We start from the raw sequence: 115343 nt of genomic DNA, 5'->3' as shown, positions 1-115343 counted from the left end.
CAGGTCCCCTCACCCACGCGGGTCTCGAAGCCCAGCTCACCACCGTGCTCCAGGGCGATCCCGTGCGAAACGGCGAGACCCAGCCCCGTCCCCTGGTCCCGCCCCTTCGTCGTGAAGAAGGGATCGAAAATGCGCCCGCGCACCGACTCGTCGATGCCCTTGCCGCGATCTTCGACGCTGACCCGGAGCCAGGGCTGGCCGTCCTGCTCGAGCGTGTGCGCGCGGATGGTGATGCTGCGCAGGGCCGGCTGCCCCCCGTTGATCGCGTCGCGGGCGTTGGAGATCAGGTTCATGATCACCTGCTGGATCTGCTGCCCGCGACACGCGATCAGCGGGAGCCCCGGCTCGACCTCGACCGTCACGTCGATCTGATCCTTGCGCAAGATCGCACGGATCAGCGAGAGCGTGCTCTCGATCAACATCGCCATGTCCTGGGGCTCCGGGTCCCCGCCCGGCGGCTCCTGGCGCGAGAAGGCCAGCAGGTTGCTGACGATGGTCGCAACCCGGCTCGACTCCAGGGTGATCTCCTGGGCGAACTCGAGCACCATCTCCGTCTCCTTGGGCTGCACGGCGATGAGCTCGGCGTAGTTCATGATCCCCTGGATCGGGTTGTTGATCTCGTGGGCCACGCCGCGGGCGAGGGTCGCAATCGACTCCAGGCGCTGCTGCTGGCGCATCTGGGCGTCGAGGGCGGCGCGCTCGGCCTCGATCTTCTTGCGGATCGTGATGTCCGTGGAGATCGTGATGAACTTGCCGACCTCCCCGGCCACGAAGATCGGGGCCACACGCACGCCGTAGTAGCGCGTTCCGCCCACCGCCGGATGGAGCTGGACCTCGAGCTCGCGCATCTCCCCGCCATCGACCACCGCGTCGAGCACCTCGGACCAGCTCGCGCCCTCGGTGGGCGACATCACCTGGCGCGAGTCCACGCCGATCAGCGCCGCCGGCGGGACCTCGTAGGGAGCGAGATGGTTGACGAATTCGATGGTCCCGTCGCGGTCGAGGAGCGAGATGATGTCCGGGACCCCGTCGACCAGGGAGCGCCAGTGGGCCTCGCTGCGCTGGAGGGCCTCGTAGAGCCGAGCGTTGTCGAGGGCGTTGGCGGCCTGGGCCAGGAACATCTGGAGCACGGCCATGCTCTCGCTGGCGAAGCCTCGCGCGCTGTCGCGGCGGGAGAGCACGAGCACCCCGCTGGCCTCGCCGTGTTTGCCCAGCGGCAGGCAGAGCAGCGAGCGCAGCTTGGCCGCGATGACGTAGGGGTCACCCGCGAAGCGCGGGTCGATCCGCGCGTCCTCGACGCTCAGCGTCAGCCCCGTGCGCCGCACGTAGTGGACCACGCTGAGCGCGACCTGGTCGCGGGCCGCCTCGAGGGGGACCGGCGGCTCGAGGGGGTGCGCCCGCTCGCCCGTCGACGCCAGCCCGATCAGGCAGACGACCCCGCCGCGATCGAGCACCAGCTGGGCCTCGTCGGCGTCCGATGAGGACAGGGCGGCGTCGAGCAGGCGCGTGATGATCTCCTCGATGCGCAGCTCCTCGGCGATGAGCTGAGAGGTCGCGAGCACGAGGTCGATGTCGATGGTCTCGGCCACCGGGAGCAGGTTCGAGCTGCGCTCGGCCGTGGTCGCGGCGACGGCCCCGACCCCGAGCGCCTCCTCGTGCTCGCGCAGCAGGCGGATCTCCACCGCCTGCGCGCCCCAGCGCCGCGCGGCCTCGGTCGCGAGATCGAGGGCCCCGCGGGCCGCCGCGCTGCGCTCGTGCGCGAAGGCGAGCTCGGCAAGGCGCTCGCACGCCATGATCTCCACGAGCCACAGCCCGTTGTCGCGCGCCAGGCTCTGCGCCCGCTCGTAGCAGGCCAGGGCCCGCTCGACACGCCCGCGCGCCCGCGCGCGCTCGGCATCGACCAGGGCCTCGCCGGCGGCGAAGTTCTCGGCGCAGCCCCGGGCCCAGCGGCGCATCAGCTTCGCAAAGCGCCGCAGGTGCTTGCCGCCGTCGACGGAGTGCTCCTCCCACGACATCCGCTGGCCGACGCAGACCGCGGCCAGGGTCACGAAGCGCGGGAGCTGCCAGCTGCCGTGCAGGGCCCGCTCGAAGTCGGACAGGCGATCACCGATCACCGCGACGGCGTCCTCGCGGCGGCCGAGCAGCCACAGGCCCTCGGCGCGGATGAGCTCGGCCACGCAGTGCGCGAGCTCGCCGTAGCCCGAGAGCGCCGAGCTCGACTTGGACAGGAGCGCGCGCACGCGGGCCCGCGACTCTCCGCCCGCGCCCCGCAGCGCCTCCGCGAGCGCGAGCTGCTGGGCCAGCGAGGCCGACATCTCGCACGTCCCCCAGCGCTCGAGCTCGGTGTGCCAGCGGCGCCCGTAGCTGACGAGCTCCTCGAGCTTGGTCCCGGCCATGTACATCACGCCGAGGCCGAGGCCCGCGGCCTGTGTCGCGACCTCGAGATCCCCGACCTCCCGCGCGGTCTGGAGGAGCGCGGGGATCCTCGACGCGCTGAAGGACCACCGCCGGCAAGTCGGCCAGACCAGCAGCGCCGCGGCGGCCTCGGCCCGCGGCCGCACCACGACCTGGGGGACCCGCGCGCACAGCTCGAGGGCGTAGTCGCACAGCTCTCCCGCGGCCTCGAACTCGCCGTAGCCAAAGGCGCCCGCGACCCCGAGCTGGGCGAAGGCCACGGGCGCCGCCGGGTGAAAGCCGTAGCGCATCACCAGCCAGCCGTGCAGCCCGCACAGCGCCTCGAAGAGCTCGATGTCGCGGACGAAGGCCGCGTTCTTGGCGGCGATCACGATGTACATCGCCGCCACCGCCCGGGGATCCGCGGCCTCGGGCATGGCCGCGAGGGTCTCCAGGCGCACCCCCGCGCAGGACCGCCAGCCTCGCATCACCCACGCGGCCCTGCGCAGCTTGGAGATCGGCGAGCTCAGCCGCCACCCGCAGCGCGCCAGGGCCTGGAGGCTGAGAGCCACGGCCTCCTCGGTGCGGCCTTGCAAGGCCAGCATGCGGATCCTCCGGGCGGTCACCCGGCCGAGATCGGGCAGGCTCAGCGGCCACTCGAGCAGCGCCTCGAAGCGCGCCTCGGCCTGGTCGCGCGCGCCGGTCAGAGCCAGCGCCTGGGCCCGGGCATACTCGACGGCGAAGGCCAGCTCGTCGCGGGGCTCCTCGCTCAACAGCCGACACCCCGCCTCGAGGTAGACCCGCGCCGACTCCCAGGCCGCGACGCCCATCGCTCGCTCGCCCGCGGCGAGGTTGAGGCGCGCGAGGGCCCGCGGCCCGAGGGCGTGCAGCGGAGAGCTCGCGTCGAGGTCGACCCCCTCGTCGAGGGCGTCGACGAGTTCGAAGAGGCGATCGCCGAGGACCCCGAGGTCGACGTCCTCGAGCCAGGCCTCGCCACAGCACGCAGGATCGCTGCCCACTGGCTCCCCTGGCTCCCCCGACTCGTCCCGCTCACCCTCGCCTGGCCCGCGCCGCGCACGAGCGAGCATCCAGACCCCCAAGCTGACCCGCAGCGTGCGGCGCTGGGCCGGCGCGAGCTCGGCCAAGGACAGCTCGCAAAGCCGCGGGTGCGCGAAGCGAAAGCCCCGCGGCGTGACGGCCAGCAAGCCCTCGCGGCGCAGCTCGTGGAGCGCGGCCGCGAGCTCGACCCCGCGGCGCTCGCCGATCGCCTCGAGGGCCTCGACCTCGAACTCCGCGCCCACGCAGGCCGCGAGCGAGAGCAGCCTCCGGCTGGCCTCCGGCAGCGCCGCCAGCCTGGCCGTCATCAGCCCGAGGGCGCCCTCCGGGAGCTCCGCGGCGGCGATCGCCTGTAGATCCCAGCGACCCCCGGCGATGTCGAGCAGCCCACGCTCGACGAGGTGCTCGAGCAGCGCGCGGACGGCCAGCGGGTTGTTGGCGCTGCGCCGGCCGACGAGCTCGACGAGCTCCCCGAGCGCCCCCGCGGGCTGGCCGATGTGCTCGGCGATCAGCGCCGCCAGCCCCGCGTCGCTCAGCCCATCGAGCGCGATCTCGACGACCCGCTCCTCGCCGCGCCACTGCACGAGCGCGTCGGCCAGCGGACCCTCCCCGCCGACCTCGTCACGGCGCAGACCCGCGACGATCAGCATCGGCACGCCGATGCCGACGTCGAGCAAGAAGCGGATCAGCTCGACGCTGTCGCCGTCGGCCCACTGGAGGTCATCGAGGACGAGGACCAGCGGGCCGCGCTCGCCGAAGGTCGACAAGAAGCGAGCGAGGGCGACCCGCAGGCGGTTCTCGACCGCGTCTGGATCCGCCTCGACCGCGACCACCTCGTCGAGCGCTGCGTCCGCGCACCGCTCGTCGCCCCTCCCGGCACCCTCGGCCATGTCGGCCCCGCCGGCCCCGTCGGCCCCGTCGCAGGCCGCCTCGCCCTGCTCGCGCTCGTCGAAGATCAGCCGCAGCTGGGGCAGCAGCCCGGTCATCACCGGCGCGAGCGTGCCCAGGTTGACGCGCAGGCGAGCCGCCCACTCGCGCAGGGCGACCTCGTTTTCAGTCAGCACGGCGTCGACCAGGTTGATCCCCGCCTCGACGAAGGCGTGGTAGGGCTCGTGATCGAGCGGCCGAAAGCGACCCGCGGCGATCAGCCCGCGGCGCTCGAGCTGCGGGCGCTCGAGCGCCTGCATCAGCGCCGTCTTGCCGATGCCCACGGGCCCCGAGAGCAGCACCATGCGGGTCTCGTTGCAGTCGAGGGCGTCGACGAGCTCGGCCTCGATGCGCTCGAGCTCGCGCTCGCGCTCGATCAGCCGGTGCACGGCCTGCACCCGTCGGCGCAGGTCCCTGCGCCCGAGCACGAAGTCCACGGGCGCCCCCGCGGCGATGGCCTCGAGGTCCGCGCGCAGGCCCGCGGCCGACTGGTAGCGCCGCTTGGGATCCTTGGCCAGCAGGCGCATGACCACCGCGCTGAGCAGGCCGGGCGCGTCACCGCGCAGCTTGGCGAGGGGCTCGGGCCGCCGGACCCGCTGCGCGAAGATCAGCTCCCAGGTGTCCCGAGCCGCGAAGGGCGGCTGACCGCTGAGCAGCTCGTAGAGCACCGCGCCGAGGGCATAGAGGTCGCTGCGCGCGTCGACGCTGCGGCGGATCAGCCCGATCTGTTCGGGGGCGCGATAGGCCAGGCGCGCGCGCGCGAGCGCCTGGCGGGGCGCCGCGCTCGGCCGCGCGCCCGCGGCCACGAGCCCCAGCCGGTTCGCCCGAGCGCTCGCGGGATCCTGAGAGCAGGCCCCGCTCGCCTCCACCCCAAAGTCGAACAAGAAGGCCTGCGAGGTCCGAGGATCGACGCGCACCGCCGCCGGCGAGAGCGCGCCGTGGATCAGCCCGAGCGCGTGGGCGCGCTCGAGGCCGCAGGCGAGATCGAGCGCGACCTTGGTGACGAGCTCGGTCTTCACCTGACCCGCGCAGTCGAGGCCCTCGAGCCAGGTCGCCAGGGGGACGCTCGCCAGCGCGTCGAAGCGCGCGATCACCCGGGCCTCGTCGTGGACGAGCTCGCGCAGCGGGAGCAGACCCTTGGCCTCGACGCCGCACAGCAGGCCGAGCTCGTACTCCACGCGCGCCAGCCGAGCCCCCTCGACCGCGAACACGCGAGCGATGAACACCCGCCCGTCGGCCTCGCGCTCGAGTTCGAAGTCGACGAGCGGACCGACGCCGCCCAGGCGCCGGCGCACGACGTAGCCAGGGAGCTTCGGCGGGCGCTCGTGCGTGATGGACTCGTGGAGGCTCGCCGAGTCGGATGATGATCGAAGGCCAGCGTTCATCGGCGATGCCCTGCCATTGTACGACGGCGAGTCGCCGCCCTCTCCCGCTCTCACCGCGGCAACGCGACCGCCTGAATGTACGCGCCGATTTCGCTCGTCCCCGGGAACACCGGCGCGGGGGCCGGCTCGAGATCGTCGACGCGCGTGAGCACGCCATCGCCAGAGAGCACGAACAAGCTGCGCGGCACATCCTGCGACTCCACCCCGTCGAGGAGGTCGAGGTAAACCGTCTGGACGCTGTGCAGCAGCAGCGCGCCGTCGTCATCGAGGGCCAGCGGGACCATTGGTACTCCTGCCAGACGCTCGAGCCCACTGGGCGAGACGCGGATCAGCGCGCCGCTGGTAAAGGAAGCGCTCGCGCTCGCGCTCTCGTCGAAGCAGGCCCAGGCCACCCACGTCCCGGAGGGGGAGACGACCGGCTCGCCCGAGAGTGTGCAGGGGCTGGTCTCGAGGCTGAGCGGCTCCAAGCCCTCGGCGTCCGCACGCAGGACCGGCCCGGCGATCGACGCGAGGACCACCGCTTCGCCCTCGTCGGCGACAAACCACCAATAGGGCCCACCCACGAAGAGCGGGAAGCTGTCGACGCTGCCCCTGCGCTCGTCCCAGCGGTGCATGCTGCCCCCCGCTTGCCAGATCGAGACCTCGCGGTCGACGACGTGGAGCAGGCCAACGCCCCCCTCGCCCCCCGCCTCGACCAGGGCCGCGGGCAGCTCGAGGGCCCCCGAGAGCTCGGGCGTGCGCGCGTCGACGCTCTGCCAGCTCCCGCTCTCGCCGTCTGCGAAGATCACCCGCCTGCCAGCTGGATCCATGGCGACGAGGACCCCGCAGTCTGCGAGCAGCTCGCAGCTGCGCGCCTCGCTGGGCGCGACGGGCAGGCTCAACCCCTCGACCACCGCGACCTCGCCGAGCCCGAGCTCGGCGCTGGCTTCAGCGTCCTGCTCGGGGTAGCGCAGCAGCTCCAGGCGCGTCGCCCCGTCGCCGACGGCGAGGAGCACCGGGGCCGCGCTCGCCCCCTGCGCCCAGTCGTAGGCACCCTCCGCGCGCAGGGGGATGATCGTGTCGTCGTCTTCACGGCGCTCGAGCCCGAGCCCCGGCGCGAGCGGGACGAGCTCGAGGCCGCCGTCGTCGGCGATCCAGAACAAGGCCGTGCCCGAGCTGCTCAGCTGCACCCGCGGCGGCCCGGCGATCGTCACCGGTGGCAGCTGCAGGAGCAGACGGCGCTGATCCTCGAGATCGACCCAGGCGCCCGCGCGCGTCCCCGCGCGCACGAGCACCCCGCGTCCTTTGGGGCCCAGGCGCAGGTGCTCGATCGGCGCGCTCGGGCCGAGCACGTCGAGGGTCCACAGCTCCCCGCGATCGTAGACGTGCAGCCGGCGCTCTCCCCCGTCGACGGTGCTGTCGAGCCACAGCGCCCGGGCCTCCACGCCCTCGAGCCCGCACCCCGAGCCAGCCAGCGCGAACGCGAGCAGGGCTCCCACAGCGAGCACGTGAGCTGGCGCGCGCGACATCGGCTCGAAGCTAACAAGGATGGGCACCCGCGCGCAGCGATGACTTTGCGAGGCCCGCCCTGGCTGCGACCCCGACTGCACGCCCCCGACTGCGCGAGGAAGCGCGACACCCGGCGCGCTTGCGCCCCTGCGCCCCTTCGGGCAAGGTCGGCGCCCATGGCCGGAGACGACGAGAAACCCCAAGAAGAGCTCGAAGCGACCGCTGGCGCCCCCACCGAGGGCGACCTCGAGGGAGATCCCGAGGGCGCGGATGCGGCCGAGGACGAGGGCGAGGGCGAGGAGCTCGAGGCCCTGCAAAAGGCCGCGTCGGAGATCGAGCTGGTGCTCCTCCCGCTGGCCTGCGTCAACGAGGGCAAGGGCGCGCCCCTGTCCATGGGCGTCCAGCGCTGGATGGCTCAGGAGCTCGCGCGCACCGGACTCAAGGCCGCCGCCCCGGTGTTCACCGCCATCGCCGAGCAGCAGGGCCGCAAGGTCCCGGCGCTGCTCATCTACCGCGATCCCTGGACCGACTCGCGCGCCCTCCAGGGCGCCGCCCGCTTCCCCAACGCCCGCCGGGCCGTGAGCGGCAACTTCTTCGTGTCCGAGGACAAGCTGACCCTCGACCTGCGCCTGGTCGAGATCCACAAGGACGGCAGCACCCCCGTCGACGCCAGCGAGCGCGAGGAGGGCGAGGAGAGCGACACCCCCGAGACCGTCCCCGGCCACCTCGAGGAGATCGCCACCTGGTCCGGTGAGTTCCAGGCCAGCGAGCTGCCCACCAAGCTGTTCGAGGCGCTCCAGGAGCTCGCCGCCAAGAGCGGCCAGACCGTCGAGCACGCCGACGCCAAGGCGGCCTTCGGGACCGAGGAGATCCAGGCCACGCTCAGCTTCCTCGTCGGCCTCGGCAACCTCTCGGCCCTCCAGGGTCGGACCGTGCCCGCGACCACCGATCAGCTGCTCAACCCGCTGATGGACGCGATCAACCGCGATCCCAAGTTCGACGCGGCCATGGAGGCGCTGCACGGGATGGTCGACATCCTGATGGCCATCAACCCCGATCGCACGACGATCCCGCTCTCGCTCCAGGCGCTGTCGATCGCCGCCCAGCGCCGCAAGGACGACGTCGAGGCCTGGCATCACCTCGGCGTGGTCGCGCGTCGCCTCGGCGACCTGCCCACGGCCATCAACGCCTTCAACCAGGCCTTCAACCTCGCCCCGACCAACGTCCAGGTCACGGTCAACTTCATCCAGACCCTGCGCCAGACCCAGGACACGGAGAACGCCCTCAAGGTCGCCCAGCACGCCGCCGAGAACGGCAACGAGGCCCCGCCGGTGCTCGCCCTGCTCGGCAGCTTGCTGATCGAGAACGACGACTTCGACGCCGCCGAGCCCTTCTTGCGCCGCGCCGTGGACGAGGGCCAGATCCCCAGCGCCTACGGCGACCTCGCCAACGTGCTGTGGGACCGCTCCGACGACGACACCAGCGAGCAGGGCGAGGACCGCGAGGAGGCCATGAAGCTGCTCGAGACCGCCGTCGGCCTCGCCCATGTCGCCAAGACCGCGCTCGAGATGCTCCTCGACCTCGCCGTCGAGGAGGAGGACGAGAAGGCCATCGCGCTGCTCGAGGCCGCCGGCGAGAAGCACGGCCAAAACCCCGCCGTGCTCACCTCTCTGGCCACCTTGCGCCTCGAGGGCGAGGATCCCCAGGAGGCTCGCCCGTGGCTCGAGAAGCTGCTCGCCCTGCCCCGCCGCTCCCTCGACGACGACGCCTTTGGTCGCCGCGCCCTGCTCGCCCTCGAGCTCGACGACTTCGAGGCGCGCTACGAGGCCGCCATCGACCAGGTCAACAGCGGTGACCTCGGCAAGCGCAACGAAGCCGCCGTGTTCCTGCGCGAGGTCGTGGCCAAGGACGCCCGCTACTGGCAGCCCCACCTGATGCTCGCCCTCGCCGTGCGCGAGTCCGAGGGTGACGCCGCCGCGCTCAGCCACCTGATGAACGCGGTCCGCCTGCGCCCCAACGACGCGCAGATCCGCCAGCTGATCGCCGGCATCCTGCGCAAGCAGGGCCGCCCGCGCGAGGCCGTGGAGCACCTGCGGGCCGTCGTCGCCCTCAACCCCCGCGAGGTCGATCCGGTGATCGGCCTCGCGACCTGCATGCGCGACGCGAACATGTTCGCGGAGGCGCGGCAGATCTGCACCGCCGCGCTGCAGATGATCCCTGGTCACCCCCAGTTCCAGGCGATCCTCGAGAGCCTACCCCAGGCCTGAGCCAGCCGGTCGGGGCTGCGTCTGCGCCCCTCGTCTGCTCGATCGAGAGCGTCCCCTCGCGCCGCGTCGCTTGGGGGCGCTCTTTCACGTTTGGCCGTCCGGCAGACACGTCTCGAGGACCTCCGCGCCGCCGTCCGCCCTTCTCACTCGTCCCACTCATGGGGGTCAAAAGGCTCATCCGAATCGCATGACCCGGAGGCGATTGCCTCTATTGCACAGCTAAAATCTTCAGGAACTCCCTCATGCTGATCGAGAGAATTCTGATAGCAGTCCATCTCTTCGCATGAAATTGTTGACAAGCAGCGGAGAAATACCGCTCGCCGCGACCCACACTGATTTTCTCGGATCGACTCGGCAATGCAGTTGTTCAGACAAAGCTCTAGTGCGCGCACCAGAGGACTTGAAGGGCCCCAGGCTTGGAGCACCGGCCGCTGACTTCGTTGCTCGTCAGTCATTTGTTTGCGAGTTGTCCATGGGCAGCACCAGCCAGAATATAGGCAGACATGCCCGCAGCGACACGGCGCGCCACGTCCTTGGGGCGCGCTCTCGGGCTCGCCGACTGTGGGCACATCGTGACGACGCAGACGGGCATGCCGGTCGCGTCGACAAGATCCCTCGCCATGCTAGAGCGGCGATCAGTTTGAATTGTTAATAGATTCCGATCGCTTAGCGGCGCGGTTCGACAACGTCTGGCGGTCGTGATCCCGTAGGCCTCGCACGAGGCCACGCATGACGCTCCCCCGCTGGAACCCTCCCGTCACTCTGTCTCCCCGCGAAGCCCGCATCCGCAAGCGCGTCGGCAAGAAGCGCAAGCTGTTTGGCTTCCTGTGTGACCACCGGCTCGAGCTGTTCGACGACGACTTCCAAGCCGAACTCGAGCAGATGTACCGCGACACCGGAGCCGGGAAGAACCCGATGCCGCCCGCACTGCTCGCCATGGCCCTACTGCTTCAGGGCTACTCCAACGCGTCGGACTCGGAGGCCGTCGAACTCGCCGCTTGTGATGCTCGATGGCAGCTGGTCCTCGGCTGCCTTGGTTGCGATGACCCGCCGTTTTCCCAGGGCTCGCTGTTCAACTTCCGCGAGCGGCTCATCGCTCACGACATGGACCGCAAGCTGCTCGAGCGCACTCGGGAGCTCGCCAAGCGAACTGGCGCCTTCGACTTCAAGAAGCTGCCCAAGAAGCTCGACGTCGCCGTGGACTCGAGCCCGCTTCGAGGTGCGGGTCGGGTCGAGGACACCTTCAACCTCCTCGCTCACGCGGCGTGGAAGGTCGTGCTGTGCGTCGCCGAGCTACGCGCTCGACCGGCGGAGCTGCTTGTCGACGAGCTCGGCATCCCGCTGCTCGCGGAGCCGAGCATCAAGAAGGCGCTCGATATCGACTGGTCCAACCCTGCGGCCAAGAGCGCGGCGTTGAACCGTTTGCTCGGACAGATTGAGACGCTCGAACAGTGGGTCGAGACGAACCTGTCGAGCGAGAGCAGCAAGCCTCCGTTGCAAGACCAGCTCGCGCTACTCGAGCAGCTACGTGGACAGGATCTCGAGCCCGACCCCGACCGTGGAGGCCAGCGCATCAAGCGGGGCGTGGCGAAAGACCGGCGTGTGTCCGTCGAGGACCCCGACATGCGTCACGGTCGCAAGACCAAGACGAAGTCCTTCAACGGATACAAGCGCCACGTCGTCGTCAGTCTTCACACCAAGCTCATCCTCGCTGTGACGGTGGCTCCGGCGAACCAGCCGGAGAAAGACAGCCTCCCCACGCTCGTCGACCGAGTCGAACATCTGGGCCTCGAACTCGCGAGCCTGCACTTCGACCGGGGCTACATCGAGAGCTCGGACGTCCCCGAACTCGTGGCCAGCGGCGTCGAGGTCATCTGCAAGCCATGGCGGCAGTCCAACGGCGACAAATTCGCCAAGACCGACTTCAGCCTCGACTTCGCCAGCCAGACGGTGACCTGCCCAGGGGGACAGACCCAACCCATGCTCCTCGGCGAGAGCGCCCGCTTCGAGGCTGATGTCTGCAACGCCTGCGAGCTCAAGCCCAAGTGCACGACCTCGGACCGGGGCCGAGGCCTCCGAATCGCCGCCAACGAGCCGTTGCAAGCGAAACTACGGGTCCTCCAACGAGCACCGCGCGGACGCGCGCGACTGCGACAGCGCGTCGTCGTCGAGCATACGCTCGCTCATGTCGGCCAGCGCCAAGGCAACCGAGCTCGCTACCTCGGCATGCGCAAGAATGAGTACGACTCCACGCGAGCGGCAGTGCTCGTCAATCTGCAGGTCATCCAGCATGAGCTGGAGTGCCCGAAGCTGGCAAATGCGGCGTAGCTCACCGAATTCAAACTGGTCGCCGCTCTAGTACGACTTGATCACATCCGCGAGGGCCTGATCGGTGGCCCCCGTGGGTCGATGTCACGTCCGCACATGGGACAGTGACCCAGCAAGTGAAGCAGGACCACTTGTAGCAACGCTCGGAATGCCTGGATGGTCAGCCCCGGCTCGGCTCGCTGTGCTTTCCGCCTCCGGGTCCTCCGGGGAAAAAATCACGCGGTGGAGCGTGAGAAAGGCGTGAGCCGCGGCGACCAGGGCGACGTGGTGGTGGAAGCCTCGCCATGTTCGTCCCTCGAAGTGGTCGAGGCCGAGCTCCCCTTTCATCTCCTGGTAGTCCCGTTCGATCCGCCAGCGAAGCTTGGCCAGGTAGACCAGCCTCTTGACCGTGGTCTTCGCGGGCAAGTTCGACAAATAAAACGCGGTTGGCTCCTTCTTCTTGTAGGACCACTCACACAGCAGCCACTGCACTTCACCCGGTGGGTGCCCTGACCGATGCCGGTGCGCGGTTCGGATGCGTAGCACCGCGAAGCGCCGCCGCTGAGGCCCGCGCGTCCCGTGGCGCCATTCGACGTGACGGAAGCGCCTGGCAGGCAAGCTCTTCGCCAGCTCTTCGACCGAGACGGGCTCGACTCCTTCGGGGGAGACCCACTTTGTTCGTGGCCGCCCCCTGGTGCCGGGAGCTTTGGACGGAGGAGGGCTCGGGCACGTCCCTGGCGGCCATACGACCGCGTTGCCGGAGATGCGCAGTACGTAGTGGAGCCCGCGTTCTTCGAGTCCCTTGCGGAATTCCGTCGAGTCGCCGTAGGCCGCGTCGGCGAGCACCGGTCGAGGCGCGAGCCCCCATTCGAGGGCGCGGTCGAGCATGCCGAGGCCGAGCTCGAGCTTCGTTTGATGGGAGAGCTCCTCGGGGACGCCTGCCTTGGTCCGGCGCCTTGGGTCGTTGGCCCAGACCTCGGGAAGAAACAAGCGCATGCCGATGCAAGCGCCGCCCGCCTCGCTGGCGAGGTGGAGGCTTGCTGCGACCTGGCAATTGTCGACGCGGCCCATCGTCCCCGAGTACTGACGCTGTACCCCGACGGAGTGCTTGCCCTTCTTGGGGAAGCCGGTGTCGTCGATGACGAAGGCGTCGAGGCCCGGGAGCTTGTCCTCGACGCGCAGGGCGAGTCGGCGAAACAGCTCCCACTCGTCCCAATCAGCGATCGTGATCGCCTGCTGGAGTCGCTGGCGGATGGCTTCGCTGTCACCGGGCGCGGCTGCGAGGCGCTGAGCGATGGGCACCATGCTCTTGCGCTCGCCATCGAGGAGAAGCCCACGCATGTAGTTGGCGAGGGCCTCGCGCCGCTCGCTGCGACCCATCTGATGAGTGATGTAGCCGAGAAACTCCTCGAGTTCGGCCCCCACCCGGGAGATTTGTTCTGGAGTCACCCCCGCAGCAGATCACAGCTGGGGATCGTTGTCGATCCCCATCTGACCAAGTAGTCCTAGAGCGGCGATCAGTTTGAATTGTTAATAGATTCCGATCGCTTAGCGGCGCGGTTCGACAACGTCTGGCGGTCGTGATCCCGTAGGCCTCGCACGAGGCCACGCATGACGCTCCCCCGCTGGAACCCTCCCGTCACTCTGTCTCCCCGCGAAGCCCGCATCCGCAAGCGCGTCGGCAAGAAGCGCAAGCTGTTTGGCTTCCTGTGTGACCACCGGCTCGAGCTGTTCGACGACGACTTCCAAGCCGAACTCGAGCAGATGTACCGCGACACCGGAGCCGGGAAGAACCCGATGCCGCCCGCACTGCTCGCCATGGCCCTACTGCTTCAGGGCTACTCCAACGCGTCGGACTCGGAGGCCGTCGAACTCGCCGCCTGTGATGCTCGATGGCAGCTGGTCCTCGGCTGCCTTGGTTGCGATGACCCGCCGTTTTCCCAGGGCTCGCTGTTCAACTTCCGCGAGCGGCTCATCGCTCACGACATGGACCGCAAGCTGCTCGAGCGCACTCGGGAGCTCGCCAAGCGAACTGGCGCCTTCGACTTCAAGAAGCTGCCCAAGAAGCTCGACGTCGCCGTGGACTCGAGCCCGCTTCGAGGTGCGGGTCGGGTCGAGGACACCTTCAACCTCCTCGCTCACGCGGCGTGGAAGGTCGTGCTGTGCGTCGCCGAGCTACGCGCTCGACCGGCGGAGCTGCTCGTCGACGAGCTCGGCATCCCGCTGCTCGCGGAGCCGAGCATCAAGAAGGCGCTCGATATCGACTGGTCCAACCCTGCGGCCAAGAGCGCGGCGTTGAACCGTTTGCTCGGACAGATTGAGACGCTCGAACAGTGGGTCGAGACGAACCTGTCGAGCGAGAGCAGCAAGCCTCCGTTGCAAGACCAGCTCGCGCTACTCGAGCAGCTACGTGGACAGGATCTCGAGCCCGACCCCGACCGCGGAGGCCAGCGCATCAAGCGGGGCGTGGCGAAAGACCGGCGTGTGTCCGTCGAGGACCCCGACATGCGTCACGGTCGCAAGACCAAGACGAAGTCCTTCAACGGATACAAGCGCCACGTCGTCGTCAGTCTTCACACCAAGCTCATCCTCGCTGTGACGGTGGCTCCGGCGAACCAGCCGGAGAAAGACAGCCTCCCCACGCTCGTCGACCGAGTCGAACATCTGGGCCTCGAACTCGCGAGCCTGCACTTCGACCGGGGCTACATCGAGAGCTCGGACGTCCCCGAACTCGTGGCCAGCGGCGTCGAGGTCATCTGCAAGCCATGGCGGCAGTCCAACGGCGACAAATTCGCCAAGACCGACTTCAGCCTCGACTTCGTCAGCCAGACGGTGACCTGCCCAGGGGGACAGACCCAACCCATGCTCCTCGGCGAGAGCGCCCGCTTCGAGGCTGATGTCTGCAACGCCTGCGAGCTCAAGCCCAAGTGCACGACCTCGGACCGGGGCCGAGGCCTCCGAATCGCCGCCAACGAGCCGTTGCAAGCGAAACTACGGGTCCTCCAACGAGCACCGCGCGGACGCGCGCGACTGCGACAGCGCGTCGTCGTCGAGCATACGCTCGCTCATGTCGGCCAGCGCCAAGGCAACCGAGCTCGCTACCTCGGCATACGCAAGAATGAGTACGACTCCACGCGAGCGGCAGTGCTCGTCAATCTGCAGGTCATCCAGCATGAGCTGGAGTGCCCGAAGCTGGCAAATGCGGCGTAGCTCACCGAATTCAAACTGGTCGCCGCTCTAGGAGCCCGTGGTGAAACCCAACACGACACCTGGCTTGGTCTTTTCGCCGAGGGCTTTGTCGCCAAAACTTGCAGTACGCCCGGTACAGCAGCGTTTTGGCTTCGCGCCCTCGACAAAAATCCCTGCGCCAGGAGCCGCGCTGGGTTCCACCACGGGCTCCTAGCGTCCCCAAAGTGAACACCGCCGAGCGAACCTCGCCAACCACAAAGGTCCACCGCCCCCGCGCCACCGCTAGACGCCCCGGCAGACTCGTGCTCAGGGTCCTCGACGGGCCCACCCCCGCCCTGCACCAGCTCGACGGCACCACCTTCACCGTGGGCAGGAGCCAGCTCGCCGACATCGTGGTCGAGCACGGCTCGGTCAGCAAGCTCCACCTTCAGCTCCAGCTCGACGCCGCTGGGGTGCGCCTGCGTGACCTCGGCAGCACCAACGGCACGTGGTGGGGCGGCCGGCGAGTCGAGGCCTTTCGCCTCGAGCCCGGCGACGAATTCCTCGCGGGAGAGTGCCGGGTTCGCCTCGAGTCCGTCGCCGAGGTCGAGGTCGAGGTCCTCGACAGCGAGCGCTTCGGCCAGCTGCACGGCGACAGCTTGGCCATGCGCGAGCTCTACATGCAACTCGAGACCCTCGGCCCCACGCCCCTCGACATCCTCGTCCTCGGCGAGACCGGGACCGGCAAGGAGCTGACCGCCCAGACGATCCACGAGCTCGCCCGCCCGCGGCGACCCTTCGTCACTCTCGACTGCGCCTCGCTGTCGAGCACCCTCGCCGAGGGCACGCTCTTCGGCTTCCGCAAGGGCGCGTTCACGGGCGCCGATCGCGACCAGCCCGGCATCTTCGAGGCAGCCAGCGGCGGCACCTTGTTCATGGACGAGGTCGGCGAGCTCAGCCTCGCGCTCCAGCGCAAGCTGCTCGGCGTACTCGAGCGCAGACAGGTCTCGCGCATGGGCGAGCCCGGACGCCAGCGCCCCCTCGACCTGCGGATCGTCGCTGCGACCCACCGCGATCTCCGTCAGGCCGTCGCCAAGGGCGAGTTCCGCGAAGATCTCTACTATCGACTCGCCCGCGCGATCGTCCGCACCCCCGCCTTGCGCGAGCGTGGCGAGGACGTCCTGACCCTCACCGAGCTCTTCCTCGACCGAATCCGCCGTGACTTCGAGGTCCACGTCGAGCTCGACGAAGACGCCAGCGCCATGCTCGTCCAGCACGACTGGCCGGGAAACGTCCGCGAGCTCCGCAACGTGATCGAGCGCGCAGCCCATACTTGCCGCGGAGGCGTCATCCGCTCGGAGCACCTGATGCTCGCGACCCCATCCCCTGCCGCGCATCTGGTCAGCGACGACCGCACCTACGCCGAGCTTCACGCCGCCGTCGATCAGCTGACCTTGCCGCGGCTGCTCGATCGCTACGGCGGCAACCTCTCGCACCTCGCCAAGCACCTGGAGATCAGCCGTGACACGCTGCGCAGGCGGCTCAAGGCGCTGGGCTTGTATGCCCACGCCCAGCGCTGACGGCCAGCATCGACCGACCCAGCGCCTGCGCGCGCACCCAATCAAAGAGGCGCCGGGGGAGCTCCCCCCGGCGCCTCTTTGCGTCGGCTCACCGACAATCTGCAGCTACTCGCGCTCGTAGGTCCGCTGGATCAGCTGACCGCTGCGCACGATCCCGAGGTCGACCGACTCGGCGTAGACCACCAGGCTACCGACCGCCAGCGCGGCGTCCAAGCTGTCGACCACCTCACCGTCGATCTCGGTGATGACGTCCCCGTTTTGGAGGCCGAGCACATCGCCGAGGTTCCCAGCGACCACACCGCTGACCTCCCAGCCGTCTTGGCTGCCGAGGCTCGTGTAGTGAGCCGACAACAGCGTGCCATCGGCCGAGAGGGTGTCGGCGGAGGCGTAGAGCAGCGACTCGATCAGCGCCTCGGGCACCGTGCAGACCGCGTCGTTGCAGGTCACGCCCGCGAGCTCCTGGAGCCCCTCGCCGTCGTCGCCGCCCTCGTCTTCACCGGCCTCGTCGTCGCCAGCAGGGGCCTCGCAGGCGGCCTCTCTGAGTCGGCACGCGCCGAGGAAGATCGGCTCGGAGAGGTTGTCGGCGCAGTCCTCGGACTGTGCCCCCATCAACGCGGCCTCTTCCTGGCACGCGGCGATGGCCTTGTTGCGGAGCGCGATCTACGAGAGGCTCTCTTGGTCGTTTGCGAGCTCCAGGGACTTGGCCTCGGACACGCAGGTCTCCACGTGGATGGGCTCACAGTCATCACCGCTCGTCCCGTCTGCACAGATGGTAGTCCCAAAAACCGAGTCCTCAGCGAAAGCTTGTGCCCCGACGACATCGATACCATATGCCTCTCCACAAAGAGGCATGTAATTCGGATTGGGCTCCAGGCAGCCTCCCAGGGCAACGGCACAAATCACGAGAATCACGTACTTTCTGTCTTGCATCTCTTTCATCTCTTTCCTCACTCATCCCATTCATTGGGATCAAAAGGTTCATCCGGGCTGCATGCCACGTAGGCGTTCACCTCGAATGCGCAGTCAAAATCCCCAGGAACTCCCTCATGCTGATCGAGAGAATTCTGATAGTAGTCCATCTCTTCGCATGAAATTGTTGATACGCAGCGGAGAAATATCGCTCGCCGCGACCCACACTGATTTTCTCGGATCGACTCGGCAATGCAATTATTTAGACAAAACTCTAGCTGTTCATCGTCCACGACATACGAGCACTCATACATCGCAGGACAAGCCATCTCGCAGGTCTCCGCGATGTAGTCGCTGTAGTCAGCATCAGCCTGCCTGTCCGAGCATGCGCCAAGTAGCGAGCCTCCGATCAACGCCGCACAAAGCAGCGCACCAGACCCCAGCAGTCCCCGCGCAGTGAGCAAGCGGGGGTAGAGAGCGTTTGTTTTCGTCTTCATGACTTCCTCAGCGCACGGCCACTGGTTGTGCATGGGCCGTGCCACCCCGAGTATAGTCAATATGGCCACGCCAGGCGGGCGCCTGCCCGCGACGGCGCGGCGCTGACGAGACGAGGTGCAACAAAGACCTCCAGCTGACGATTTTCTCGCCACCTGCCACGACGACTGGGGCATTTTTCCCGTCGCCTCGCTCGACCTCGGCGCGCGTCAGTGAATGACCCCTGTCAGGGCATTCACTGACATCGAGCTCATCGCCGACGAGCCGACACTCGGCCCGCCTCTGCCACGACCGCGCTCAGTTCGACGGCTTCGACCGCGCCCGCGCCACCGCCTGCTCGCAGGCCGCGGCCCCCGCCTCCGCCTCTTCGCGGGTCTCGCCGAGCTCGCGCCGGCGCTGCTGGGCGCTCAGGCAGGCGCTCGTCGCCTGCCACAGCCGCGCGAGCAGGCCCTCGGGGTCGACGCTCGTCAGCTCGACTCGCCAGATCATCGCCGTGGCGTCGGCCGAGGCCGAGATCACCCGCTGACCGCCGAGGCCGACGGCCAGGCTCTGGATGTCGGCGCCGTGGTGATCGAGGCGCAGCGCAGGCGCCCCGCTCTCCGGCGTCCAGATCCGCAGCCCCCCGTCGCCCGAGGCCGTGACGACCCTGGCGTCGGGGAGCACGGCGACGTCCCAGACCTTGCCGCCGTGGCCCTCGAGCGCGTCGATCAGTCGACCCTCGTCCACACCCCAGACCAGCGCCCGCCCGTCGTGGCCGCCCGAGACCAGGCGCTGGCCGTCGGCGTCGAAGGCCAGCGACCACACCGCCTTGTCGTGGCCGACCAGCCGCCGCGGCGCCGCGTCGTCCTCGAGGCTGGGCCACAGCTGCACGCTGCCGTCCTCGCCCCCCGTGGCCCAGCGCCGACCATCGGGGCTCTGGACCAGGGCGTAGATCTTGCCCGCCTGCGCGGGCAAGGTGGCCAGCGCCGCGCCAGTCTCGGGGCTCCACACCCGCACGCTCCCGTCCCCCGAGGCCGTGACCACGCGCCCCGCTCCCCCCCGCTCGAAGGCCACGGCCGAGATGAAGAGCTCGTGACCATGGAGCGCGACCGCATCTTTTTTTGGGTCCTCGAGGTCCCAGACCCGGACCTGACCGCCCCTGAAGCCGGCCGCGAGCCGCCGCCCCGACTCGTCGAAGGCCAGGCTCCAGGCGCTGGGCCGGAGCTCGCCGAGGACGGTCTCGCGGCCGTCGGCCACGGTCCACAGCGAGACCCTGCCGTCGTTGCGCGCGGTCGCGACCTGGGTCCCGTCGGGGGTGAGCAGGGCGTGGTTGAGGGCGAGGTCCTCGTCCACGGAGACCTCCGTGCTGCCGCTGCCGCTGCCGCTGCCGCTGCCGCGCGCGTCGAGCCGAGCCAGCGACACGCCCTCGGCCACGCTCCAGACCTGCGCGCTCCCGTCGTGGGAGGCGGTCACCGCCCGGGCCCCCGCGGCGTCGACCTCCACGCTGAAGACCGTGTCCGCGTGGCCGCGCAGGGGCGTCGTCAGCTGCGGACGCTCGAGATCCCAGATCCGGATCTCGGAGTCGTAGGCGCCCGTCGCCAGGTAGCGCCCCGCGCCGTCGAGGGCGATGGTGTAGATCGACCCCGCGTGGCCGACGAGCTCGCGCGCCTCGCCGCGGCCGTCTGCGCGGCTGACCTGGGCGCGGCGATCGAAGGACGCGCTCACGACCTGCCGACCCTCGTCGATGAAGGCCACCCCCCAGACCTGATCCGAGTGGCCTGGGAGCGCCACCGAGTCGTGGGGGGCGAACAAGGAGCCCACGCGCACGCTGCCGTCGAGGCTCCCGGTTGCGATCTGCTCGCCGTGGATGGCCATGGCCGCGATCGCCTGGGGATGACGGGCCACGATCGAGCTCGCCGGCGCGGGGTCGCGGCCAGCCTCGCCGTGGAGCGTCCAGACCCGGGCGGTCCCGTCGTCGGCCGCCGTGACCGCCCGCTGCGCCGAGGGCAGCGCGACGAAGTACACGCCATCGTCGTGACCACCGAGCACCGCCGCGGGCTGGGGCGGGACCGGGCCGTCGAGATCATCGAGGCGCCACAGCCGAGCCTGCTTGTCGCTCGATCCCGTCAGCAGCCAGGACCCGGAGGGGTCGAAGGCGAGGGCGAGGACGAAGGTCTGGTGGGCGGCGATGGCCAGCGTCGGACCGCGCTCCCCCGCCTCCCCGAGCTCTCCGAGCTCCTCGAGCTCCTCGAGATCATAGAGCCCCTCGAGATCATAGAGCGCGAGCTCGCCATCGGCCGAGCCAGCGGCCAGCCAGCGGCCGCGAGGATCGAAGGCCAGCGCGCGGACCTCCGCCGACCCCCGGCGCAGGACCAGACTCGTCTGCGAGCGCAGCGACCACAGCCGCACCTCCCCGCCGGTCGAGGCCGAGGCCAGCCAGCGACCGTCGTCGCTGTGGATCAGCTGGGTCACCTCCCCCTCGTGGCGATAGATCGGCTCGCCGCGCGCGTCGGCCGGCGTCCAGCGCCAGACCTCGCCGTCCGTCGAGGCCGAGGCCAGCCAGCTGCCGTCGCGCGCGTAGACCAGCGCGCTGATCTCCCCGCGGTGCCCCCGGAGCAAGGCGTGGCTCAGCGGCTCCCCCAGGACCCGGTTGGCCGCGGACAGCCACTCGCCGTCGTGGCTCGACTCGCCCTCGACCTCGCGCAGCAGCGCCGCGATCGCGGCGGGGTCACCCAGCTCGCGCTCGCGCTCGCGTCCACCGAGGGGCGCGCGCTCGAGGCTGCGGACGACGCTCATGCGCGTCGCGTCGCGGGCCCGCGCCGCGTCATCCTGGGCCTGGAGCAGGCCGCGATCACGCTCGATCTCCAGCAGCCCCGCCGTGAACCCGGAGAAGTAGCGCTGGCGCGCGCTGTCTTGCAGCGAGCGCATGGCCAGCCCGGCGAAGACGAGCAGCGCCAGGCTCCCGAGGCCGACGCCGAGGGCCACGCCGAACCGTCGCCAGCGCCGGCGAGGGTCGTCACCGAGGGCGTCGAGCAGCGCGCGCATCGACGGCCAGCGCTGGTCTGGATCCCGAGCGAGGCCGCGGAGCACGGCGGCGCGCAGCCAGGGCGGGACCCCGCGATCGTCGCTCGGCTCGTCGATCTCGCCCGCCATGATCGCGTCGGCCAGGCCGACGAGGTTGCGGCTGAGGAAGGGGCGCTGGCCATAGAGCCCCTCCCACAGCGCGACGCAGAAGCTGAATTGATCGCTGCGCGCGTCGCTGCGCCCGCCCAGGTACTGCTCCGGTGGCATATAGGCCGGCGTCCCAGCCACGCTCCCGGTCCAGGTCAGCCCCGGCTCGTTGGCGGGCGCCGAGCCCTCGTCCGCCTCACGCGGGGCGCCAAAGCTGTGGGCGAGGCCGAAGTCCGCCACGCGCACGCGCCCGTCACCACCGACGAGCACGTTGTCGGGCTTGAAGTCGCGGTGGACCACCCCGGCCGCGTGGGCAGCCGCCAGGCCCTCGCCCGCCTGGATGAAGTGCTCGACCACGGCCCGCCACGGCCGCGCCTCGGCGGTCAGCCAGTCGCGGAGATCGAGGCCCTCGACGAACTCCATGGCCATGAAGACCTGATCCGCGTGGGTCCCGACCTCGTGGATGGTGAGCACGTTGGGATGGGAGAGCCTGGCCATGGCCTGCGCCTCGCGCTCGAGCCTGGCCATGGCTTTGGGTGACGACATGTCGCTGCGCAAGAGCTTGAGCGCGACCCGGCGATCGAGGCGCTCGTCGTAGGCGACGTAGACCACCCCCATGCCCCCGGCGCCGAGCTTGCGGACGATCGCGTAGCGGCCGACGCGGACCGGCTCGAGCGAGAGACCAAAGAGCCTGGCCTCGACCTCGGCCCGGCGCTGCTGGTCCTCCACCCCCCCGAGACGCAGCCCGCCACGCAGCGCACCAAGCTCCTCGTCGTCTCGCTGCGGGCTCATGTCGATGCGCGGCTCGAATCTGGCACCCAGCGATCATGAGCGAGCACACGAGATTTTGTCCGGGCGCCGTGATCTGGGCAGCCCAGTGTGGAACAACGAACCCGATGAAGGCAAACGAGAAGGTCGGATTTTGCTGTGTTCTGAGCCTGGTACTCGCGGCCGGCTGCGATCTCCAAGATGAGGTCGAGGGAGACGAGAGCGTCGAGCACGACCAGCCCGCTGGCCGCGGGGATGTGGAGAGCGAGCCCGCGACCACGCCGGTCTCCAGCACGGTCCCCCTTCCCACCGACTCGCGCAACGTCTGCTTCTCCCAGGGCCGGCTCCCGATCATCGCCCGCGCCACCCTCTTCGGCGGCTCGCTCTGCGAATTCGCGGGCATGCCCGCGGATTGGAGCGCCACCACCTTGGTCGAGAAGCTTCCTGCCTCGCTGGCCGCCAACATCCCGGCCGCCGACCCCTACCGGAGCTACTGCGAGTACACCCTGGACTCGACGATCCCCGACGCCCAGGCAGGCGCCAAGTACGACGAGCTGGTCCTCGCCATGGACACGGCGCCGAATATCATCGATCCCCGCGCCGCCGGGGTGGCCTGTCTGACGGCGATGCCCATGTCCGGGACCGAGCTCGGTGAAGACGCCACCCTCGAGGCCAGCTTCGCCGAGATCTTGTTCGAGTCCGTGGGCGGCGTCGACTTCGAGTCCTTCTCCTCGACGGGCTCGGACGTCAACGTCTTCTTGGTCGACAACTGGGCCGGAGACGTCGCCACGCTCGCGCCCATGGACGAGCACGGTCATAACCTGGCCAGGCTCCTCGAGAAGCTGACCGCCGGCACCGGCATCGACATCGTCCCCATCGTCGGGCTGCCGCGCATGGACGGCGACCTCGGCACGGTGCTGCCCGGCGGCGGGGTCAAGGGCACGGCCCCCGATCTCAGCGTCGCGTTCATGACCGCCGCGGCGCTGCACATCGAGGACAACCTCGGCAGCGCCCCCGCCCGCTCGATCGTCAACGCCTCGGTCGGCGGCCCCCCCCTCGACGAGGACGAGGCGGCCTCGGACGCCACCGCCGCGCTGATCGACGCCACGCGCACGCTGGCCTGCCTCGGGGTCCAGGTCAACTTCGCCGCCGGCAACAAGCTGCCCCACGAGAGCATCTGCGGCTTCGATCCCGAGGGCTTGCTCTTCCCCGGTGATCTCGACGGCAGCTTCCCGGCCCCGACCAAGGCCGAGTGTCAGCTGATGGGCTACGCCCCCGTCGAGGCCGACGCCTTCTACAGCTACGGCAGCTGGCAACCCAACGCGATCAGCGGCGTCGATGCCCTGGGCGCCCCCCTGCCCAACGGCCGCAGCGCCGGCTCGCAGACCCGGATCGTCGCCAACGGCGTCGCCGCCCACACCGACGCCGCCGACAGCTTCATGCTCACCGGGACCTCGGTCTCGACCGCGGTCATGTCCGCGGCCTCGGCCCTGCAGTGGCGCCTCCAGCCGGATATCGGCGCGGAGACGCTGACCGACAAGATCGCCGCCTACGGCACCGTGCTGCCCAGGTCCGCCGACGCTGGTGACGACGCCGGCGACGACGTGCGGATGATCGATATCTGCGCGACGGTCTCCACCGCCTTGGCGAAGCAAGGCATCGTCATCAGCTGCCCGGCGTCGAGCACCACCCCCTACGAGGAGATCGGCGTCGGGGTCCAGGCCGTCGAGCTCGCCGCCACCAACGCGAACGCGCTCTACACCGACCCCAGCAACTACATCGGGACCGCGCCCCTATGCGACGGCCCCGACGAATTCGACATGACCGACGCCATGCTCAACCCCTCGCCGACCCGACCGCTGTGTGACAACTGCACCGCGGGCAAGGACGTCGATGGCACCGAAGACGAGAACGTCGCCTACCTCGGCATGACCGACGCCCCCTGGTCGACGGACCTCGCTGTCGAGAAGGCCATCTTGACCGTCTACGACAACATCGGCATGCCGACGACCTTCGTCCTCGATGAGGACGTCGTCAGCGCCATGAACAAGGAGACTCCCTACGAGAACGTCGACATGATCGAGGTCCCCTTCCACTTCGAGAACCTCAACTCGGCTGAGCTCCAGCTCAACTACGACGACGACAAGACCATGACCGTGACGACGCTGCCGGTGTGGACCTGGACGCCCTGAGCGGCTGAGGCCGACGCGAAGACGGGACCGTGGCTTGCCGCGAGTGGCTTGCCGCGAGTCCCCGCCTTCGCGCCGGCGTTCGCGTTCGGATATACTGCACGACGTGACCGACCCCGCCGAGCTCGATGACACCGCCTGTCTCGAAGCCTGGCGTGCAGGTGATCGCGCCGCCGGCCAGCAGCTCTTCGCCCGCTACTACGAGCCCGTCGCCCGCTTCTTCGCCAACAAGGTCGGCGACGCCAGCGCCGACCTGATCCAGCGCACCTTCCTGGCCTGCGTCGAGGGCATGACCCGCTTCCGCGCAGAGGGCAGCTTCCGCAGCTACCTGTTCGCCATCGCCTACCGCCAGCTGTGTCGCCACTATCGCGACCGCAACGGCGATCGTATCGACCTCCAGACAATCTCGGCCTGCGCGCTCGATCCCTCCGCCTCGGGCATCCTGGTCGAGCGCGAGGAGCTGCGGCTCTTCCTCGCCGGGCTGCGGGAGATCCCCCTCGAGCTCCAGGTCGTGCTCGAGCTCCACTACTGGGAGCAGTGCTCGGTCGCCGAGATCGCGATGAGCCTCGAGATCCCCGAGGGCACGGTCAAGTCACGACTCCGCCGCGGCCGCGAGCAGCTCCGCGCGGCCGTCGAGCGCCTCGCGGCCTCACCGGCCGCGGCCGCGACCACGATGCGAGGCATCGAGACCTGGGCGCAGGAGGTCCGCGCCCAGTCGCTGGGCTAGCGCGCTAGCGCGCTAGCCCGCCGCGCGGTCCATGGCCGTGGCCAGCTCGACACACAGCGCCGACACCCCCCCGAGGTCGTGGGACCAGATCTCGACGTCGACGCGATCGTAGACGTTCGACCAGTTGGGGTGGTGACACAGGCGCTCCGCCTCGAAGCCGACGCGGACCATGAAGGCCATGGAGCCGGGGAAGTCGGCGAAGGTGAAGCGCTTTTGCAGGCGCTCACCGTCGACCAGGGTCCAGCCCTCGAGGACCGAGAGCGCGGCCGCGCGGGCCTCGGGGGTGAGCAGTTTGTTGTCTGCGGACATGCTCGGAGTAGAGCACGGCTCAAAAGCGATCGACCAGCGCGCGCCCGGCTTCGAAGTCCAGGGTGACACCGAAGCGCAGCTCCACGCGGCCGCCGCGAAGTAGCCCCTTGGGAGGGTTTGGAAAGGGCGCCGCGGCCCGGACCGCGCGCACGACCTCCGCGTCGAGGTGCATGGCCCCGCTCCCCCGCTCGACGAAGACCTCGAGCAGCTCGCCCTTGGCGTCCAGGCGGATCAGCACCGCCGTGCGCCGCGGATCCTCGCCGTACTCGCCGTGCTGTGGGTCGACCTCGTCGTGGGCCTCGCGCAGGCGCAGCTCCGCGAGCAGCTGCTCGCGGACTCGCTTGTAAAACGAGGCGTAGCGGTGGGCCTTGCTGTCGAGCATGGTCTCCTGGCCACGCTCGACCTCGGCGAGGACGGGTCGACTCGGCGGCGCGCCAAAAGCCCCCTGGAGCGTCTTTGGTGAGCCAGCCAGGCTCGCCAGAGACTGTGTCGGGGGGGTCGTGGGTGTCGTGGATGTCGCGGGAGTCGCAGACGTCGCGGACTGCGGCAGGGCGAGCGCGCTGGCAGGCGCCAGCTGACCATCCTCCGCCTGCGCGATGGCGGCGGCCCCTGGCTCCGCCGCGACGGCGATCTTGGCGGGCGCGCTCGCCTCTCCCCTGGCCTCGGCGTCCGCCCGAGCCAGCTTCTCCTCGACTTCGACTTCGACTTGGGCGTGAGCGGGCTGCGTGGCGGGCTGCGAGGCCTCCTGCTGCTCCGCGCTCGCGGCCTGCTGCGGCGCTCCTCCGGGCGCAGCGGGGGCCGCACCAGGCGGGGGCGTGCGCGCGGCGGGCTCGGCCGCGCGCTCACGATCGACGTCGACGTCGGCCTCCGACCAGCGATCGAGGTCCTCGCGCTGCTCCCCCTGGGCCGCGGCCTCGCCCAGCACGATCGAGCGCGGCGTCGCGTCGACCAGCTCGAAGTCCATGACGCGCTCGTCTCCCCCTCGCTCGGGCGCCGACGACCGCAGCCAGTGACCCAGGGCCGCGCCACCAGGCGCGATCATCAGCGCGTGCGCGACCAGGGCTGCCGCCAAGAAGCCCAGCCACAGCGGCCAGGGGATCTTTTCTCGTTCGCGCGACAAGCGAGCCTCGGCGCGAGTGTAGCAAGGACTCCCTGCCGGGGCGCTCACTCGACGGTGCAGTGCGGGCGCACGAAGGCCCCGTCGGCCTGCGTCTGCTCCGCCTGGAGATCGACGCTCACGTCCCCCAACATCGCGGCATAGAGTGAGGGTGCGTGCTCCAGGGCCTCGGCGGGCGCGGCCAGGAGCACGACGACGTAGGCGCCCTCGCCGGCCGCGGCGGGGATCCGCCGCTCGATCAGCCGACCGGCGCGCTCGCCGTTTCGCCACAGGTCGTGGGCCTGCCAGCTGCCCGTGTCGTCGGCCGCGATGGCCGCGGCCAGGGGCACCGGCAGCGTGCCGGGAGCCGAGCGCTCGAGCTCCCGATCGAGGATACCCACGGCGTCGAGGAGCGCGGGGCTGCCCTCGCTCGCCCCCACCGCGTCAGTCGCCATTTCGGCAGCCACGCCGGGGCTGGGGTCATGCATGACGGCGAGCTGAACCAGGCCGCCGCTGCGCAGCTCGAGCTCGTCGACCAGCCCCTCGAGCGCCGGGAGTTCGAAGGGGACCTGGCGGTCGTAGCCCTGCTCGTTGAAGACCATGGGCGTGAAGTGAAAGGGCGTGTCGACCACGACCTCGTCGAAGCGACAGCGCTGCATGCGGTGCTCGGCGAGGTAGGCCTGCGGATCCTCGCCCTGAGCCGAGGCCACCACGCCGCCCGCGAACACGCTCAGCGCGAGCAGCAGACCGGCGAGGCCGCGGATCAGCCACTGCCCGGGGCCCTGCATGCCCACGGGCAAGATCGCCGCCGCGCTGGCCACGAGCACGCAGACGAGCAGCGCGACCGGGGCCACGCCGACGCCGGGGAGGCCCGGCCAGCCCAGCAGCATGTTGGCGAAGAGCAGCAGCGAGAAGGTGATGCCCAGGTTCCGCCGCGCCCGGCTCGACAGCCCCGGGGTGCGGCTGGGCAGCAGGCAGCACAGGCCCGCGGTGGTCGTGCCGATGGCCATCAAGGTGCCCGAGGTCGCGGGCACCACCGCGAGCACCTCGAGGCCGCTCTCCCACAGCCAGGGCAGCGCGAGCACCGAGGCCAGCAGGCCGATCAGCGCCGCGCCCACGCTGACGAGGATCATCCGCGCCGGCCCGAGCAGGCGCTCGACGAGCTGCCCGGCCATCCAGATCGCGTAGACGTCGAAGAGCAAGCTGACGAGGTCGACGTGGATCCACGCCGAGGTCACCACCCGCGCCCACGCCGAGACGCCGCCGGCGAGCAGCAGATCCTCGCTCAGCGCCCCGAGCCCGAGCAGCGCCATGCTCCCCCCGCCGCGCAGCAGGTGCACGCCGTAGATCATGGCCATGAGCGCGATCAGGGCGTAGGTCGCCCGCGGCCGGGTCCGCGCGCCGCCTGCCGGCAAGGCACGCAGCAGCTCGCGCAGGCGCACGGCGACCAGCTCGACGTAGACGCGCAGGTCGGGACCGAGCTCGGACGCGCCGTCACTGTCGCCGTCGCCCCGCTCACCGACCCCCTGACCGCCGACCAGCGAGCCGTCGAGCGCGGCCGAGACCCGCGCGAGCACCGAGCGCGCGGCCTCGATCACGCGGTGATCTCGACGCCCTGCGATGGCCTCGATCTGCTCGAGGGTCTCGACCGCCCGCTGCGGCTCGCCGGCGCGATCCTGGGCGATACCGCGGAGCAGCTCGGCCGTCGCTCGGCTCAGGCCGAGATCCGAGAAGCGCCGCGCCCGGACGAGCTCGTCGAGGGGCTCGACCGCGCCGGCGTAGGCCAGGAAGGTCAGCCGCGCCTGGCCGATCACCCCGGCGGCCTTGGGGTCGGCGCCCATCGGCCCCTCCTCGAGGGCGCGCAGCAGGCCGGCGGCGGCCCCGAGGCGCCCCGCCTCTCCGTAGGCCCGCAGCAGGCCCAGGGCCAGGCTCGGGCGCAGGGCCGCGTAGCCCGGCGAGAAGCGGCGCTCGTAGTGGGCGATGCCCTCGTCCCAGCGGTGGCCATAAAAGAACATCGCGATGATCTGCTCGTGGATCACCGCGAGCTCGGCGTCCTCCTCGGCCTCGTCGGCGAGCTTGCGCAGGTGGATCAGCCCCGCGTCGACCCCCTCGCGCTCGAGCAGCGCCAGGCCCTCGAGGATCGGCAGCTGGGCGGAGACCCCGGCGCCGGGCATCAAGATCGCGCGCAGGCTCGTCAGGCGCACGACCCAGACCATGCGTCCCCACGCGAAGGCCCGGCGGGCGGCCTGCTCCAGCACCCAGGGCGCGGCGACCGTGGCCAAGACGAGGCCGATCACCACGACGCCAAAGAACACGTCGGCGCCCATGGCCAACACCGAGGCGATCAGCAGGCCGCCGACCACGATGGAGTAGCCGCGACCCAGGCCGTCGTTGCCGCGGATCAGACGGACCAAGCTGGCCGCGCAGAGCACCGCGGCGATGAGCAAGAGATGATCGAAGACTTCGGTCTGCACGACGAAGGGGCCGGCACCACGGCGCTCACGGCGCTAAACACGGCGCGTCGGCGCCTACAGCATGGGCGGCGTCGGCCAGCTTGTCGAGGCGAAGAGCCACGGGCGCGCGTGCCCGTGGCTCTCGACGCTGCACATCGCTGCGGCCGCCGTCGCCATCGCTGTCGCGGCCGCGCGCCCTACTGCGGATCAGGCCCGATCAAGCCTGATCAGGCCTGATCAGGCCGCGCGTCTTCGGACTCCGCCGTCGCCTCGTGCTGCTCCAGCGCAGCGTGCTCGAGGTGGCCGATGGCCCGATATTTTTGATAGCGCGCCTCGAGCAGCGCCTGCGTGGGCAGCTCGCACAGCTCGTCGAAGGCCGCGGCGATGGCCTCGCCCAGGGCGCTGGCCGTGACCGTGAGCCCGCGGTGGGCCCCGCCCATGGCCTCGGGGATGATCCCGTCGCAGACCCCCAGCCCGAGCAGGTCCTCGGCGGTCATCCGCAGCTGCTCGGCGGCGGTCTGCTCGGCCTCGGCGTTCTTCCACAGGATCGAGGCGCAGCCACGAGGCGAGATCACCGAGTACACGGCGTGCTCGAGCATCAAGATCCGGTCGGTGACGCCGATCGCCAGGGCGCCACCGGAGCCGCCCTCGCCGATGACCACGGAGACCGTGGGCACCTTCAGCGAGATCATCAGCTCCAAGCTCGCGGCGATGGCCTCGGCCTGGCCGCGCTCCTCGGCGCCGATGCCCGGGTAGGCGCCGGCGGTGTCGATCAGGCAGAGCACCGGCAGGCCGAACTGCTCGGCCAGACGCATGATCCGTTGGGCCTTGCGGTAGCCCTCGGGCCGCGCCATGCCGAAGTTTCGGTGCACGTTCTCCTTGGTGTTGCGGCCCTTTTGATGGCCGAGCACCATGATCCGCCGCCCGCGGAGCCGACACAGCCCAGACACGATGGCCGGGTCGTCACGGTAGGCACGATCTCCGCGCAGCTCGAGGAACTCGCTGGTGATCTCGCCGATGTAGTCGAGGGCGTAGGGGCGGTCCGGGTGCTTGGCGAGCTGGACCTTCTCCCACGGGGAGAGCCGCGCGTAGTGCTGGCGCTGGAGCTCTTCGGCCTTGGCCTCGAGCCTGGCGATCTCCTTGGCGAGGTCTTCGTTGCCCCCGGCGAGCAGGAGCTTGAGCTCGCGAATTTTACGCTCGAGCTCGACGATGGGTCGCTCGAAGTCGAGCACGCGGGTCTCGTTCACGCGGACTCCTCCAGCTTGGAGAGGAAGTCCTCGACGAGGTTCAGGGGGCACGCGTCCGGGTGGTCGATGTGCACGATCTGCTCCGGCGGGAGGTCTCGGAATTGGTGGCGAAAGAAGGTGCGCTGGCGTCGGGCGTAGGCCCGGGTTGCTCGCTCGACCGCGGCGATGGCCTGGTCGAGGCTGGTCTCACCTTCGAGGTGGGCGAGGAGCTCGCGGTAGCCGAGGCTCCGCATCGCCTTGTGGCGCGCATCATAGCCGCGGGCGCGCAGCATCTCCACCTCTCGCAACCAACCTGTCTCGATCATCGCGGCGCAGCGCCGGACAATTGCCTCGTCGACGGCCGCGACCCCAGGGTCGACGACGAGCAAGAGCAGCTCCACGAGGCGGCGTGGCGGGTTGTCGCGGCGAACCTCGCTGATCGGGCGGCCAGCCAGCTCACACAACCAAAGCGCACGTAGAGATCGAACCACGTTATTTGGGTGGATACCTGCGGCGGTCTCGGGGTCCCTGCGGGCGAGCGCCTCGTGCACGGCCCCCGGGACCTCGGCCTCGCGCGCCTCCCACTCGGCCTCGAACGCGCGCCGTCGTTCACCGTGATCGTCGGTGCGCGCTTGATCCCCGTCACCCTCTCCCCCAACCCCAGAGTGGCTCCAGCCGAGCGCGCGGAGGTAGAGACCCGTGCCGCCACAGAGGATCGCCGGACGCTCACCCAACACCGCCCGGGCGCCGCGACCATAGTCACCCGCCGAGAACACCTGGTCGGGATCGACGAGATCGATCATGTGGTGCGGGACCCGAGCCTGGTCCGCGGCGCTCGGCTTGGCCGAGCCGATGTCGAGGCCGCGATAGACCTGCACCGAGTCGCAGCAGACGATGTCCGCGCCGAAGCGCTCGGCCAACGCCATGGCCAGCGTGCTCTTGCCCGCGGCGGTCGGCCCGACGACGGCGACGGCTCGCACTCAGCCCACCAGCTCTTCGACGGTGAAGCGGCGCAGCCCGGGGATCGCCCCGAGCTCGCCTTGGTGCTCGCGCAGGGCCTCGGCCAGCCAGCGCCGCGCGAAGCGGGGGCTCGCCTCGAGGGCCTGCGCCGACGCGAGCTCGGCGACGGCGTCGACGAAGCTGCGCCGGTCGACCTCACGCGCCTCGTCCGCACGCGCGTCCTCTGCCTCTTCCTTTCCCCCTTCCCCTCCCTCTTCCTCTCCCCCTTCCCCTCCCCCTTCCCCTCCCCCAGGCTTGGGCGCCACCTCGCGCTCGCGCATGGCCAGCCAGGGCTGGAGGCGATCGAGGAGCCCCCCGATCTCGCGGGCGGCGAGCAGCTTGCGGAGCACGGCCGGGACCGCGCGCACGATCACCGCGTCGTCGCCAAAGTCGTCGAGCTCGACGCCGAGCTCGGCCAGCGCCGGACGCGAACGCAACAGTCGGGCGCGCTCGTCCGCGCGCCGACGCAAGACCACGGGCTCGAGCAGGCCCTGGGCGGGGACCCGCTCTCCCCTGCGCGTCTCGGCGAGCTCGCCGATCAGCCGCTTGCGGATCAGGTGAGTCCGAAGCCGGCGCAGATCCACGCTCAGCAGCGCGCCCTCGTATTCGAAGAGCGCCACGGGGCCGGGCAGGCAGACCAAGAAGCGCGGCCAGGTGCCCACCGCCTCGCCCTCCTGGGCCTCCGCCTCGATCGCCACGGCGGCGTCGTCCAGGCCCGCCGGCTCGTGATCATGCTCGAGGGGGAAGGGCAAGCGGGGACCACCGAGGGGCAGCGGCGCGGTGCCTGAGCCGGCTCCCGCCCCGCGAGCCGGCGCCGCGTCGCCCATGCGCGCGCGCAGACGATCGACCTCCCCACGGACCTCGCTCTTGTAGCTGGCGTAGTCGCGGCCGGCCGCGCGCGTGCCCAGGCGATAGCCCACGTTGGAGGCGCGCCCGCCTCCGCCACCGTGTCCGCCCTCGCGCCCGGCGTCTCGCCCGTGGAGCTCGCCCCCCCCCAGACCGCCGCGCCTCGACCAACCCTCGAGGGCCGAGCGCGGACCCGCGCTGACCCCTGCCCAGCCGTGCCCTCGCGCGTCCTCGCCACCTTCACGTTCACCTTCCCCCTCGCCTTCCCCCACAGCAGCCGGGCGCAGCCAGGGCGCCTCGCCGAGCCCAGCCGAGACGATCTCGCGGACGGCCGCGTAGACCCGCTGCGCCTCGGAGAAGCGGACCTCGGACTTTTGCGGGTGGACGTTGACGTCGACGGTGCCCCGCGGCGGCTCGACGAAGAGGCAGGCCGCCGGGTGCATCCCCCGGGGCAAGGCTTCGCCGTAGGCCTGCTTGAGCACCCCGACCAGGGTCCGCTCGCTGACCACCCGCCGGCGCACGACCACGAAGCTCGCGCTGCGCTGGCGCGTGGCCGCGCTCGGCGGGCCGAACCATCCCTCGACCCGCACGCCCTCGCGCTCGTCGGCGAAGCGCACGAAGGGACCCTCGCCGCCGCGACGGCGCAAGATCGCGACCACGCGATCGTCTCGGCTGCCGGCCGGGAGATCGATGAGCTCACGGCCGTGGTGCTCGACACGAAAGTGCACCCCGGGGTGGACCAGGGCCGCGCGCGTGACCGCGTCGACGCAGTGGCCGACCTCCGTGGCCTCGCTGCGCAGGAACTTGCGCCGCGCCGGGAGCCGCTCGAAGAGCGCCCCGATCTCGACCTGGGTCCCGGGCGGCATGCCGATCGGCTCGACCCTCGCGCGCTCCCCCGGCGCCGCGGCCAGGCGATAGCCGACGGCGGCCTCGGCCCGCCGGCTGCGGATCTCGAGGTGGGCCACCGCCGCGATCGAGGCCAGGGCCTCGCCGCGGAAGCCCAAGGTGAGGATCTCGACCAGCTGATCGGGGCGGCGCAGCTTGGAGGTGGCGTGGCGCGTGACCGCCAGCGGCAGATCCTCGCGGTGGATGCCGTGGCCGTCGTCGATCACCCGGATACCTTCGCGGCCGCCGCCCTCGAGCTCCACGGTGATCCGCCGGGCGCCAGCGTCGACGGCGTTCTCGACCAGCTCCTTGACGATCGACGCGGGGCGCTCGACCACCTCACCGGCGGCGATCTGATCGGCGAGGGCCGCGGGGAGCACGGCGATGCGCTCCTCGCCCTCGCGCTCTCCTTCACGCTCGTGCTCGTCCGTCATTGCGATCACTCGCCCCCGTCGAGGAGCTCGGCGACCTTGGCAAGGAGCGCCGCCGGCGTGAAGGGCTTGGGCAAAAAGCCCGGCATGTCGCCCAGCCACGCGCTCGTGGACTTGGCGTAGCCCGACACGTAGACCACCGGGAGCGGGCCGCAGATCGCCAGCAGCTCGGCGACGAGCTCGGGCCCGCTCATCTCGGGCATGACCACGTCCGTGAGCACCAAGTCGATCTCGAGCTCTCCGCGGGCGAGCTCGAGGGCCTCGAGCGGGCCGCTCGCGGCCTTCACCTCGTAGCCGCCGCGCTCGAGGATCCGCGCCGTCAGCTTGCGGACGGTCGGCTCGTCCTCGACCAGGAGGATGCGGCCCGAGCCCTGCGGCAGCTCGCGGCCCTTGCTGGCCACCTTCGTGCTCGCGCTCCCACTCCCGCTGGCTTCGCCCGCGTCGGCGTCATCGCTGGCCGCGTCGTCTTCGCTGGCGTCCTCGGGCAGCAAGATCGTGAAGCAGGCCCCGCGCCCGGGCTCGCTGTCCACCCGGACGCTCCCGCCGGCGAGCTGCACGATGCCGTAGACCGTGGCCAGGCCCAGGCCCGTGCCCTCTCCGACCTCCTTGGTGGTGAAGAAGGGATCGAAGATGTGCTCGCAGACCTCCGGGGACATGCCCTCGCCGGTGTCCCGGGCGACGAGCTCGATGTAGCGGCCCCCCGCCAGGGGCGCGGCGTGCTCGTCGTCGAGCTCGCAGGTCCGCGTGCTCATGCTGAAGCTGCCCCCGCGGTTCATGGCGTCCCGGGCGTTGCCCGTCAAGTTGAGCACGATCTGCTCGAACTGCCAGGGATCGATGAGCACCCGCCCCGAGCCCGCGCACAGGTCGAGTTCGAAGAGCACGTGCTCGCCGAGCAGCTTGGCCATCAGCTCGCGCAGCCCGAGGATCAGCTCGTGGATGTCCGTGACCCGCGGCGAGCCGTGGTGCTGACGACCGATGGCGAGCATCTGCTGGGTCAGCTCGCGCCCGCGCAGGGCCGCGTCGACGATCGCCGCCACGTCCTCGGCGTGGGCGTGGTCCGGGCCCATGCCATCGGACAGAAATTCGGCGGTCCCCAAGATCACGCTCAGCAGGTTGTTGAAGTCGTGGGCGACCCCGCCGGCGAGGCGCCCGAGGCTGTCGAGGCGCTGCGCCTGGCGCACGCGCTCCTCGAGGCGCGCACGCTCGCTCTCGGCCGCGCGCAGCTCCGAGACGTCGCGGATCATCACCATGAAGGCCGGCTCGCCCTCCCACGAGGTCGGCAGCACCCGCAGCTCGCCCACGCCCCCCGCGATGTCGACCTCGTGCACCGCGCCGAGTTCGAGCGGGCCCCAGCGCTGGACCTCGGCCACGGCCCGCTCCCCCGCCATCTGCTCACAGGTCGCGTTGGCGTAGCGACACTCGCCGGCCCCGTCGACGATCAGCAGGCCGTCGGCGTGGCGTTCGATCACGCTCGCAAAGGTCTCGCGCGCGTACTCGTGGTGGGCGAGCAGCATGGTGTGCTCGGTGACGTCCTCCTCGTTGACGAGCAGCGCCGGCCCGCCGTCGAGGGGGTCGCGGGTCGGGCGGGCGACCAGCGCGTGCCAGCGCCGGCCCGCGGCGGTCTCGACCTCGAGCTGCGCCCGAAACTCTTCGCCCGCCTCGACGGCGGCGAGCAGCTGCCCCCGCGCCTTGGCGTCGAGGATGCGCGCGGGCAGGCGCGTGGGCCCCGAGCTCCCTGCGCCGTCGCCGGGGAAGGCCTGCAGGGCCATGGGGTTGGCCATCAGCAGCTCGAAGCCGGCCTCGCCGATGGCGTAAAGAGAGATCATCGAGGTGGTATGGCGCAGCGCCTCGACGCCGCGCAAGCCCTCGACCGCGAGCCGGCTCTCGTCGGGGGGCACGGCCTCACAGAGCATGGCCGGGCGACCGTGCTCGATGCGGACGCCCGAGAAGCGGCAGCGCACGGTGGTCGCGGCCCCGAGCGGATAGAAGGTCCACTGCTCCGAGACCCGCTCGCCCCGGGCGAAGCGCTCGCGGTAGCGCTCGAGGCGGATGATCGTCGACTCGGACATGTCCGAGAAGTCGCGGGCGAGCAGGGCCTCGAGGCTGGGCGCCTCCCACAGCCGCTGGCCAGCGGCGTTGGCCCACCACATCGCGCGCGCGTCGATGTCGAAGATCCACACCGGCGTCTGCAGGAGCTCGAAGAGCTCAAGCTGCTCACGCCCGCGGATGAGGACCTCGGACACGGCGTCCCGACCGGCTACCGGAGAGCCCCGCCGGCGCAGCGCGTTGAGGAGAGGTCCATCGTGCTCGGCATACCGGTTCAGTCTTTGGCGACCACACGGTTGCGACCGCCGGTCTTCGCCGCGTAGAGCCGACGATCCGCGGTCTGGATCAGGTCGTCGGCGTTGGCCACCGCGCTGTCGAGCTCCGCGACGCCGATCGAGATCGTCACGGGAATCTTGCGGCCTTCGAAGGCGAAGGTCTCGGCCTCGACGAGCCCGCGGACCTTCTCAGCGAAGGTCTCGGCCCCGCGGATGTCGATCTCGGGCAGGATGACCGCGAACTCCTCGCCGCCGTAGCGCGCGACCACGTCGACCTTGCGCGCGCGCGCGGTCACCAGCTCGGCCATGCGCCGCAGCACGTAGTCACCGGCCCGGTGGCCGTAGGTGTCATTGCAGCGCTTGAAGTGATCGATGTCGAAGATCAGCAGGGCCAGGGGACGATCGTAGCGGCGCGCCCGAGACAGCTCGCGCTCGATGGTCTCCATGAAGTAGCGGCGGTTGAAGACCTGGGTCAGGCCGTCGACCGTGGACAGCCTGAAGATCTCCTCGTGGTAGGAGCTCTCGATGTTGTCGCCCGAGAGAAACTTGAAGATCGCCCGCCCGATCTTCACGAGGTCACCGTCGCGCAGGTAGGCCTCGTGGATCTTGTTGTCGTTGATGTAGGTGCCGTTCGTCGAGTCGTTGTCGCGGATCTTGATCCCGAAGTCGTCGACGATGACGTGGGCGTGCTCCCGCGAGACCGCGTCCTGGCTGAGGCAGATGTCGTTGGTCGTGGCCCGACCGATGCGCAGCTCTCGACCGACGAGGTTGTACTTGCGCCCGAGGTCTTGACCGTAGATGACCACGAGGCACGCATCCTTGTGCCGTGTCTTGGGGCCCTGCGTATCGTCGACCTTGAGGTTGACGATCGTGTCCTGGTTATCGTCGCGCATGGGGCGCTCGGCTCGAATGGTCTCGTAAGCGACCACCCTCTCTCATGGAGAGGCGCTCGACAGGGAGGGTAGCAAAACGAGGATCCAAAAGCTCTACCACACGGCCCTCCCCCACCGCGCCGCGCTTCGTTGTCCAGGCTACAGCTTGGACGAAGCGACCCCCGGGCCACGAAGTGATCGGGAGATCACGCGCCAAACGCGTGGGCGACCAGTCTCGCGGTGTCTGTGATCGAGCGCGCTCAGCCCAGGCGCGCACGTATGCCTCGCTTGATGCGCTCGACGGCCGGCTGGCCATAAGGGTCGATGCCCATGCGCTCGGCCACGATCGCGGTCTCGAGCATGTGGTGGAGCATCAGCGCGCCCAGAGTCGCGGGGCCACGATCGCGCACCAGCAAACGTCGTGTGGGCAAAGTCATACTCTCGCGCGTGGCCTCGCGCTCGACGATCCGCAGGCGTGCGAGCGTCGCTAGCTCGCCTGCATCGATCCCGGACTCGTCGTCATCGAAGTCGAGAATGGTCACGCGGCCGTGCTGCGGCCCATCGAGGAGCAGCTGCGCGACACTGTGCTGGTCGGCCGGCCCGCGCAGGGGACACACCAGCTCGCCGACCCGGGAGCCGTCCTCGCGCAGGCGCCCCAGGCTCTCGCACTCGAGCTGCTGCACCCAGGCGGCGAAGTGCATCAGGACCTCGGAGTAGCACCACAGCACCGAGAAGGGGCCCGGATGCGCCCCACGCCAGGCGATCGAGCGCGCCAGCTCGGCGCTCCCCGTCGCGCGCATCCGATCGCGCTCGCGCATCGCGGCGCCCGTGAGCAGCATTGGATCCAAGTTGGCGGCCCGCAGCGGCGCCTGACCGACGGCCGTGAACACCGACCAGCGGCCGCCGACCTCGGGCGGGATCTCGAGCTCGAGGGTGTTGGCCCCCGCAGCGCGGACCCGCGCGCGAATTGGCGCGGTGTCCTCCCCGCCCGGATCGGGATCGGAGATCATCGTCGAGACGCGCAGGTCCCGGGCCAGGCAGGCCTCGAGCAGCGTGAGCACCTCGATGGTCCGGGCGCTCTTGGACACGACCATGACTGACGCCCCGCGGGCCGTCGCCCACTCGAGGGCGTCCTTGACCACCGCCGGGTCCACGGCGTCGAGGATGCGGACCGGGCCGGGGCGCATCCCCGCGACCTCGGCGAACTCGAGGGCCGCGCGGGCACCCAGGGCGCTGCCGCCGAAACCGAGCAGGAGCGTGGGCCCCACCGGGACCTTGCGGATGCGCTCGGCTGGGATGACCCCGCGCTCGAGCGCCAGCCAGGCCGGCGGTTCGGCGAGCTGACGGGCGATGCCCGCCTGGGCTTCTTGCTCGGCCGCGGCGGGGACTCCGTCAGCGTCGACGCGATAACAGGGGAGGTCTTCGTTGGAGACCACGGACTTGGTTTCGCTGTGGGAGGCGCTCACGTGCGCCGATTTTGACCGAATCGATCTCTCGATGCTATGGCGAACGGCCATGAGTGACGAGGGCAGCGCGCGCGGTCGATTTGGCGGTTTGGGCGCCATCTTCTTCCTGGCCACGCTCGGCGGTATCGCGTTTTACGTACAAAAACAGGCGATCCCCGAGGAACGAGACGAGCTGCGCAAGCCCGCGACGGTACTCCCCGACGTCATCGAGGAGAACGCGCCCCCGCCCCTCGCGTGGCGCGACCGCCTGGATCTCGGTGCCATCGAGCTCACCCCCGTGCTCGAGGCCGGCGCGAGCGGGACGGGCCCCGACGCCGCGGCCGAGGGTGCCGGCGCGCGAGAGGGCGTCCCCTCCCCCACGCAGGAGGCCATCAACGTCGACCCCGCCGCGGCCCGCTACGTCCAGGACCTCGCCGACGGCCACCGGCTGCTCTACACGATGGACCCCGTGCTCCAGCGCTCGGCGGAGACGATCTTCCGCAAGCGCGAGGTCCCCTACGCCGCCGCCGTCGTCCTCGATCTCCGCGACAACTCGGTGCTCGCCTTCGCCGGGCACTCGACCATGGATCCCCAGGTCGACCCCCTCGAGGTCCTGACCACCGCCTGGGCCCCGGCCGCGTCCACCTTCAAGCTGGTCACCGCGGCCTCGCTGCTCGAGAACGGCGCGGCCACCGGGGACACCAAGGTCTGCTTCCACGGCGGCCTGCGCGGCATCACCGACGACCTGCTCAAGGACGACCCGGCCCTCGACACGCGCTGCGAGTCGCTCAGCGACGCCATCGCCCAGAGCTACAACCTGGTGCTCGCCAAGCTCGCCCTGGCCCACCTCGACAAGCGGGCCCTCGACGAGACCGCCGCCAGCTTGCTCTTCGGCCAGGAGATCCCCTTCGAGTTCGCCGTCGAGGCCAGCCCCGCGCACATCCCCAGCGACGCCAACTCCCGGGCCAAGGTCGCCGCGGGCTTTTGGCACGTCGATCTCAGCCCCCTGCACGGCGCGGTCCTGGCCAGCGTCCTCGCCCGCGGCGGCGTCTACCAGCCCCCGCACGTGATCGCCCAGGTCCTCGGCCCCGACGGCAGCGACCTGACCCCTGGCCTGCCCGAGCAAAGCCGCGTGCTCGCCGAGTCCGTGGCCGACGGCGTCGGCGAGATGATGGTTGGGACCACGCGCTACGGCACCGCCCGCAACAGCTTCCGCGACCCCCAGGGTGTCGAGTTCATCGCCGGTGTCGACGTCGCCGGCAAGACCGGCAGCCTCACGGGCAAGCGCGCGCCGGTGCTCAACTACAACTGGTTCATCGGCTTCGCCCCGGCCGACCGGCCCGAGATTGCCTTCGCCGTGGTCCTCGCCAACCCCTCCAAGTGGCAGATCAAGGCCCACTACGCCGCGCGCCGCCTCGTGGAGATTTACCTCGATCGCCGCGACGCGATCACCGAGGCCCGCGCCGCGCGACTGAGCGAGGACGGCCTGATGCTCCCCGCCCGCGACCCCGAGACCGGCGCGCTGATCGCCGCAGCAAAGGAAGTCGCGCCCGCCGAGGAGCCCGCCGAAGAGCCCGCCGAGGAGCCCGAGGCGCTGCCCCCGGTGCCTGGTCCGCTGCCTGGCGTCGACGATTGAGAATCTAGTGATTCGAAGCGGGCGTTCGGCCCGCCGATCCCCACCGATCCCCACCGCTCATTGCGACGAGGGCGTGGACTTTCGCCACACGCCCTCGTCTCAATTCGAGTGTCAGCGTGCCAATCGGACCACTCCATTGACATCACGCAAAGCGCGCAGTTAGGCTAATTGCGTGATGTTGGACCACACTAGACTCGGAAGGGTCCTCGACGTCGTCGTCGCCGCGTTCAGCGGAGATTATGGCCAGCGAGTCCCCCTCGAGGAGAACGAAGATCCGCTCCTCGAGGTCGAGCTGGCCATCAATTATCTGCTCGACGAGCTCGCCTTGCGGCGCGACGAGAACCTCGCCCAGACACGCGCCCTGCGCGAGCAGTCGCTACAGATTCAGACCCAGACCGAGGCCCTCGTCGCGGCGCTCTCGACCCCGCTGCTCACGCTGTGGCCCGGCGTGCTGATCCTGCCGCTGATCGGCGCCTTCGACCGCGAGCGAGCCGAGCGCACGACCGCGACCTTGCTCGGCCGCATCTCCTCCGAGCGGGCCCGCTACGTGATCCTGGATCTGACCGGGATCGACTCCATCTCCTCGGACACCGCCTCTTCGCTGCTCCGCATGACCCGCTCCGCCCGGCTGCTCGGCGTCACCTGCCTGGTCACCGGCATCCACCCACGAACCGCCCGTCAGCTCATCGAGCTCGGCGCCGACACGACCGGCGTCCGCACCTTCTCCCAGGTCTCCGAAGCCCTCGAGGTCGTCCTCCAAGACACGCGCGTCCGCGCTTGAACAACAACATCAGCATCACCAAGAAGAACCCATGCCCTACGTATTCAGCAACCGACAGTCTCCATCTGGCATGTCCTACCTGCGCGTCGACGCCTCGGGGACCATCGAACTCAGCGATGGCCAGGCGCTGCTCGCCGCGTTGTGCAACCTCGATGATCCTGTCAGGGCGATGTGCGTGATCGCCAAGGGTACGAACTACACGCCAGAGGTTCGCAAGTTCTTCCCCTCCCTCAGTGGGAACTACGGGGCCATCGCCGCCGTCGGGGTCGGACCCATCGCACGCGCGTCGATCACCTTGATGATGCGCATGAAGGAGAAGCGCGACCCCAACGACCCCGAGCTCGCGTCCGTGCGCATGTTCTCCGACGAGCGCGTGGCGATCGCCTGGCTGGAGCGCCAGTACGCCGGCGAGCGCACGCGCCAGAGCGCCTGAGACTATACTGGGCCGGATGCTCCGCGCCCGAGAGGCCGCCCTGCTGCTCGCTTGCCTGCTCACGCCAGCGAGCCTGCTCGCGGCGCCCACAGACCCCTCCCCCGCGGAGCACCCTCCAGAGGACGACGACGCGCGGGCCAAGGCCGAGGCCCAGGCCGCCGCCCAGGCCTTCGCCGCGGGCGACTACCAGGCCGCCATCGACCACTACAACAGCGCGATGAGCCTGCGCCCCGCGCCCAAGCTCTACTACAACCTCGGGGTCTGCCATCAGCGGCTCTCGCTGACCGCCGAGACCCCCGCCGGCCGCACCCAGCAGCGCGACCTGGCGATCGAGAACTACAACGCCTACCTCGAGCAGAACCCGCGCGCCGAGGATCGCTTCGAGGTCGCCGACACCATCCGCGAGCTCGGCGGCGAGCCGGTGACCATGCCCGCGCTGATCGAGCCCGTGTTCGAGCTCGACGGCGCGAGTGATGGTGACGGCGATGGCGATGGCGATGGCGAAAATGAGAACGAGAACCACGGCCAAGACGCGCCGGCCAACATCGACGAGCCACACGAGCCCGACGAGCCGACGGGGGCGCCTCCCCCCGAGCCCACCCACGGGCGCATCGCGGGCGCGCTGACCCTGGGCTACTCACCCAGGCTCAGCGCCGCCACGGCCATCGACGCGCCTGCGCTGATCGGCCTCGAGATTCAAGCGGGCGGCTTCGTCGGTCCGCGCCGACGCCTGCTGCTCGCCGGCCACACCAGCTTGCAAAGCGGCGTCGCCCTGCCCGCAGACGATCTCGCCTTCGTCGCCCTCAGCCTCGGCTTGCTGATCGAGCAGACCTTCGTGCTCGGTCGCGCCCGCGACGTCGCGCTCTTCGGCGTGGGCGGCCTGGTGGCCTACACCGGCCAGTCGGTCAACACCCGCGAGGACGTGCCCCCGCCGCTTTGCAGCGTCGACCGTGGCTCGCAGGTGGCCTCGCGCAGCGGCCTGCTGCTCGCGCCCCGGGCCGAGTTCTCCCTGCTCCTCGGGGCCCAGCGTCGCAGCATGCTCGGCCTGCACCTCCAGCCGAGCGTGGCGATCTTTGGCGACGGGCCGAGCGGGGCGACCTGCTCCGAGGGGGTGACCCCGTGGACCAACCTCGGGGTCCGGCGACGCTGGCAGTTTCAGGTCCTGGCCGGTTTGGGCTATGGCTTTCGATTCTGAGGCCGATGAGCCGAATCGAGGCAATCGAGACGATCGCAACAATCAAAACGAGCGCACATCGACATTGGCGACTCGACTGGTATGCGATGCAGAGCGCACACTAGGAGCCCGTGGTGAAACCTAGGAGCCCGTGGTGGAACCCAGCGCGGCTCCTCGCGCCGGGATTTTCGCCGAGGGCGCGAAGCCAAAACGCCGCTGTACCGGGCGTACTGCCAGTTTTGGCGACAAAGCCCTCGGCGAAAAGACCAAGCGAGGTGTCGTGTTGGGTTTCACCACGGGCTCCTAGCGCGGGTCCTCGAGCAGCTCGGCCGCGACCGAGACCACGCCGCCGCCCTTCTTGTCCACGCTCACCGTGCGCTGCACGGGGAAGTGGCCGGGCTTGCGGATCTCCACGCGGTGGACTCCGGAGCCGAGCTCGAGGCGCCCGGAGACCGCCGCGACCTGTCCGATGTACTCGCCGTCGACCCAGACGTCGGCGTCGGTGGTCTCGGTGACGATCTCGAGCACGCTCGCGGGGGCCTCGCGGCTCTTCGCGGCCCGCCCGTGGGCGCAGCCGGTCGCGCTGGCGACCACGGACCCGGCGGCGAGGGCGAGCACGCAGACCAGCAGCCCTCGACCGAGGCGCGCAGGCCTGCGCGCGCGAGGACGGCGAATGTCGACGGACACCTCGCCAACGGGCGCTCGATCGACCAGCCCACGAGTGCGGTGCTGGTGAGGCGCGGGGCTACTGCATGCGGACGCGGAGGGCATGGGCGGAGTCGAGGCGCAAGCCTACCAGGCCAAAGCCCGGGAAGCTCGCGCCCTGGAGCTGCTGACCCAGGCGCTGGGCGTCGACGCTGCCAGTGATGCGGATGACCGCGCTGCCGTCGGCGGCGATGCCCGCGAGCTCGGCCGCGTCCACGCCGATGAAGGCGTCGCGCAGCCGCGCCTCGAGCACGGTGATCCGCGCCGCGGGCCAGGGCTGCTCGACGCGCAGCTCGAGCGCGCCGCGAGCTTCCTCTGCGAGCTCGTCGGCGAGCTCGCCGATCGCCCGGTCCAAGGCGATGGCCGTGGCCGCGTCGAGCTCCTCCGCGAAGCCCTGCGCGCTGATCTCGGCGCGCAGCTCGACGGCCCCGCTGGTCTCGGCGACGACCTCCACGCCAGCCGCGCGCACGTGGGTGTGGCTCACCGCGCCGCGGTCGCGACAGCGCAGGCTCAGCCGCAGCGTCGTCTGCTGATCCGCCGCGCCCTGGGTGTTCGCGTTGGCGTCACGCACGACACCGTAGGCCGTCAGCGGCCCACGCAGGGCTTCATCGTTCAGCCCAGCGCAGCCCTCGACGCTCGCCCCGGCCCAGGAGAAGCCGGCCTGGCGCTGCGCCGTGGTCGTGGCCGCCACGCGCTTGCGCAGGCGCGGGAGATCGATCTCGACCTCGACCCGGACCTCGACCTCTCCCGCGTCCTCGCGGACCTCGAGGACCCTGTAGCCGGCCGTCCAGGCCTCGGCGCGGGCGAGCACCTGCGCCACGGCCTGCTCGTCGACGGCGACGTCGATGGTGGCGATCGCCTGCTCTAGGGCAACGCGTCGCGCTTGCGTGAGAGCACGCTCGCGCGCGCCCTGGCGAGAGTCTTCGCTGGCACTCGCGCTCGAGCTCGCCTCGACGGGGGCCGCCTCCACTCGGCCACCGACGAACGCCAACGGGGTCGCAAACACCAGCGCGAGGGTCAGGCTCCGAGCAGATCGCATCGCCATCGAGGTTCCGTGTCCCTCAGCACAGACGCAAGTTTTTCGACACTCTGGCTACGCTTCGCAGCGTCGAGGGGCGCTTCGCGTGGCGAGCGATACGGCGAAGTCCGCAAAACCGCGATTGGGACGGGAGGAATCCGAGCTACGCGCAGCCGCGAGCGCGACGCCACGCACTCGTGACACTCGAAGGTGGCTACTCGACTCGCCAGATCAACACGCCCGCAGCCCTGGTCTTCTCTCGCCGTCTAAGCTAAATCCCGGCGCCATGTTGCGTGGTCCTTTTCCTGGGCATCGTCGATACAGCATCACTCACCGCGCGGTTCAGCGTCTGCGTGAGCTGGTGCCGACCATGGACGATCTCGACGACGAGACCCTGCGGGATCGCCTGGACGAGGCCCTAGGCAAGGCCGAAGACACCGGCAAGGCCGTCCGCACCCTGGACGCCATGCTCAATGAGCCCCAGGTGCTGATCCCCGTCGAGGACTTCGGCGACACCCTGTTTGCGATCATCAAGGAAGACACGGTCGTCACGGTGCTGCCCAAGGGCCACGGCGAGGAGATCCTCCACCGCGGCCAGGCCCTCCAGCAGCGCGTCGCCAACGGCGAGCTGCCTGCGCCCCAAGAGCGCGATCCCATGGTCGAGCGCTGGGAGGCCAGGCGTCGACGCTGGCGCGAGCCCGGTGGCGCCGGCGGCCCCGTCGTCATCGAGCGTCCGCGCCTCGTCCGTGACGAGCCCGAGCCGACCCCCACGCCCGTGGTCACCGCGCCCTCGGTCACAGTCTCTTCGTCCTCGTCCTCGTCCTCGTCTCGCCCCGCCGCCGCCGTCGCGCTCCCGGTCCACGGCAGCTCCGGCATCGACCACACGCCGAGCCCCGATCGCCCCGACGACGCCGTCGGTGCCGCGCTGTGGGACGCCCTCGAGCGTGGCAGCCGTCGCGCCGCCGTCGTGGCGCTCCACGAGCTGCTCGAGCGCAAGGGCCACGACGAGGACCTGCTCCCGGTCTGGAACGAGATCGCTACCTTGGGCATCCCCGTGGGCCTCAAGGTCAGCGACCTCATCGAAGCCTGCGCCCTGAGCAAGGACGGCTAGAGCGCCGCTCTAGAGCGCCGAGGCAGATTAAAAAAACACAGCGAGCGCTGGGCTCGCTGTGTTTTTTATTTGTCCGATGCTCGGCCCGGCCTACTCGCGGACGTCCCAGCGCGGGCCCTTGGGCGTGTCCTCGATGCTCACCCCCGCCGCCGCGAGCAGGTCGCGGATCAGGTCGGCCTTGGCGAAGTCCTTGTCCTTGCGCGCCTGCTGACGCTGCGCCAGGAGGCTGTCGATCACGCCGCCGAGCGCCTGCTCGCGGGCTCCGTCACCGCCGCTGACCACGGGGAAGCTGTCGGCGGCGAGCTCCGGGTAGAGTCGCGGATCCGCGAGCTCGACGCCCAGCACCCACAGGTGCCGAGTCAGGCAGCGGTAGGCCGAGAGCAAGCTGGCGGTGTCGATGGACTCGTCGGTCTCGATCCCGGCGGCGAAGAGCTTGCCGACGTAGTCGAAGACCGCGGCCGTGGCCTTGGGCGTGCCCATGTCGTCGTCCATGGCCGCGATGAAGTCGGCCATGAAGGCCTCGCTGTGCTCGGCGAAGGCCCCGTGGAGAAAGCTCGGGCGCTCTCGGGGCACGCCCTGCTCGCCACGCAAGCTGGCGTAGCGGCTGCACACGGGCAGCTTCAGGGCCTCGTCGTCGACCTCGGCGAGGCGCGTCTCGATCACGCTGAGGACCCGGCGGACCTTGTCGAAGCCCTTGCTGGCCTCGTCGAGCAGCTGCCAGTTGAAGGCCAGGGCCGAGCGGTAGTGGGTCACGCCGTAGAACCAGCGCACGAGGTCCGGGCCGTGGCGCTCGAGCAGCGCGGGGATCGAGATCACGTTGCCCAGCGACTTGCTCATCTTGATCGGCTTGCCGGTCTCGTCGAGCAGCTGCAGGTGGGCGGGGTGCATCCAGTAGCCGACCCAGGGGTGACCGCACAGCGGCTCGGCCTGGGCGACCTCGTTTTCGTGGTGCGGGAAGAGGTTGTCGATGCCGCCGCCGTGGACGTCGAAGTGCGCCCCGAGCAGGGTCGTGGACATCACCGAGCACTCGATGTGCCAGCCCGGGCGGCCGCTGGCCCAGCCCTCGCGCCCCGTGTCCCAGCACGGCTCGCCCTCCTTGCTGGGCTTCCACAGGCTGAAGTCGGCGAAGAAGCGCTTGCGCTGGCGCTCGCTGTCGTCGGTGCGCCCGCTGGCCCCCTCTTGCATGCCCTCGAGGGTCTTGCCGCTGAGCTCGCCGTAGCGCTCGAAGCTGCGCACGTCGTAGAGCACCTCGCCGTCGACGACGTAGGCGTGGCCCTTGTCGATCAGCGCCTCGACGGCGTCGGCCTGCTCGCGCACGAAGTCCGTGGCCCGGGTGTAGGCGGCGTAGTCCTTGATCTTGAGCGTCCGGCAGTCGCGGCGAAAGCCGGCGATCACCCGCTCGGCGTGGTCGAGCTCGCCGACGCCGGCCTTGGCGGCCTCGGAGATGATCCGGTCATCGATGTCCGTGTAGTTGATGACGCTGATCACGTGGTTGCCGCGGTACTCGAGCCAGCGCCGGAACACGTCCCAAAAACAGTAGGTCCGGGCGTGCCCGATGTGCATGTCGGAGTAGACCGTCAGCCCACAGGTGTAGATGCGGACGACCTTCTCCTGGGCCGGGGTGAACAGCTCCTTGCGCTTGGTGCGGGTGTTGTAGACGTGCAAAGCCACGGCGCGGCGTTTATACGCGCGCCGTGGAGGGCTGGCCAGCGTGGCCCGGCGATGGCGCTCGGCGCCCGCGAGCGGGCGGCGAGCCAGCGCTCACAGGGTGACGGAGACCCGGGCCACCGACACCTCCCAGCCCTGCTTGGTGCCCGGGCGGGGGACGAAGGTCAGCACGTAGCCTGGCTCGTAGGCCGTGATCGCCCCGCCGACCTCGGGCATGGCGAAGACCGTGAGCTCGCCATTTTCGAGCAGCAGCATGAAGCGATAGCCGGCCGCGCCCGGCCCGAGCAGCGAGCCGAGATCGACGCCCGTGGACGCGCCGCCGTGGACCACGGCCAGGCGACGCCCGAGCAGCACGGCGGCCGCCTGTGTATCGCCCCCGCTGGTGATCGCCAGCCAGTCGACCTCGCCCTCGACGCGGCGATCGCCGGCGAGCAGAGCCACGTGGCCCTCGCCGTCGAGGCCGACCAGGGGGTAGCCGTGGGGATCGGCGCTCACCGAATTCGCCACGCGCTCACCGAGGGCCGCCATGCGCTCGCCGGCGTCGGAGCGGCTCTCGCCGTGGGCGCGATCGACCACGGTGTTGGGCATGGCTCGCTCGGCGAAGTCCTCGTACTCGCCGCGGCTGAGCTCGAAGAGGCCGTCGAAGTCGTTGCTCGTCAGGCCGGGGCGCCAGTCGACGTAGGCCGAGCTGCCCGCGCAGCCCGCCGTGGCGGCGCCCGAGAGCAGCGCGGCGAGCAGCCCGAGGGCGCCGAGGTGGCGGGTGAGGTTCGTCCGCACGCTCACGCCTCCCCCTGCCCTTCTCGCTCGTCCTGCGTGGGCTCTGGGTCCTGTTCATCGTCGGCCGCCGCCTCCCGGCGGTGGCCATCGAGCGCTCGTGTCGTCCGCTCTCGCTCGGCCCGCGCGGCCTGCTTTTCGGACTTGGTGCGCCCGTGGACGACGCGGTTGCGCTCGGCCTGGGCTCGCTCCTCGGCGCGAAGCTTGCGCTTTCGGAATCGGTTGAGGTTGAGGACTTCGGCCATGCTCGGCTCAGTGTAGGCCAGGAGCGGCCCGACGCCGACAGGGCCGGGCCTCACTCCTCCGTGGCCCCCGAGGCGCGCAGCGCAGCGGCCTCGGCGACGATCGACGGCGGCCCCAGCTCGGATGCCAGCTCGGATGCCAGCTCGGATGCCTGCTCGCACTCCGCCGGCTCTCCCGCCGCCGCCCCGCTACCTCGACCCCGCTCGCTGTGCCCGCGCTCGGCCTGCTCCTGTGCCTCGAGCGCCGACGCCTGCGCGCGATGCTTGGCGGCGAGCCTCGCCTCACCGCGTGACTCGTGCAGCGAGGCGATCGTCGCGTGGGTCTCGGCCTGCCCTGCGCGCGCGCCTCGCTGCTCGTAGACCGCCAGGAGCTCGCCGTAGGCACGCAGCGCCCTGTCCGTATCCCCCCGCGCCCGATGCAGCCGACCGAGGCTCTTGAGCGGGAAGCTCATGAAGGGGTGGCGCGGGCCCAGGCTCGCCTTCCAGATCCGCGCGGCCTCCTCGAGCTCGCGCTCGGCCTCGGCGTAGCGCTTTTGCTGGAGCAGCAAGCTGCCGATGTGGTTGATCGAGCCGGCCACGTCCGGGTGCTCCGAGCCGAGCGCGGCCTCGCGGATCGCCCTGGCCCGGCGGTGCAGCGCCAGGGCGCCGTCGAGGTCCTTTTGCTTGCGACGGATCCCCCCGAGGTTGTTGAGCAGCGTGGCCTCGTGGGTGGTCTCGGCCAGGCCCGCGCGCTCGACCAGGGCCCCGGCCACGGCCGCCCAGGTCTCGCCCTCGGCGGTCCGCGCCTGGCGGTAGCCGATCACGAAGGCCAGCAAGCTCGCCGCGTCGAGGGCGACGACGTCGTGGGCCCCGGCGGTGGCCTGCACGTAGGCGGACTCGGCCGCGGTGATCGCCGCCGGGTAGTCGCCCAAGTTGGTGTGCAGGCGCGCGAGCTCGAGCTCGGCCTCGGCGCTCAGCGGCGCCCAGTCGAGCACCCGCGCCTCGTCGCGGACGGCCTCGGTCAGGTCCAGGGCGTCGCGGTAGTCCCCCGCGAGCTCCAGCCCCTCGGCGCGCTCGAGGCGGGCACGCAGGCCGTCGATCTCCTCGCGGGAGAGCGCCGCGGGCGGCTCGAGCTGGTGCGCCAGCCAGCGCTCGTCGACGCAGGTCGCGACGGGCGGCAGGGCAGCCGCCGCCTCCCCTGCCCGCAGCGCGGTGTTCTCGTCGGGCTCCGACCAGCCGTCGAGGAGCCCCGCCAAGGTGCTGCGGCGATCGTCGAGGCAGGCGTCGATCTGCGCGAGCGCCTCGACCTCGCGGGTGCCCTCGACCCGGGCCGCGACGCAGCTTTGGGTGCGCAGCGCGGCCCAGTCCTGGGCGTAGCGATCGATCCAGCTCGCGCTGCGCGTCCACGCCTCCTCGCCGGACTCGAGCTCCACGAAGACCTCGGCCAGGGCGGCGCGCCGCTCCTCGCTCCAGACCTCGGCGATCGCCTGGCCGTCGCGCTCACAGCCGGCGAGCGCCACCTCGCGCGCCCGCCCGTCGTGGAGCTCGGCGCCAGCAAAGGCCGCGCAGACGATCGTCACACAGGCGGCGCTCGCCAGCCACCAGCGCCGCCGCCGGGTGGGGTCGTCGGCCAGGGCCTCGACGAGGGCGGCCATCGACGGCCAGCGTCGGCTGGGGTCGCTGGCCAGGCCGCGCTCGACGTGGGCCCGCAGCCACGCGGGGACCTCTCGGGCGGGGACCGTGGGCACGCGCAGCTCGCCCGCGAGCGCCGCCTGGACCGACTTGACCAGGGTCGAGGCGACGAAGGGCCGCCTGCCGAAGAGCGCCTCCCACAGCGCCACGCAGAAGCTGAACTGATCGCTGGCCGCCTCGACCTCTCCGCCGAGGAACTGCTCCGGGGACATGTACGCCGGCGTCCCCATCATCGTCCCGGGCCGGGTCAGGCGCTCGTCCATGCTCGACGCGAAGGCCCCGATCCGCGCCGCGAGCTCGCTCTCGTCGAGCCGCCCGAGATCGAGGCCAGGGCCGGGCTCGGGATCGACGAAGACCAGGCCAAAGTCCATGACCCGCACGCTGCCGTCGACGCTGACCATGACGTTGGTCGGCTTGAAGTCGCGGTGGACCAGGCCCGCAGCGTGCACGGCCGCGAGGCCGCGGCCCGCCGCGCGGAAGACCGCGAGGATCTCCGCGCAGCTGCGCGGGCGCTCGGCGAGCCAGCGATCGAGGGTCTGGCCGGCGACGAACTCCATGACGATGAAGCTCAGGCCGCCGAGCTCCCCGATCTCGTAGACCTGCACGACCTCGGGGTGAGACAGGCGGGCCATCGCCTGGGCCTCTCGGAGCATGCGTTGCTGCGCGCAGGCGCTCGCCCGCGCGCCGAGCAGCTTGATGGCTACCTTGCGGTCGAGCTGCTCGTCGTAGGCGGCGTGGACGACCCCCATGCCGCCCTGGCCGAGCTTGTCGAGGAGCAGGTAGCGCCCCAGACGCCCAGGTCGGCCGTCTGATCCAAGGGCCAGGTGCGTGTCGGTGGCGTTCGGCTCGCCCTCCCCACCGACGGCCGTGTCCTCGCAGCCCGAGATCAAGGAGAGGTCGGTGTCTTCATGCCCAAACCCGCTGCTCTCCGTCATTGGACGACCTCGACTCTCACTCGTGCTTGGTCTGCTCGATGGCTGCGCGCGCAGCCGCGGCCAGCCCGCGCGCGGTGAAGGGTTTGGCCAAGAAACGTGCACCCACGGGGAGCTCGCTCTCCGTGCCCGCGTTCTCGAAAGTGTAGCCCGACATCAGCAGCACGGCCCCCAACTTCCTCCGGCGGCGCAGCTCGACGGCCAGGCCGATGCCACTTCCGCCGGGCAGGACCACGTCGGCGATCAGCAGGTCGAAGGGCTGCACCCCCTCGGCGACGACCAGCGCCTGCGCGCGGTTGGCAGCGGTCTCGACGGCGTAGCCATAGTGGCCGAGGACCCGGGCCGCGAGCTCGCGGACCGCGGGGTCGTCTTCGACGAGCAAGACCCGCTCGCTGCCGACGAAGGCGCCGTCGACCTCCCCCTCGAGCTCCTCGATCTCGACGGGCTCGGCGACCCGCGGCAAGACGATCCAAAAGGTCGTGCCGCGCTCGAGCTGGCTGTCCACGGCCATCGCCCCACCAAAGCGCTGGACGATCTCCAGACAGGTAGCGAGGCCGAGGCCGGTGCCCTGGCCGGCGGCCTTGGTGGTGAAGAAGGGCTCGAAGGCCCGGCGGACGACCTCGGGGTCCATGCCCTCGCCGGTGTCGCGGACCTCGACGACGATCTCTTCGCCCTCCTCGCCCTGCTCGATGCGCGAGGAGATGGTCAGCCGCCCGCCCTCGGGCATGGCATCGCGCGCGTTGACGGCGAGGTTGATGAACACCTGCTCGAGCTGGATCGGGTCGACCCGCACGCGCGTGGACTCGGCGCTCAGCTCGGTCACGACCTCGATCAGCCCGCCGCCGATCAGCCGGCGGATCAGCCCCTCGAGGCCGTGGATCAGCTCGCCGAGGTCGACCACCCGCGGCTGGGCGGGGCGCTCGCGGACGAAGGTCAGCAGCTGCTGCGTCAGCGCCGTGGCCCTGCGCGTGGCCTCGAAGACCTGCTCGAGCTCGGCGCATAGCTCGGTGTCGTCCTCGTGGGTCAGCATGACCATGTCGACGGCGCCGCCGATCGCCGTGAGCAGGTTGTTGAAGTCGTGGGCGACGCCGCCAGCCAGCCGACCGACCGCCTCGAGCTTCTGCGCCTGGACCAGCTGGCCCTCGAGCCGGCGCCGCGCGCTGACATCCTGGACCGTGCCGCGCATGTAGGTGGGCTTGCCCTGCGCGTCGCGCTCGACCTGACCGGAGGCCTCGACCCAGCGATCTTCGGCCCCCGGCACGAGCACCCGGTGCTGGATGTAGTAGCCGTCCTCGCCCTCGCTCAGCGAGCGGCTGACCGCCTCGCTGACGAGCTCGCGATCGTCGGGGTGGACGACCCCGAGGTAGGCCTCGTAGTCCTCGGGCGCCCACCCGCGAGCCCGGCCAAAGATCAGCCCGACCTGCTCGGACCACTCGACGAGGTTGGCCGCGACGTCCCAGCTCCAGGTGCCCATGCTCGCGGCCTCGAGCGCCAAGCTGAGCTCGGCCTGCTTGCGCTCGAGCAGCGCCTGGGTCTGGCGCTGCTCCTCGACCTGCATCGCCTGCGCGAGCAGGTCGGCGATCGAGCCGACGAGCAGCATCTCGGGCAAGCTCCAGCGTCGCGTCGCGCCGATGTGCTCGACGCAGAGCACCCCCACGCAGCAGCCCGCGACGACCACCGGGGCGTCGAGCATGGCCGCTGGCCTGGTCTCGAAGTAGGTCACGAAGGCCGCCGTGCGAGGATCCGTGCGCACGTCCTCGACGACGACGACCCGCTCCTCTTCGAGGGCCTGGAAGTAGCGCGGGTACTGCTCGCGGCGCATCGTCACCGCTGCGCCCTCGCTCGCGCCCGCCCCCGCGTCTCCCCCTGCCCGGGGCCGGGCGCGGTCGAGGAAGAACACCCGACGCAGGCAGCTCCGCTCGGCGTCGAACAGCCAGATGCTGACCTGCTCGACGCCGACGAGCTCGGCCACCACCTTGGCCGCCTCGACGAAGGCGCCACTGCGTCCGCCCTCCCGCCAGGCGCGGCTGCGCGACAAGCCTTGCAGCGCCTGGTGGTGACGGATCAGCAGTTCCTCGTCGTCTTTGCCCACCGCTGGCCCACGATACACCCGATTCAGGACAGGCCGACGATCTTCCCGCCCGCGTCGAAGCCAATCTTCTGCGCGGCGGAGCGCTTCGGCATGCCCGGCATCAGCATCAGGTCACCTGTCCGCACGACCACGAAGCCCGCGCCGGCCGACAGGCGCAGCCCGGCGACGCGCAGGCGCCATCCCTGGGGCGCGCCGCGGAGTGTGGGGTCGTCGGAGAGCGAGTGCTGGGTTTTTGCGACACAGATCGGCAACGCGTCGCCGCCATGTTCGCGGACGCGCTCGAGATCTACCTTGGCCGCTTCACTCCAGTCCACCCCATCCGCTCGATAGATCTCCGTGGCGAGACGCTCGATCTTGAGCTCGAGCGGCTGGTCGAGGTCGTAGATCGGGGCGAGCGGCCGGTTGCCCTCGGCCGCGGCCGCGGTGACCTCGTCGGCCAGCGTACGCGTCCCCTCGCCGCCCTTCACGAAGCCCTCGGACACGGCCCAGCGCGCGCCCTCGCCCTCGATCAGCCGCTGGAGCGCCGCGAGCTCGGCGTCGGTGTCGAAGTGGAAGCGGTTGATCGCGACCACCGTGGGCACGCCATATTTGTTGCGCAGGTTGTCGAGGTGCACGCGGGCGTTTGCGAAGCCGCGCTCGAGGGCCGCCACGTCCTCCTCGCCGACCGCCTCGAGCTCGACGCCGCCGTGGAGCTTGAGCGCGCGGCAGGTCACCACGAGCACGGCCGCGGCAGGGAAGTGGCCGAGCTCTCGGCACTTGATATCGAGGAACTTCTCGGCCCCGAGGTCCGCCGCGAACCCGGCCTCGCTCACCGTCCACTCGGCGCTGTGCAGGGCCAGCTCCGTGGCGACGACGCTGTTGCAGCCGTGGGCGATGTTCGCAAACGGCCCGCAGTGGATCAGCGCGGGGGTGTGCTCGATGGTCTGGACGAGGTTCGGGACGATGGCGTCCTTGAGCAGGACCTCGAGGGCGCCGATGCAGTCGAGCTCGCCGGCGCGGACCGGCGCGCCATCGTAGCGCCAGCCGACGATCATCCGCTCGAGGCGAGCCCGCAGATCCGCGCGGTCGCGGGCCAGGGCGAGCACGGCCATGACCTCCGAGGAGGCCGTGATGTCGAAGCCCGTCTCGTGGGGGAAGCCGTCGCTGCGCTTGCCCAGGCCGATCTGGCAGTTGCGCAGCTGGCGATCGCAGATGTCGAGGACCCGCCGCCAGCTGATCTGCTCGAGCTCCCCCGGGGCGGGATCGCGGCCAGCCTTGCGGCGAGCCCGGATCTCGAAGTGCGCCCGGTTGTCGGCCACGGCCGCGAGCAGGTTGTGAGCCGAGGTCACGGCGTGGAGGTCACCCGTGAAGTGCATGTTGATGTCCTCCATGGGCAGGACCTGGGCGTAGCCGCCTCCCGCGGCCCCGCCCTTGATGCCAAAGGTCGGCCCCAAGGACGGCTCGCGCAGGGCCAGGCAGTGCTGGCGACCGGTCTTGCCCAGGCCCTGGGCGAGGCCGATGGAGGTCACGGTCTTGCCGTCGCCAAAGCGCGTCGCGGTCATCGCCGTGACCAGGATCAGCTTGCCCCGAGGACGCTCGGACCGCCGGGCCTCGACCACCGAGAGATCGATCTTGGCCTTGTAGCGCCCGTAGGGCTCGAGCTGATCGGCGCTGAGATCGAGGGTCGCGGCGACCTCGGCGATCGGCGCGAGCTTGGCGGACTGGGCAATTTCGGCGTCGGAGGGCATCGACATGGCGCACGTTCTAACCCGCCTGCATCGGCCTGGGGCGCGCAGCTTGGCGCCAGCCCGAAAAAGGGGCGCACCGCGCCCAGCACTGAACTACCATCCAGTGACCATGCGTGCCCTCGACCTCAGCCCACCGCTCGAGCCAAGGCGCGAAGCCCAAGGCCGCAGCCTCGCCGAGCTCGTCGAGCCGGGGCGCCTCGTCGAGCTCTGCGGCGAGGCGAGGACCAGCGCCGCGGCCTCGATCCTCAGCCAGATCCAGCGATCGGGGGAGACCAGCGCCTGGGTTCAGCCGGGCCCCGGCAGCCTCTACGCCCCCGACCTCGCCGACGCCGGCGTGGACATCGAGGCCCTCGTCGTCGTCCACGTACCCCCCGCCAGCCCCTCCAGGCGCGGCCCCGGGGCGAACGCGAGCCCGCAGTCTGGACCGCGCGGGCCAGCCGGCCAGTGCCGCGCCGCCGAGCTGCTCTTGCGCTCCGGCGCCTTCGGCCTGGTGATCCTCGACTTCGCGGGCGCCGAGCCGCGGGGCTCCGACGCCTGGCAAGGCCGACTCCTCGGCCTCGCCAGGCAGCACGAGTCGCGGGTGCTGATCCTCCGCGACGCCAGCGCGGCCCACCCCTCCCTCGGGCCGCTGATCGGCCTGCGCGTGGCCTCACACCTGGAGCCTGCCGCCGATGAACCCGGCTTCGTCGCGCGGACACGGCGCTCGTGGCTCGTCCACGAGGTCCTCAAGAACAAATCCGGCGGGCCGCTGAGCCCTCACCGCGAGCTGCTCCGCGGACCTTGGGGCCTGGCCTGAGCCGTGCTCCAATGGGCCGCCGTGCCCACACGTCCACTCCCCCTCCAAGCGCTGCTCTCGAGTTCGGTCCTGGCCGCGGCCGTGGGCCTCGGCTGCACCTCGTCCTCCCTCGCCCGCGACAGCGCCGAGCCGACGCAGTGCGCGGCCGAAGCCATCGAAATCAGCGATGCCCGCCAACCGCTGGATGGGCCGAGCTCGTGGACAGCCACCTGCGGCGAGACCAAGCAGGCCTGGTTTTGCTCACGAATTCATCAACGGGTGATCTGCACTGAAGACCCCTCGCCCTGATTGGTTTCACTGAACGGTCGCGCTGAATGGTCGCGCTGAACGGTCGCGCTGATCGAAGGATCGCAGCGCTGACCTTTGGGCCCTGCTCGCGGGTCTGCCCGCGCCCGTGATCGAAGGTCCAACTCCCAGAAGCCGCCGATTTGTGCTCCAATCGTCCCTCGGCGGCGACCCAGTCGCGCCGACTCAGCTGGCACCACCCATGGCCGACTCCCCGCAAAGCAACGTCGTTCGCCTCGATTGGCGCCGCCCTCAGCGAGCCGTGAGTGACGACGACGCGACGCTCAGCATCGTGACGGGCGACGACGACCCCACGATCTCGACGACCATCAACACCGAGGTCGACGACGAGGCGACGATCAGCCAGAGCTCGCCCTACGATCCCAGCGCCTCTGGCGTGAACGCGCGCTCCTCGAGCACGTGGATCAGCTACACCGCCAGCAGCGGTGACGACGACCCCACGATCATTCGTCCCCCGCGGGCGTCCCAGCCAGAGTCCCAGCAAACCACCCAACCAGGCACCAACATGGGCACCAACATGGGCCCCAGCGCTGGCGTCCCGACCAGCGGGACGCGGCCGCTCCAGCCCACCTTGGCCACGAACGAGCCGCTGCCGAACATCGACCCGCGCTATCAGCTGCGCTCGCGCATCGCGACCGGCGGCATGGGCGAGGTCTGGGAGGCCATGCACGTGTCCTTGGGCCGGCCGATGGCGATCAAGTTCCTGACCCACGACGAGGGCGGGCCGCGCTTCTTGCGAGAGGCGCAGGCGATCGCCGCCATCGATCACGAGGGCGTCGTCGACGTGCTCGACTTTGGCGAGGCCGACGACGGCCGGCCCTACTTCGTGATGGAGCTCGTCCGCGGGCAGCCCCTCGATCAGCTGATCCACAGGCAGGGCAGCCCGCTGCCATGGCCCTCGGTCAGGCGCATCGGCCTCGAGATCTCCGACGCCCTCGTCTACGCCCACGCGGCCGGCGTGATCCACCGCGACCTCAAGCCGAGCAACGTCCTGCTCCTCGATCCCCCGCCCCTGCGCGGCTCCTCGACCAAGCTGATCGACTTTGGCATCGCCAAGATCCTCGACGCGAACAAGCCCAAGCTGACCAAGACGGGGACCATCCAGGGCACGCCGGCCTACATGAGCCCCGAGCAGATCCTCGGCGACGAGGTCGACGGCCGCACCGACGTCTACGGCCTCGGCTGCCTGCTCTATTTTCTGCTCACCGGGCGCAAGCCCTTCGACGGCGCGGCCGGGACCCAGGCGCTCTACCACCAGATCCACAACATGCCCCCGCGCTTCGCCGAGGTCGTGCCTGGGCTGCCGATCCCCGCCGCCCTCGAGGCGATCGTCTTTCGTGCGCTCGCCAAGGACAAGAACGCGCGCTTCGAGAGCATGGCGGCGATGCAGCACGCCCTGGCCAGCGTCCCCGTCGACACCCAGGCCAGCGAGTCCGTGATCGGCCCGTCCTTCGCCCACGACAGCATGCGCGACGGCACCAACGCCGTGGAGCTGGCCGCGAACCTGCGCGCCGAGGCCCTCGCCAACAAGCCCAAGACCAGCGCCGACACCACGACGGTCAACGTGCTGATCGTCGCGGTGGTCTTGCTGCTCGCCGCCCTCGCGACCCTCGCCTGGTTCACCTTGACGTAGTCGAGCGCCCGGCGACGCGGGCAGACGATCTCGACTCGACGCTCGCAAAGCTCGCCTGTGGCCGCCCTCGCGGCCCATGCTCGAGCCTCGGGCGCGCCGCCCCACGCGGGCGGCTGGGCGTGTTTGCGGCCTGGGCAGCGGCACCCGCTGGCCTGCCCGCGACAGCTGGTCATGGCGCCCGGGGTCTCCTACCGTCGCAGGGATGTCCGCGCAGCGACGGCCCTCCTGGACGGCTCTGCTCCTCTTGCTCGCCTGGGTCGGCGCCAGCGCCTGCGTGCAGGCCCGCGCGCCCATGGCCGAGAGCCTCGCCCCGCTGCCCGCGGACGAGCTCGAGGCGCGCGCCCAGCTCGGCGCCCTCGGCAGCATGGGCGAGACCGCCGACGCCCTCGCGCGCACGGCCGCCGCCGCGCGAGAGGCCGCCGCGCTCGGCAACCTCGACGAGGCCGGGGCCTTCGCCCGCGAGCACCTCGACCTCGCCCGCGGCGCGTCGGTCATCGCCACCCTCGGCGATGATCCCCTCGCCCGCGACGACGCCCGCGAGCGCCTCGACGCCGCCGCGCGCGTGGCCGTGGACATCGGCGACACCATCCTCGACGGCCGCCTGGTCCTCGAGGCCGCCCAGTTCCTGCGCGAGCCCAAGCGCGCCCGCCGGGCGATGTCCCGGGCGCTGCTGACCACCTACGAGGCCGACATCGGCTGGGGCTACGCCCGGCTGTGGCAGGTGTTCGCCCGCGACCCCGAGCGCCTCGTCGCGCTCCAGCGCCTGCGCTGGCGCTCCTACCAGGGCATGCGCATGCCCGCCAACACCCCGCGGCTGTCGCCCGAGCAGCTCGCCGCGCTCGGCTCGGCGGGCCTCGACATCCTCTGGGTCGAGGCCGATCGCGCGGCCCGGGAGGATCGGCGCGAAGACTACCGCCGCTGGCTCGACGCCCTGCTCACGGCCGATCCCTGGGACCCCGACGCGATGGCGGCCGACCTCGTCCTCGACGCCCTCGCGCGCGAGGAGATCGCCGACGACCCCGACCTGCTCCCCGATCTCGCGGCGAGCACCGACGACATCATCGGCGTCCAGGCGCGCTGGCAGCTGCGCCACCAGGCCGCCCCCCAAAGCCGCGCCCTCGCCCTCCAGCGGGCCACGCTGAGCCTGCGCTATCGCGCCTTTGGTGACCTCGCCGAGCAGCTCGCGGAGATCGACGCCCTCGCGGGCGATCCCAGCCGCGCGGCCGACTCCCTGCAGGACACCCTGCACGCGCTCGCCGAGCTCGAGCGCGGCGACGCGGCCGGGCTGCGCGACTTCAAACGCTGGCGACGCCGAGCCGGTGCCAAGCGCTCCGACAACCTCTCCGCCAGGCTCGCGAGCTTCGACGAGCCCACCGCCCCCGAGGACCACGCCGAGGCCGCCCTCGACGCGGCCCGCCAGCGCGTCGACGCCAACCGCGGCCGCGACTTGCCCCGGCTGCCCACGGGCGACATGGCGACGACCCTGCTCGACGCCGACCAGCCCTCGCGCAGCCGCGAGCGCGCCCACGCCGGCTTCGCCGGGGTCGATCCCTCGCTGGGGTCCATGCTCGCGCAGTGTCGCGAGCGCGAGCTCTTTGGTGACGACTGCCGCGATCTCGTCGCCGAGCTCGGCAAGCTCACCTTCGCCTCGCCGGACTACCCCGATGGCCTCGGCGCCCTCGACCTCGCCGCGAACACGCGCTCGTCGTGGTTCGCCCCGATCCCCCAGCTCGAAAACGATCAGCTCCTGGCGATCCGCGAGCGCCTGCTCGCGTTCGAGGGCAGCCGGCTCGCGGCCACCACCCACTACCAGACCGCGGCGCTGAGCACCGAGCTCGCCGCCAACCGCCCCGACCTCGCCCAGGCCCGCCTCGATCGCGCCGGCGCGCTGCTGCGCAGTGAGACCCGAGCGATCGCCGAGATGATCTTGCGCGACCTCGACGAGGGCCTGCTCGACCCCACCGCCTTGCCCGATCGCTTCCTCGACGTGCCGCCGCCCCCAGAGGCCGGCGAGACGCGGCACTTCTACCTGCTCGTGTCCACGCCCCCAGACGAGCTCAACCCGCGCTCGCGCCTGTGGATGGCGGCCACGGCCCTCATGCACGCGCGCGACGGCGCCTGGAAGATGGCGAGCGCCCAGTTCGCCGAGCTCCTCCCTCTGCTCGAGGGCACCAGCGAGCGCTTCGTCGCCGGGCGCATGGCCCTGGCTGCCCAGCTCGCCCAAGAGCCCGCGCTGCGCGACCGCGCCCTGACCATCCTCGAGGCCGAGGCCCCGCGCGCCTTCCTGGCCGCGTACACGCGCGCGCGCGTGGCCGAGGACGCCGGCAAGACCGAGCTCGCCCACGCGCTCTACCTCGACGCGCTGCGCCGGCAGCCACGCGACAGCGCCGCCTTCACGGGCGCGCTGCGGACCGCGGCCAGCGAGCGCCTCGAGCTCGCCCGCGTCCGCGAGTCGATCTTGCTCTTCCCCGACGCGGACATGCACTGGGAGAGCCAGGAGCTGCTCGAGGCCGCGGATCCCCAGCTCGCCGCGGCCAGCGGCCTCGACGGCCCGCTGTTCACGGCGCTGTGGCTGGCGCGCGACGACGGCGACGCGCTCCTGGCTCTGGGTGAGCCCGCCACCCGCTTCCAGCCGACCGCCCTGCGGGGCCTGTGGCGCCTGCACGAGGTGCTGCAAAACTCGCCCTCGCCCGAGCAGGCCTTCCCCGTCGCCGCGCGGACCTTGGCCTGGATCAGCGCCATGCCCCCCAGCACCCGGGTCGTCCTCCCCCGAGAGCGCGAGACCGAGCTGTGGCTGACCGCCCTCGTCGGCGACCGAGACGAGCTCGAGGCCCTCGCCAACGCCGACTACCGCCGCTTCGGCGTCCCCCAGCCCACATCCCCGACCCACGCCGCGCTGCTGCTCGCGGACGCCCGCGCGCGCGGAGACATCGATGACCTCGCCTCCTGGTCCATGGTCCGCGAGCAGCTGTGGGACATCGAAGATCCCTTCGCGTCTGCCCACGTCGCCGAGCTCTACGCCCCCACGCGCAAGCCGAGCCTGGCCCAGCTCGCCTGCCTGCGCATGTTCCAGCGCGACGAGATCGAGCGCGGCGCCGAGCGCTGCGTGCCGCTGTGGACCGCCCTCGACGGCAGCCCCTTCCTCGCCGCCGACCTGACCTTCGTCGCCCTCAACCGCCCCGAGCTGCTCGAGGGCCGCCTCGAGCCCGACGCGCTCTTCACCGCGGCCGCGGCCATGCCCGAGCTCGCCGAGGATCCCGTGTGGCTGCTCAACGCCTCGCTGTGGGCGTCCCTGCGCGGCGACCACGAGCAGGGCGCGGCCCTGCGCACGCGTCAGCTCGCCCTCGAGGCCTCGCTGGCCTCCGAGCCCGACGACCTCGAGCTCGCCCAGGCTCGCTACCGCGGGCCGCTGCTGCGCCAGCAGATCCTCGACGCCTTCAGCCTCGGCGATCGTCGGCAGTGGGTCCTGGCCGCGAACTCGGCCGTGCGCGGCCTCGATCTGATCGCCGCCGAGTACTACGCCCAGCGCCTGCTCTTTTGGCTGCCCCCGGCCTCGGTGGGAGACGAGGCCCCCGAGCTCACGGCCGCCTCCCCCGAGGCCCTCGCCTACAGCCGGCTCGAGGGCGAGATCAGCGACGCGGAGCTGCGCTCGGCGGCCCTCTACTTCCTCGAGCTGAGCGCGCTGATCCGCGCCGATCTCGACGCCGGCCGGGTCGAGCGCGAGGCGATGTACGCGATCATCGACGCCAACGCCGAGGACGATCCCGGCGCCCTCGCGGCCCTCGAAGCCCTGGCCACGGACAGCCCCGACAGCCACGTGCTCCAGCTGATGCTGCTCTCCGAGCTCCGCGCGACCCACATGCGCGAGCGCGCCACCGACATCGCCCGCGCCCTGGTCGAGCGCTACCCCGAGTCTCCCCTGATCCTCTCCCAGGCCCTCCCCCTGCTGACCGGCCCCGAGGATCTCACCCACGCCCAGGCCCTGCTCGCCCGCGCCCGCGAGCTCCACCCCGACCACCCCTGGCTGAGCGACGAGCAGCTCCCGGGGCTGCTGACCGGCAGCGACGGCCTGTTCGCGCCCTGGCTGCGCGACCCCGAAGCCTTCGCCCAGCGCCTCGCGGCCATCGGCCCCGACACCCTCGCCGCCCTCGCGCCCAAGCGCCGCATGTCCGAGGCGGTCTCCGGCGAGGCCTTCTTCCCGGCCGACACCACCCCGAACGGCGAGGGCAAGCTCGGCGTGTACTCGACCGTGCCGGGGATGGAGGACGCCGACGAAGGCGAGGCCTACAACCGCGCGCAGTTCGTGATCCGCGAGCCTCGGGCCTCGCGCTGCGAGGGCATGGGCTGCGCCGAGGCGCTGATCGCCGAGTGGATGGGCCGCGACTACGCGCTCTTGTGGACGCGCGAGCTCGAGCTCCCGGCCGGGCCGGCCGTGGAGTTCCTGGTCAGCGACGGCGAGGCGATGATCGACAACGTGCTCGTGCCCACGGGCGGCAACTTGTTCGTGCTCGTGTCCGGGACCACGCCGGCGGACTTCGAGGCCTTCTTGCCCCACGTCGCCCTGCTCCACCAGAGCTTTCGACCCCTCGACCTCATGCTCCCGGCGAGCGCCGCCGAGACCCTGCGCGTCGCGGGGGCCCGACCGCCCGCGGACGCGCTGCGCCTGCGCGCGCGCCTGGCCGTCGGCGAGCACGACGATCCCCAGCGCTGCCCCCTCGAGGCCGACCCCACCCTGGCCGCGAGCTGGCGCGGGCTCGAGTCGAGCGCCCGCGCCGAGCTGCTCTTCGATCTCTTCTTGACCACGCGCAGCTCGGACCAGCGCCGCGCCCTGCTGGCCTGCCTCCCGCCCACGGATCCCGCCGCCGCGCGCCTGGCCCTGGTCGCCCTGCTCGACACCCACGCCGCCGTCTACGAGTGGGGCCGCGCGGCGACCCGCGCCCACCCCAAGCGGGTCATCGACGACAGCCGGCGGGTGCTCTACGACCCCCCCGAGCCCGCGACCTCGGATCCGCGCTTGACCCTGTCCGGGTCCCAGCCGGCCTTTGGCCTGCTCCAGGTCATCGCCGCCCTCCCCCTGGCCGAGGCCCAGGCGCTGACCCGCGAGCTGCTCGCCTATCGCGACCCGCGGCTGCGCGCCATCGCCCTGGCCGCGCCCGCGACCATGGACTACTCGGGTTCGGGATCGGGTTCGGGTTCGGGCGCTGACCAGATCCGGACGGCCGCCGCTGCCCTGCGCGAGGTCGTGCGCAACGGCCTGCCCGCCGACGCCCTGCTCGCCGCGCGCAGCCTCATGGAGGCGCCGAGCGCCGAGGACCTCGCCGCCCTGCGCGAGCGCGCCGACGCCCTGATCTCCGCCGGCGTCGACGACGAGGGCAGCCGCGCCCTCGCCCTCGAGCTCGCGTGGATCCTCGCCCGGCGCCTCGACAAGGCCGACCGCAAGCGCCTGACTCGCCTCGCCGAGGCCGTCGACTTCGACCCGGCCGACGGCAAGCACAGCCGCGCCGAGGGCACCCACGCGGCGATCACCGCGATCCTCGAGGACTACGCGGAGGGCCGCTCTTTGACCGGCCAAAACCGCCTCCCGACCCACGACGAGACCCCCGCGCGCTGGGCCCGAGCGCTGCGCTCCAAGCCCGCGCCGCGCGGCCGCGAGGCCCTGGCCAGCACCCCCCTCGCCGAGCTGCTCCCCGGCCGCGACTGGACCTTCGTGCGGGTCGGCGACGCCGGGCTGTTCGCGACCAGCCTCGAGGGCCTGCTGCGCCGGCTGACCCCGGCCCAGTCCACCGACGCCTACCTGGTCCGCGCGCTGATCCACGACTCTGTGCTCTCGGACAATTTTGCGATCTTCGCCGCCGACCCCGAGCGCGGCGGCGGCCTCGACCTCGCCGCGCCGATCGAGTGCGCCTCGCCCAAGGGCAACGAAGGCTTCGTGTGCTCGGCGAGCATCGACGATCGCGAGCAGCTGCTCGCGACCCTGGCCGCCCGCGAGCTCGGCGACGACGCCGGCGTGGCCATCCCCATGAGCGTGGCCACGGAGTTCGCCGCCCTCCCGCTGAGCCTCGGCGGCCTGCCCATCGCCCTGCACACCATCGTCGAGGCCACCGAGGAGGAGCTCGAGTACGACGAGGCCCCCCTCGTCGCCGCCGAGCGCCTGCGCGCGACCCGGGAGATCGCCGGCTACGAGCTCGAGTACTACGCGACGGTCGAGCTGCGTACCAACCGGATCATCGTCGACTCGGAGCACTACCTGATCCTCGGCGATCGTCTGCTCGTGTTCTCGGGCAGCCACCTGGCCGAGCAGCTCCTGCGCGAGCCCCCGGCGGGCGTCGACACGCTGGCCAGCCAGCCCGAGTTCACCCGGGCCACGGCGAGCTGGCGCGACGGCGTGGCCATGCAGGCCTTCGATCTCAGCGAGACCCTGGGCCTGCCCGAGCTCGCCCTCGAGCTCGCCCTCGACAACGAGGGCCTCGAGTTCTCGGCCACGGCCACGGCCGCGGCCGTCGGTGGCCTCGGGAGCCTCGACGCGCTGCTGCCCGCGGACCCGGTCTCGCGGATCGCCCTCGCCCTCGAGCCCGGGGCGCTCGCCGAGTCCTACGAGGAGGACGAGGACCTCGCCCGCTGCGCCGACCACGGCCTGATCGGTGAGCGCGCGCCAGCCAAGCACGCCAAGCTGCCCGAGCGCGCCGCGAGCTCGTCTCGCTGTGGCCTCGTCGCCGACGACAAGCTCCCGCCCCTGGTCCTGGTCGAGGCCGCCTCGGCCGTGGCCCTGGGCTGGTACCCCGCCGAGGGCGACGCGCTGTGGCAGCCCTGGGTGCTCGCCATGCCCCTCGACGCCAAGCTGCGCCGGGCCGCCCGCGCGGCCGAGGTCGAGCTGCCCGCGGCCGGTCAATTGCTCGAGCAGCGCGGGCTGTTTTGGCAGCACCGCGACGGCGCCCTGGTCGTGGCCAGCACCCGCGCCCTGGCCGAGGCCGCCCAGGCCCTGCCCGCGCCCGCTGCCCGCCCAGCTGGCGCCCCCCTGCCCTTCGTCCGCGGCGGCCTCGACGGCTCCCGCGCGGCCGCGGTCGTCCGCGCCCTCGCGGGCCGCTACGCCGGGGACCGGCGCGCCGACTACCTGCGTCTGCTCGCAACCATGATCGGCCTGGTCGAGGACGTCGAGCTCAGCGGCGACTGGACCCAGGGCCCCGGCGAGGGCGGCCAGCTGCGCGCCCGCGTGCGCCTGCACCTCGCCGAGTCCGAAGAAGAGCTCGCGCTCATCGATCGCTGGCTCGCCAACCCCGAGATCTCGAACGCCAGCAAGCTGCCCCGCAGGCTCACCCGCGACGAGACCGAGCGCGGCCTGGCCTACCGCATTCGCGTCGAGGACGCGGCCAGCTTCGCCCGCACGGCCCTGCCCGACAAAAACCCACGGATCCGCGCCGAGGTCGTCGGCGATGACGAGCTGCGCCTGGTCGTCTTGCCCTCCGCGGCCGTCCCAGCCAACACGAAGGTGTCCATCGACGCGGCCGAGCGCGAGCGCATGCTCGCCGCCGACGGCCTGATCCGCGCCGACGCGCCCGCGCTCGTCGAGATCGCCAGGTCCCTGCGCGTCGCCAACGACGACGCCGCGACGGTCCGCGCCGTGATCGACTGGGCCCACGATCACGTCCGCTACGAGATCACCCCGACCAGCCTCGACGCCGTGGCGATCCTCGAGCGAGGGGCCGGCGACTGCACCGAGTACGCCCTGCTCGCCGTCACCGTGCTCCGGGCCGCGGGCATCCCCGCCAAGGTCCAGGAGGGCATGGCCGCCAGCGGCGAAGAGATGGTCGCCCACGCCTGGGTCGCGTGGCACGACGGCCAGCGCTGGCGCGAGGCCGATCCGACCGCCGGCACCGACCACGTCGGCGCGGGTCACCTCGAGCTCGAGGTCGTCGACGTGCTGGCGATGATCTCTCTGGGCCACTTCGAGGTCCTCGCCATCGACCCGATCTAGCCTCGTTTGGGCCTCGTTTGGGCCTCGTTTGGGCCTCGTTTGGGCCCACTTCACGCCGCGCCTTCGTCGAGAGCGGCGATATCTCCAGGCTGGCGCGGAATCGCTCAACTAATTTGGATCGGGATCGACCCGATCTTCGACTCACCTCCAGAACCGATCCACCAGGTGCCCTGCGGCCTTCCAGTCTCCCCCCCGAGGCACTAGAGTCCCGGCGTCATCCGCTCTCCCCCGCAACAACGAGACAATTCATATGAACTTTGAAGAGATCGGCAAAAACCTCGGCCTCCCGGACTCCATCATCGCCATCTTGCCCACCATCGTCGACGTCCTGCTCGCGCTGCTGATCCTCGTCATCGGCTTCATCGTCGCGGGCGCCGTCGGCTCCCAGCTGTCCAAGACCCTGCAAAAGCGCAAGGTCGACAAGTCGCTGGCGGGCTTCTTGGCCTCGCTGCTGCGCTGGCTGCTGATCGCCGCCACGGTCATCATCGTCCTCGGCCGCTTCGGCTTCGAGACCACCAGCTTGGTCGCGCTGCTCGGCTCCGCTGGCATCGCCATCGGCCTGGCCCTCCAGGGCAACCTCTCGCACTTCGCCAGCGGGGTGATGATCCTGTTGTTCCGGCCGTTCAAGGTCGACGACTACATCGCCAGCAGCGGCTACGAGGGCACCGTCAGCGAGATCGGGCTGTTCACCACCACGCTGGTGACCCTCGACAACGAGACCGTGATCATCGCCAACAGCGCGGTGATCGGCGGGCCGCTCGTCAACTACACCACCCGCGGAAGCCGCCGCGCGCACGTCGAGGTCGGCGTGGCCTACGGCAGCAAGGTGCCCCAGGTGCTCGAGATCCTGACCGCCGCCGCCAAGCGCTGCGACGCGGTGCTCAGCGAGCCCGAGCCCTTCACCGCCTTTACCGGCCTGGGCGACAGCTCGATCAACTTCACGATCCTCGCCCACTGCAAGCCCGGCGAGTACGCCGCCTTGCTCCATCAGGTGCGGACCGCCGCCTACGAGGAGCTCGACAAGGCGGGGATCGAGATTCCCTTCCCGCAGGTCGTCGTGCACAAGGCCGCCAACGACTGAATGTGGACATCTGCGCGTCATCGCGCAGAGTCTTCACTCCAGCTCGGGCCCGCTGATCATGCACATGGATCAGCGGGCCCATTGCGTCATCCTCCCCACGGTTTTATCACTCGCCCACTTCGCTCATGAACGCCTCCACGCTTCCCCGCCTCGTCCTGCCCACCCTCTGCGGTCTGAGCCTCGCCTTGCTCGCAGGCTCGGCACTCGCCGCGTCCCCGGAAGAGGATCCAAACGTGCCCAAGGGCACCGCCAGCCAGAGCGACGCCAGCTCGGGCTCCACCGAGCTCGGCACCGGCGACAAGTTCTCCACGGCCAAGCAGCTGCCCGCCGATGAGGCCGCCGCGGCCGAGGGTGAGGCGGGCGAGCCCGATCCCCACGCCAACGACGTCACGGAATTCGACATCGCGCTCGGCGGCATCTTCAACACCGGCAACTCCCGCGCCATGGCCGGGACGGCGCTGACCAACTTCCGCCTGCGCCGGACCATCCACCAGTTCACGGCCCAGGCCGCCGGCAACATCGGCGCCCAGGGCATGGAAGACGACAACGGCGACCCCGACGGCTACGAGAAGTCCGTCGCCAACGTCCAGGCCCTGGCCCGCTACGACGTGTTCTTCGCCGAGCGCTGGACGGCCTTCTTGCAGGCCACGGTCCGCCACGACCGCTTCCAGAGCCTCGACCTGCGCCTCAACGTCGATCCGGGCGTCGCCTTCTACGCGCTCAACAAGCCCAAGCACCGGCTGTGGTTCGAGGCCGGCTACGACTTCCAGTACGACCTGCGCTACACCGAGGGCCCCGAGCTCGACGGCCAGCAGATCCTGCTCGACGGCATGGGCGATCAGGTGACCTCCGAGGTCGACGACGGCATGGGCGGCACGACCACCGAGCCGACCTACGTCGACCCCTACCTCGTCAACCACGCCGTGCGCCTCTACGCTGGCTACTCCAACAAGCTCTCGGACAAGGTCAGCTTCGACACCGGCCTCGAGTACCTGCAGAGCGTGATCGTGGCCAAGCGCTTTCGCCTCAACTATCTGGCCGCCCTCAACACGCAGCTCTTCGAGCGGCTCTCGCTCGCGGTGACCTTCACCTTGCGCTACGAGAACGACCCCCTGCCCGACGTCCTGCGCCTCGACACGATCACCGCGGTGTCCTTGGCCTACCGCTTCTTCTGATCCGTGAGCGACGACCTCCGCGCGCTCGCGGGGCTGCTGACCACGCGGCGCCTCGGTCGAGTCCACGAACACCACGCGAGCATCGCCTCGACCAACGACCGCGCCCTGGCGTGGCTGGGCGACGCGAGCGCGCCGGCTCCCGACGGCGCCCTGGTCAGCGCCGATGCCCAGACCGCGGGCCGCGGCCGGCGGGGGCGCGCGTGGGTCTCCCCGCCCGGTGAAGACCTCTACGCCAGCGTGATCCTCCGCCCCGGGGCCCCCGCGGCCGGCTTTGAGGCCGTCGCCCTGGCCGTGGGCGTGGGCCTGCGCGAGGGCCTGCTGCGCGCCCTCGCAGGCGCCAACACCCACGGCCTGCCCATCGCGGCCAGCGAGCTCACCCTCAAGTGGCCCAACGACCTGCTCCTCGGTGGGCGCAAGCTCGCCGGCATCTTGTGTGAGAGCCGGGTCCGCGGCCGCGAGATCGAGCTCGTGATCGGCTTTGGGGTCAACGTCCAGCGCCGGCGCTTCCCCCCCGAGCTCGACGGGCTGGCGACGAGCCTGGCGCTGACCCTGGCGCCCCTCGAGCGCGCCCAGGTCCCCGGTCGCGCCGAGCTCCTGGCGGCGATCCTCCACGAGCTCGAGGCCGTCCTCGAGCGCTTCTTCGTCGGCGGCTTCCCGGCGATCCGCCCGCGCTACGAGCCGCACTGCCTGGTGCTCGGGCGAAGCGTGGCGATCGAGGATCCCGATGGGGTGCGCCGCCCGGCCACCGCGCTGGGCCTCGACCACGACGGCGCCCTGCGGGTCCGGGATCACGCGGGCGTCGAGCGCCGAGTCGAGAGCGCCGACGTCTGGCTGGCCGAGCCGGCGCCGGCTCCCGAGCCGGCTCGGGAGCCGACTCCCGAGCCGACTCCCGCGGGCGATCGCTGACCGACCTAGCAGACAGCGCCGGACCAACGCCCGACTGCGCTCGCTGACCTCGGTCGCTGATCTCGGTCGCGCCCCGTGCTATCCCAGGGCCCCGTGCTGATCCGCGACCGACTCGCCCACAAGCGCCCGGTATATAGCTTCGAGTTCTTCCCGTCCAAGGACGAGGCAGGAGAGCGCGCGCTGTGGCGCAGCCTCGCCCACCTCTCGCGCCTGCGCCCCGACTTCATCTCGGTCACCTACGGCGCCGGGGGCAGCACCCGCGCGCGGACCATCGAGCTCGTCGGGCGGATCAAGCGGGAGCTCGACATCGAGCCCATGGCCCACCTGACCTGCGTGGGCTCGACCCGCGACGAGCTCGCCGAGGTCATCGACGGGCTGAGCGAGCAGGGCGTGCAGAACATCCTCGCCCTGCGCGGCGACCCGCCCCGGGGCGAGAAGACCTTCGAGCCGACCCCCGGGGGCTTTCGCTACGCCAGCGAGCTGATCGCGTGGATGCGCGAGCGCTGGCCGCAGCTGTGCATCGGCGCCGCCTGCTACCCCGAGGTCCACCCCGAGGCGAGCAGCCCCGAGGACGACCTGGCCAACGTCAAGCGCAAGGTCGAGGCCGGCGCAGACTTCTTGATCACCCAGCTCTTCTTCGACAACGCGACCTTCTTCGAGTTTTGCGACAAGCTCCGCGGCGTCGGCGTGAACGTGCCCGTGCTCGCGGGGATCATGCCGGTCACCAACATCAAGCAGATCCAGCGCTTCACCAAGATGTGCGGCGCGACGATCCCTCAGGTGCTCCACGACCGCCTCGACGAGCTCGGCGCGGAGGGCCGCCCCGATCCCCACGAGGTGTTCTGGACGGGGGTCAGCTACGCCGCCCACCAGTGCCGCGAGCTGCTCGTGCACCCGAACCCCGGGCCCTTCGCCGGCCGCGGGGAGCTCGGGGTCGCGGGCCTGCACTTTTATACGCTCAACCGCTCCCCCGCGACGCGGGCGCTGTTCGAGATGCTCCACCTCAGCGCGCCGATGCGCTGAGCCGCTCAGCCCCTCAGCCGGCGAGGTTGCCCAGGGGGTCCTCGCCGCCGCCGATGGTCAGCGGGTTGGCGCGCCCGCTGGTCCCCGGGTTCGCCTTGCCAGCGCTGCCGCTCCCGCCCTGTCGACCGCTCCCGCCCTGTCGACCGCCGCCGCCCTGTCGACCGCCGCCGCGACCGCCCTGACGCTCACGGCGAAGCACCCCGCGGGCGCGCTCGACCTCGGCCTGCTTCTCGAGCAGGGCCTCGCGCTCGGCCTCGGTCTCGGCGGCCGCGAGCGCCTTCTCGAGGCCGCGGGCGCGCTCGTCGAGGGCCTCGGCCCGGGCCGCGAGGCTCTCGACCTCGGCCTCGGCCTGCTCGCGGGCGTGAACCTCATCGGCCAAGGCCGTGGCCTGAGCGGCCCGCTCCGCGGCGATCTCTCGGTTCTCTGCCACCTTGGCCCGCAGCGAGACCCCGCCCACGATCACCCCCGCGGCCAGCACACCCGCGAGGCCGTAGAGCCAGTAGGGCCGCTGCTTTCGCGCCGCGATCTCGACCTGCGCGTCGAGGCGCATCTGCTCCCTGCGCAGATGCGTCTCGGCCTCGCTGCGGCTGCGGGCCTCGGCCTCCGCGATGCGGATCCGCTCCTCTCGCGCCAGGGCCTCGCGGGCCTCGGCCTCGGCCTGCTCGCGGCGGCGGCGGTCGGCGAGCGCGAGCGCGGCCTGCTTGGCCCGCGCCGCCCGCTCGCGCTCCCGCAGCTTGCGCTGCTCCTCGAGCAGACGCTGTCGTTCTTCCTCCAACTTTTGCACCCGCTGAGCCTCGAGCTTCTCGAGCTCAGCGAACGCGACCAGGACCGAGTCGTGTCGAGCTGCCATCGTCGTTCTCTACGTCGACCACCAACGCCGCCGCGGCGACATCGATCCATGCCGCCCTCCCTTTCTTCTCACGCTCGGCCAAGAGCCCGTCTTTTCGGTAGGATCAGCGCACGATGTCAGCTTTGCCCACCGACGAAGACACGCAATTCGAACAGGCCGCGGCGCTGCTCGCCGACGCCAGCAACCTGCTCTTCGTCACCGGCGCGGGCATCTCGGCGGACTCGGGCCTGCCCACCTACCGCGGCGTCAGCGGGCTCTACGAAGACGAGGACGCCGAGGACGGCCTGCCGATCGAGGTCTGCCTCTCGGGCCAGGTGTTCCGCAGCCAGCCGGCGCTGACCTGGAAGCACATCCGCCACATCGAAGCGGCCTGTCGCGGCGCCGAGCCCAACGCAGGACACCTCGCGATCGCTACCCTCGAGCGTCGCCTCGAGCGAGTGTGGGTGTTGACCCAAAACGTCGACGGGCTGCACGCCGCCGCCGGCAGTCGAAACGTGATCGCCATCCACGGCGACGTCCACGAGCTGCGCTGCACGGCCTGCGCCTGGCGAGCACACGTCGATGACTATTCGCAGCTCGACCCGGCGCTCCCGCGCTGCCCGAGCTGCGCGGCGGTGATCCGTCCCGACGTGATCTTGTTCGGCGAGATGCTGCCCATGGCCGCCCTCAGGACGCTCGAGCGCGAGCTCGAGCGAGGCTTCGACGCCGTCGTCACCATCGGGACCACCGCGGTCTTCCCCTACATCGCCGCGCCGGTGCAGCAGGCCAAGTTCGCGGGTCGCCCGACGATCGAGATCAACCCGGCAAACAGCGAGGTTTCAGCGCTCGTCGATCTCCACCTGCGCATCGGCGCGGCCGAGGCGATGACCGGGATCCTCGCAGCACTCGAGCGGCGCTGGGCCGAGACCTGATCTCGACTTCGGGACAAGCAGCGCCTGTCTTCGCGTGCAAGCCTGATCGAAGGACCCAGCCTCGTCCCTTCCGCCAGGTCATGCGTGGAACACAACGTGAGGCTGATGACCACGCCAACGCAGCGAGCTCCATCCTCGCCTCCAAGCTCGGAATTTCATTGACCGCGACGCGTGTGACGGTCGAAGCTGGACGCCCATTTGGGGTTGGTCGCTGTCATGCTCGCAATCGAGTTCAACACTCGTCGTTCCACCGTGCTCGCGCTGAGCCTCGGCCTCGTCGCCTGCTACCACAGCCTCGACGAGGACGCGGCGGAGGGCGCGGGAGAGACCGGCAGCGACGAGGCCGGCGACAGCGAGCCCCAGGCCGGGCTGGTGACCATCGACGGCAGCGTCGAGCTCCACGCGAGCTGCGTGGCCCTGGAGTCCGGCGAGCGCCTGGCCTCGCTCGCCCCCGAGGGGCACCTGTGGCTCAGCCCCGCCGCCGGCGCGAGCGCGAGCTATCGCGTGGTCTCGCCCGACGGCAGCGTCGAGCAAGTCGAGCTCGACCACGCCACCGAGCAGCTCCAGGCCTGGGACGAGAGCCGCGTGGTCTACCTCGCCGAGGACCAGCTGTGGCAGGCCGAGATCGACGACAGCCTGACGGAGCCGCTCTACTGGCCGGAGACCCTCGACGCGCCGACGGGCTTTTGCGGCGACCCGAGCATCGACGGCGACGGCTTCGTGCTCGCCGGCGACGCGCTGATCCAGCGCGACGCCGGGCTGTGGTGGCGCTGGGTCACGCCCGAGGGCGAGGACTTTGGCCCGGTCTCGGCTCTCGCCGGCGCCTACGGGGCCTGCGTCGATCGTCAGGGCGCCCTGTGGCTGCGCGACGCCCTCGGCCAGACCTGGCGCGTGAGCGCCGACGAGGTCCGCGAGGTCTCGGCCCTCGCCGACGCCGAGCAGCTCACCTTCGACGCCAGCTTTGGCGTGGCCGGCCTCGTCGACGGTCAGCTGATCTTTGGTGAGGTCGGCGCGTGGCAGGCCCCGAGCTTCCCCACCCAGCCCGACGCCGAAGCCGACGCCGCTGGCGAGCCAGCGCAGCTCAGCGCCATCGCCAGCTCCGCCGGGCGCCTGTGGGTCGCCGGCGACTTCGGCCTGCTGCGCTTCGATGGCGAGGGCTGGCGCGAGGTCCTCGTCGACGGCGAGGCGCTCGAGCCCAACCTCGGCCCCACGCAGCTGCACGCCGACGCCGACGGGCTGTGGATCGAGCGCGGCGCCGAGCTGTGCCGCCTCGAGGCCGAGGGCGCGCTCTCCTTCGAGGGCCTGCGCCCGCTCCAGCGCCTCAACGAGGCCGAGCTGAGCTTGCGCGTGCTCGGCTCCCTCGACGCCAGCGCGCTCGCGCTCTACGTCGACGACGCGCTCGTCGCCAGCCTCGAAGGCGGCGCGCTGCCCTGGGAGGTCGACGACCTCGAGCTCGGCGAGCAGGGCTGGCACCGCGTCGAGCTCCTCGCCGACGGCGAGCTCACCCGCGCTGTCGACGTCGAGCTGCGCCTGCCCACGGTCGGCACCTGGCTCGACGACATCCAGCCGCTCAGCGAGCTGCACTGCACGGCGACCGCCGGCTGCCACGACGTCGACGCCGGCGACTATCGACCGGTGCTGACCGAGTACGAGGGCTGGGTCGAGGCCGCCGACGCGATCCGGGCGCGCGTCGGCTTGACCGGCGACATGCCCCCACCAGCCAGCCGCCTCGCGTCCTGGGACGCCGAGGAGGTCGCGCTGATCTTGACCTGGATCGAAGCTGGCATGCCCATCGGGATGGAGTGAGAGCAATGACCACCGACATCACCACCACCAGGCTCAGCGGCCTACTCACGAGCGTCCTCGGCCTGAGCTTGGTCCTCGCCAGCCCGGGCTGCGGCGAGCCCGGCGAGGGCGAGGGCGACGACGATCTCGGGACCGACGCCCCGGCCGACGCCGACGCAGGCGATCAGGGCGAGGGCCTCGGCGACGACGGCGAGGGCGAGGCCCCCGGCAAGGAGGGCGAGGGCGCGGCCAACTTTCCCCAGGCCCGCCAGGTCGCGCGGCTGAGCGCCGACCAGTTCCACGCCGCGCTCCAGGTCGCGACCGGCCAGAGCTGGACCAGCTACGACAGCTACGCCGCCGCGCTCGGCAAGCCCGACCTCGCCGAGGTCACCGACGAGGGCACCTCGTTTTCGGTCTCCTTCGACAAGTTCGTCCACGACGCCGCCCGGGCGACCTGCCGCGCGGCCATCGACGCCGACCTCGCGGGCGGGGGCGAGGGCGAGGGCGAGAGCGAGGGCGTGATCCTCCGCTACGCCTCGGCCTCCGACCGCAACGCCGAGCTCTACCTCGCCAACCTCCAGTACCTGCTGCTGCGCTTCTTGGCCGTCGAGGTCGAGATCGGCGATCCCCGCCTCGACCCCTGGCTGACCCTGCTCTACGCCCCCGCGCCCGAGGACGGCGAGCTCGACGACACGCTCATGGCCGATCGCTGGTGGGCGATCTGCGTGGGCCTGGCCACTCACCCCGACTTCCTCAGCTACTGAGCCCCGACGAGGACGACCATGACCCACGCCAAGTCTTCGCCCCCCCGCCCTCGCTGGACCCGCCGCGGGTTCATGCTCGCCGGCTGCGCCAGCGCCGGCGCGCTGATCTACGACCCCTTCGAGCGCCTCGCCCTCGCCGACGACCCCAACGATCCGCGGCGCTTCTTGTCGCTGTTCTTCAACGGCGCCTGGGACGTGCTGCTCGGCCCCGACAGCCGCGCGCCGGGGACCTACGACGGCATCCAGCTCGGCACCGACATGCTCGACGCCGAGTTCCAGGATCCGATCGCCGTCAACATCAGCGGGACCGAGGTGATGTGGGGCGCGCCCATGGCCGAGGTCGTGCGCCACGCCGACGTGCTGACCTTGTTCCGCGGGGTCAACATGAACACCGTCGCCCACCCCACGGGCCGCGCCTACGTCAACACCTTCATCCCCCCGGCCGGGGTCGTGCCTCGCGGCGACTCCCTGGGCACGCGCTTCGCCTCGGCCGACGACTACGGCGAGCTGATCATGCCGAACTTCGTGATCGGCATGCCCACCTTCAACGCCACCTTCACGCCCGAGCTGACCGGCGTCGCCGTCGACAAGGCCCTGCAGGTCAAGGAGCTCGTCAAGCAGCTCGGGCCCTCGGGTCACGAGCAGACCGAGATGCTGCTGCGCGCCGCCCAGGATCAGGTCCGCGGCTGCGTGAGCGCGCACTACGACGGCGAGGTCCCCGAGGAGGTGCTCGGGATCTCGCGCCAGCGCATGCGCAACATGCTCGGCCAGGGCCTCGAGGCCGCGTTCAGCTTCGCCGACGACCCCGAAATCCTCGCGCGCTACGCCATCGCCAACGCCAACGCCAACAACGACCCCGCGGTGATCGCCGCGACGATCTGGCGGCTGATCGAGACCGGGCTGACGCGCACGGTCAGCGCGCGGCTGCAGACCGGCCTCGACACCCACCAGAGCAACTGGGTGACCAACCAGCCGACCAACCTGCGCGCCGGCTTCGACGCCCTCGGGGTGCTCCTCGACGACCTGCGCGTCGACGACCCCAACCTCGAGAAGACCACCGTGGTCGTCCACTCCGAGTTCGCGCGCACGCCCAAGATCAACGGCTCCGGCGGCCGCGATCACCACTTCGCCAACTCGATCCTCGTGTTCGGCGGCGGCCTGCGCCGCGGGGTGTGTGGCGCCACCCTCGAGCAGACCCTCGGCCTGCTCGAGATCGACGTGTCGACCGGCCTGCCCAGCGAGGGCGGACACATGCTCTTCCCCGAGGACATCGGGGCGACCCTGGCCCACGCCCAGGGCCTCAACTACGACGCCTTCCGCGTCGAGCCGCTGCTGCCCTGGATCGCCTGAGCGCTCGCCTGAGCGCCCGATCGCCCCTCTTGCAAACGAGCCAGCCATGCGCAAGACCGCCCTGCCCTCGACCCTCGCCCTCGCCACCTTCGCCTGCGTGGGCGTCTCCATCCTCATCGTCGCCCCGCGCCCGGCCGCCGCGAGCTCGCCCCTCGAGTGCGCGCCCAGCTACGAGCTCGATCCGCTGCGCCTGCTGCGACAGGTCAGCCTCGACCTGCTCGGCCGCCCGCCGACCATCGAGGAGCTCGAGCTCGTGCGCGCCGCCCCCGATCGCCGCGCAGCCGTCGAGGACGCGATCGCCGACATGCTGGTCTCCGAGGCCTACTACGCCAAGCTCCGCGGCTACCACCGCAACTTGCTGTGGGGCAGCCTCGCCGACTCCATCGCCCGGGTGTTCCCGGCGACCAGCACCTTGAGGACCGTCCCGAGCGTCGACAGCTCGATCTGGACCAACACCCAGGGCACCATGCGCAAGCGCTACCGCGGGCGCGTGGACGTCTACTGCCTCGACCAGGAGCAGACCGACTTCGACGCCGAGGGCTACCCGATCCCGATCTCGACCTTCGCCAGCGCCGACTGCTCCGGCGGCACCTGCCAGCAAGAGGGCTGGGTCTGGGTCGAGCCTTACTGGGCCCCCGGCGAGGAGGTCAAGGTCTGTGCCTACGACGCCCAGGACTTCGAGTACGGCCTCGACGACCCCGACAAGGCGTGCAGCGATCGCCGGACCGTCGACGCGGGCTGCGGCTGCGGGGCCGACATGCGCTACTGCGTGCGCAACGACGACAAGGAGCTGTTCCGCGAGGCCCTCGCCGAGGAGCCCGCGCGCATCTTCGAGACCGTGATCCGCGGCGACCAGAGCTACCTCGACGCCTTCCGCAGCGACGCCACGGTGATGAACGGGCCGGTGGCGCACTACTACAAGTGGATCCGCGGCGCGGGCGAGGCGACCACCGGCGACATCCCCTACGAGGCCGAGATCGGCGAGGTCCCGGACATCCCCTTCACCCAGGTCGACACCTGGACCCCGGTGGTCCGCGGAGAGGCCCACGCTGGCGCGTTCACCACCGTCGGCTATCAGATGCGCTTCGCCAGCCTGCGCGGCCGCGCGAACCGGTTCTACACCGCCTTTTACTGCGATCCCTTCGTGCCCAGCGTCGACGGCCTGCCCGCCGAGGAGGCCGAGCCCAGCCCCGACCTGCGCCAGCGCAACGGCTGCGCCGACTGCCACCAGATCCTCGAGCCCGCCGCCGCCCACTTCGCGCGCTGGCGGACCAACAGCGCCTACGGCTACCTCGGCACCGACCTGCTCGAGGTCGACGCCCTGCGCGAGGAGTGCGTGTGCGGCACGGGCACGGGCTCGAACTGCAGCGCGTTTTGTTCGAAGTACTACGTCACCGCCGACAACTCCGACGCCGCGACCTTCGAGCTCTACGCCGGCATGCCGCTGACCACCGCCTACGCCGCCCCGATCGAGCTCCAGAACACCGAGGCCGGCCCCGCCGCGCTGATCGACGAGCCCGCCGAGCAGTACGCCGTGGCCCAGTGCACCGTCAGGACCATGGCCGAGCACCTGCTCCACCGCCAGCTCGAGTCCACGGAGTTCGACTGGCTCGACGAGCAGACCGCCGACTTCGTCGACTCCGGCTACAACTTCACGACCATGGTCGAGGCGCTGATCGCCGACGAGCGCTACCGCCAGATCCACTGAGCGCCTCGCTCAGCTCTCCCACTGAGCGCCTCGCTCAGCTCTCCCACTGAGCGCCTCGCTCAGCTCTCCCACTGAGCGCCTCGCTCAGCTCTCCCACTGAGCGCCTCGCTCAGCTCTCGGCGAGGCGCTCCTCGTCGGCGAGCTCGGCCGTGAGCAGCCGAGCGTCGCTGCGCGCGAGCACGTCGTCCTGCTCCGCGCGCCTCTGGGGCTCCAGCTCGACCTTGGTCAGCGGGCGGATCAGGTGGAATTTGTCGTACTCGAAGCAGATCCGCCCGTCATCGAGCAGCGCGATCAGATCGACGAAGTGGTGGTCGAAGGCCACGTCCTGGGGCACGTAGATGTGCCGGGCGTGCACGGCCTGAGCAAAGGTCCCGTCGAGGCCCGTCAAGGTGATCACGAACAAGGTCCGCCCGCGGTAGAGATCCTCGAGGTCGACCGCGGCGAGCGGGCTGTGCTCGTCGATCTCGTGGATCACCAGCCAGCTGAGGCGAAACAGCGGCGTGCGCTCGCGGACGAGCTTCAGCTCGTGGAGCTGGCGCAGGCTGTGGCCCTCGGTGGTGACGTGATCGAGGGCCACGGCCACGCGGATCGCGGCCTCGACCACGTCGTTGCCGCGCACGTTGAGCACGCGAAAGTAGAGGCAGCGCCGGCCGTCGTAGGGCGAGATCAAGATGTTGCGCGAGAACTCGACCTTGGCCCGGGGGCGCGCGAACTTGGCGAAGGTCATCCCCGTGGCCAGGGCGACCCCGAGCACCCCGAGCATGGCCTCGACGGTGACCACGAGCTCGGCGTAGTCCGTGCGCGGGGCCATGACCCCGTAGCCGATGGTCGAGATCGTCTGCACGCTGAAGAAGAAGGCGTCGAGGAAGTGGCCTGGGCGAGCGCCGGCGATGCAGTCCCCGCCGAGCAGGTAGAGCCCGGCGAAGGCCAGGTTGGCGAGGAGATAGATCCCCGCGAACATCGAGATCAGCCACGCCCAGCTCCCGCGCAGCAGCAGGTAGTAGAGGTCGGTCAGCGGCGAGAGCGGGAAGCCCTCGCGAACCGCCCCGTCGTCGAGGGTGCGGACCCGTGGATGGCGCTCGGCGGCCACGGCGTGGGCGGCCGCCTGCGCCGGATCCAGCCCGATGGGCCGATCGTTCACGGGCGCGGACCCACCTTTGGCGGCTGCTCGAGGATCGCCAGCAGCTGCTTGGGCGCCTCGCTGTGCACCCAGTGGCCGGCCTCGGGGATGTGCTCGACCGCCAGGCGCCCCGCGGCCGCGGCCGCCTCGGCCCGGGCCCGCTCGCTCGCGGACAGGGCCGTCGATCGCCCCCCGAGCACCCAGCCGACCCGCAGCGCCTCGCTCCTCCCCATGTCGTCACGCGGGCGCGCGCACAGGGCCTCGAGGGTCGGCCAGAGATCCACGCGGGCGAAGTCCTCGACCATGGCGTCGAGGTTGGGCAGCTGCGGGCCAAAGCGCCAGCCCCCGCCCTGCTCCTCGGGCAGCTCGACCGCGCTGGTCGCCAGCCACATCGCCGTGGGCTTGCTCAGCCCCGCCGAGACCAGGGCCGCGCTGAAGTCCGCCCGGCTGTCCAGGCGCGGCGGCAAGGAGCGCAGGGCCGCGAACACCTCGCCCGTCAGCGACTCGCCCTCGCTCGTCCGCGGGCCCATGGGCGCGTCGATGATCCACAGCTCCTCGAGGGCGTGACCCTCGTCCAGCAAGCCCGTGGCCCCGGCGACGGCGACCTTGCCCCCAAAGCTGTGCCCGAGCAGCCCGGCCACGCTGCCGCCCGCCTCGGCCTCCACGGCCGCGCACAGCGGGCGCAGATCCGCCGCCGCGCTGGCGACGTCGTGCGGCGGCGGGAAGCCCTGAGAGTTGCCGTGCTCGCGCAGGTCGACGAGCACCGCCCCCCAGCCCGGGCGCGCCTCGAGCCAGCGCCGCGCGATGCTCCGCCAGTTCGCGCGCCGGCCGAGGATCCCGTGAAGAAAGAGCATCCAGCGCTCGGCGCCTGCTTGGGATCGGTGAAGCTCGTGGGCGAGGATCATGAGGCCGCCGATGGTAGCCCCGCCGCGGGACCATGCGCCCGAGGCGCATCCCGCGCGTAGCCACGTGAGAACACGGGACACGCGCAACTATCGCTCAGCACGTGCAAAACCGTGCGCACCCGCCATTCCTGGCGTAAGAACAAAGAGCGTGGAAGAGGGGCTCAACTACATCGCGTTCGCCATCCCAGTGTTCATCGCCTCGGTGCTGATCGAGGCATACATCGCGCGCAAGCGCGGCCTCGAAGTCTACAACTTCGGCACGGCCATGTCGGACCTGAGCACCGGCACGGTCTTTCAGGCCCTCGAGGTCCTGCTCAAGCTCGTGACCTTCGGCCTCTACGTGTGGGCCTACGAGCACTGGAGCCTGGTCGACTGGGACGAGCGGCCGTGGGTGCCCTGGGTCCTGGGCATGGTCGGCGTCGACCTGCTCTTTTACTGGTGGCACCGCTCGAGCCACGTCGTCAACGTGCTGTGGGCGGTGCACGGCGTCCACCACCAGAGCGAGGACTACAACCTCGCCGTCGCCCTGCGCCAGCCGGCCTTCGAACCGATCACCTGGCTGTTCTTCTACATCCCCCTGGCCTTCCTCGGCGTCAGCCCCGAGATCTACATCGCCAGCTACGCCGTCGACCGCCTCTACCAGTTCTTCATCCACACCCAGCTGGTCGACAAGCTCCCGCGGCCGCTCGAGTGGATCCTCAACACGCCCTCGCACCACCGCGTCCACCACGGCGTCCAGGACCAATACCTCGACAAGAACTACGGGGCGATCCTCATCATCTGGGATCGGATCTTCGGCACCTTCGAGCCCGAGGGCGAGCGCGTCGTCTATGGCACCACCGTGCCCCTCGACAGCTACAACCCCGTGTGGGGCAACCTCCAGTACTTCGCGCACATGGCCGCCCTCGCCCGCCAGGCCAAGACCTGGCGCGACAAGGCCTGGGTCTGGGTCGCGCACCCGGCCTGGCTGCCCGCCGGGGTCGAGCGCGACCCCAACGAAAAAAAGCGCATGGCCGCGCCCGAGCGCAAGTATCAGCCGGCGATCACCAAGCCGCTGGCCTGGTACATCGCCGGGCACTACGCCCTGCTCGGCGGCCTGATGGTCGCGTTCTTGCTGCTCGAGCACGAGCTCGACATCCTGCGCCTGAGCGCCGGCGCGGCGGTGATCATCGCCGCGAGCATGACCTTCCTCGGGCTGATCGAGCGCAAGCCGTGGGCGATGACCTTCGAGCGCCTGCGCGGGCCGATGACGGCGCTGGTCGCCGCGTTGATCGCCTGGCCGTGGCTGCCCTGGTGGGGCGTCGCGGGGCTCTCGCTCGCATTGCTGGCGGTGATCGTGGTCAGCCAGCGACTCTTCGCGCCGGCCCTGACTGGAGCTGGGACTGGGGCTGGAGCTGGGACCGCGCCGACGGCCTCGGCCTGAGCGAGCCCAATCGAGCTAGCCCGATCGCGCGCGCAGCCGCCCGAGGTCGCGGCCGATCCCCCGCAGCACCGCCTTGGCCACCAGCCCCGGCGAGGCCCACCCGGTCGGATGAATCGTCCGCCCCAGGTACTGCAGATAGCGTTCGTGATAGGCCGGGTCGGTCATCGTCCAGCGGATCAGCGTGTCGATCACCAGCCCCGGCGGCTCCGCGTAGAGCTCCCGCCGCAGCCGGCCGATGGTCTCCTCGAACATCGGATGGGTGGCCGCATGCAGCTCGCGCGCGTAGGCGGCCATCGCCGCCTCCCAGCCCAGCTCGCCGGTCAGCCAGCGCGTCAGCGAGGCGGCGAGCAGGCGCGCGCCGAGCAGCGCGTCGTAGATGCCCTGGCCGTCGACGGGATCCTTGTAGTGCACGGCGTCCCCGACCAGCGCCCAGCCGGGCCCGCTGCTCTCGCGGTAGCCGTTGCCGATCCGCTTGATGCCGATGACCTCGGAGACCTGGCTCGCGCCGCGGATCACCCGGGCGACCGCGGGGATCGTGGCGAGGGCGTCGACGTAGTAGCGCTGGGCGTCGCCTTGGATGTCGACGCGGTCGGCTCGCTCGTGGGTGTTGATCAGCACCCGACCGTCGAGCACCGGCACGAAGAGCGCGTCGAGGCCCCGCCCCGTCGTGTGCAGCTGGGCATGGGGGCCGTCCATGCCCGGCATGAACGCGCCGACGCCCTCCCAGGCCGCGTAGTAGACCGTGCTCAGGCACTCGGTCTCGGCCTCGACGACCCTGGCCCCGACCTTGCGCGCGACGAGGCTGAAGCGCCCGTCGGCGCCCACGACCGCGCGGGCGCGGATCGTCTGCTCACGACCAACTCCCTCACTGCCCTCTCCCTCGCGGCCCTCTCCCCCGCGGCCCTCTCGCTCGCGACCAATCACGCCGACGACCCGCCCGCGCTCGTCGCGAACCACGTCGTTGACGACGAAGCCCTCGCGGCGCTCGACGGACGCGAAGCGCTCGAGCGAGCGCCACAGGATCTCATCGAAGACCGCGCGATCGAGGCCGGCGATATAGTCCCGCCCCCACATGCTGGGGATGTCCATGACGGTCTCGAAGTGGCCGCTGAAGTTGAACCCGATCTGCTTCAAGCGCACGATCGCCGCGGCGTAGTCGGACTCCGGGAGCCCGATCTCGTCGAGCACCGCCATCGCGCTCGAGTAGAGAAAGGGCGACGAGGGCACCTTGGGCGGCGATGGAAAGCTGGCGCGGTCGAGCAAGAGCACCCGATGCCCCTTCATCCCGAGCCGCGCGGCGAGGCTCGCTCCTGCCGGTCGACCGCCGACAATCACGACGTCGTAGTCCGAGTTCGACATGCTCACATTGGAGTTGTGTGCGCTTCGCTCTCGCCGTTCCAGACAAATACAGCCAGCGGGCGTGTGCTCGCACAACCCAGTCGCCGGCGCGGAGTCACTCGGGCGCCTGCGCCCGCGCTTGGCGGGCAGCTGCGTTGGCGCTCGAGCCAGAGCGCGCGCATGGCCGTAGCGATCGAGTGAGTGACCGAGTGTGCTATCCCACGGTCATGCTCGACCCGCATGGCGCTCTGCGACGGCTGCTGCGGCCGTGCTTTGCCGCGCTCATCCTCGCCGGCCTCGCCGCCTGTCACCGCGGCCCAGAGAGCCAGCACCCCTGGCGATCGCCTTGTCGTCCACGGGCGAGCAGCTCTATGTCGTCGAGGGCCCGAGCCTGTGGAGCCTCGCCCTGGATCAGCGCGCGGGCCCAGCTCGCGCCGAGCCAAGAGCCATGCGCGGGGCCTGCGAGGCCCACGTCGATCTCGAGATCTGGAACGGCAAGCTGTTCGCGCTGTGTCGCGAAGGCGGGCTCTTCGTGATCCCAGAGCCCGAGCCAGGCGCCACGCCGGAGGCCTGGCGCGAGTGGTCGCCGACCCCGCCGGCCTCGTCGCGCTACAGCGCAGCGACGCCATGCTCCTCGGGGTGAGCGAAGCCGGCGAGCTGGTCGCGCTGGCATCTCTCGTCGAGCTGCTGACGCGCTCCGAGGCTCCCTGCGACGCCCTGGTCGACGCCGAGCGCCACGCAGACCAGGCCGAAGCTGTGGTGGACCCACTGCGAGCGCCGAGCGACAACGACCACGGGGCCGCCAAGATGTGCCTGGCGGTGCGAATTCAAACTGATTGCCGCTCTAGTACGACTTGATCACATCCGCGAGGGCCTGATCGGTGGCCCCCGTGGGTCGATGTCACGTCCGCACATGGGACAGTGACCCAGCAAGTGAAGCAGGACCACTTGTAGCAACGCTCGGAATGCCTGGATGGTCAGCCCCGGCTCGGCTCGCTGTGCTTTCCGCCTCCGGGTCCTCCGGGGAAAAAATCACGCGGTGGAGCGTGAGAAAGGCGTGAGCCGCGGCGACCAGGGCGACGTGGTGGTGGAAGCCTCGCCATGTTCGTCCCTCGAAGTGGTCGAGGCCGAGCTCCCCTTTCATCTCCTGGTAGTCCCGTTCGATCCGCCAGCGAAGCTTGGCCAGGTAGACCAGCCTCTTGACCGTGGTCTTCGCGGGCAAGTTCGACAAATAAAACGCGGTTGGCTCCTTCTTCTTGTAGGACCACTCACACAGCAGCCACTGCACCTCACCCGGTGGGTGCCCTGACCGATGCCGGTGCGCGGTTCGGATGCGTAGCACCGCGAAGCGCCGCCGCTGAGGCCCGCGCGTCCCGTGGCGCCATTCGACGTGACGGAAGCGCCTAGCAGGCAAGCTCTTCGCCAGCTCTTCGACCGAGACGGGCTCGACTCCTTCGGGGGAGACCCACTTTGTTCGTGGCCGCCCCCTGGTGCCGGGAGCTTTGGACGGAGGAGGGCTCGGGCACGTCCCTGGCGGCCATACGACCGCGTTGCCGGAGATGCGCAGTACGTAGTGGAGCCCGCGTTCTTCGAGTCCCTTGCGGAATTCCGTCGAGTCGCCGTAGGCCGCGTCGGCGAGCACCGGTCGAGGCGCGAGCCCCCACTCGAGGGCGCGGTCGAGCATGCCGAGGCCGAGCTCGAGCTTCGTTTGATGGGAGAGCTCCTCGGGGACGCCTGCCTTGGTCCGGCGCCTTGGGTCGTTGGCCCAGACCTCGGGAAGAAACAAGCGCATGCCGATGCAAGCGCCGCCCGCCTCGCTGGCGAGGTGGAGGCTTGCTGCGACCTGGCAATTGTCGACGCGGCCCATCGTCCCCGAGTACTGACGCTGTACCCCGACGGAGTGCTTGCCCTTCTTGGGGAAGCCGGTGTCGTCGATGACGAAGGCGTCGAGGCCCGGGAGCTTGTCCTCGACGCGAAGGGCGAGTCGGCGAAACAGCTCCCACTCGTCCCAGTTAGCGATCGTGATCGCCTGCTGGAGTCGCTGGCGGATGGCTTCGCTGTCACCGGGCGCGGCTGCGAGGCGCTTAGCGATGGGCACCATGCTCTTGCGCTCGCCATCGAGGAGAAGCCCACGCATGTAGTTGGCGAGGGCCTCGCGCCGCTCGCTGCGACCCATCTGATGAGTGATGTAGCCGAGAAACTCCTCGAGTTCGGCCCCCACCCGGGAGATTTGTTCTGGAGTCACCCCCGCAGCAGATCACAGCTGGGGATCGTTGTCGATCCCCATCTGACCAAGTAGTCCTAGGAGCCCGTGGTGGAACCCAGCGCGGCTCCTCGCGCCGGGATTTTCGCCGAGGGCGCGAAGCCAAAACGCCGCTGTACCGGGCGTACTGCCAGTTTTGGCGACAAAGCCCTCGGCGAAAAGACCAAGCGAGGTGTCGTGTTGGGTTTCACCACGGGCTCCTAGTCCTCGGGCGGCTCGAGTCGGGTCGAGCTCGCCGCGGGCATCGGCCCCGCCGGCGCGCCGATGGTCGGGTGCCGCCCGGTGATCGGCCGGTCCGCGTTGGAGTCCTCGCGGCGCGGGTTGGGCCGGCGAGCGCCGCGGGCAGAACGACTCGCGCGACCCGGCTGCGCTCGCCTCCCGCGACCCGAGTCCGGCAGCTTGAGCTCCTCCTGCCCGTAGTCATCGTCATCGTCATCGTCATCGTCATCGTCGCCCTCGTCGATCTCGACCTCGATGCTCTCCCCCGAGAGCGCCGGGTAGCTGTCGGTCTTGCCCAGGGTCTCCCGGGTCGCCGGCGCGCGCAGGCTCTTGGCGGCGATCTGCGTCGACTCGAGCAGCTGGAGGTCGCCAAAGAACTCGCGGAAGGTCCGGCGGTCGACGTGCTCGTGGATCACGAAGCCGAGCCCGAAGATCTTGTCCTCCTCGCTGGTGTCGTCGCGCGAGAGCACGCGATCGATCTCGTTGAGCATCGCCAGGCGCTCGCCCTCGCTGCGCCCGATCTCCTTGCGGCCCATGAGCTCGCTGATCCGCGCGTTGAGCCGGCCCAGGCTGACCCCCGAGAGCAGCTCGCGGACAAGGTCGGCGCGCTGGACCGGCAGCGAGGCGTCCCAGTTGCGCGCGACGATCTTGCCCGTGCGCGTGAGCTCGCCCGTCTGGACGATCGACTTGGGCGGACCGCCGCCGATCTGCGCGACCGCCACGACCTCGGCGTCGGCGGCCAGCGTGGGCAGCTCGTTGGCGACCTGGCGCAGGAAGTCCTCGCCCATGAAGTCGAGGAGCACGAAGCCGAGGGCGTAGCAGCGCTCCTGGTCGGGGATCTTGCGATCCGAAATCTCGCGGATCTGGTTGGCGAGCTCCTGCTGGGCCTGGAGCGTGAGGTTTTGGCGGCTGCCGGTGATCATCGTGCTCGCGTGGCTCTTGGCGCCCTCGAAGTCCTTGTCCTTCATGACCTCGACGACGATCTTCACGCGCTGCAACGCCCGCCGCCGGTCGATCTGGGCGTCGATGATCGACAGCAGCTGATCGACGACGTAGCCGGGGCCGATCGACACCTGCTCGTCGCCGAGCTGCGCCGTGAACACCCGCGAGCGCAGGATGACCGCGGCGCCGAGTCCACCCATGACCGCGAGCATCGCCCGGCCGCCGGCGCTGTCGTGATCGCCGTAGGGGCTGCTGACCAGGATCGCGTCGGCGGCCACGGCCAAAAAGCCGTTCAGCAGCAGGTAGACCCAGGCAAACTGGCTGGTCGCGATGACCTTGAAGGGCTCGTCACGGTAGCGCGAGAGCAGCTCCACCAACGCGGTGCTGATGCCCAGTACGAAGGCCAGGAGGGAGTAGATCACCACGCGGGCGAGACTCTATCAGGCTGATGCGCGAAAGCCCCAGCGAAGTGCTGAGGCTTTCATGGCTTGCGGGGTCCGAGCTGCAGGGGATCGAGTGATCAGGTGATCCGGCGACCGTCTCGAGTCAGGCTGGCAACCAGGTATCCGTCGCTGTTGGCCGTGTCGACCAGGCCCTCGGCCGAGAGGCCGTCGAGGGCCATCTTGATGCGGGAGGGCGGGTGATGGATCCGCGTGCGGAGTTCGAAGTCCGTCGCGCTTCCGCCGACGTCTGCCAGGTAACGCAAGAGCGCTCGTTGAACGTGGTCGATCCTCACGTCTACGTCCTCCACGATGCGCCAGAACAGACTCTTGTCCGTCGGCCGTTCACTCGCCTTAGCCACCAGAGCACTGTAGCGAGGTCAGCAGGAGCGTCAAGGAAGAAGTGTGGGCCGCGCATTGGTGTCTTGACGCACCACCAATCATTCAGCTCATTTGCAGCTCATTTGAAACTACTTGCAAATTACGTAGCACCAGGACCCTCAATGACGCGAGTGTGCGCAAGGCCCTCGCGTCCACCCGCGAGCCTGTTGCAAGCACCAGGGCAGCGCCCTGGTGCCGCCCACGGCGAGCGCGGCAACACAGGTAGCCAACGAAGGCGTGGTCACCCGCACCACCTCGCCTTCGGACACCCGAGCATCCCATAGTGATGTGCCGCCTGTCATCCTCCAAAAAAGCCCGGCGCAGTACCGCGCTCGGCCACGGCGAGGATTCACGGCAGCGATTCACGTAGACGACGCGCATCGTTCCGAGTCTTCGTGGCGACACCCGGCCGGGTGGCGGCTTCGCTAGCCGTCGCGGTCGGGCCGCCCTCCGGTAGCGAGACGATCGGCGCCCGCCTCTCCCCGCTCGCGCGCGGCTTCGCTGTCGACTGAGCACCTGCGCAGATCAGAAAACGTCATCGAGTGCATGAGTATCAGTGCCTCGCGCCCAGCTCGATCCGAGCCGCGAGCATGCGCGAAGGCACGTCCTGATCACGCTCGACCCCGCCCTCCTCGCCGGCACGCGCCCAAGGCGCGAACACTGGGGATCACGCATCCGCTGGCAAGAAGCGCAGAGCATGTACCGAAGATCACGCCCCTCTCTCGGGATGACACCTCGAGCCATCCCAGGCGATCCAGACGCGCGCCCGGCCCTCACTCGATCTCGAGCACGTCGGGGTAGCTGACGCGCACGTACATGTTCTCGCCGAAGTCCTGGCGATCGAAGACGACCTCGCTGCCGTCGGTCCAGCGCACCACGAGCTCGAGCTCGTCGCAGGGCATGTCGCCGAGGCCGAAGTGGAGCACCCGCGTGTCCTCGGAGTTGTACATACCGCGGCTCGACTTCTTCTCGTCGACGCGGCGCTCGTTGCCAGAGCGCACGGTCACGCGGGTGCCGAGGCCGTCGCGGTCGACGGCGTCCCCGTCCCCCTCGACGCGCACGGCCAGCCAGCGGTTGGCGTGGCCGATCTCGTTGCGGAACAGGAAGTTCGGCCGGCCGCCGCCCTGATCGCGGCCGCCGACGAGCAGGTCCAGGTCGCCGTCGTGATCGATGTCGGACCAGGCGTGGTTTTGGGCGCCCTTCATGCGCAGCAGGGTCTCCTCGGGATCGTTGATCCCGCTGTCGACCCCAAGGCTCTCGAAGGCCCCGGTGTCGAGCTGGCGCATCAGCCCAAACCAGCTTTTTTGCTCGGGGTCGTCGTAGCTGCCCTCGTACTTGCGCTCGCGCGAGAGCGAGATGTCGAGGCGGCCGTCGTTGTCGAAGTCGACGAGCGCCGCGTCGACGTCGCCCTCGTTGAAGGGCAGCCCGCGGGCCTGCCACTGGTTGACGAAGGTGTAGCCCGCGTCGGCGCCCTCGTTGGCGAGCAGCTGGCTGGGGTCGGACCACTTGCGGTTGTAGTCGCTGTTGACCGGGTGCGAGATCGTGCTCAGCAGCACGTCGAAGTCGCCGTCGTTGTCGACGTCGCCGCAGTCGATGCCGAACCCGTTGCTGCCCCGATACAGGCCGTTGGGCGGATCGGTCTCGGCGTCCTGGCCGTAGCCCGTGGACGACAGCCAGTAGTTGCCGGTGATCTGATAGGCGAAGCTGTGAGCCTCGGCGAGGTCGTCGAACAGCCCGCCACCTTGGTTGACGAAGAGCTGGTTGTGGCCGCCGGCGGTGCTCACCGAGTAGGTCGAGACGAAGATGTCGAGGTCGCCGTCGTCGTCGAAGTCGCAGACCACCGAGCCGTTGCTGGGCCGCGAGGGGTTGTTTTGCAGCGCCGCGCTGACGTCGTCGAAGGTCCCGTCGCCGAGGCCCGCGTAGAGCCGGTCGCCGAGCGCCGCCGAGGTCCCGCCCATGCCGACGAAGAGGTCGACGATGCCGTCGCCGTTGAAGTCCGCGAACACGGCGTTGGCCGCGAGCGCGGGCGCGTCCTCGACCCCCGCCCCGGGCAGCTCGCTGAAGTGGCCGGCGCCGTCGTTGAGCCAGATCGAGCTCGTGTAGCTGTCGTAGTCGTTGAGATCGAGGCCGGCGAAGGCGTCCTGATCCCCGTCGTTGTCGACGTCGGCGAAGGCGAAGAAGCCGGCCTGGACCTCGCGCAGCCCCGAGGCGTCGGAGAAGTCCTCGAAGCTCCCGCTGCCGTCGCCGAGGTTGCGGAACACCAGGTGCTCGAAGGGCACCCCGTTTTGCGCGTTGGGGTAGAGGCTGTGGGCGACGAGGTCGTCCCAGCCGTCGCCGTCGATGTCGACGAAGGCCAGGCGGCTGTGATCGTTGATCGAGGTGCCCTCGGGCGGATCTTCGTAATAGTTGTCGACCCGGATCCCGCTCGCGTCGGAGATGTCGGTGAAAAAGCCGGTCGTCGGGACCTCGGGCGTCGTCGGCTCGCAGGCCATGGGCTCGCCCGTCTCTCCGCTCTCCCCGCTCTCCCCGCTCTCGTCTTGGCCAAGCTCACCGCTCTCGCTGGTCTCGCCCCCCTCCCCGGTCCCCGAGTCCGCCCCGGGGTCCGAGGGACAAGCCAGGAGCGAGACGCCCACGAACGCCGTAAATAGAAAGTTGAGCCCGTCGAGCCGCATCTGCACGCAGCGATGGTAGCCAAGGCCCAGCGCCCCAGACCGGTGCCCGGGTGCCAACTGTGCGGAGATTTCCCACTCTCCTCGCTCTGCCCACGCGTCCCAGCGCGTTGACCTAGTAGTCTCGCACTCGGCGCGGATCTCCGCGCGAGATTTTTTTCTCTCCTCGCGACACCTCCAGCGGGCTCGCTGACAGTCAATGGAGGGACCCCCAGGAGCTCGATTGCAAGGTATCAGCGCACAGCGAAGGCGAGAGTTCGAGCGGCTGGCGGCCGCCCGCGCGGGTGATCCCTCGGCCCTGGCCGAGCTCTACGAAGACCACGTCGACGGGCTGTGGGCCTTTGTCTTCTACCGCGTCAGCCGTGACGCCACCGCCTGCGAGGACGTGGTCGCCGAGACCTTCCTGCTCGCCATCGAGCACAGCGATCGCTTCGACCCCGCGCGCGGCTCCCTGAGCGCATGGCTGATCCAGCTATCGCGCAACCAGATCCGCAAGCACCTGCGCGAGCGCGGGCGCAGCCAGGCCCTCCCCCAGACCTGGAGCGCGAGCCTCGACGCCGCCCCCCTCGGCGAGGAGCTCCTCGTCCGCGAGGAGACCCGGGCCCTCGTCCACGTGACCATCGCCAACTTGCCCGGGGACTACCGCGACGCCCTCGAGCGCAAGTACCTGCGTGGCCAGAGCATGCGCGAGCTCGCGGCGGCCTTCGAGCTCAGCGAGGTCGCGGCCAAGTCCCTGCTCGCCCGGGCCCGGCGAGCCTTCCGAGACGCCTTCGAGGCGCTGACCGAGACCTCGTCCGAGGCGCCCAGCGCAGCCGCAGCCGCAGCCACCACCACCGAGGAGCAAGACCATGTCCGAGCGTGAAGACGAGATCCTCGCGGCCAACATCGAGCGACTGGTGCACAGCGCCCAAGCTCGGCCCACGCCCTCCGCAGCGGCCCGCGAGCGCATGCTCGAGCGCCTCCGCGCCGACCAGCGCGCGCTCTCCCAACGCGAGGCAGGGCGCGAGGCTGGACGCAGCGCAGACCTATCCGACGCGAGCACAGCCGAAGATCCGAAGGCCGACGCCCCCGCGGCCGCCCGCACGCCCGCGCACTCCCCCGCGCCGACGACCGGCGCCCGCAGCTTCGCGCGCGCGGCCAAGCCCGGCCGCCTGCGCAAGCTGACCCCCGTGCTCGCGCTCACCGGCCTGGCCGCCGCCTTGCTGCTCGCCTGGGTCCTGGGCGTGGGCAACGGCCTGCTCGATCACCCCACCAGCGAGGGCGGCGTCGCCGAGTACGTCCACGATGGCCGCGGCGCCCGCGAGATCACCTTGGCCGACGGCTCCCGGGCCGTGCTGCGAGCGGGTTCGCAGCTGCGCGAGCTCGCCCCCAGCCACCTCGAGCTCGTCTCGGGCGAGGTCGTGATCGAGGCCGTCGCGGCCAGCGAGCCGCTGCTGATCGAGACCGCCACCGGCCAGGCCGTCGTCACCGGCGCGCGCCTGTGGCTGCGCAACGAGGCCGCGGAGAACACCCCCGCGGGGACCACCGCCGCCGTGCTCAGCGGGCGCGCGACCTTGCGGGCCGCGGGCTCGAGCCCAGACGAGCTGCTGCTCCACGCGGGCGAGCGCGGCCGGATCGACACCGCGGGCGCCGTCCAGCGCGTGCTCGGCCGCCGCCTGACCTACGAGCTCGACTGGGCGCGGGAGCTGCTCGCCCCCGCCGAGACCCCCGAGCCGATGCGACGCGGCAACCTCCTGGCCCGGGTCCCCCGGTGGACCGGGCAGCTCGAGCCCAGCCCCGAGTGGCCGCTGGGCGTGCGCCGCATGACCGTCGACGTCCACGTCGAGGATGGTCACGTGCGCACGACCATCGACCAGACCTTCTTCAACCACGTCGACGCCGCCCTCGAGGGCGTCTACCGCTTCCCGCTCCCGGCCGACGCCGCGATCTCGCGGCTGGCGATGTACGTCGACGGCGAGCGCATGGAGGCCGGGGTGGTCGAGCGCGGCCGCGGACGCGACATCTACGAGCAGATCGTCCACCGCCGCCGCGACCCCGCGCTGCTCGAGTGGATGCGCGGCAACATGTTCCAGATCCGCATCTTCCCCCTGCCCGCGCGCACCGAAAAGCGCGTGCTCCTGTCCTACACCCAGGACCTCGACGAGCTCTACGGCCGCGGCGAGCTGCGCGTGCCGATCCCCGAGTTCGATCTCCCCGTCGGCGAGCTGCACTACCGCGTGCGCGTGGTCGGGGGCGCCGGCTCGCGCTTCGAGCCCCAGCACCACGACTTCGAGCTCCACGAGCGAGGCGGCGATCTGATCGCCGAGTTCACGGCCCAAAACCACAGCGTCGGCGCGGACATCGTCGCCCAGCTGCACGCCGCGGCCAGCTCCGACGCGGACGATCGTGGCGAGGCCGTCTCGCTGCTCCAGCACCGCGACGCCGACGGCGGCCGCCACCTCGCGCTGCGCCTGCGCCCCGATCTCTCGGCCCTCGTCCCCGAGGCCACCGACGCGCCGGCCCGCGATCTCGTCGTCCTCCTCGACACCTCGGCCTCGCGCGGCCAGGCCGAGCTCGACGCCCAGCGCCGCTTCTTGCTCGCCCTCGTCGAGCTCCTCGATGACGACGATCGCCTGGCGATCCAGGCCTTCGACAGCCGCGTGCGCTGGTCGACCCCTGCCCTCGAGGCCCTGCCCGAGCTCGACCGCCAGGCCCTCGCCCAGTTCCTGCGCGAGGAGACCCGCGCGGGCCTGGGCATCACGGATCTCGGCGTGGCCCTCGACGCCGCCCTCGAGCGCCTGAGCGCGTCGCCGGAGCCCTCCCCGGCCAGGCAACGCCGCGGCCGCGTGCCGATGATCGTCTACCTCGGCGATGGCATCGACAACGATCTGCGCGGCGCCAAGACCAGCGCCGCCTCGAGCCTGACCGCGCGGATGGCCGCGGCCAGCGAGGTCCGCTTCGCCGCCGTCAGCTTCGGGGCTGGACACGACGACGCCATGCTCGAGTCCCTGGCCGCGGCCGGGGCCGGCCTCCACCTGCACGTCGACGAGGGCGACGCCCTGGCCTGGCGCGCCCTCGAGCTGCTCACGACCCTGGCGACGCCGCGGGTGCTCGAGCTCGAGGCCCGGCTGCTCGACGCCGAGGGCCAGGAGATCGCCAGCGAGCGCACCCACGCGGGCGCCCGTGCCCTGGCCGAAGGGGAGCGCCTCGAGCTGCTGACCCGACTCGCGCCCGGGGAGCCCAGCCCCGCGGCGGTCGAGCTGCGCGGCCGCGCGGCCAACACCTACGTGGGCGAGGCCCAGGCCTGGTCCCAGCGCTACGAGCTCCCCGCGGCGCCCGAGCGCGACAGCCGGTGGATCCCCCGGGCCTGGGCGCGGGCCCACGTCGCCGCGCTCAGCGAAGACGAAGAGGCGATCACGGCCAACGCCGCCGAGATCACGCGGCTCGGCCTCGAGCACTTCCTGGTCACGCCCACGACCTCGCTGCTCGTCCTCGAGAACGAGCGGATGTACCGCGAGCACGACCTCCACCGCCCCCCGAGCGACGCCTGGGCGCGCTACGACGCGCCGCAGACCATCGAGGTCGTGCGCGAGGGCAGCGGCGCCTCGGCTGGCCGCGGGCAGTACGTCGTGCGCACGCCCGCGCCGGTGCTCAACGACTACGGCTGGGGCATGGGCTGGAACGGGGAGCCCTGGGTCAACCTCCAGGGCGGCTCGGGTGAGCTCGGGCTGGTCGGCTTCGGTCGCGGCGGCGGCGGGCTCGCGACCGGGTCCGGCTTTGGCCGCGATCTCCTCGCGCCCATCGAAGACAAGGAGTCCAGCGAGAACAAGAACACGTGGACGGCCAGCGACACCAAATTCGCGGGGACCCCCCTGGCGGCCAACGCTGGCTGGGGAGAGCAGCAGCGCCTCGGCGGCCAGCTCTCTGGCAAGGGCCAGGCCCTGCTGCCCACGGCGCTGACGGCCAGCGATCGCTTTGGCTCGGGCCTGGGCTTTGGCGCCCGCGGCCGCTCGCGCGCCGAGAGCCGCAGCTTCGGCAGCTCCGCCCGGCCCTGGCCCCAGGCCATGCACTACACCAACGACCCGCGCCTCGACGACCTCGGCGAGCTCGCCCCGGCGCTCTTCCAGGACGAGTTCGACCTCGCCCGCGACGCCCTGCTCCTCGCTCGCCTCGCGGCCAGCGACGCGGGCGAGGCCAACACCCCCGCCCCAGTCGTCCCCGCGGAGGTCCGCGCGCGCATCGACGCCGCCCGTGCGGCCCAGGGCGACGCGCGCTACGCCCTGCCCGAGGGCGGTGAGCTGCACATCGACGGCGAGGGCCGCTTCGCCATCGTCCGCGAGCGCTGGGGCTTCCTCGACGAGCGGGTGATCTACGACGGCGAGACCCTGCGCGCCGACTACCCCGAGCTCGGCCTGTCCGTGGATCGCGAGGTCGGCGAGACCTCGCCGGCCCTGCTCGACCGCTGGGTGCCGTGGATGATGCCCGCGGCCGATCACCTCGCCGCGTTCTACACCCTCAGCCTCGGGGATCCGCGGACCTTGATCCTGCATCCGCGCGGCCAAAGTGGGAGCGAGGGCGAGGCGAGCCAGAGCCTGCGCATCGAGCTCGACGAGCGCGATCGCGTCGTCGCCATCCGCCGCTTCGAGGACGAGCACGAGCGCAGCGCGACGACCTTTGGCTGGGACGCCGAGGGCGGGCTGACGATCTCGCGTGAGGGCGAGACCACCGAGCTCGAGCGCCTCGGCCCGGCCCAGCCAGGTGGTGCGGACGCGCTGCTGAAGCTCGGTCGCCCCCAGGACACGCGCGTCGAGCTCCCGCTGGCGAGCCCCGCCGAGCTCGAGAGCGAACTCGACGGCCTCGCCGCCAGCGACCCGCGCTGGCTCGCGCTCGAGCACCAGCGCCTCGCCGGCTACGCCGCGCTCGGGGATCATCGCGGGGTCCTCGAGGTGCTCGAGACGCTGCGCGAGCAGACCGGGCGCGTGCTGCCCGGGGAGCTCGTGCTCGCTGGCGCCGCGCTGTCGAGCGCAGACGCGGGCCGCCGCGCCGCGCTGCTCGCCGCGGCCCCCGAGGGCGACGCGATCGCGGCCTACCTCGAGGCCAGTCAGCAGCTGCGTCGACGCAGCCCCGCGGCCATGCGCAAGCTCGCCCGCGACGAGGACCTCGCGGCGACGCCGGTCCACTTCATGGCTGGCTACCGCGGGCTGATCTACGCCAGCGAGCGCCAGGCCGACGCCGCCGCGCTCACCGAGCTCGAGGCCTGGCTGGCCCGCTACAGCCACCCCGAGCTCGGCTACATCGCCACCACCCAGCTCACCAACCGGTGGTGGTCCAAGCGCGAGCGCAAGGTCGCGGCCTGGCTGGCGCTCGCGGACCAACGCGGACCGTGGACACAGATCGCCCTGAACGAGGCCGCGCTGTGTGCTTACCAGTGGGGGCAAAACGAGCAGGCCACCGAGATCTTCGAGCGCGCCCTCGACGAGGCCGAGCGCGACGGAGAGCTCCCGGTCATCGGCTGGCACCTGCGCTACGCCCTGGTTGCGACCAAGGGCGAGGCCGGGTGGCAGCTGACCTGGACCAAGCTGCGCGAGCGCGTGACCAAGTCCGGCGATCCCGAGCTGATCTTGGCGATGCTCGCCGCGACCACGGCCATGGGCATGAACGACGAGGCCCAGCGCATCCTCGACCACCTCGACCCCAAATCCCTGCCCCCCGAGCTCGCGCTCCACACCTTCGACGCGCTGCTGAGCCAAGGCCACGTCGCCGAGGCCCAAGACATGCTCGAGGGCGTCGCGGCGCGCCTCCCCGAGGACCCCGAGGTCCGCCTGCGCGTCTACGTCCTCGCCGAGCGTCAAGGTCGCCTCGCCGACGCCACCGTGGCCCTCGACGGCGCGCTGACGACCCTGCTCGAGGACGGCGCGCTCAGCCTCGCCCAGCTGCGCTGGGGCTTCGCCACCCTCTTCGAGCTCCACGCCCGCCAGGCGCGGAGCATGGCCAACGACGCGGACTCGCGCTCTGCGGCCCTGCGCGCGGCCCTGGCCGTCGGTGATCGCTGGCGCGCCGAGGACCCCGACTACGCCGAGATCGATCGCCTCTGCGCCGAGCTCTCGTGGGCCGTGGATCACGACGACGAGGCCTGGCGCTACCTCGGCAGCAGCCTCGATCGCCACCCGGCCGACGGCCCCACCATGGCCTGGGTCGCCGACGTGCTCGAGCGAAACGGCGAGCTCGAGCGCGCCGACAGCGTGTGGACCCGGGCGATCGCCGTCGAGCCCACCGATCCCATGCACCGCCTGCGCCGCGCCCAGAACCTGCTCGCGACCGACCACGAGGATCACGCCCGGGCGCTGCTGCGCGAGATCGTCGACGGCGACTGGCAACCGCGCTTTGCCTGGGTCGTGTCCGAGGCCAAGCGCCTGCAAAAGCAGCACCCGGCCGAGTGATCACCCCCGGGGCAGACCCGGGGCGATCTTCTTCAGGGCCTCGGCCAGCGCGGCCTTGCCCCCCGTGTCCACGACCTCGCCGTGCGCCATGATCAGGCGGTCGAAGTCCCAGCAAAACACGTGCTCGAGGCTGCGCCGCGCGGCCGCGCGATCACGGATCAGCACGCGCAGCAGCGCCGTCTGAGCCACGCGCTGCCAGGCCCCGTTGGCCCGCAGGTAGAGCTGCGACAGCAAGGAGCGCGTGTGGTGGATGTTGAACACCAAGTCGGTGACGATCAGCGTCCGCGAGGCCCGTTGCAGGCACAGCACCTCGCTGGCCATGGGCGCCCCGGCGAAGAGCGCGGTGTCGAGGGTCTCGGCCAGCACCTCGGGCGGGCGATCGCCGAGCACCCCGTCGAAGATCAGGTCGCGGCGCTTGGCCGGCAGCCCGGGCGCCCCCCACAGCTTGGCCACCGGCCAGCGCCGGGCCGCGCCGAGCAGGTAGAGGTGATGCATGCGGTTGGGCGCGATCAGCTGCTCGACCGGGCCGAGCGCGTCGAGCTCCGCCGCGAGGGCGTCGTCGATCTCGATCGGCGAGTGCAAGATCAGACCCCCGCCGGGGCCGCGCATCACGGTCATGCGAATGCCCAGAGGCATGCCCGCGACGGCCAGCTCGGCCTCGGCGCACCATAGGTCAGCATCGAGCTGGCGCAGCGACATGCCGCCCATGTTGGCACGCCGGCCACGGCCGTCAATCGTCCTCGACCGCCCTCGTTCGGCCCTCGACCGCCCTCAGTCGTCGCTGGCGGGCGGCAGCGCGGGGCGCCTGCGAGCGTCTCGCCGGGCGGCCCGCAGCTTGCGGCGCTCGCCCCGGTGCCGACGCCACGCCGCCCAGCGGCCCTCCCTGGCCTCGCGCTCGCGGATCTCCAGCGACGCGAACACCAGGCTCCCGCGCACGACCAGCACCGGATCGCCAGGGTACTCGGGCTCGCTGCGGACCTCGGGGTCGCGGCTGACGTCGGCAAAGACCGCGCTGGTCTCGACGCGCACGGCCAGCGAGCGCGGGACCAGGATCTCCATGGATCCGAACACGCAGCGGATCTCGACCACGGTCTCGCCCGGGCCGAGCACCGCCTCGCAAAAGTCGAGCTTGGCGTCGGCGAAGACGTCGGTGACCCGGTTGTGACGCGCCGGCACCCAGCGCCCCACCTCTTCGATGGACGAGAAGATCGCCGTGAGCTCGCGGCGCTCGGGCAGGTCCTCGAGGCGAGCGAGAGCCTGCCCCGAAGATTGTCGCGCGAGGGCCTGACCTGGAGGAGCGCCCGGCTCCTCGAGATCGCGGGTCAGCGCCGCCACCGCCTCGAGAGTCTGCGCCTCCAGGAGCGTGTCCAGCCGACGATCGAGCTCATCGGCGTCGATCAGATCCTCGGCGAAGCGCCTGGTGATCAGAGCCTGCGCGCCAGCCTTGGCGTCGCGCAGGGCGATGAGATTTGTCGGCTGGCCGTCTTGGTCCATGTCCATGGCGACTCGTCATGAGTTAGCGGATCTCCCCGCGCTTGGCCAACTTGCGCCGCGCGGCGGCCTGAGCCACCATCCGCGACCACATGGGTTACTTCAGCGGCAAGGTCGTGTGGATCACCGGGGCGTCCAGCGGGATCGGCGAGGGCTTGGCCTACGAGCTCGCCAAGCGCGGCGCAGTGCTCGTGCTCTCTGCCCGGCGTGAACCCCAGCTCGAGGCCGTGCGCAAACGCTGTCAGCGCAGCGAGCAGCACCTCGTCCTCCCCCTCGACCTGCTCGACACCGCGTCCCTCCCGGCCGCCGCCGAGCTCGTGCTCGAGCGCTTCGGTCGCGTCGACATCCTGATCAACAACAGCGGCATCAGCCAGCGTGGGACCGTGGCCGAGACCACCATCGACGTCGACCGACGGATCATGGAGGTCAACTACGTCGGCACCGTGGCCCTGACCAAGGCCGTGCTTCCCTCCATGCTCGAGCGCCAGGCCGGCCAGGTCGTGGTCATCAGCTCCATCGCCGGCAAGATCGGCACCCCCCTGCGCTCGGCCTACGCGGCCTCGAAGCACGCCCTGCAGGGCTTCTTCGACTGCCTGCGCGCCGAGGTCCACGAGCGCGGCCTGATCGTCACGCTGATCTCGCCCGGGTTCGTGCGCACCGAGATCACCAAGCACTCGCTGACCGGCGACGGCTCGACCTACGACAAGATGGGCGACGCCCAGGAAAAGGCGATGAGCCCCGAGGCCTTCGCGGTCAAGGCCGCCGACGCCATCGCCAAGGGCGAGGCCGACGTGATGATCGGCGGCAAGAAGGAGGTCTGGGCCGTCCGCCTGTCCCGCCTGCTGCCGCCTGTCTATCGCTTCATGATCCGCAAGATCAAGAGCACCTGAGCCCGCTAGAGCGGCGATCGGTTTGAAGGCGCGCCGTCAGGTGCGTCTTGGCGGTTCCGTGGCGAGGAGCGAGGCCGAAGCTGTGGTGGACCCACTGCGAGCGCCGAGCGACAACGACCACGGGGCCGCCAAGATGTGCCTGGCGGTGCGAATTCAAACCGGTCGCCGCTCTAGGACTACTTGGTCAGATGGGGATCGACAACGATCCCCAGCTGTGATCTGCTGCGGGGGTGACTCCAGAACAAATCTCCCGGGTGGGGGCCGAACTCGAGGAGTTTCTCGGCTACATCACTCATCAGATGGGTCGCAGCGAGCGGCGCGAGGCCCTCGCCAACTACATGCGTGGGCTTCTCCTCGATGGCGAGCGCAAGAGCATGGTGCCCATCGCTCAGCGCCTCGCAGCCGCGCCCGGTGACAGCGAAGCCATCCGCCAGCGACTCCAGCAGGCGATCACGATCGCTGATTGGGACGAGTGGGAGCTGTTTCGCCGACTCGCCCTGCGCGTCGAGGACAAGCTCCCGGGCCTCGACGCCTTCGTCATCGACGACACCGGCTTCCCCAAGAAGGGCAAGCACTCCGTCGGGGTACAGCGTCAGTACTCGGGGACGATGGGCCGCGTCGACAATTGCCAGGTCGCAGCAAGCCTCCACCTCGCCAGCGAGGCGGGCGGCGCTTGCATCGGCATGCGCTTGTTTCTTCCCGAGGTCTGGGCCAACGACCCAAGGCGCCGGACCAAGGCAGGCGTCCCCGAGGAGCTCTCCCATCAAACGAAGCTCGAGCTCGGCCTCGGCATGCTCGACCGCGCCCTCGAATGGGGGCTCGCGCCTCGACCGGTGCTCGCCGACGCGGCCTACGGCGACTCGACGGAATTCCGCAAGGGACTCGAAGAACGCGGGCTCCACTACGTACTGCGCATCTCCGGCAACGCGGTCGTATGGCCGCCAGGGACGTGCCCGAGCCCTCCTCCGTCCAAAGCTCCCGGCACCAGGGGGCGGCCACGAACAAAGTGGGTCTCCCCCGAAGGAGTCGAGCCCGTCTCGGTCGAAGAGCTGGCGAAGAGCTTGCCTGCCAGGCGCTTCCGTCACGTCGAATGGCGCCACGGGACGCGCGGGCCTCAGCGGCGGCGCTTCGCGGTGCTACGCATCCGAACCGCGCACCGGCATCGGTCAGGGCACCCACCGGGTGAAGTGCAGTGGCTGCTGTGTGAGTGGTCCTACAAGAAGAAGGAGCCAACCGCGTTTTATTTGTCGAACTTGCCCGCGAAGACCACGGTCAAGAGGCTGGTCTACCTGGCCAAGCTTCGCTGGCGGATCGAACGGGACTACCAGGAGATGAAAGGGGAGCTCGGCCTCGACCACTTCGAGGGACGAACATGGCGAGGCTTCCACCACCACGTCGCCCTGGTCGCCGCGGCTCACGCCTTTCTCACGCTCCACCGCGTGATTTTTTCCCCGGAGGACCCGGAGGCGGAAAGCACAGCGAGCCGAGCCGGGGCTGACCATCCAGGCATTCCGAGCGTTGCTACAAGTGGTCCTGCTTCACTTGCTGGGTCACTGTCCCATGTGCGGACGTGACATCGACCCACGGGGGCCACCGATCAGGCCCTCGCGGATGTGATCAAGTCGTACTAGGAGCCCGTGGTGGAACCCAGCGCGGCTCCTGGCGCCGGGCTTTTCGTCGAGGGCGCGAAGCCAAAACGCCGCTGTACCGGGCGTACTGCAAGTTTTGGCGACAAAGCCCTCGGCGAAAAGAGCAAGCGAGGTGTCGTGCTGGGTTTCACCACGGGCGCCTAGACCGGCTCTCGGACGAGGGGCATGGTCAGGCAACGCCCGCCGCCGCGCCCACGCGAGAGCTCGCTGCCCGAGAACCCGAACACCGTGCGCTCGCGGGCCATGCCCTCGCGGACCAGCTCGCGGCGGTGCTCGGGCTCCTGCACCGTGCTGACCCGGACCTCGGCGAAGCCGAGCTTGGCCAGCGCCTCGATGGTCTTCACGTTGCGGCTGTAGAGGATGAACTTGCCCGGGGCCAGGCACAGCGCGTTGGCGCCGTCGGTCCACTGCTCGCGCTCTTGGTGCAGGGGGTCCTCGCCGCCGCAGGGCACGAGCTCGACCTCCGGGCCCACGGCCTCGCGCAGCACGTCGAGGACGCTGCGCTGCTCGTGCAGCTGCGGCGGTCGGCCGGGGCGCAGGCAGACCACGCCCACGCCGCCCTCGGCCAGCGGCCGGCGCAGCAGCGGAGCGTGGCCCAAGAAGAGCGCGTGATCGATCTGCGTGAGCACGGTGTCGAGGTGCATCATCGAGCGCGACTCGGGCAGCATCACGGCCCAGACCTGCTCGAGCTTGGGGAAGGCGGGGAAGAGCACCTCGCGGGCGATGTGCTCGATGGTCTGGGGCTGGCTGCGCTCGGAGCAGCCGATCATCACGACCTCCGGCGAGATCACCAGGACGTCGCCGCCCTCGAGGCCGCTGTGGGCCTCGGGCAGCGCGTGGGGATCGGCGAAGCTCAGCTCTCCGGCGACGCCGCGCTCGGCCCACTCGAGGGCGAAGGCGACGAGCAGGGACTCCCGCGCCCGGGCGTTGGTCGCCATGCGCCCGACCACCACGCGGTCGTAGACCGAGATGCAGGGGTCGCGCATGAACATCAGGTTGGGCAGGGGGCGCAGGGCCATGTCGCGAGGGTCGAAGATCCGCGCGCGCAGCCGGGCGAGGCTCGCCGGCACGTCCTCGACCTCGCGCCAGTGCACCCCCGAGAGCAGCCCCTTGGCCAGCTTGGGGCCGGGCCACTGGATCAGCTTGGGCGCGAGCTCGCGGGCGCCCGCGAGCTCGCAGACCCGGTGGACGAGCTGCTCGAGCACCGCCGCCGGGGCGCGGGTCATCGCGTCGGCGAGGAGCTCGGCGATCTCGAGCACCTCGGCGCCGGCGTCGGCGAGGATCTGGGCCATCAGCCGGTGCTCGCGGGCGGTCTCGGCCGGCGAGAGCAGATCATCGAAGAGCAGCCGATCGAGATCCCAGTGGGTCATCTGGACAATCTCGTCGCCGGGCTCGTGAACCACCACGCGGCGCAAGGGAGAAATCTCGTCATGTACGTGAACAGGCCTGCGCACCGCCCCACCCTACTCGCTTCCCCCTGGGCTTTGCCAGCGGGGCGATCTGCCAGCGCCCACGGAAGGTCGGCGCCTGCTACAGTCGGCGACGGCCATGACTCGACACCTCCGCAGTCTCCTGGACCTCAGCCCCGCCGAGACCACCCGCGTGATCGACCTCGCCGCCGAGATCAAGGCCGATCCGGCGAGCTGCGCCGGCGCCCTCGCCGGCAAGTCGATCGCGATGATCTTCGCCAAGCAGTCGACGCGCACGCGGATCTCCTTCGAGGTCGGCATCCACCAGCTCGGCGGCCAGGCCCTCGCGCTGAGCAGCGGCGGGGGGACCGGCATGCAGATGGGCCGGGGCGAGAGCGTGAGCGACACGGCCAAGGTGCTCTCGCGCTACGTCGACGCCATCGTGATCCGCACCTTCGGCCAGGACCAGGTCGACGAGCTCGCCGAGCACGGCAGCGTCCCCATCGTCAACGCGCTCACCGACCTCTACCACCCCTGCCAGGCCCTCGCCGATCTGCTGACGATCCGCGAGCACCACCAAAAAACCCAGGGCAAGCGCCTGGTCTGGGTCGGCGCCGGCAACAACGTCGCCCACTCGCTGCTGCTCGCCGGACCCCGGGCGGGCATGGACGTTTGCTGCTGCTGCCCGCCCTCGCTGCCCCCCAACGCCTTCGTCTATGAACGCGCGCGGACCGAGGCCGCCGCGGCTGGCACCCGCGTGGAGCTGTGCAGCGACCCCGTCGACGCGGTCGCTGGCGCCGACGTCATCTACGCCGACACCTGGGTGAGCATGGGCGAGGAAGAGGAGAGCGCCAGGCTGCTGCGCGAGCTCGCTCCCTACCAGGTCAACTACGCGCTGATGCGAGCCGCCGGCGACCAGGCCCGCTTCATGCACTGCCTGCCCGCGCACCGTGGGGAGGAGGTCACCGACGCGGTCATGGACAGCCCCCAGTCCATCGTCTTCGACCAAGCCGAGAACCGCCTCCACGCTCAAAAGGCGCTGTTGTTGCTGCTGCTCGGCGCCCGCCCCTGGACCTGAGGCTGGCCTCGGGGCGGGGCGAAGTCGGCGGGGCTCGGGGGGCGAAGTCGGCCGACTCCGATCTGGCGAAGCGCAGGCAGTGAAAATAGACTGGGCGCAATGGCACGCCTTGTCTTTGCCCACGCGCCGCTGCTGATCGGCGGCTGCGCCTTGCTCCCGCTGTTGGCCTCCGGTTGCTTCCAATCCGACGACACCGGCAACGATGACACCGAGGTCGCGACCGAGACCGACACCACGGACACCGGGACCACCGACGACACCACCGACGACACGACCACCGACGACGACACGACCACCGATGACGAGGTCGGCACCCTGCCGCCGAACATCGACAGCTTCACCGTCAACGGCTCGCTCACCCCTGCCCTCGTCGAGAGCGCCAGCGCCGTCGAGCTCGCCGTCGAGGCCAGCGATCCCGACGGCTCGATCGCCGAGGTCCAGTTCTTCCGCGACGGCACCATGCTCGAGACCGTGGCCGCGCCCGGGCCCTACGTCGCCGAGTTCATCGTCGGCGGCGACGAGTTCAACGGCGACTACGAATTCACGGCCGTGGCCGTGGACGACGACGGCCTCGAGGCGAACAGCGACGCGATCGCCCTCAGCGTCGGCGTGACCTCGGCGGTCCTGCTCGAGAACTGGACCTTCGACAGCGGCGCGAACGACACCGCCTTCCGCGTCGAGGTCGACCCCGACGGCACCAACGTGATCGCCGGCGGCACCATCTACGTCAACGACGAGTCGCGGCTGCGCATCGATCGTCACGTCGGCGCGAGCTGGACCGACAAGGTCGACGACATGTCCTACGCCGCCGCCGGCATGGGCCTGCTGTCCAACGGCCAGACCGCGGTCGCCACCTGGACCGTCGACGACAGCTACCAGTCGCAGCTCTTCTTCTACGACGACCAAGGCGTGCAGGTCAGCGGCGAGCAAGGCCACTGGACCTCACCGGGCACGCCGATGGACAACTTCGAGGCGCCCCTCGACATCGCCGTCGGCCCCGACGACAACTTCTACGCGGTCGGCGTGTTCACCCTCACCGAGGGCGACGCGTCCAACGCCACCTACATGTTCAAGTTCAGCCCCGTCGGCGACCTGCTGTGGGCCTTCCACAGCGACCAGTCGGAGGAGCTCGCCGCCCCGATCTACGCCGTGAACATCGACATCGGCCCCAACGGCCTGGTGCTCGCCGGTCAGTCCAGGCCCGAGGGCGCCTACCGGCTGTGGACCGGGCGCTGGGATCTCGACGGCAACTTCGTCGACGAGACCGAGATCGCCGGCAACGACGGCTACGGCTGGGCCATCGGCGCCGGACCCAAGGGCGAGACCGTGTTCGGCGGCATCCGCTACGGCGACACCGATCACAAGACCTACCTCGCCCGCTTCGGCGCCAACGGCCAGCCCGAGTGGACGAAGGAGGGCACCCACGAGGGCACCGGCGTCGTCTTTGGCGCGGACATCGACCCCTGGGGCAACACCGTGGTCGGCACCTTCGAGGGCTGCGTGCTCGGCTTTTTGTCCTACAACAGCTGCGCCTTGTGGCTCCGCAAGTACGACGAGGACGGCGTGCTGATGTGGGAGAGGACCTTCGACGACGGGCTCGTCAACTTCTCGCCCCTGCTGCCCTTGCTCGGCGACCTCGAGCTCGACCGCTTCGGCTACATCTACGTCGCCGCCCCGCACTACCCGACCCAGGACAACGCCGACTGGTGGGTGGTCAAGGTCCACCCCTAGGAGCCCGTGGTGAAACCCAACACGACACCTCGCTTGGTCCTTCCGCCGATGGCGTTGTCGCCAAAACTTGCGGTACGCCCGGTACAGCGGCGTTTTGGCTTCGCGCCCTCGACGAAAACCCCGGCGCGAGGAGCCGCGCTGGGTTCCGCCACGGGCTCCTAGGAGCCCCGCTTCGGCTGGAGGACGCCGAGGCCCACCAGGGTCTCGAGGACGGCGTCCTCCAGCGGCGTGTACGCCGAGCAGCTGCGCCCCCCCGGCTCGCGGCCTCAGCCGACGGCGATCACATCGATCTCGACGAGCGCCCCCTTGGGCAGCCCGGCGGCCTGGATCGTCACGCGCGCGGGCTGCTTACCCGCCTCGAAGTGCCGGCCATAGATCTCGTCGACCACCGCGAAGTCGGCCATGCTCGCCAGGTAGATCGTGGCCCGGGCGACGTTGGCGAAATTCATGTCCGCCGCCGCGAGCACGGCCGCGAGGTTGTTCATGACCTGCTCCGTCTGCTGGGCCACGTCGCCGGTGATCCCAAGCTCGGGCTTGCCGGGGATCAGGCCGATCTGACCTGAAGCAAACAAGGTCCGCTCGCCGCTGACGACGACGGCCTGGTTGTAGTTGCCGATCGCCGCAGGTGCGTCTTGTGCGCTGATAACTTCGCGCTGGAACTCACTCATGGGCGCAGGATTGCCCGAGGCCCTGGCGCTTGCAAGGGAACTGGAAGGCTGGTAAATGCCCCTTCCCGCGCAAAGAGGCGCTCGTGGGCGCGTAACTCAGCGGTAGAGTGCCACCTTCACACGGTGGAAGCCACAGGTTCAATCCCTGTCGCGCCCAACCCGAAGCGGCCAGCTAGGAGCTCCTAGCTGGCCGCTTCTGCGTTCGGGCTCAGGAGCCTGCCCCAACTCGCCAAGCACTCAGCGACGACCTGACGCGGCGCCCCTCGCCTGCTTCAGCTTCCGGCCGGGTTCATCGAGGATGGGCGCATGCGCTCATCCAGGAACTCGACGGCTCGACTCGGACTCTCCCTTTGTCTCGTGGCTCTCGCTGCGCCCGCGTGGTCATGCTCGAGCTTGCCCTTTTGCGACGAGATGCCCCTCAACTGCGTCGCCAGCGACGAGACCGAGACGGGGAGCAATGGGGCCGGTGGATCCGAGGACACGCTCGGCGATGTCGACTCCGGCGAGACGACGAGTGAAGGCGCCGAGACAGACACCGACGCCAGCGAGAGCGAGGACACCGCCTTCGAGGATATGTCGAACTACTACGGCACCTGCGATGATGAGAACGACTGCTTCGACATGGAGCACTGCCTCCACCCAAGCAACGTCTCGGGCACCGTATGTGGAGAAGCTTGCGACATGGATGCGGACTGTCCGGACCTCCCGGGCTTCACCGTCGAGTGCACGACCTTTGACAGCGTCCTCTCCAACTGCTGCTTCATCACCTGTTCAGACGACAACGACTGTCCCAGCGGAATGAGCTGTGAGACCGTTGGCCTCGAAAGCGTCTGCCTGTGGCCTTGAAACGAAGACGGCCAGCTGGTGCATCCAGCTGGCCGTCTCTTCGCCGGTCCCCCGGCGAGGTCTCGGTCGCCCGAGCAGCTACTTGCTGCCCTTGATGACCTTGACCTCCTTGTCGCCGATCTTCACCTTTTGGGTGTCGCTCTTCCCATCGTCCCACTTCCACTTCACGGTGTGGGTGCCCGGGGCGACCTTGACGAAGGCCGGCGCGCGGCCCTGCTTCTTGCCGTCGATGTAGATCGTCGCCGGCGGGTTGCCCGGGGCCACGCCGATCTTGAGCTCGGCGGTCTTGGCCTTGGTCCGGGTCTTGGCGGTCTTCTTCTTGGTGGTCTTGGTCGCGGTGGCGCTCGGCTCCTCGACCGGCGGCGGCGCCTCTCCGGCCTTGGCGACCATGTTCAAGGGCACGTCCTGGCTGGCGTCGCCGGTGAAGGCGATCGGCACGCTGGCGTCCTCGTAGCCCTCGGCCGACGCGATCAGCCGATACTCGACCCCGTCCTCGCGCTTGATCGCCTGGGTGTAGTCGCTCTTGCCGCTGCCGATCACCGTGGTCTTGTCGCCGGCGACCAGGGAGATCTTGGCCGTGGGCGGGTCGACGTTGAACTTCAAGGTGACGTCGCGAGCCTGGAGCTGAAGCGGCAAGCTCAGGGTCTGGCCGCCGGTCAGGGTCACCTCTTGGGTGAAGGGCATGTAGGAGTCGCCGCCGCTGATCTCCAGCTTGTGCGCGCCACCGCTGAGGCCCGAGATGATGCGTGGAGACGCGCCCGCGTACTCCTTGCCGTCGACCATGACCTTGGCGTCGGAGGGCGTGACCGTGAGGCTGAGCGTGCCGACCTCCTCGACCTTGGTGTCCTCGGTCGCAACCTCGCCCTCGCCCTCGCTCTCATCGCCGCCCTTCTTGACCATGAAGAGCACGGCGATCAGCCCGATGGCGATCACGCCGCCGACGAGGCCGACGATCAGCCCGATGGGCTTCTTCTTGGACTCGTCGTCAGCCATCCCAGGCCCGGGAGGCTGCTGGTACTGCTGCGGGTAGCCCTGCTGGTGCGGCCCGCTGGGCTGGTGCGGACCACCGGGCTGCTGGTAGCCGCCGGGGCCGGGCATCCCGCCGGGGCCGGGCATCCCGCCGGGGCCGGGCATCCCACCGGGACCAGGCATCCCGCCAGGACCGCCGGGTGGCGGCATCGTGCGCCCAGGGCCAGGCATCCCGCCAGGCCCTGGTCCTCCGGGACCCGGGAGGCCGGGCGCCGAGGAGGGCGAAGCGCTGGGCCCGGGCAGGCCAGGCCCGCCGGGACGTCCCCCGGGACCGGGCAGGCTGCGGGCGGCTCCGCCCACACCAAGCGGTCCGCTGGCGCCCGCGCCGAGGTCTGGGCTGGGCATGCCGGGCGTGGCCGCGACGGCCTCGTCCTCGCTGCCCTCGAAGAGCCGCGTCTCGAGCTCGTCGTCATCCCAGTCGAAGTCCGAGCCTCCACCCCCTCCCGCAGCGTCCGCGCCAGCTGCCCCCACGCCGGGCGGCTTGGGCCGGGCGGCCGGACGCGGCGCGGCGGGCTTGGGCCGCGGCGGCGCGGCCTTCTTGCCCGCGCCGGGGATGTCCGGCTTGGAGTTGGTCATCACCATCGTCTTGGCCCGCGGGCGCCCACCCTTGCCGGGAGGACCCGACTGCGGCGGTCCACTCGGGGGCACCGGCGGGTGCGCCTCGGTCGGCACCGCGGACTGCCGCGGCGGCCGAGCAGGCGGCGGCGGCTTGCGAGCCGGGGGTCCGGGGGGCGGCGGCGGCCCGCCACCAGGCGGCGGCGGCGGGGGACGACTCCCCGGGTTCATCATCGTCTTCTTCGGCACCTTGGCCGGCGAAGGCGCGGGCGGCGGGACCTGACGCGCGCGCTCCTTCTCCGCCTCGATGTCCTTGGCGAAGTGCTCCTGCATCCACTCCGCCAGGTTCTTGCGGCTGTAGAACAGCCCCTCCTCGAACATGAAGGCCTGGAGGGCGTCGTGGAGCTCGGCGGCGGTCTGGTAGCGCTCGTTGAGATCCGCGGCCAGCGACTTCATCACGATCTGCTCGAGCTTGGTCGGCACCGCGGGGTTGATCCGGCTGGGCGGATCCACGTTCACCGTGCGGACCTTCTCGAGGGTCGCGAAGTCGGTCTCGGCCTGGAACAGGCGCTGGTTGCAGAGGATCTCCCAGAGCACCGCGCCCAGCGAGAAGATGTCGCTGCGGCGATCGATGGTCGCCCCGCGCACCTGCTCCGGCGACATGTAGCCGAACTTGCCCTTGAGGATGCCAGCCTGGGTCTGCGACGCACGACCGGCGGCCTTGGCCACGCCAAAGTCGATCAGCTTGACCTCGCCCTCGTAGGAGACCAGGACGTTGGGCGGGCTGACGTCGCGGTGGATCAGACCCAGCGGACGGCCGTGGCGGTCCTTCTTGTTGTGGGCGTACTCGAGGCCCTCGCAGACCTGCATGATGATGTAGCAGGCCTGGGCGAGGGGCATGGGCCGCTTGCTCGAGCGACACAGCTCGAAGATCCCACGCAAGTCTCGGCCGGGGACGTACTCGAGAACGATGTAGAAGCTGTCCCCCTCGGATCCGAGCTCGTAGATCGACGCGATGTTCGAGTGCTGAAGCTGCGCCGCAATGCGCGCCTCATCCTTGAACATCGTGATGAACTCTTCATCCTCGGCGACGTGAGGGAGGATTCGCTTGATCGCAACGACCTTCTCGAAGCCCTCAACGCCCCGCGAGACGGCCTTGAAGACCTCGGCCATCCCACCTAGGGCGATGCGGCCGATGATCTGATACTTGGAGAGTTTCTTGGGCAGGTCCAACAACGAGGGCTCCCGCGGAAAATGCACGACTAGGAGTGCGCAGCGAGGGCCCGATCACACCCGTCGCGGCCGCGAAAGTCAATGCTTTCGCACAGCTGCAACGTGACCAGGACCGCTCCCCTCGACACGCGCGGTAATTTTGCGGGGCCGTCGCCGCACGTGTCGTTTGCGCAGGGGGTCACGTTTGACCAATGATATGGTTCGACGCAGCCCGGCGACGCGACCATGGCCAAGGACGACGACCTCGACATCAGCGGGCCCAAGCCTGCCCTGGCCACTCCCCCGGCTACCGCGGCGGCCATCGAGGGCGCAGCGCGAGCGAGCGCCGTCAGCCCGAGCGAGGCCGCTGGCCTCGATGTCACGGGGGACGCCGGGATCGCCGAGGCCCTGGCGACAGGGCGCATCGACGCCGCCCAGGCGCAGACCCTGCTCATCGAGCAGGCCCTCGCCGAGCAGCTCCCAGCCGACGCCAGCCCCGAGCTCGTCGAAGGCCTGCGTGCCGAGATCAGCGCGCTGCTTGGCGGCGACCCGACCCTCGACGCGCTCTTGCGCCGCTGAGCTCTCCGAGGAGGCTCGGGCCCTCGACCCACTCGCCCCCCTCTACCACTCGCCCAGGGGGGGAGGAGGACCGAGCGCTCGCGCGCGCTAGTGTGCGCGCCAGAGGACTTGAAGGGTCTCAGGCGCCGGACCGCCGGTCGCTGACGAGGCGCGAGGAGGGAGTTTGTCGGGCACAAATGACTGACGAGCAACGAAGTCAGCGGCCGGTGCTCCAAGCCTGGGGCCCTTCAAGTCCTCTGGCGCGCACACTAGTCCGCGCTCTTGACCCGCGAGGGCGCCGGCGGGCTGAGCAGCTTGCGGACCTGCGGCGAGACGAAGTGCTTCTCCGTGTCGAAGCGGCGCAGCGCGTCCGCGACCACCTGGAGTCGCTCGGGAGCCTTGAGGCGGCGGTCGACGATGATGCGGTAGCGGCCGCGCAAGCGGCACAGACCACCGATCCCCTGCACGAGCCCGGACATGGGCTCGTAGCTGACCTCGACCTCGAGTTCCTTGGCGAGCTCCTCGAGCTCCGTGAGCTGTTCTTGAGCGTTCAAGTCGTCGCGTCCAGTATCGGCGTCGGAGCTTGCCGCAAAGCGGCGATCGAGCCAAGGCCAAATTGTCGGCCTTTGCCTCGTTTTGGCCGCAGATCCGCGCTTTCGCAGATCACCCGAGGATCGCCCCCGGATCGCCTCGGATCTACTCGGAGGTCTCGGCGAGGGGCAGCGTGAAGTGGAAGGTGGTGCCCACGCCGACCATGCTCTCGGCCCAGACCTCACCGCCGTGGGCCTCGATCAGCTTGCGGACGATCGACAGACCCAGGCCAGCGCCGCCGTGCTCGCGCGTGGAGCTCGAGTCGACCTGGTAAAAAGCGTCGAAGATCCGCCCGAGCTGATCCTCCGAGACGCCCACGCCGGTGTCGCTGACCGAGACGCGCAGGGCGTCGTGGATCTCCTCGCCGAAGAAGTCCTCTTCGTCGAAGGGGCGGCGGATCGGCGCGGTCTCGGCCCGGACCGCGACGTGGCCACCGGGGCGGTTGAACTTGATGCCGTTGGACACCAGGTTGACCAGGACCTGCTGGATCTTGTCGGCGTCGACGAGCACCCCCGGGAGGCTGTCGTCGAAGTCGCGGATCAGCGTGACCTGGGCCCGGTCGGCGAGGATCGCCGAGGCCCCAAAGGCGCGCTCGACCACGTCCGCGAGCGCCACGGGCTCGAGGTGCAGGCGCATGGTCCCCATCTCCATCTTCGACATCTCGAGGATCTGGGTGATCAGGCGCAGCAGCTCCTCGCCGCGATCGAGGATCATGTTGGCGTACTCGGTCTGCTCTTCGTTGAGCTGGCCGGCGATGCCGCGGGCGAGCATCTCGGAGAAGCCGATGATGCTGGTCAGCGGCGTGCGCAGCTCGTGGCTGACCGTGGCCAGGAAGTTGCTCTTGAGCTGATCGACCTCGCGCAGGTGGGCGACGGCGCGCTCGAGCTCGGCGTTGCGCTGCTGGAGCGCGCGATGGTTGCTCTCACTGGCCGCGAGGTGCATCTCGGAGGTCACCCAGGTCGCAAGGCCGGCCTGGAGCAGCGCCCCGAGCACGCCGCCGAGGGCGTCGGCGATCGCCGGCAGCCGGGCGACCTCGTCACCGCCGGCGGGGATCGACAGCGCGAAGCTACCCACGCGATCCGCCCCGGCGAAGCAGGGGCGCACGCAAAATTGATGGTCGTCGAGGCCGAAGTCCCTGGGTGCGCTGGCTCCCAGCGCGGCCTGGGCCTCGGGCGCGAGCTGCTCCCAGCCAGCGACGGGTCCGCCACCGACCGCGGCGAAGCGCAGGCCCTCGCGGTCGAAGAGCGCGAGGCTGTCGATCGGCCCGAACGCGCCCTCGAGGAAGGGCGCCATGGTCCGCTCGAGGTCGTCGCGTCGAACCAGGCGCTCGAGGGGCGGTCGACGATCGGGGGCACCCATCGCCGGGGCCGCCGCCGCGAAGCTGCGCTCGCCGGTCAAGGCCTCAACCGCCCCCTCCGCCAAACAGCTCGTCGATCTTGTCCATGAAGTGCTGGTGAGTCACCCCAAAGCGCTCGGAGAAGTTGAACTTGCGCTCGAGCTTGCGCCAGCTGAGATCGGCGAGGCCCTTGAAGGTCTCGGCCACGCCCAGGCTCTCGATCGCCACGGCCGTATAGACCGGCTCCTTGCCCTTGCTGGCGATGCGCTTGACCTCGGCGTCGCTGCGGATCCCCGGGAGGTCGCGCTTGTTGAACTGGATCACCACGCCCACGTCGTCCATGTCGATGCCGTTCTCGCGCAGGTTCTGCTTGAGGTTGGCGAAGGACTCGTTGTTGCCCCGGGTATGAGAGACCCGCGAGTCGGCGATGAACGCGACCCCGTCGGCGCCCTGGAGCACGATCTTGCGCGTGGTGTTGTGGATGACCTGGCCCGGGACCGTGAACAGCTTCATCCGGATCTTGAACCCGCCTTCGGTCTCGAAGTGCAGCGGTAGAAGATCGAAGAAGAGCGTGCGGTCGTCGCGGGTGTCGAGGGTGATCAACTCGCTGCCGGTGCTGCCCACCATCAGCTCGTGGAGCTGCTGCAAGTTGGTGGTCTTCCCGCTCAGGGCCGGACCGTAATAGACCAGCTTGAGTGTGACCTCGCGGTGCTGGATGTCGATGTAGACCATGGCCGGCTCACTCAGCTTATCAGGAAAGCCGGGCGTGGGCGCTGCACGGCTGTTCTAGGTCTCGGGATTTGCCCCCCAAAGGACGGGCGCTCTGCGGGCGCTCTGACTGCGGGCGCTAGGAGCCCGTGGTGGAACCCAGCGCGGCTCCTGGCGCCGGGATTTTCGTCGAGGGCGCGAAGCCAAAACGCCGCTGTACCGGGTGTACTGCCAGTTTTGGCGACAAAGCCCTCGGCGAAAAGACCAAGCCAGGTGTCGTGTTGGGTTTCACCACGGGCTCCTAGTTGCCCTCGCGCTGGGCCTCGTGGGCCTCCAGCGCCGCGACCAGCTCCGCGTGCTCCGGGAGCACCCCCTCCCGCGCCATGGCGCGGTCGAGCTCGAGGAGCAGCTCGCGCGATCGGCTGCCCTCGGGCAGCTTGGGCGTCTCGACGTGGATCTCGACGAGCTGGTCGCCCCGGCCCCCGCGGCTGTCCGGGACGCCCTTGCCTCGCAGGCGCAGCTTCGCGCCGCTGGCGACCCCTGCCGGCAGGTCCATGTCGACCCAGCCATCGATGGTGGGGACCGGGATCTTGCCACCGAGCGCAGCGCGGCTGATCGGTACCGGGATCCGCGCGACGAGGTTCATCCCCTCGCGCCGCAGCCAGCGGTGCGGGCGGACGTTGATGGTGACCCGCAGGTTGCCCGCCTCGCCGCCGAAGCGCCCGGGCTCGCCCTCGCCACGCAGGATCTTCTCGCTGCCGGCCTCGGTGCCCGGAGGCAGGCGCACGTCGAAGGAGCGCTGGCGCTTGCGGACCCCTCGGCCACGGCATGCGGTGCAGGGATCTTGCTGGATCATGCCCATGCCGTCGCAGCGGCCACAGCGGCTGCGCCGGGACAGGAGCCCGCCGGTCTTGACCTCTCCGCTGCCGCCACAGTTGGGGCACTCGATCGGCTCGCGGCCCCCGGGCTCGCGCCCGCTGCCCTCGCAGCGCTCGCAGGCCCCCCTGCCCTCGAAGCTTATCGTGTGGGTCGAGCCGAGCACGACGTCCGCGAGCGTCACGCTCAGGGTGTAGCGGATGTCCCTGCCCTTGCGTCGCTTGGCCCGCCGGCTGCCGAACACGTCGCCGAACAGGTTGCCAAAGAGATCCCGCGCCGTGGCCACCGAGGGCGGGCGGGTCAAGTCGATGGCGTCGGGGATGATCCGGCTGCTGTCGTAGCGCGAGCGCTTGGCTGGATCGCTGAGCACCTCGTAGGCCTCGGAGGCCAAACGAAAGCGCTCGTGGGCGTCGTCGTCGTCGGGGAAGCGATCGGGGTGGCTCTCGAGGGCCACCCGACGATAGGCGCGCTTGATCTCGGCCGCGTCCGCGTCGCGCGGCACGCCGAGGATGGCGTAGTAGTCGGGTCGCGCCATGGCGGGAGCTTACTCGGGCGCGGCGCCCTCGTCGTCGGCGAGCATCGCCTCGTAGATCTGGTGCGAGGAGGTCTCGAGCGCCGCCAGGGCCTCGCGCAGCGCCAGCGAGTCGACCTGCTCCGCAGATAGCGAGGCCTTGAGGACCTGAAGATCGGCCTCGATGTCGCCCCTGGCCGAGGCCGAGAGCGAGGCCCCAAAGGCCTCGAGGGAGCGCTCGCAGGTGTAGACCAGGGTCTCGGCGCGGTTGCGGAGGTCGGCGAGCTCGCGGCGGGCGACGTCCTCGGACTTCTTGGCCTCGGCCTCCTCGGCCAGGCCCGAGAGCTGATCTTCGGTCAGGCCCGAGGTCGGCTGCACGGTCATCGAGGCGCTCTTACCCGTGCCCAGATCCTGAGCCGAGACCGCGAGGATGCCGTCGGCGCTGATGTCGAAGGTGACCTTGATCTGCGGGACCCCGCGGGGCGCCGGGGGGATGTCGGTGAGCTGCAGCCGGGCGAGGCTCTTGTTGTCCTCGGCCATCTCGCGCAGGCCCTGGAGCACGTGCACGGGGACCACCGGCTGGTTGTCCACGCTGGTGCTGAACACCTCGGACTTGCGCGTGGGGATGGTCGTGCCCTTGGTGATCAGCGCCGTGAACACGCCGCCGGCGGTCTCGACCCCGATGTTGAGGGGCGCGACGTCGAGCAAGACCACGCCCTTGACCTCGCCCTCGAGGATGCCGCCCTGGATCGCCGCGCCGCAGGCCACGACCTCGTCGGGGTTGACCCCGGTGCTCGGCTCGCGGCCGAAGAAGTCGCCGACCAGCTGCTGGACCAGGGGCATGCGGGTCTGGCCGCCGACGAGCAGGAGCTCGTCGATGTCGCCGGGATCGAGCTCGGCGTCGGACAGGGCGGTCTGGCAGGGGCCCAAGGTCCGCTCGACCAGCGCGCGGGTCAGCTCCTCGAGCTTGCGCCGGGTCAAGCTGAGCTCGAGGTGGACCGGCTGGCCGCCGACCGCCGCGATGAAGGGCAAATTGAGCTCGGTGTCCAGGGACCACGAGAGCTCGTGCTTGGCCTTCTCGGCGGCCTCCTTGAGGCGCTGCTTGGCGAGCTTGTCCTCGCGCAGCTCGACGCCGTGCTCGGCCTTGAAGCTGGCCGCCGCCCAGTCGACGATCGCGTTGTCGAAGTCCTCGCCGCCCAGGAAGGTGTCGCCCGAGGTCGCCAGGACCTCGAAGGCGCCCTCGCGCAGCTCGAGGACCGAGATGTCGAAGGTGCCGCCGCCGAGGTCGTAGACCGCCACGGTCCGCGTCTCGATCTCGCCGCCCTCGCCCGCGCTGCCGATGCCGTAGGCCAAGGTCGCGGCCGTGGGCTCGTTGATGATCCGCTCGACCTCGAGGCCGGCGATGCGCCCGGCGTCCTTGGTGGCCTGGCGCTGGGCGTCGTCGAAGTAGGCCGGGACGGTGATCACCGCCCGGGTGATCGTCTCGCCGACGTAGTCCTCGGCGCACTCCTTGAGCATGCCGAGGATCGCCGCGCCGATCTCGCTGGGCGAGTAGCGGCGATCGTCGATGGCGATCCACGCGTCACCGTTGTCGGCGGCGACGATCTCGTAGGGCAAAAAGCGCGCGAGCTCCTTGACCTCGGGATCCTCGAACTTGCGACCGATCAGCCGCTTGGCGGCGTAGACGGTCTTGCTGGGGTTCGTGATCGCCTGGCGCTTGGCCAGCTGACCGACGAACTGCTCCCCATTGTCGCTGAGCGCGAACACCGAGGGCGTCGTCCGCGAGCCCTCGGGGTTTGGGATCACCCGTGGCTCGTTGTCCTCGAGCACGGCGACGCAGGAGTTCGTAGTCCCGAGATCGATGCCGATGATGCGCTCGCCCATCCCTGCCCCACTCTACCCGAAGCGCGCTCAGTTGGCGGCGTCTTCGACGGGGGCCGGCGGGGCACCCGTCGAACCCGGTCCAGCGACGACCACTCGAGCCGGGCGCAGGAGCTTCTCCCCGCGCATGTAGCCCTTCTCGTACTCGATCGCGACCATCCCCGGGGCGAAGTCCGGCGAGTCGATCTGCTGGAGCGCGTCGTGGATGTTGGGGTCGAAGGGCTTGCCGACGGTCTCGATCGGGGTGATCCCGTGCTTGGCCAGGGCGCTGAAGAATTCCTGGCGGACCATCTCGAGGCCCTTGATCAGCTGCTCGTCGGCGTCGGCCGGCGCGACACTGAGGGCCCGCTCGAGGTTGTCGCCCACGGGCAAGAAGGCGCCGAGCAGGTTTTGGTTGGCGCGATGGATCGCGTCGTCGATGTCCCGCTTGACCCGCTTCTTGTAGTTCTCGAGGTCCGCGACGGCGCGCAGCCACTTGTCGCGCAGGGCCTCGTTCTCGGCCCGGGCCTCGACCAGCGCGCCCTCGAAGTCGGGCTCGGGGTCGTCGAGGACCTCGAAGCCCTCGTCGTCCTCGTCTTGCTCGTCGCGACCGCCGCGGACCTTCTCGACGGCCGCTTCGGCCTCCCGCATGACTCGCTCGAGGTCGCCGTCGTTGGTCTCGGGTGCGTCCTGATCTCCGCTCATCTGACTCCTGCGTGCTGCGATCGAGGGCGACTCGCCCTCGGGCTCGAGAGATGGCGCGGTCTAGCCGCGGCTGGTCATCGCTCGCGCGGCGTATTCTATCAGAGGAATCACGGCCTCGTAATCCATGCGCGGGCTCCCGAGCACCGCGACCGCCCCGGTCGGGGGGGACTGCGAGCCATGCGGGAGGCGCAGACGGCAGCCGACCAGGGTCAGGCCGCTCGCGCTGCGGACCACCGCCTCGTCCGCGTCGAAGGGCAGCGCGCCGGCGAAGCGCTCGATCCCCACGTCGAGGTGAACCGCGGCGCGCGGGCGATCTCCGGGCTCTGGGAGCAGCTGGCAGAGGATCTCTGCGAGGCGCTGGTAGTCTTCGAGGGCCGCGAGCAGCTCCCCTGCCCTGGCGCCCGCGCCGGCCCCCTCGACCTCGGAGACCAGGCTGCCCCAGCCGGCGACCTGCATCCACAGCGGATCGAAGGAGGCCGCGCACAGCAGCATGCCGATGCGCAGGGCCTCGGCCATGCAGTGATCGAGGCGCTCTTGCTGGGCCGCGAGCAGCTCGCGCAGCTCGTCTTGGGCCTCGACGAGGCTGCGGCCCACGGTGAGGTCGCGCAGCAGGCCGGCGAGGCGCACGAGCTGGCGCCGGCGGAGCTGGCCGGCGTCGTCGAGCAGGGCGCGATCGAGCTCCACGGTGTGTACGCTGCTCGCGCCGTCCTCGAGCTTGAGCATGACCAGCAGGCGGCCGTGGCCGGCCGAGGAGCCGCCCGCGAGGGGCACGAGCTCGACGGCGTGGACCACCCCGGGCCGGGCCTCACCGACGAAGCCGATGGCCGCGCAGCCGCACAGCTCCGAGAGCACGCGCGCGGCCGAGCGCAGGCTCCGGCGGGGATCGGCGTCGGCGAGGCCGACGTCGAGGAGGCGCTGGTGCTCCGGGCGGGCCGGGCCGCGCGGCAGACGATCGACGAACACCCGCCAGCCCTCCGGGGTCGGCATGCGGCCGCTGGCGGCGTGGGGCTTGTGGACCAGGCCGGCGCGCTCGAGGGCGGCGAGTTCGGCCCGGATCGTCGCGGGCGACCACTCCAGCGCCTGGCTGGTGCGCAGCGCCCCCGAGGCCACCGGGCGCCCGTCGACCACGTACTGGCGGCACAGGGCCAGCAGGATCTGCCCTTGGCGGGGGGTCAAGCTGGCGCCGGGAGTCGCCACGGCAATTTTCTACTTTGGTTTGGCCGCGGGGACCAACACATCTTGCGCGATGGTGTCGTGGACCAGCCAGCGCTCGCCAGCGACGCGCAGCACCTCGCCCCCCTGCGCCCACTCCAGGTTTTGGAGGGCGAGCTGGCGGGCCACGCGAGCCTCCAGCCAGGTCCGATCGACGGCGAAGCGGGCCAAGAAGGCGCCCACGTCGAGGCCGCGCAACCTTCGCAGGCCCAGCCACAGCCCCTCGGCGGCGGCCTCCTCCCCCTCGAGGCGCTCGAGATCTCCCGGCGACGCCGACGACCACGCCGCCAGCCCGCGGGGGTTGTGCCGGCGCTCGACCGCGCCGTCGGCACCGTGGCGGACCGAGGCCGCCGAGGGGCCGAGGCCCACGACGTCCCGCCAGCGCCAGTACT

General features: G+C 70.7%; 82 protein-coding genes and 1 tRNA gene (2 of these 83 cut by a window edge). 37 read left to right on the top strand and 46 right to left on the bottom strand.

From position 1 onward, the window contains the following. Both G6O69_RS25710 and G6O69_RS25705 read right to left on the bottom strand, forming a co-directional pair. Positions 1–5762, bottom strand: the 5' portion of a protein-coding gene (locus G6O69_RS25710; RefSeq protein ID WP_172306145.1) for an AAA family ATPase. The gene continues 31 nt to the left of window position 1, outside the view; only the first 5762 of its 5793 coding nucleotides appear in the window; the start codon lies at positions 5760–5762; the stop codon falls past the left edge of the window. A 50-nt stretch (positions 5763–5812) separates the two neighbouring features. Further along, a complete protein-coding gene (locus G6O69_RS25705) occupies positions 5813–7270 on the bottom strand; it encodes a hypothetical protein (protein WP_172306144.1) in 1458 nt (485 codons plus the stop codon). A gap of 156 nt (positions 7271–7426) precedes the next feature. Here G6O69_RS25705 and G6O69_RS25700 point away from each other — a divergent pair, with 156 nt between their 5' ends. Next, positions 7427–9517: a tetratricopeptide repeat protein gene (locus G6O69_RS25700; protein WP_172306143.1), complete on the top strand. Its 2091-nt coding sequence runs from the start codon at positions 7427–7429 to the stop codon at positions 9515–9517. 729 nt (positions 9518–10246) lie between these two features. Beyond that, entirely contained in the window at positions 10247–11845 is a 1599-nt protein-coding gene (locus G6O69_RS25695; RefSeq protein ID WP_172302564.1) for an IS1182 family transposase, read from the top strand. Positions 11846–11929: 84 nt separating this feature from the next. On the opposite strand, the gene G6O69_RS25690 is transcribed toward G6O69_RS25695, so the two are convergent. Continuing rightward, positions 11930–13273 (bottom strand): IS701 family transposase, encoded by a 1344-nt coding sequence (locus G6O69_RS25690; RefSeq protein WP_172302544.1) that lies wholly within the window; start codon positions 13271–13273, stop codon positions 11930–11932. 162 nt (positions 13274–13435) lie between these two features. On the opposite strand from G6O69_RS25690, the gene G6O69_RS25685 reads away from it, so the two are divergent. Together G6O69_RS25685 and G6O69_RS25680 are read left to right on the top strand one after the other, a co-directional pair. Beyond that, complete coding sequence (locus tag G6O69_RS25685; protein ID WP_172302407.1) at positions 13436–15034, top strand: IS1182 family transposase; 1599 nt, start codon at positions 13436–13438, stop codon at positions 15032–15034. Positions 15035–15315: 281 nt separating this feature from the next. Beyond that, positions 15316–16572, top strand: a complete 1257-nt coding sequence (locus G6O69_RS25680; RefSeq protein WP_172306142.1) for a sigma 54-interacting transcriptional regulator — start codon at positions 15316–15318, stop codon at positions 16570–16572. A gap of 105 nt (positions 16573–16677) precedes the next feature. On the opposite strand, the gene G6O69_RS25675 is transcribed toward G6O69_RS25680, so the two are convergent. From G6O69_RS25675 to G6O69_RS25660, 4 genes are all read right to left on the bottom strand, one after another. Further along, positions 16678–17181 carry a PDZ domain-containing protein gene (locus G6O69_RS25675; RefSeq protein ID WP_172306141.1) on the bottom strand — a complete coding sequence of 168 codons (504 nt, stop codon included), beginning with the start codon at positions 17179–17181 and terminating at the stop codon, positions 16678–16680. 51 nt (positions 17182–17232) lie between these two features. Then, positions 17233–17523, bottom strand: a complete 291-nt coding sequence (locus G6O69_RS25670; RefSeq protein ID WP_176397091.1) for a hypothetical protein — start codon at positions 17521–17523, stop codon at positions 17233–17235. Continuing rightward, positions 17520–17978: a hypothetical protein gene (locus tag G6O69_RS25665; RefSeq protein WP_172306140.1), complete on the bottom strand. Its 459-nt coding sequence runs from the start codon at positions 17976–17978 to the stop codon at positions 17520–17522. The genes G6O69_RS25670 and G6O69_RS25665 overlap by 4 nt, the downstream gene beginning before the upstream one ends. 295 nt (positions 17979–18273) lie before the next feature. Next, positions 18274–21918, bottom strand: a complete 3645-nt coding sequence (locus G6O69_RS25660) for a protein kinase (protein WP_172306139.1) — start codon at positions 21916–21918, stop codon at positions 18274–18276. Between the two features lie 104 nt (positions 21919–22022). On the opposite strand from G6O69_RS25660, the gene G6O69_RS25655 reads away from it, so the two are divergent. Further along, positions 22023–24086, top strand: a complete 2064-nt coding sequence (locus G6O69_RS25655) for a S8/S53 family peptidase (protein ID WP_172306138.1) — start codon at positions 22023–22025, stop codon at positions 24084–24086. A gap of 103 nt (positions 24087–24189) precedes the next feature. Continuing rightward, the gene (locus G6O69_RS25650; protein WP_172306137.1) at positions 24190–24810 is read left to right on the top strand and encodes a sigma-70 family RNA polymerase sigma factor; all 621 of its coding nucleotides are present in this window, start codon (positions 24190–24192) and stop codon (positions 24808–24810) included. Between the two features lie 12 nt (positions 24811–24822). Here the strand turns inward: G6O69_RS25650 and G6O69_RS25645 are convergent, their stop codons facing one another. From G6O69_RS25645 to G6O69_RS42350, 3 genes are read right to left on the bottom strand one after another with little or no spacing between them, the layout of a single operon-like run. After that, positions 24823–25119, bottom strand: a complete 297-nt coding sequence (locus G6O69_RS25645; protein WP_172306136.1) for a 4a-hydroxytetrahydrobiopterin dehydratase — start codon at positions 25117–25119, stop codon at positions 24823–24825. Between the two features lie 19 nt (positions 25120–25138). Continuing rightward, on the bottom strand, positions 25139–26239 hold the full coding sequence (locus tag G6O69_RS25640) for a TonB family protein (protein WP_172306135.1): 1101 nt from the start codon (positions 26237–26239) through the stop codon (positions 25139–25141). A 44-nt stretch (positions 26240–26283) separates the two neighbouring features. Next, positions 26284–28689 carry a rhomboid family intramembrane serine protease gene (locus G6O69_RS42350; RefSeq protein WP_172306134.1) on the bottom strand — a complete coding sequence of 802 codons (2406 nt, stop codon included), beginning with the start codon at positions 28687–28689 and terminating at the stop codon, positions 26284–26286. On the opposite strand from G6O69_RS42350, the gene G6O69_RS25630 reads away from it, so the two are divergent. After that, on the top strand, positions 28666–28905 hold the full coding sequence (locus tag G6O69_RS25630; protein ID WP_176397090.1) for a hypothetical protein: 240 nt from the start codon (positions 28666–28668) through the stop codon (positions 28903–28905). The genes G6O69_RS42350 and G6O69_RS25630 overlap by 24 nt on opposite strands. Here G6O69_RS25630 and G6O69_RS25625 read toward each other — a convergent pair. From G6O69_RS25625 to G6O69_RS25600, 6 genes are all read right to left on the bottom strand, one after another. After that, positions 28896–29915, bottom strand: a complete 1020-nt coding sequence (locus G6O69_RS25625) for an acetyl-CoA carboxylase carboxyltransferase subunit alpha (protein ID WP_172306133.1) — start codon at positions 29913–29915, stop codon at positions 28896–28898. The genes G6O69_RS25630 and G6O69_RS25625 overlap by 10 nt on opposite strands. Continuing rightward, positions 29912–30874, bottom strand: coding sequence for a tRNA (adenosine(37)-N6)-dimethylallyltransferase MiaA (gene miaA, locus G6O69_RS25620; protein ID WP_172306132.1), 963 nt, complete (start codon positions 30872–30874; stop codon positions 29912–29914). Before miaA ends, G6O69_RS25625 begins: the two co-directional genes overlap by 4 nt. After that, complete coding sequence (gene mutL / locus G6O69_RS25615; protein ID WP_172306131.1) at positions 30875–33058, bottom strand: DNA mismatch repair endonuclease MutL; 2184 nt, start codon at positions 33056–33058, stop codon at positions 30875–30877. Between the two features lie 5 nt (positions 33059–33063). Next, a complete protein-coding gene (locus G6O69_RS25610) occupies positions 33064–35298 on the bottom strand; it encodes a PAS domain-containing sensor histidine kinase (RefSeq protein WP_172306130.1) in 2235 nt (744 codons plus the stop codon). 77 nt (positions 35299–35375) lie between these two features. Then, entirely contained in the window at positions 35376–36269 is an 894-nt protein-coding gene (locus G6O69_RS25605; RefSeq protein WP_172306129.1) for a GGDEF domain-containing protein, read from the bottom strand. Positions 36270–36508: 239 nt separating this feature from the next. Beyond that, entirely contained in the window at positions 36509–37714 is a 1206-nt protein-coding gene (locus G6O69_RS25600; protein ID WP_172306128.1) for a hypothetical protein, read from the bottom strand. Between the two features lie 49 nt (positions 37715–37763). Here G6O69_RS25600 and G6O69_RS25595 point away from each other — a divergent pair, with 49 nt between their 5' ends. From G6O69_RS25595 to G6O69_RS25580, 4 genes are all read left to right on the top strand, one after another. Continuing rightward, on the top strand, positions 37764–39329 hold the full coding sequence (locus G6O69_RS25595) for a penicillin-binding transpeptidase domain-containing protein (RefSeq protein ID WP_172306127.1): 1566 nt from the start codon (positions 37764–37766) through the stop codon (positions 39327–39329). Positions 39330–39507: 178 nt separating this feature from the next. Then, positions 39508–40110: an STAS domain-containing protein gene (locus G6O69_RS25590; protein ID WP_176397089.1), complete on the top strand. Its 603-nt coding sequence runs from the start codon at positions 39508–39510 to the stop codon at positions 40108–40110. 31 nt (positions 40111–40141) lie between these two features. After that, positions 40142–40543: a hypothetical protein gene (locus tag G6O69_RS25585; protein WP_172306125.1), complete on the top strand. Its 402-nt coding sequence runs from the start codon at positions 40142–40144 to the stop codon at positions 40541–40543. Between the two features lie 16 nt (positions 40544–40559). Further along, positions 40560–41738 (top strand): hypothetical protein, encoded by a 1179-nt coding sequence (locus G6O69_RS25580; protein ID WP_172306124.1) that lies wholly within the window; start codon positions 40560–40562, stop codon positions 41736–41738. Positions 41739–42020: 282 nt separating this feature from the next. On the opposite strand, the gene G6O69_RS25575 is transcribed toward G6O69_RS25580, so the two are convergent. Both G6O69_RS25575 and G6O69_RS25570 read right to left on the bottom strand, forming a co-directional pair. Further along, on the bottom strand, positions 42021–42404 hold the full coding sequence (locus G6O69_RS25575) for a PEGA domain-containing protein (protein ID WP_172306123.1): 384 nt from the start codon (positions 42402–42404) through the stop codon (positions 42021–42023). 58 nt (positions 42405–42462) lie between these two features. Further along, complete coding sequence (locus G6O69_RS25570) at positions 42463–43461, bottom strand: hypothetical protein (protein ID WP_172306122.1); 999 nt, start codon at positions 43459–43461, stop codon at positions 42463–42465. 265 nt (positions 43462–43726) lie between these two features. On the opposite strand from G6O69_RS25570, the gene G6O69_RS25565 reads away from it, so the two are divergent. Next, positions 43727–44551 carry a hypothetical protein gene (locus G6O69_RS25565; RefSeq protein WP_176397088.1) on the top strand — a complete coding sequence of 275 codons (825 nt, stop codon included), beginning with the start codon at positions 43727–43729 and terminating at the stop codon, positions 44549–44551. A 90-nt stretch (positions 44552–44641) separates the two neighbouring features. Here G6O69_RS25565 and cysS read toward each other — a convergent pair whose 3' ends face one another. From cysS to G6O69_RS25535, 6 genes are all read right to left on the bottom strand, one after another. Continuing rightward, positions 44642–46222: a cysteine--tRNA ligase gene (gene cysS / locus G6O69_RS25560; protein ID WP_172306120.1), complete on the bottom strand. Its 1581-nt coding sequence runs from the start codon at positions 46220–46222 to the stop codon at positions 44642–44644. Between the two features lie 90 nt (positions 46223–46312). After that, positions 46313–46996 carry a hypothetical protein gene (locus tag G6O69_RS25555; protein ID WP_172306119.1) on the bottom strand — a complete coding sequence of 228 codons (684 nt, stop codon included), beginning with the start codon at positions 46994–46996 and terminating at the stop codon, positions 46313–46315. 2 nt (positions 46997–46998) lie between these two features. After that, positions 46999–47238: a DUF4169 family protein gene (locus G6O69_RS25550; RefSeq protein ID WP_172306118.1), complete on the bottom strand. Its 240-nt coding sequence runs from the start codon at positions 47236–47238 to the stop codon at positions 46999–47001. A gap of 50 nt (positions 47239–47288) precedes the next feature. Beyond that, positions 47289–49841 carry a serine/threonine-protein kinase gene (locus tag G6O69_RS25545; protein ID WP_172306117.1) on the bottom strand — a complete coding sequence of 851 codons (2553 nt, stop codon included), beginning with the start codon at positions 49839–49841 and terminating at the stop codon, positions 47289–47291. A gap of 16 nt (positions 49842–49857) precedes the next feature. Further along, positions 49858–51930 carry a PAS domain-containing hybrid sensor histidine kinase/response regulator gene (locus G6O69_RS25540; protein ID WP_172306116.1) on the bottom strand — a complete coding sequence of 691 codons (2073 nt, stop codon included), beginning with the start codon at positions 51928–51930 and terminating at the stop codon, positions 49858–49860. A 23-nt stretch (positions 51931–51953) separates the two neighbouring features. Next, entirely contained in the window at positions 51954–53663 is a 1710-nt protein-coding gene (locus G6O69_RS25535; RefSeq protein ID WP_217909911.1) for a formate--tetrahydrofolate ligase, read from the bottom strand. Between the two features lie 103 nt (positions 53664–53766). Between G6O69_RS25535 and G6O69_RS25530 the strand changes: the two genes are divergently transcribed. The 8 genes from G6O69_RS25530 (at position 53767) to metF (ending at position 68549) form a co-directional block, all read left to right on the top strand. After that, positions 53767–54453: a hypothetical protein gene (locus G6O69_RS25530; protein WP_172306115.1), complete on the top strand. Its 687-nt coding sequence runs from the start codon at positions 53767–53769 to the stop codon at positions 54451–54453. 21 nt (positions 54454–54474) lie between these two features. Continuing rightward, positions 54475–54741 carry a hypothetical protein gene (locus tag G6O69_RS25525; RefSeq protein ID WP_172306114.1) on the top strand — a complete coding sequence of 89 codons (267 nt, stop codon included), beginning with the start codon at positions 54475–54477 and terminating at the stop codon, positions 54739–54741. A 259-nt stretch (positions 54742–55000) separates the two neighbouring features. Continuing rightward, entirely contained in the window at positions 55001–56392 is a 1392-nt protein-coding gene (locus G6O69_RS25520) for a serine/threonine-protein kinase (RefSeq protein WP_172306113.1), read from the top strand. A 202-nt stretch (positions 56393–56594) separates the two neighbouring features. Continuing rightward, positions 56595–64364, top strand: coding sequence for a transglutaminase-like domain-containing protein (locus G6O69_RS25515; RefSeq protein WP_172306112.1), 7770 nt, complete (start codon positions 56595–56597; stop codon positions 64362–64364). A 250-nt stretch (positions 64365–64614) separates the two neighbouring features. Continuing rightward, on the top strand, positions 64615–65445 hold the full coding sequence (locus G6O69_RS25510; protein WP_172306111.1) for a mechanosensitive ion channel domain-containing protein: 831 nt from the start codon (positions 64615–64617) through the stop codon (positions 65443–65445). 125 nt (positions 65446–65570) lie between these two features. Then, a complete protein-coding gene (locus tag G6O69_RS25505; RefSeq protein ID WP_172306110.1) occupies positions 65571–66620 on the top strand; it encodes a DUF481 domain-containing protein in 1050 nt (349 codons plus the stop codon). 3 nt (positions 66621–66623) lie between these two features. Continuing rightward, positions 66624–67526: a biotin--[acetyl-CoA-carboxylase] ligase gene (locus G6O69_RS25500; protein WP_172306109.1), complete on the top strand. Its 903-nt coding sequence runs from the start codon at positions 66624–66626 to the stop codon at positions 67524–67526. Positions 67527–67619: 93 nt separating this feature from the next. After that, a complete protein-coding gene (gene metF / locus G6O69_RS25495) occupies positions 67620–68549 on the top strand; it encodes a methylenetetrahydrofolate reductase [NAD(P)H] (protein WP_172306108.1) in 930 nt (309 codons plus the stop codon). Positions 68550–68562: 13 nt separating this feature from the next. Here metF and G6O69_RS25490 read toward each other — a convergent pair whose 3' ends face one another. Next, entirely contained in the window at positions 68563–69399 is an 837-nt protein-coding gene (locus G6O69_RS25490) for a hypothetical protein (protein ID WP_172306107.1), read from the bottom strand. A 113-nt stretch (positions 69400–69512) separates the two neighbouring features. Between G6O69_RS25490 and G6O69_RS25485 the strand changes: the two genes are divergently transcribed. The 5 genes from G6O69_RS25485 (at position 69513) to G6O69_RS25465 (ending at position 75917) form a co-directional block, all read left to right on the top strand. Next, entirely contained in the window at positions 69513–70310 is a 798-nt protein-coding gene (locus tag G6O69_RS25485; protein ID WP_172306106.1) for an NAD-dependent deacylase, read from the top strand. A 216-nt stretch (positions 70311–70526) separates the two neighbouring features. Further along, positions 70527–72116: a hypothetical protein gene (locus G6O69_RS25480; protein WP_172306105.1), complete on the top strand. Its 1590-nt coding sequence runs from the start codon at positions 70527–70529 to the stop codon at positions 72114–72116. A gap of 5 nt (positions 72117–72121) precedes the next feature. Then, complete coding sequence (locus G6O69_RS25475; protein ID WP_172306104.1) at positions 72122–72859, top strand: hypothetical protein; 738 nt, start codon at positions 72122–72124, stop codon at positions 72857–72859. A gap of 18 nt (positions 72860–72877) precedes the next feature. After that, the gene (locus tag G6O69_RS25470; RefSeq protein ID WP_172306103.1) at positions 72878–74209 is read left to right on the top strand and encodes a DUF1501 domain-containing protein; all 1332 of its coding nucleotides are present in this window, start codon (positions 72878–72880) and stop codon (positions 74207–74209) included. A gap of 46 nt (positions 74210–74255) precedes the next feature. Continuing rightward, complete coding sequence (locus G6O69_RS25465; protein ID WP_172306102.1) at positions 74256–75917, top strand: hypothetical protein; 1662 nt, start codon at positions 74256–74258, stop codon at positions 75915–75917. A 109-nt stretch (positions 75918–76026) separates the two neighbouring features. Here G6O69_RS25465 and G6O69_RS25460 read toward each other — a convergent pair whose 3' ends face one another. Beyond that, complete coding sequence (locus G6O69_RS25460; RefSeq protein WP_172306101.1) at positions 76027–77058, bottom strand: ion channel; 1032 nt, start codon at positions 77056–77058, stop codon at positions 76027–76029. Further along, entirely contained in the window at positions 77055–77942 is an 888-nt protein-coding gene (locus tag G6O69_RS25455) for an alpha/beta hydrolase (protein WP_172306100.1), read from the bottom strand. The genes G6O69_RS25460 and G6O69_RS25455 overlap by 4 nt, the downstream gene beginning before the upstream one ends. A 148-nt stretch (positions 77943–78090) precedes the next feature. On the opposite strand from G6O69_RS25455, the gene G6O69_RS25450 reads away from it, so the two are divergent. Continuing rightward, positions 78091–79365 (top strand): sterol desaturase family protein, encoded by a 1275-nt coding sequence (locus tag G6O69_RS25450; protein ID WP_172306099.1) that lies wholly within the window; start codon positions 78091–78093, stop codon positions 79363–79365. Positions 79366–79380: 15 nt separating this feature from the next. On the opposite strand, the gene G6O69_RS25445 is transcribed toward G6O69_RS25450, so the two are convergent. Beyond that, on the bottom strand, positions 79381–80724 hold the full coding sequence (locus tag G6O69_RS25445; RefSeq protein ID WP_172306098.1) for an FAD-dependent monooxygenase: 1344 nt from the start codon (positions 80722–80724) through the stop codon (positions 79381–79383). Between the two features lie 247 nt (positions 80725–80971). On the opposite strand from G6O69_RS25445, the gene G6O69_RS25440 reads away from it, so the two are divergent. Further along, a complete protein-coding gene (locus tag G6O69_RS25440; RefSeq protein WP_217909910.1) occupies positions 80972–81346 on the top strand; it encodes a hypothetical protein in 375 nt (124 codons plus the stop codon). Here G6O69_RS25440 and G6O69_RS25435 read toward each other — a convergent pair. The 5 genes from G6O69_RS25435 to G6O69_RS25415 form a co-directional block, all read right to left on the bottom strand. Continuing rightward, a complete protein-coding gene (locus G6O69_RS25435) occupies positions 81313–81498 on the bottom strand; it encodes a hypothetical protein (RefSeq protein WP_172306096.1) in 186 nt (61 codons plus the stop codon). The genes G6O69_RS25440 and G6O69_RS25435 overlap by 34 nt on opposite strands. Before the next feature lie 106 nt (positions 81499–81604). Beyond that, a complete protein-coding gene (locus G6O69_RS25430) occupies positions 81605–82948 on the bottom strand; it encodes an IS701 family transposase (RefSeq protein ID WP_172306095.1) in 1344 nt (447 codons plus the stop codon). Between the two features lie 218 nt (positions 82949–83166). Further along, positions 83167–84552, bottom strand: coding sequence for a hypothetical protein (locus G6O69_RS25425; protein WP_176397087.1), 1386 nt, complete (start codon positions 84550–84552; stop codon positions 83167–83169). A 95-nt stretch (positions 84553–84647) separates the two neighbouring features. Further along, positions 84648–84929 carry a hypothetical protein gene (locus G6O69_RS25420; RefSeq protein ID WP_176397086.1) on the bottom strand — a complete coding sequence of 94 codons (282 nt, stop codon included), beginning with the start codon at positions 84927–84929 and terminating at the stop codon, positions 84648–84650. Positions 84930–85721: 792 nt separating this feature from the next. Then, the gene (locus G6O69_RS25415) at positions 85722–87620 is read right to left on the bottom strand and encodes a CRTAC1 family protein (protein ID WP_255216556.1); all 1899 of its coding nucleotides are present in this window, start codon (positions 87618–87620) and stop codon (positions 85722–85724) included. Between the two features lie 220 nt (positions 87621–87840). On the opposite strand from G6O69_RS25415, the gene G6O69_RS25410 reads away from it, so the two are divergent. Together G6O69_RS25410 and G6O69_RS25405 are read left to right on the top strand one after the other, a co-directional pair. Then, entirely contained in the window at positions 87841–88479 is a 639-nt protein-coding gene (locus tag G6O69_RS25410; protein ID WP_172306091.1) for a sigma-70 family RNA polymerase sigma factor, read from the top strand. Further along, positions 88466–94036 carry a VIT domain-containing protein gene (locus G6O69_RS25405; RefSeq protein WP_172306090.1) on the top strand — a complete coding sequence of 1857 codons (5571 nt, stop codon included), beginning with the start codon at positions 88466–88468 and terminating at the stop codon, positions 94034–94036. Before G6O69_RS25410 ends, G6O69_RS25405 begins: the two co-directional genes overlap by 14 nt. Here the strand turns inward: G6O69_RS25405 and G6O69_RS25400 are convergent, their stop codons facing one another. Together G6O69_RS25400 and G6O69_RS25395 are read right to left on the bottom strand one after the other, a co-directional pair. Then, positions 94037–94735, bottom strand: a complete 699-nt coding sequence (locus tag G6O69_RS25400; protein ID WP_172306089.1) for a DUF4336 domain-containing protein — start codon at positions 94733–94735, stop codon at positions 94037–94039. Between the two features lie 72 nt (positions 94736–94807). Next, entirely contained in the window at positions 94808–95536 is a 729-nt protein-coding gene (locus G6O69_RS25395) for a LiaF domain-containing protein (protein ID WP_172306088.1), read from the bottom strand. 83 nt (positions 95537–95619) lie between these two features. Here G6O69_RS25395 and G6O69_RS25390 point away from each other — a divergent pair, with 83 nt between their 5' ends. The 3 genes from G6O69_RS25390 (at position 95620) to G6O69_RS25380 (ending at position 98210) form a co-directional block, all read left to right on the top strand. Continuing rightward, a complete protein-coding gene (locus G6O69_RS25390; protein WP_172306087.1) occupies positions 95620–96417 on the top strand; it encodes an SDR family oxidoreductase in 798 nt (265 codons plus the stop codon). A gap of 230 nt (positions 96418–96647) precedes the next feature. After that, positions 96648–97991: an IS701 family transposase gene (locus G6O69_RS25385; protein ID WP_172302544.1), complete on the top strand. Its 1344-nt coding sequence runs from the start codon at positions 96648–96650 to the stop codon at positions 97989–97991. A 66-nt stretch (positions 97992–98057) separates the two neighbouring features. After that, on the top strand, positions 98058–98210 hold the full coding sequence (locus G6O69_RS25380) for a hypothetical protein (protein ID WP_176397085.1): 153 nt from the start codon (positions 98058–98060) through the stop codon (positions 98208–98210). On the opposite strand, the gene G6O69_RS25375 is transcribed toward G6O69_RS25380, so the two are convergent. Beyond that, positions 98207–99520: an arginine deiminase family protein gene (locus G6O69_RS25375; RefSeq protein ID WP_176397084.1), complete on the bottom strand. Its 1314-nt coding sequence runs from the start codon at positions 99518–99520 to the stop codon at positions 98207–98209. The two genes, G6O69_RS25380 and G6O69_RS25375, sit on opposite strands and share 4 nt — an antisense overlap. Before the next feature lie 94 nt (positions 99521–99614). Between G6O69_RS25375 and argF the strand changes: the two genes are divergently transcribed. Together argF and G6O69_RS25365 are read left to right on the top strand one after the other, a co-directional pair. Next, on the top strand, positions 99615–100553 hold the full coding sequence (gene argF, locus G6O69_RS25370) for an ornithine carbamoyltransferase (protein WP_172306085.1): 939 nt from the start codon (positions 99615–99617) through the stop codon (positions 100551–100553). A gap of 99 nt (positions 100554–100652) precedes the next feature. After that, positions 100653–102284, top strand: coding sequence for a hypothetical protein (locus G6O69_RS25365; protein ID WP_172301270.1), 1632 nt, complete (start codon positions 100653–100655; stop codon positions 102282–102284). A 266-nt stretch (positions 102285–102550) separates the two neighbouring features. Here G6O69_RS25365 and G6O69_RS25360 read toward each other — a convergent pair whose 3' ends face one another. Beyond that, positions 102551–102952: a Rid family detoxifying hydrolase gene (locus tag G6O69_RS25360; protein WP_172306084.1), complete on the bottom strand. Its 402-nt coding sequence runs from the start codon at positions 102950–102952 to the stop codon at positions 102551–102553. Positions 102953–103037: 85 nt separating this feature from the next. On the opposite strand from G6O69_RS25360, the gene G6O69_RS25355 reads away from it, so the two are divergent. Then, positions 103038–103109, top strand: a tRNA-Val gene (locus G6O69_RS25355). Positions 103110–103309: 200 nt separating this feature from the next. Next, positions 103310–103798 carry a hypothetical protein gene (locus tag G6O69_RS25350; protein ID WP_172306083.1) on the top strand — a complete coding sequence of 163 codons (489 nt, stop codon included), beginning with the start codon at positions 103310–103312 and terminating at the stop codon, positions 103796–103798. A gap of 78 nt (positions 103799–103876) precedes the next feature. On the opposite strand, the gene G6O69_RS41680 is transcribed toward G6O69_RS25350, so the two are convergent. Further along, positions 103877–106642: a serine/threonine-protein kinase gene (locus tag G6O69_RS41680; RefSeq protein WP_172306082.1), complete on the bottom strand. Its 2766-nt coding sequence runs from the start codon at positions 106640–106642 to the stop codon at positions 103877–103879. Between the two features lie 198 nt (positions 106643–106840). Between G6O69_RS41680 and G6O69_RS25340 the strand changes: the two genes are divergently transcribed. Further along, positions 106841–107173: a hypothetical protein gene (locus G6O69_RS25340; RefSeq protein ID WP_172306081.1), complete on the top strand. Its 333-nt coding sequence runs from the start codon at positions 106841–106843 to the stop codon at positions 107171–107173. Positions 107174–107421: 248 nt separating this feature from the next. On the opposite strand, the gene G6O69_RS25335 is transcribed toward G6O69_RS25340, so the two are convergent. The 8 genes from G6O69_RS25335 to G6O69_RS25300 all read right to left on the bottom strand — a co-directional run. Further along, complete coding sequence (locus tag G6O69_RS25335; RefSeq protein WP_172306080.1) at positions 107422–107706, bottom strand: hypothetical protein; 285 nt, start codon at positions 107704–107706, stop codon at positions 107422–107424. A gap of 142 nt (positions 107707–107848) precedes the next feature. Then, positions 107849–109141 (bottom strand): ATP-binding protein, encoded by a 1293-nt coding sequence (locus tag G6O69_RS25330; protein ID WP_172306079.1) that lies wholly within the window; start codon positions 109139–109141, stop codon positions 107849–107851. A gap of 4 nt (positions 109142–109145) precedes the next feature. Further along, complete coding sequence (locus G6O69_RS25325; protein ID WP_172306078.1) at positions 109146–109811, bottom strand: gliding motility protein; 666 nt, start codon at positions 109809–109811, stop codon at positions 109146–109148. 277 nt (positions 109812–110088) lie between these two features. Further along, positions 110089–111198: a DnaJ C-terminal domain-containing protein gene (locus tag G6O69_RS25320; protein ID WP_172306077.1), complete on the bottom strand. Its 1110-nt coding sequence runs from the start codon at positions 111196–111198 to the stop codon at positions 110089–110091. Positions 111199–111207: 9 nt separating this feature from the next. After that, entirely contained in the window at positions 111208–113058 is a 1851-nt protein-coding gene (dnaK, locus tag G6O69_RS25315) for a molecular chaperone DnaK (protein ID WP_172306076.1), read from the bottom strand. Between the two features lie 27 nt (positions 113059–113085). Next, positions 113086–113739, bottom strand: coding sequence for a nucleotide exchange factor GrpE (locus G6O69_RS25310; protein WP_172306075.1), 654 nt, complete (start codon positions 113737–113739; stop codon positions 113086–113088). Between the two features lie 60 nt (positions 113740–113799). Then, positions 113800–114936, bottom strand: a complete 1137-nt coding sequence (locus G6O69_RS25305; protein ID WP_172306074.1) for a hypothetical protein — start codon at positions 114934–114936, stop codon at positions 113800–113802. Between the two features lie 9 nt (positions 114937–114945). Further along, on the bottom strand, positions 114946–115343 hold the final stretch of the coding sequence (locus G6O69_RS25300) for a coproporphyrinogen-III oxidase family protein (protein WP_172306073.1). The gene runs 787 nt beyond the window's last position; the window shows 398 of its 1185 coding nt (coding positions 788–1185); its start codon lies beyond the right edge, outside the window — the gene reads right to left on this strand; its stop codon occupies positions 114946–114948.

Source organism: Pseudenhygromyxa sp. WMMC2535, from assembly GCF_011083025.2.
The sequence above is the reverse complement of the archived record's forward strand: the minus strand, read 5'-3'. Positions and strand labels throughout refer to the sequence as shown.

Coding starts and splice junctions, on each gene's coding strand:
- argF (WP_172306085.1), top strand. CDS start 99,615: ATGACTCGACACCTCCGCAGTCTCCTGGACCTCAGCCCCGCCGAGACC.
- G6O69_RS25340 (WP_172306081.1), top strand. CDS start 106,841: ATGGCCAAGGACGACGACCTCGACATCAGCGGGCCCAAGCCTGCCCTG.
- G6O69_RS25655 (WP_172306138.1), top strand. CDS start 22,023: ATGAAGGCAAACGAGAAGGTCGGATTTTGCTGTGTTCTGAGCCTGGTA.
- G6O69_RS25320 (WP_172306077.1), bottom strand. CDS start 111,198: ATGGCGCGACCCGACTACTACGCCATCCTCGGCGTGCCGCGCGACGCG.
- G6O69_RS25415 (WP_255216556.1), bottom strand. CDS start 87,620: ATGCGGCTCGACGGGCTCAACTTTCTATTTACGGCGTTCGTGGGCGTC.
- G6O69_RS25665 (WP_172306140.1), bottom strand. CDS start 17,978: ATGAAGACGAAAACAAACGCTCTCTACCCCCGCTTGCTCACTGCGCGG.
- G6O69_RS25390 (WP_172306087.1), top strand. CDS start 95,620: ATGGGTTACTTCAGCGGCAAGGTCGTGTGGATCACCGGGGCGTCCAGC.
- dnaK (WP_172306076.1), bottom strand. CDS start 113,058: ATGGGCGAGCGCATCATCGGCATCGATCTCGGGACTACGAACTCCTGC.
- G6O69_RS25565 (WP_176397088.1), top strand. CDS start 43,727: ATGTTGCGTGGTCCTTTTCCTGGGCATCGTCGATACAGCATCACTCAC.
- G6O69_RS25465 (WP_172306102.1), top strand. CDS start 74,256: ATGCGCAAGACCGCCCTGCCCTCGACCCTCGCCCTCGCCACCTTCGCC.
- mutL (WP_172306131.1), bottom strand. CDS start 33,058: ATGACGGACGAGCACGAGCGTGAAGGAGAGCGCGAGGGCGAGGAGCGC.
- G6O69_RS25405 (WP_172306090.1), top strand. CDS start 88,466: ATGTCCGAGCGTGAAGACGAGATCCTCGCGGCCAACATCGAGCGACTG.
- G6O69_RS25365 (WP_172301270.1), top strand. CDS start 100,653: ATGGCACGCCTTGTCTTTGCCCACGCGCCGCTGCTGATCGGCGGCTGC.
- G6O69_RS25605 (WP_172306129.1), bottom strand. CDS start 36,269: ATGCGCGACGATAACCAGGACACGATCGTCAACCTCAAGGTCGACGAT.
- G6O69_RS25310 (WP_172306075.1), bottom strand. CDS start 113,739: ATGAGCGGAGATCAGGACGCACCCGAGACCAACGACGGCGACCTCGAG.
- G6O69_RS25585 (WP_172306125.1), top strand. CDS start 40,142: ATGCCCTACGTATTCAGCAACCGACAGTCTCCATCTGGCATGTCCTAC.
- G6O69_RS25480 (WP_172306105.1), top strand. CDS start 70,527: ATGCTCGCAATCGAGTTCAACACTCGTCGTTCCACCGTGCTCGCGCTG.
- G6O69_RS25535 (WP_217909911.1), bottom strand. CDS start 53,663: ATGTCGATGCCCTCCGACGCCGAAATTGCCCAGTCCGCCAAGCTCGCG.
- G6O69_RS25475 (WP_172306104.1), top strand. CDS start 72,122: ATGACCACCGACATCACCACCACCAGGCTCAGCGGCCTACTCACGAGC.
- G6O69_RS25580 (WP_172306124.1), top strand. CDS start 40,560: ATGCTCCGCGCCCGAGAGGCCGCCCTGCTGCTCGCTTGCCTGCTCACG.
- G6O69_RS25505 (WP_172306110.1), top strand. CDS start 65,571: ATGAACGCCTCCACGCTTCCCCGCCTCGTCCTGCCCACCCTCTGCGGT.
- G6O69_RS25675 (WP_172306141.1), bottom strand. CDS start 17,181: ATGGGGGCACAGTCCGAGGACTGCGCCGACAACCTCTCCGAGCCGATC.
- G6O69_RS25695 (WP_172302564.1), top strand. CDS start 10,247: ATGACGCTCCCCCGCTGGAACCCTCCCGTCACTCTGTCTCCCCGCGAA.
- G6O69_RS25455 (WP_172306100.1), bottom strand. CDS start 77,942: ATGATCCTCGCCCACGAGCTTCACCGATCCCAAGCAGGCGCCGAGCGC.
- G6O69_RS25325 (WP_172306078.1), bottom strand. CDS start 109,811: ATGGTCTACATCGACATCCAGCACCGCGAGGTCACACTCAAGCTGGTC.
- G6O69_RS25630 (WP_176397090.1), top strand. CDS start 28,666: ATGATCGAAGACTTCGGTCTGCACGACGAAGGGGCCGGCACCACGGCG.
- G6O69_RS25545 (WP_172306117.1), bottom strand. CDS start 49,841: ATGACGGAGAGCAGCGGGTTTGGGCATGAAGACACCGACCTCTCCTTG.
- G6O69_RS25705 (WP_172306144.1), bottom strand. CDS start 7,270: ATGTCGCGCGCGCCAGCTCACGTGCTCGCTGTGGGAGCCCTGCTCGCG.
- G6O69_RS25660 (WP_172306139.1), bottom strand. CDS start 21,918: ATGAGCCCGCAGCGAGACGACGAGGAGCTTGGTGCGCTGCGTGGCGGG.
- G6O69_RS25490 (WP_172306107.1), bottom strand. CDS start 69,399: ATGGCAGCTCGACACGACTCGGTCCTGGTCGCGTTCGCTGAGCTCGAG.
- G6O69_RS25700 (WP_172306143.1), top strand. CDS start 7,427: ATGGCCGGAGACGACGAGAAACCCCAAGAAGAGCTCGAAGCGACCGCT.
- G6O69_RS25685 (WP_172302407.1), top strand. CDS start 13,436: ATGACGCTCCCCCGCTGGAACCCTCCCGTCACTCTGTCTCCCCGCGAA.
- G6O69_RS25510 (WP_172306111.1), top strand. CDS start 64,615: ATGAACTTTGAAGAGATCGGCAAAAACCTCGGCCTCCCGGACTCCATC.
- G6O69_RS25550 (WP_172306118.1), bottom strand. CDS start 47,238: ATGGCCGAAGTCCTCAACCTCAACCGATTCCGAAAGCGCAAGCTTCGC.
- G6O69_RS25470 (WP_172306103.1), top strand. CDS start 72,878: ATGACCCACGCCAAGTCTTCGCCCCCCCGCCCTCGCTGGACCCGCCGC.
- G6O69_RS25400 (WP_172306089.1), bottom strand. CDS start 94,735: ATGTCGCTGCGCCAGCTCGATGCTGACCTATGGTGCGCCGAGGCCGAG.
- G6O69_RS25530 (WP_172306115.1), top strand. CDS start 53,767: ATGCGTGCCCTCGACCTCAGCCCACCGCTCGAGCCAAGGCGCGAAGCC.
- G6O69_RS25595 (WP_172306127.1), top strand. CDS start 37,764: ATGAGTGACGAGGGCAGCGCGCGCGGTCGATTTGGCGGTTTGGGCGCC.
- G6O69_RS25485 (WP_172306106.1), top strand. CDS start 69,513: ATGTCAGCTTTGCCCACCGACGAAGACACGCAATTCGAACAGGCCGCG.
- G6O69_RS25515 (WP_172306112.1), top strand. CDS start 56,595: ATGTCCGCGCAGCGACGGCCCTCCTGGACGGCTCTGCTCCTCTTGCTC.
- G6O69_RS25360 (WP_172306084.1), bottom strand. CDS start 102,952: ATGAGTGAGTTCCAGCGCGAAGTTATCAGCGCACAAGACGCACCTGCG.
- G6O69_RS25570 (WP_172306122.1), bottom strand. CDS start 43,461: ATGCGATCTGCTCGGAGCCTGACCCTCGCGCTGGTGTTTGCGACCCCG.
- G6O69_RS25445 (WP_172306098.1), bottom strand. CDS start 80,724: ATGTCGAACTCGGACTACGACGTCGTGATTGTCGGCGGTCGACCGGCA.
- G6O69_RS25395 (WP_172306088.1), bottom strand. CDS start 95,536: ATGGACATGGACCAAGACGGCCAGCCGACAAATCTCATCGCCCTGCGC.
- G6O69_RS25645 (WP_172306136.1), bottom strand. CDS start 25,119: ATGTCCGCAGACAACAAACTGCTCACCCCCGAGGCCCGCGCGGCCGCG.